Annotated in this window: 71 protein-coding genes, 8 tRNA genes and 1 pseudogene (1 of these 80 running past the window's edge); 70 read left to right on the top strand and 10 right to left on the bottom strand. The window is 37.8% G+C overall.

The window, feature by feature from the left end:
- The first annotated feature begins 24 nt into the window (after positions 1 to 24).
- The 12 genes and pseudogenes from NV377_RS10440 to NV377_RS10495 all read left to right on the top strand — a co-directional run bounded on the left by NV377_RS10440 (position 25) and on the right by NV377_RS10495 (position 6,954).
- Positions 25 to 109: transfer RNA gene (locus tag NV377_RS10440), tRNA-Tyr, on the top strand.
- Between the two features lie 3 nt (positions 110 to 112).
- Positions 113 to 186 (top strand) — tRNA-Trp (locus NV377_RS10445).
- A gap of 24 nt (positions 187 to 210) precedes the next feature.
- Positions 211 to 286: transfer RNA gene (locus NV377_RS10450), tRNA-His, on the top strand.
- 32 nt (positions 287 to 318) lie between these two features.
- Positions 319 to 392, top strand: a tRNA-Gln gene (locus NV377_RS10455).
- A 9-nt stretch (positions 393 to 401) separates the two neighbouring features.
- Positions 402 to 476: transfer RNA gene (locus tag NV377_RS10460), tRNA-Gly, on the top strand.
- Between the two features lie 7 nt (positions 477 to 483).
- Positions 484 to 557 (top strand) — tRNA-Cys (locus NV377_RS10465).
- Positions 558 to 576: 19 nt separating this feature from the next.
- Positions 577 to 653, top strand: a tRNA-Arg gene (locus tag NV377_RS10470).
- A gap of 7 nt (positions 654 to 660) precedes the next feature.
- A tRNA-Leu gene (locus NV377_RS10475) sits at positions 661 to 742 on the top strand.
- A 584-nt stretch (positions 743 to 1,326) separates the two neighbouring features.
- Positions 1,327 to 2,436, top strand: a complete 1,110-nt coding sequence (locus NV377_RS10480) for a DUF4432 family protein (protein WP_258201170.1) — start codon at positions 1,327 to 1,329, stop codon at positions 2,434 to 2,436.
- A 382-nt stretch (positions 2,437 to 2,818) separates the two neighbouring features.
- A complete protein-coding gene (locus tag NV377_RS10485; protein ID WP_258201171.1) occupies positions 2,819 to 3,856 on the top strand; it encodes a LacI family DNA-binding transcriptional regulator in 1,038 nt (345 codons plus the stop codon).
- A gap of 199 nt (positions 3,857 to 4,055) precedes the next feature.
- Positions 4,056 to 4,262: pseudogene (locus NV377_RS10490) on the top strand (alpha-N-arabinofuranosidase); the annotation flags it as partial.
- Positions 4,263 to 4,533: 271 nt separating this feature from the next.
- Complete coding sequence (locus NV377_RS10495) at positions 4,534 to 6,954, top strand: hypothetical protein (RefSeq protein ID WP_258201172.1); 2,421 nt, start codon at positions 4,534 to 4,536, stop codon at positions 6,952 to 6,954.
- A 60-nt stretch (positions 6,955 to 7,014) separates the two neighbouring features.
- Here the strand turns inward: NV377_RS10495 and NV377_RS10500 are convergent, their stop codons facing one another.
- A complete protein-coding gene (locus NV377_RS10500; protein ID WP_258201173.1) occupies positions 7,015 to 7,914 on the bottom strand; it encodes a helix-turn-helix transcriptional regulator in 900 nt (299 codons plus the stop codon).
- A gap of 609 nt (positions 7,915 to 8,523) precedes the next feature.
- Here NV377_RS10500 and NV377_RS10505 point away from each other — a divergent pair.
- From NV377_RS10505 to NV377_RS10660, 32 genes are all read left to right on the top strand, one after another.
- Entirely contained in the window at positions 8,524 to 9,939 is a 1,416-nt protein-coding gene (locus NV377_RS10505; protein ID WP_258201174.1) for an ABC transporter substrate-binding protein, read from the top strand.
- Positions 9,940 to 10,011: 72 nt separating this feature from the next.
- On the top strand, positions 10,012 to 10,935 hold the full coding sequence (locus NV377_RS10510; RefSeq protein ID WP_258201175.1) for a carbohydrate ABC transporter permease: 924 nt from the start codon (positions 10,012 to 10,014) through the stop codon (positions 10,933 to 10,935).
- The gene (locus NV377_RS10515) at positions 10,932 to 11,801 is read left to right on the top strand and encodes a carbohydrate ABC transporter permease (RefSeq protein WP_258201176.1); all 870 of its coding nucleotides are present in this window, start codon (positions 10,932 to 10,934) and stop codon (positions 11,799 to 11,801) included. Before NV377_RS10510 ends, NV377_RS10515 begins: the two co-directional genes overlap by 4 nt.
- Before the next feature lie 39 nt (positions 11,802 to 11,840).
- Positions 11,841 to 19,391: a DUF5695 domain-containing protein gene (locus NV377_RS10520; RefSeq protein ID WP_258201177.1), complete on the top strand. Its 7,551-nt coding sequence runs from the start codon at positions 11,841 to 11,843 to the stop codon at positions 19,389 to 19,391.
- Positions 19,392 to 19,797: 406 nt separating this feature from the next.
- Positions 19,798 to 21,534, top strand: a complete 1,737-nt coding sequence (locus NV377_RS10525; RefSeq protein ID WP_258201178.1) for a sensor histidine kinase — start codon at positions 19,798 to 19,800, stop codon at positions 21,532 to 21,534.
- A 19-nt stretch (positions 21,535 to 21,553) separates the two neighbouring features.
- Positions 21,554 to 23,173 carry a response regulator gene (locus tag NV377_RS10530; RefSeq protein WP_258201179.1) on the top strand — a complete coding sequence of 540 codons (1,620 nt, stop codon included), beginning with the start codon at positions 21,554 to 21,556 and terminating at the stop codon, positions 23,171 to 23,173.
- A gap of 105 nt (positions 23,174 to 23,278) precedes the next feature.
- Positions 23,279 to 24,988: a type 2 periplasmic-binding domain-containing protein gene (locus tag NV377_RS10535; RefSeq protein WP_258201180.1), complete on the top strand. Its 1,710-nt coding sequence runs from the start codon at positions 23,279 to 23,281 to the stop codon at positions 24,986 to 24,988.
- 312 nt (positions 24,989 to 25,300) lie between these two features.
- Positions 25,301 to 26,194, top strand: a complete 894-nt coding sequence (locus NV377_RS10540) for an ABC transporter permease (RefSeq protein WP_258201181.1) — start codon at positions 25,301 to 25,303, stop codon at positions 26,192 to 26,194.
- 22 nt (positions 26,195 to 26,216) lie between these two features.
- Entirely contained in the window at positions 26,217 to 27,095 is an 879-nt protein-coding gene (locus NV377_RS10545) for a carbohydrate ABC transporter permease (RefSeq protein ID WP_258201182.1), read from the top strand.
- Between the two features lie 267 nt (positions 27,096 to 27,362).
- Positions 27,363 to 31,166, top strand: coding sequence for a glycosyl hydrolase 53 family protein (locus NV377_RS10550; RefSeq protein WP_258201183.1), 3,804 nt, complete (start codon positions 27,363 to 27,365; stop codon positions 31,164 to 31,166).
- A 169-nt stretch (positions 31,167 to 31,335) separates the two neighbouring features.
- Positions 31,336 to 33,051: a sensor histidine kinase gene (locus tag NV377_RS10555; protein ID WP_258201184.1), complete on the top strand. Its 1,716-nt coding sequence runs from the start codon at positions 31,336 to 31,338 to the stop codon at positions 33,049 to 33,051.
- Position 33,052: 1 nt separating this feature from the next.
- Positions 33,053 to 34,660: a helix-turn-helix domain-containing protein gene (locus tag NV377_RS10560; RefSeq protein ID WP_258201185.1), complete on the top strand. Its 1,608-nt coding sequence runs from the start codon at positions 33,053 to 33,055 to the stop codon at positions 34,658 to 34,660.
- Positions 34,661 to 34,782: 122 nt separating this feature from the next.
- Positions 34,783 to 35,748, top strand: coding sequence for an ABC transporter permease (locus NV377_RS10565; protein ID WP_258201186.1), 966 nt, complete (start codon positions 34,783 to 34,785; stop codon positions 35,746 to 35,748).
- Between the two features lie 12 nt (positions 35,749 to 35,760).
- Positions 35,761 to 36,696 carry a carbohydrate ABC transporter permease gene (locus NV377_RS10570; protein ID WP_258201187.1) on the top strand — a complete coding sequence of 312 codons (936 nt, stop codon included), beginning with the start codon at positions 35,761 to 35,763 and terminating at the stop codon, positions 36,694 to 36,696.
- Positions 36,697 to 36,780: 84 nt separating this feature from the next.
- A complete protein-coding gene (locus tag NV377_RS10575) occupies positions 36,781 to 38,328 on the top strand; it encodes an ABC transporter substrate-binding protein (protein WP_258201188.1) in 1,548 nt (515 codons plus the stop codon).
- Positions 38,329 to 38,484: 156 nt separating this feature from the next.
- Positions 38,485 to 40,071 (top strand): ABC transporter substrate-binding protein, encoded by a 1,587-nt coding sequence (locus tag NV377_RS10580; protein ID WP_258201189.1) that lies wholly within the window; start codon positions 38,485 to 38,487, stop codon positions 40,069 to 40,071.
- Between the two features lie 240 nt (positions 40,072 to 40,311).
- On the top strand, positions 40,312 to 40,608 hold the full coding sequence (locus NV377_RS10585; RefSeq protein ID WP_258201190.1) for a LiaF transmembrane domain-containing protein: 297 nt from the start codon (positions 40,312 to 40,314) through the stop codon (positions 40,606 to 40,608).
- 92 nt (positions 40,609 to 40,700) lie between these two features.
- On the top strand, positions 40,701 to 41,384 hold the full coding sequence (locus NV377_RS10590; protein WP_258201191.1) for a PspA/IM30 family protein: 684 nt from the start codon (positions 40,701 to 40,703) through the stop codon (positions 41,382 to 41,384).
- Positions 41,372 to 41,827 (top strand): PspC domain-containing protein, encoded by a 456-nt coding sequence (locus NV377_RS10595; RefSeq protein WP_258201192.1) that lies wholly within the window; start codon positions 41,372 to 41,374, stop codon positions 41,825 to 41,827. The genes NV377_RS10590 and NV377_RS10595 overlap by 13 nt, the downstream gene beginning before the upstream one ends.
- 4 nt (positions 41,828 to 41,831) lie before the next feature.
- The gene (locus tag NV377_RS10600; protein ID WP_258201193.1) at positions 41,832 to 42,533 is read left to right on the top strand and encodes a PspA/IM30 family protein; all 702 of its coding nucleotides are present in this window, start codon (positions 41,832 to 41,834) and stop codon (positions 42,531 to 42,533) included.
- A gap of 88 nt (positions 42,534 to 42,621) precedes the next feature.
- Complete coding sequence (locus NV377_RS10605; RefSeq protein ID WP_258201194.1) at positions 42,622 to 43,626, top strand: sensor histidine kinase; 1,005 nt, start codon at positions 42,622 to 42,624, stop codon at positions 43,624 to 43,626.
- Between the two features lie 14 nt (positions 43,627 to 43,640).
- Entirely contained in the window at positions 43,641 to 44,291 is a 651-nt protein-coding gene (locus tag NV377_RS10610) for a response regulator (RefSeq protein ID WP_258201195.1), read from the top strand.
- Between the two features lie 1,050 nt (positions 44,292 to 45,341).
- Positions 45,342 to 46,154, top strand: coding sequence for a YwmB family TATA-box binding protein (locus NV377_RS10615; protein WP_258201196.1), 813 nt, complete (start codon positions 45,342 to 45,344; stop codon positions 46,152 to 46,154).
- Between the two features lie 119 nt (positions 46,155 to 46,273).
- Complete coding sequence (gene zwf, locus NV377_RS10620; RefSeq protein WP_258201197.1) at positions 46,274 to 47,827, top strand: glucose-6-phosphate dehydrogenase; 1,554 nt, start codon at positions 46,274 to 46,276, stop codon at positions 47,825 to 47,827.
- Between the two features lie 50 nt (positions 47,828 to 47,877).
- Complete coding sequence (locus NV377_RS10625) at positions 47,878 to 49,458, top strand: peptide chain release factor 3 (RefSeq protein ID WP_258201198.1); 1,581 nt, start codon at positions 47,878 to 47,880, stop codon at positions 49,456 to 49,458.
- A 232-nt stretch (positions 49,459 to 49,690) separates the two neighbouring features.
- Complete coding sequence (locus NV377_RS10630) at positions 49,691 to 50,701, top strand: LacI family DNA-binding transcriptional regulator (RefSeq protein WP_258201199.1); 1,011 nt, start codon at positions 49,691 to 49,693, stop codon at positions 50,699 to 50,701.
- Between the two features lie 30 nt (positions 50,702 to 50,731).
- A complete protein-coding gene (locus NV377_RS10635) occupies positions 50,732 to 51,895 on the top strand; it encodes a Gfo/Idh/MocA family protein (protein ID WP_258201200.1) in 1,164 nt (387 codons plus the stop codon).
- Between the two features lie 62 nt (positions 51,896 to 51,957).
- The gene (locus tag NV377_RS10640) at positions 51,958 to 52,680 is read left to right on the top strand and encodes a ThuA domain-containing protein (protein ID WP_258201201.1); all 723 of its coding nucleotides are present in this window, start codon (positions 51,958 to 51,960) and stop codon (positions 52,678 to 52,680) included.
- A 305-nt stretch (positions 52,681 to 52,985) separates the two neighbouring features.
- Entirely contained in the window at positions 52,986 to 54,086 is a 1,101-nt protein-coding gene (locus tag NV377_RS10645; protein WP_258201202.1) for a Gfo/Idh/MocA family protein, read from the top strand.
- A gap of 216 nt (positions 54,087 to 54,302) precedes the next feature.
- The gene (locus NV377_RS10650) at positions 54,303 to 55,496 is read left to right on the top strand and encodes an amino acid deaminase/aldolase (protein ID WP_258201203.1); all 1,194 of its coding nucleotides are present in this window, start codon (positions 54,303 to 54,305) and stop codon (positions 55,494 to 55,496) included.
- A complete protein-coding gene (locus NV377_RS10655) occupies positions 55,493 to 56,806 on the top strand; it encodes a D-arabinono-1,4-lactone oxidase (protein WP_258201204.1) in 1,314 nt (437 codons plus the stop codon). Before NV377_RS10650 ends, NV377_RS10655 begins: the two co-directional genes overlap by 4 nt.
- A gap of 180 nt (positions 56,807 to 56,986) precedes the next feature.
- Positions 56,987 to 58,216: an alpha-D-ribose 1-methylphosphonate 5-triphosphate diphosphatase gene (locus NV377_RS10660; protein ID WP_258201205.1), complete on the top strand. Its 1,230-nt coding sequence runs from the start codon at positions 56,987 to 56,989 to the stop codon at positions 58,214 to 58,216.
- On the opposite strand, the gene sspI is transcribed toward NV377_RS10660, so the two are convergent.
- Positions 58,213 to 58,455 (bottom strand): small acid-soluble spore protein SspI, encoded by a 243-nt coding sequence (gene sspI, locus NV377_RS10665; protein WP_258201206.1) that lies wholly within the window; start codon positions 58,453 to 58,455, stop codon positions 58,213 to 58,215. The two genes, NV377_RS10660 and sspI, sit on opposite strands and share 4 nt — an antisense overlap.
- Positions 58,456 to 58,626: 171 nt before the next feature.
- Between sspI and NV377_RS10670 the strand changes: the two genes are divergently transcribed.
- The 3 genes from NV377_RS10670 to NV377_RS10680 all read left to right on the top strand — a co-directional run bounded on the left by NV377_RS10670 (position 58,627) and on the right by NV377_RS10680 (position 62,253).
- Entirely contained in the window at positions 58,627 to 59,433 is an 807-nt protein-coding gene (locus tag NV377_RS10670; RefSeq protein WP_258201207.1) for a TrmH family RNA methyltransferase, read from the top strand.
- 365 nt (positions 59,434 to 59,798) lie between these two features.
- The gene (locus NV377_RS10675) at positions 59,799 to 60,803 is read left to right on the top strand and encodes an HD-GYP domain-containing protein (protein WP_258201208.1); all 1,005 of its coding nucleotides are present in this window, start codon (positions 59,799 to 59,801) and stop codon (positions 60,801 to 60,803) included.
- 166 nt (positions 60,804 to 60,969) lie between these two features.
- Positions 60,970 to 62,253 carry a hypothetical protein gene (locus tag NV377_RS10680; protein ID WP_258201209.1) on the top strand — a complete coding sequence of 428 codons (1,284 nt, stop codon included), beginning with the start codon at positions 60,970 to 60,972 and terminating at the stop codon, positions 62,251 to 62,253.
- Between the two features lie 212 nt (positions 62,254 to 62,465).
- Here NV377_RS10680 and NV377_RS10685 read toward each other — a convergent pair whose 3' ends face one another.
- Positions 62,466 to 63,260: an AraC family transcriptional regulator gene (locus NV377_RS10685; protein WP_258201210.1), complete on the bottom strand. Its 795-nt coding sequence runs from the start codon at positions 63,258 to 63,260 to the stop codon at positions 62,466 to 62,468.
- 118 nt (positions 63,261 to 63,378) lie between these two features.
- On the opposite strand from NV377_RS10685, the gene bglX reads away from it, so the two are divergent.
- The 3 genes from bglX to NV377_RS10700 all read left to right on the top strand — a co-directional run bounded on the left by bglX (position 63,379) and on the right by NV377_RS10700 (position 78,871).
- Complete coding sequence (gene bglX / locus NV377_RS10690; protein ID WP_258201211.1) at positions 63,379 to 65,553, top strand: beta-glucosidase BglX; 2,175 nt, start codon at positions 63,379 to 63,381, stop codon at positions 65,551 to 65,553.
- 377 nt (positions 65,554 to 65,930) lie between these two features.
- Entirely contained in the window at positions 65,931 to 75,065 is a 9,135-nt protein-coding gene (locus NV377_RS10695) for a family 43 glycosylhydrolase (protein WP_258201212.1), read from the top strand.
- Between the two features lie 302 nt (positions 75,066 to 75,367).
- On the top strand, positions 75,368 to 78,871 hold the full coding sequence (locus NV377_RS10700; RefSeq protein WP_258201213.1) for an S-layer homology domain-containing protein: 3,504 nt from the start codon (positions 75,368 to 75,370) through the stop codon (positions 78,869 to 78,871).
- 151 nt (positions 78,872 to 79,022) lie between these two features.
- Here the strand turns inward: NV377_RS10700 and NV377_RS10705 are convergent, their stop codons facing one another.
- Positions 79,023 to 80,726, bottom strand: coding sequence for a methyl-accepting chemotaxis protein (locus tag NV377_RS10705; RefSeq protein ID WP_258201214.1), 1,704 nt, complete (start codon positions 80,724 to 80,726; stop codon positions 79,023 to 79,025).
- Between the two features lie 270 nt (positions 80,727 to 80,996).
- Here NV377_RS10705 and NV377_RS10710 point away from each other — a divergent pair, with 270 nt between their 5' ends.
- From NV377_RS10710 to NV377_RS10745, 8 genes are all read left to right on the top strand, one after another.
- Complete coding sequence (locus tag NV377_RS10710) at positions 80,997 to 82,529, top strand: sugar ABC transporter ATP-binding protein (protein WP_258201215.1); 1,533 nt, start codon at positions 80,997 to 80,999, stop codon at positions 82,527 to 82,529.
- Positions 82,501 to 83,511, top strand: a complete 1,011-nt coding sequence (locus tag NV377_RS10715) for an ABC transporter permease (protein ID WP_258201216.1) — start codon at positions 82,501 to 82,503, stop codon at positions 83,509 to 83,511. The genes NV377_RS10710 and NV377_RS10715 overlap by 29 nt, the downstream gene beginning before the upstream one ends.
- Positions 83,508 to 84,539 carry a galactofuranose ABC transporter, permease protein YjfF gene (gene yjfF, locus NV377_RS10720; protein WP_258201217.1) on the top strand — a complete coding sequence of 344 codons (1,032 nt, stop codon included), beginning with the start codon at positions 83,508 to 83,510 and terminating at the stop codon, positions 84,537 to 84,539. Before NV377_RS10715 ends, yjfF begins: the two co-directional genes overlap by 4 nt.
- A gap of 143 nt (positions 84,540 to 84,682) precedes the next feature.
- Complete coding sequence (locus NV377_RS10725) at positions 84,683 to 85,738, top strand: ABC transporter substrate-binding protein (RefSeq protein WP_258201218.1); 1,056 nt, start codon at positions 84,683 to 84,685, stop codon at positions 85,736 to 85,738.
- Positions 85,739 to 85,817: 79 nt separating this feature from the next.
- Positions 85,818 to 87,626: a cache domain-containing sensor histidine kinase gene (locus NV377_RS10730; RefSeq protein ID WP_258201219.1), complete on the top strand. Its 1,809-nt coding sequence runs from the start codon at positions 85,818 to 85,820 to the stop codon at positions 87,624 to 87,626.
- Between the two features lie 38 nt (positions 87,627 to 87,664).
- Positions 87,665 to 88,870 carry a response regulator transcription factor gene (locus tag NV377_RS10735; RefSeq protein WP_258201220.1) on the top strand — a complete coding sequence of 402 codons (1,206 nt, stop codon included), beginning with the start codon at positions 87,665 to 87,667 and terminating at the stop codon, positions 88,868 to 88,870.
- The gene (locus NV377_RS10740; RefSeq protein ID WP_258201221.1) at positions 88,867 to 90,750 is read left to right on the top strand and encodes a substrate-binding domain-containing protein; all 1,884 of its coding nucleotides are present in this window, start codon (positions 88,867 to 88,869) and stop codon (positions 90,748 to 90,750) included. The genes NV377_RS10735 and NV377_RS10740 overlap by 4 nt, the downstream gene beginning before the upstream one ends.
- Positions 90,751 to 91,021: 271 nt before the next feature.
- Positions 91,022 to 91,789, top strand: coding sequence for a class I SAM-dependent methyltransferase (locus tag NV377_RS10745; RefSeq protein WP_258201222.1), 768 nt, complete (start codon positions 91,022 to 91,024; stop codon positions 91,787 to 91,789).
- 29 nt (positions 91,790 to 91,818) lie between these two features.
- On the opposite strand, the gene NV377_RS10750 is transcribed toward NV377_RS10745, so the two are convergent.
- The gene (locus NV377_RS10750; protein ID WP_258201223.1) at positions 91,819 to 92,070 is read right to left on the bottom strand and encodes a P-loop NTPase family protein; all 252 of its coding nucleotides are present in this window, start codon (positions 92,068 to 92,070) and stop codon (positions 91,819 to 91,821) included.
- Between the two features lie 78 nt (positions 92,071 to 92,148).
- Positions 92,149 to 92,352: a shikimate kinase gene (locus NV377_RS10755; RefSeq protein WP_258201224.1), complete on the bottom strand. Its 204-nt coding sequence runs from the start codon at positions 92,350 to 92,352 to the stop codon at positions 92,149 to 92,151.
- Between the two features lie 172 nt (positions 92,353 to 92,524).
- Between NV377_RS10755 and NV377_RS10760 the strand changes: the two genes are divergently transcribed.
- From NV377_RS10760 to NV377_RS10790, 7 genes are all read left to right on the top strand, one after another.
- Positions 92,525 to 92,959, top strand: a complete 435-nt coding sequence (locus tag NV377_RS10760; protein WP_258201225.1) for an RNA polymerase sigma factor — start codon at positions 92,525 to 92,527, stop codon at positions 92,957 to 92,959.
- A gap of 402 nt (positions 92,960 to 93,361) precedes the next feature.
- On the top strand, positions 93,362 to 95,047 hold the full coding sequence (locus NV377_RS10765; protein WP_258201226.1) for a DNA cytosine methyltransferase: 1,686 nt from the start codon (positions 93,362 to 93,364) through the stop codon (positions 95,045 to 95,047).
- 339 nt (positions 95,048 to 95,386) lie between these two features.
- Entirely contained in the window at positions 95,387 to 96,817 is a 1,431-nt protein-coding gene (locus NV377_RS10770) for an ATP-binding protein (RefSeq protein ID WP_258201227.1), read from the top strand.
- Complete coding sequence (locus tag NV377_RS10775) at positions 96,798 to 99,596, top strand: Z1 domain-containing protein (RefSeq protein WP_258201228.1); 2,799 nt, start codon at positions 96,798 to 96,800, stop codon at positions 99,594 to 99,596. The genes NV377_RS10770 and NV377_RS10775 overlap by 20 nt, the downstream gene beginning before the upstream one ends.
- Positions 99,580 to 100,536: a PD-(D/E)XK motif protein gene (locus NV377_RS10780; protein WP_258201229.1), complete on the top strand. Its 957-nt coding sequence runs from the start codon at positions 99,580 to 99,582 to the stop codon at positions 100,534 to 100,536. Before NV377_RS10775 ends, NV377_RS10780 begins: the two co-directional genes overlap by 17 nt.
- Positions 100,537 to 100,547: 11 nt before the next feature.
- The gene (locus tag NV377_RS10785) at positions 100,548 to 102,605 is read left to right on the top strand and encodes an AIPR family protein (RefSeq protein ID WP_258201230.1); all 2,058 of its coding nucleotides are present in this window, start codon (positions 100,548 to 100,550) and stop codon (positions 102,603 to 102,605) included.
- Positions 102,606 to 103,272: 667 nt separating this feature from the next.
- Positions 103,273 to 105,798: an AAA family ATPase gene (locus NV377_RS10790; protein ID WP_258201231.1), complete on the top strand. Its 2,526-nt coding sequence runs from the start codon at positions 103,273 to 103,275 to the stop codon at positions 105,796 to 105,798.
- Between the two features lie 153 nt (positions 105,799 to 105,951).
- On the opposite strand, the gene NV377_RS10795 is transcribed toward NV377_RS10790, so the two are convergent.
- The 3 genes from NV377_RS10795 to NV377_RS10805 are packed head-to-tail and all read right to left on the bottom strand — an operon-like array spanning position 105,952 to position 108,286.
- Positions 105,952 to 106,365, bottom strand: coding sequence for a DUF7832 domain-containing protein (locus NV377_RS10795; protein ID WP_258201232.1), 414 nt, complete (start codon positions 106,363 to 106,365; stop codon positions 105,952 to 105,954).
- A 38-nt stretch (positions 106,366 to 106,403) separates the two neighbouring features.
- Positions 106,404 to 107,540 (bottom strand): ABC transporter permease, encoded by a 1,137-nt coding sequence (locus NV377_RS10800; protein ID WP_258201414.1) that lies wholly within the window; start codon positions 107,538 to 107,540, stop codon positions 106,404 to 106,406.
- Positions 107,541 to 107,542: 2 nt separating this feature from the next.
- Positions 107,543 to 108,286, bottom strand: coding sequence for an ABC transporter ATP-binding protein (locus tag NV377_RS10805; RefSeq protein ID WP_258201233.1), 744 nt, complete (start codon positions 108,284 to 108,286; stop codon positions 107,543 to 107,545).
- Between the two features lie 325 nt (positions 108,287 to 108,611).
- Between NV377_RS10805 and metE the strand changes: the two genes are divergently transcribed.
- Complete coding sequence (gene metE, locus NV377_RS10810; protein WP_308860120.1) at positions 108,612 to 110,906, top strand: 5-methyltetrahydropteroyltriglutamate--homocysteine S-methyltransferase; 2,295 nt, start codon at positions 108,612 to 108,614, stop codon at positions 110,904 to 110,906.
- 74 nt (positions 110,907 to 110,980) lie between these two features.
- On the opposite strand, the gene NV377_RS10815 is transcribed toward metE, so the two are convergent.
- Positions 110,981 to 112,576 carry a PucR family transcriptional regulator gene (locus tag NV377_RS10815; RefSeq protein WP_258201235.1) on the bottom strand — a complete coding sequence of 532 codons (1,596 nt, stop codon included), beginning with the start codon at positions 112,574 to 112,576 and terminating at the stop codon, positions 110,981 to 110,983.
- A gap of 281 nt (positions 112,577 to 112,857) precedes the next feature.
- Between NV377_RS10815 and NV377_RS10820 the strand changes: the two genes are divergently transcribed.
- The 4 genes from NV377_RS10820 to NV377_RS10835 all read left to right on the top strand — a co-directional run.
- On the top strand, positions 112,858 to 113,814 hold the full coding sequence (locus NV377_RS10820) for a carbohydrate kinase family protein (protein WP_258201236.1): 957 nt from the start codon (positions 112,858 to 112,860) through the stop codon (positions 113,812 to 113,814).
- Positions 113,815 to 113,911: 97 nt separating this feature from the next.
- Positions 113,912 to 114,337, top strand: coding sequence for a cupin domain-containing protein (locus NV377_RS10825; protein WP_258201237.1), 426 nt, complete (start codon positions 113,912 to 113,914; stop codon positions 114,335 to 114,337).
- Positions 114,338 to 114,342: 5 nt separating this feature from the next.
- Entirely contained in the window at positions 114,343 to 115,113 is a 771-nt protein-coding gene (locus NV377_RS10830) for a cysteine hydrolase family protein (protein WP_258201238.1), read from the top strand.
- Between the two features lie 34 nt (positions 115,114 to 115,147).
- Positions 115,148 to 115,343 carry the 5' portion of a fumarylacetoacetate hydrolase family protein gene (locus tag NV377_RS10835; RefSeq protein ID WP_258201239.1) on the top strand. Its footprint extends 668 nt past the window's final position, so only the first 196 of its 864 coding nucleotides appear in the window; it begins with the start codon at positions 115,148 to 115,150; its stop codon lies off the right edge, out of view.

Here is a 115,343-nt window from a genome sequence, read left to right on the forward strand (position 1 = left end):
CCTCTCGACGGCACCATGTTTTATGGAGGATTAGTGAAGTGGCTAAACACGGCAGACTGTAAATCTGCTCTCTTCGAGTTCGGTGGTTCGAATCCATCATCCTCCACCATATAGGGGCATAGTTTAAAGGTAGAACAAAGGTCTCCAAAACCTTTGGTGTGGGTTCAATTCCTGCTGCCCCTGCCAAATAAAAATTTTGGATAACATATGGCGGTCGTGGCGAAGGGGTTAACGCACCGGTTTGTGGATCCGGCATTCGTGGGTTCAAGTCCCATCGGTCGCCCCATTTATCCAAAAACAATACACTCGGTTAATCGTTGGGGATTAGCCAAGCGGTAAGGCAACGGACTTTGACTCCGTCATCTCAGGTTCGAATCCTGAATCCCCAGCCATATACATATGCGGAAGTGGCTCAGCGGTAGAGCATCGCCTTGCCAAGGCGAGGGTCGCGGGTTCGATTCCCGTCTTCCGCTCCATAAAGTTGGCGCCATAGCCAAGTGGTAAGGCAAAGCTCTGCAAAAGCTTTATCCCCAGTTCAAATCTGGGTGGCGCCTCCATATTACATTTAAAGCTGTTGCGCCCTTAGCTCAGCTGGATAGAGCGTTTGACTACGAATCAAAAGGTCAGGAGTTCGAATCTCTTAGGGCGCGCCATATATATGCCGGCGTGGCGGAATGGCAGACGCGCTCGACTCAAAATCGAGTGGGAAACCGTGGAGGTTCGAGTCCTCTCGCCGGTACCATAACAACTAACGATAGTTCATTAGAGATATTCTCTGGTGAGCTTTTTTTATTTTGCTGTAAGAACGATTCTGGTACTCGTTCTTACAGCTCATGTCCGGTTCTTGCTTCATCCATGACCGTCTGCATGGTATATCGGTTACGATCTCATGGGAGATAACACCTATGGCTTGAAAGGCTTCCGTCAAGGAGAAGTAGCACGCTCTGCGACTTCGTGAGGCTCATATGATGCATTTTAGAAGCTCGATCTCTCGTATCTTTTTTCGTAAATCTGTTGAGATGATTAATTGAACATTCTATGTCATGTACATAGTTATCTCTCCCTTAATAACATCCCTCTGAAGTCCTATTCAACAATAGCGAGATAAATACCACCATTAACAACATGCCTAAGATGCCCAATGAAATAGCTGTAGCACAGTCAAAACTTTCATCAATACTAAAATACTTGTTAACAATCATCCTTGTCTTTTCTGTATTGTAATCACCTATTCAATTAGCATATAATGTTAAAAACGTTTAAGTACTGAGTTAAAAGATTTAATTATTCGGTAACAAATTAAATATGAGAGGGAGAGGCCGGAGTATGAAACTGGATAAATGGATGTTAGTAGACAACTATAATCAAACCATCAACTTGCCTAATATTGGTTATATTAGTACACGCACTACTAAAGATATAATAGGGGCACCAATTACAATTATTGAAATATCGAATGGTAGCTTTCTATTCACCGTACTTCCTGAAAGAGGCATGGATATTGGAGAGATTCGTCTAGGATCACAAAAGATGAGCTGGGATAGAAGTGAGGACTACTTATTGCATCCATCAAATGTAGATCTTAATGAGTCGAATGGAACCGGTTGGATGAAAGGTTTTTACGGAGCTGTAGCTGCAATTGGTCCAGAACTATTCGGGACACCAGGTGAAGACTTTACTTTGCATGGGTCGGGATCGTACTCGACTTCTGTGCCAGAGAGTATTCAAGTTACATGGGATAGTCAATCAATTATGATCGAGGGAAAAGTTCCAGTAAAGAATCGATATGGTAATCTGTTATTTGAAAAATTCATTAAAATGAGTACAGTATGGGAGAGTTCGCTCATTTTACGTGAAGAAACTGTGACGAATAGTAGCGGTCATGTACAGGTTCTCGATGATGGTTATCATATACAATTGTCGGGTTCTTTTATGCATCAAGGGGGCAGATATGTTCTACCTGCTAAACAACATGATTTATTAATAAGAGACTCTGCTCCTATTGAAGATAATCCATTTCATATTCCCTCAAATGCGGAGGGGGCATATCCAATGCGATGTTATCAATATGTACCTAACAAGGTAGATGCTTTACATCACTTTGATAAAGTTGCTCCATATAAGAGTAAGATGAATTTAAGCAGAGGATTAACAGCTGAAATGATTGTAAATACGGAAAATACATGTGCTGGCTATGTTATCAGACCGCTTTTCGATTTCCCTAGATCACTTATAGCAAAACAGATCGACAGCAGTTTTATGTTCGCCATCGAGCCATGCAGAACAAGACCGAATCGAATGTCACAGAAAATAACAGACGGAGAGGCATTGTATATACAAGAAGGGGAGACTGTGTCATCTTGCTGTATAATAGGTCTTTCTGATTCTAGAGATGAGATTAAAAATTTGGAAAACATGATCAGATCTGCAGTTTAAGAGGACGAAGTAAAATGTAAATTTGATCGCTCGCTTCATTAAATATGCAGTTGTATTGCGTATATCTGGGTAATATGTTATAAAATAGATAGATATACATCTAAACGTTTAAATTTTGCTTTCATTACATTGAAGAACCGCTTAATACTTGTAAAACCACTAATTTTGGAAAGAACAAAGTTCTAAATTACGTGGAAGTATAATGTGCTTGTTGTTCGCCTAGTATTGCGCGGCTGCTTTTACTATAGCATTGAGTGTCCCTGAATGGAGCATTATATTATGATAATCAAAAGGTTGACCGGAAAGAGATTACTTGCAAATCAATGGGGAATATGCTATAAACAACTTGAAATCTAAACGTTTATATTAGGAAGTGTTTAATGTGTCTGGAATCGGAATTAAGGATATAGCTGAGAAAGCCAATGTTTCAACTGCAACGGTCTCATATGTATTAAATGGTACGCGAAATGTCAGCCCAAAGACAAAAGAACGTGTACTAAAGATAATAGAGGAGCTTAATTACACGCCCAATGATGTGGCTAAAAGCTTGAAGTCTCAGCGAACTAACATAATCGGTGTAATCGCTGAGGACGTAACAGTATTTAACGTGCCAGAGATTATTGACGGTATCAATGAGTATGCTGATCAGCATAATATGCATATTCTTTTGACGAACTTACGGTTACATAAGCGAGTTGGTCATAATTACGGAGATATTGACGCATATAAAAAATATGCGACAAATGCTGTAATGGATTTGCTGTCAAAGCAAGTAGAAGGTATTGTATATATTGGCGTGCATCCGCGTGATGTGACTGGGCTTATAGATACAAGAGGGAAACCGATTGTATATACGTACTGTTACACAGATTCAGATATTTCAATTCAATATAACGATGAGCAGGCTTCCTATGATGCGATGAAATATTTAATTGAGCATGGACATCAGAGAATTTCCATTATTAGCGGATTAATGGATTCTTTGCCGTCAAGACTTAGGTTTAACGGCTATTATCGTGCTGTTACTGAATGTCAGCTGCCTTTTGATCCGCAGTTTATTAAGGTCGGGGATTGGGGACTGGAATCAGGTTATCTGATGACGAAGGAGCTGCTGCAGCTGCCACAGCGACCGACGGCTATATTAATTATGAATGATATTATGGTGATTGGAGCGATGAGGGCTTTATTTGAAGCGGGAGTTTCCATTCCACAGGATATCTCTATTGTCGGATTTGACAATCGGGAATTTAGCGATTATGTTAATCCGCGAATTACTACAATGGATTTGCCGTTGCATCAGATGGGCTACAGTGCGATGGAGATTCTTACATCTAGCATTAAAGGAGAAACAACGGGGTGTGATCGCAGCCCGACATGTACACTGGTTGAAAGAGACTCTGTTGCTTCCTTGTTGCCTTAACCTTGAATCAATTATTTAGCAGAAAAGCGTTCTGCATAACATCGGAGGCTAGAACGCTTTTCGTTACGTAACAGAAAATGTTCATAGTAATGGGTATTGTTAAAATGTAATCTAAACGTTTAACTTCTAACTTGAATACTATCACTACATTAAAGGACTATCTTACATAGAACATCACTTATAAAAGGAGAGAGACATAATGGTATTGGCGGCAAAAATGATAGTAGATAAAGATTTTGTAATTAGTAAAATTAATGATCGAATTTACGGTTCATTTATTGAGCATCTAGGGCGAGCGGTGTATGGCGGAATATTCGACCCTGGTCATCCGACCGCTGATGCCAATGGATTTCGTCAAGATGTTTTGGAGCTAATCAGAGGGCTTAATGTGCCTATTACTAGATTCTAAATAAATGATGTTTGAGAGAAGAGACTGTATTCACTAACAAGACAGTCTCTTTTTTATATTGAAAGTAAAACGATTAACATATATTTATTGTTTTGTATTGAATTATTTTACTCATTTAAGAGTGCTGCATTTAGAGAAAAAAGAAGCGAAAGTCTTTAGTTTACTACATATTTGGGGCATAAATATAAAGTACTTGATGGGAGATATTGCACTATGATAATATTAGTTTATTATCTAAACGTTTAAATTTTGTGATAGGAGTGAGAACTTGAAACTGCTTCGTAATGATACTTTTGAAGTATACCTGTCTCCACAAGGCACTGTGGAATCCATATCATTGACAGATGATCCTGAGAAGATGAACTGGGTAATTGATTTACAATATGTAAAGGATACGGGGTATTCTAATCAGGATAAGCGTTTTGGACAGTGGAGTGCTATTATTGATGATGAAGTGATAGAGAGTGTTAACTTGCAACCCCAAATTGAAGTAATGGATGACAAGTCGGCTATTGTTACTTTTTTACATGATAAATTTAACGTTCAATATGATTATCTGCTAAATAATAATGGTGAATGGAAATGGAACATTCGTTGTTCAAATCCAACTAATTATGCTGTAAGGGTCAATGGATTTCATAGCTGGTTTTCTCTTGCGTATATCATGTTCCGTGATCCTGATGTTTCAAGGAATATGAAGCATTCTTGTGCGGTATTCCCTCATTTGGGCGGAGATTTTGCCAAATTTGCAGCTATTCGTAGAAGCAATGAGGCTCCTCATCTTGCCATATACAGTACTGGCGAGCGTATTGCCTCTTTTGGTACGTATTGCAGTTATGTAAACCGATTTTTGGAACAAGTTTCTCCATCATTGGATGGAATGCTTTATCATCGATTATCATTTGTTGAGGATGGCAGTTCGATGGAGCAGTCTGCAGATAGTGATTGGATCTACGGCGGAGATTACTCATCGATTACACTTGAACCTTCTGCTGAAAGAGAATGGTCATTTGTTTTTACACCATTTAAAGAGCAAGAGGAGTTTTATACAAAGGCGAGAACGTACGGACATCCACATTGGACATATTCACCCGTTACTACTACTGAAGGGAAATTTTTTGCTGAGGTAAATTTGCCAGAAAACGGTACTCTGCATTCGGTTAAAATTTTAAGCGTAATAGATAAGGTAGGTACTGTTATGGAGACTGACATCTCAACTGAATTTAAGCTTGTTTCTAATGAAAAATCTAAACGTTTACGTGTTGTTCTGCCACTGACGTCAGCTGGAGAGATTAAACTAGTAGCTAGACTGGGTAACGGAAAATACGATGTAATAGTTGGAAATGTCCTTGAACCCGTGCATAACATACTCGAGAAAAGAGCAGCGTGGTTATGTGACAATAGTTTTAATACTTCGCAAGAAAATCGCCCATATGCATTTTTACCGTTATCGAATCAAGGAGAATCGCTGGGCAAATTATCATTTATTTTGATGAAGAACCTTCTATCGCCCCCTGTGCCAGCACAAGTTGAAAAAGTTGAAAAGTCTGCGTTCTTTGATCTAAAACAACATTGGTTTGAAGATGGAGATTTTATGATTCCAAAACCGCTATACGGTTCTTTTTACCGTATATATGATTTTGATTATATTGGTCATGTTTATTTTTTACTGTCTAAATTTGATAAATCTCTTTTGAATTATAGAAATCCAGAAATCTATTTAGCTTGGGCTGCTCAAGTAATGTGTATAAGGCTGGATCCAGAATGTCATCAAAATAAACGTGAAAAAGAAGAATCCCAACTTGTAGGTGTATTTATTCTTTATATTGCTGAATTGTTAGAGGACCTTAAAGAGAGAGAGTTCACTTATTGGTATGATAAGCTAAACAAATTATGGCTAGAATTCGTAAAAGGACTAAAACAAGGCTCACAAGGGTATCAAGGAGCTGTAACGGAGCATTTCTATGATAATGCTGGATTTGGACTTACTTGTGAAGCGTTATGCCTCGCGAAGTTAACTGATGAAGCGGAATTGTATGCCCCGCTGATTATTGCGAATGTAGGATTTAGCAACGATTATAGAGCTAATGCTCCGGATCGTTGGTGGGAAGCATTATCTTTTATGGCGCATTCGTTATGGGGGGGCTTAGTAGCTGGTGCTGCTCGATCTTCTTATGAAACAATTGGTGACATCCGATTACTAGAAGCTGGTTATCGAGCAACGATGACTATGTTTAATTGTTATGATTGGAATGTTCAGTCGACAACTCGCAAATTAAAGCCGGGTGAGGCAGCTTCTACGTATAGTATTGCAGCTCCAAATTTAAATATGCCTGAACTTTCTAGAAATCGCTTTGGACAATCAATTTTCAAAAAATCTAGCGATCCATTATTCAGTAGTCTTTTTTCTAATATCGAAGGTGACGATTGGGATATGGGAGAAGAACTCGTTGCTTATATGCGTGGTTTTGGTTCGACGACATATCTTTATACAGATGGCGAAGGGAGTCTAAGATGTATAAATGGCTTTATTGAGCCAACAGAAGAGGGTTGGGAGATTACTAGTTATGCTGCATATCCAACTAGATATGTTATGTTGGAAAAAGGAGTCACATACTTTGCAAAAGCAGGTGAAGTTGTCAAGAGTGTATTATTTATAAATGGTGAATTTGAAAGTGCAGAAGTTTAAATTAACAAGAGTTGTCCTGGACAAAAAAAGAAAGCTAGCAGCAGCTAGCTTTCTTTTTTTCTAGCTTAGTTCAGGCTTACGAAATTCTTTTTTTCGAAAATTTGCTGGAGAAAATCCTTGTTTATTGGTGAAGACTGAGGAGAAATATGCAGGTGTGCTAAATCCTAATTCATCAGCTATTCGAGCAATCGACCAGTCAGTTTGAATAAGTAGTTTTTTTGCTTGTTCTATCCGATATTGCAGTAGGTAAACAATTGGAGTTACACCATAGGCTTTTAGCATGCATTTGGCTAAGTAGTTGGGATGATAATTAAATTCGGCTTTTAGCACGGAATTCGTGATTTTTGAGGCATAGTTTTGACGAATAAATAATTCAATTTTTTCAGCAAGAAGTATTGCGGTTGAATTTATTGATACAGCAGAATCATGGTTAATATTTTGCATGAAATTCTGGAAGGCAGTTTGTTTCCTCCAATTACGAAGCGACCGCGGATCCTTATTCAAGGAATAGAATTCAGTAAGATCATTCAATGATTTACTTGACAACTTTAATTTTTTGGGTATAAAGATTGAGCTCACTTCGCAATGATTGAGGTAAGCTTGCTGCTTATGTTTCTCAAATAAAGTTATTTGGTTTTCATAGCACTCATTGATGCTCTTCATTTCATCCCAGGCTCCAAATGTTTGAAAATGGATCCACGTAATTTCCGTTTCATCTTCACATGGGGTAGTACCATAGTGATACGCATCGGGTCTTAAAATAATTGCTTCATCTTTGCATATGATCCACTCATTATCATTTTCTCCTATGAACAACGTTCCCTTAGTGACGATAATAATATCGAATACACTAATAGAATAACGGCTTACATGTCGTTCTCCCGGAAAGAAAGTATGCTTCCCACTGTCAATAAAATAAGGAACAGGTGGAGTTACAAAGTGCATAATTAAATCAGACATAATGATATCCCTCACTTTACGCTGTAATGGTCACGCTTTTATTATCGTTATCAATCATTTTCAATAGAACTAAATTCAATTTATGTAAGGTGAAATAACATAAGATAGAAATAAAATTTAAACGTTTCACTAAAGTTGGTTTATTATTATGAAATTATGTGATAGTCGAGCAAATAACAGACTTTTGTATCAAAATAACATATTTTTCTGTAATTTTCAAACAGAAAGAAAAAGGTTGGAAATTCATAAATATAGGTTGGAATCTTAGTTTTTCAATGTAAACTATGAATGATACAATTAAGTAAGCGTTTACAATGGTTTGAGAGGAGTACTTATAATCCATTATACTTGGGCTTGGTGCTAAACGATTAACTTGAGAGCTTGAATGCCCTATAAGGGAGGGGTCAAACTGAATTATTTTAACAAAATTCTTTGTGACTGGTTGAAATAGTTAAAAAAAAGGTTGTAATATTCTGTATCGTTTAAAAATTTCTTGTGGCACAATATTGTTGAGATTAATTCTAAACGTTTAACTTAAATGAATTGAGTGATTAAGTTAAATGGTTAGACATATCAATTAAAGCTAATTTTGAAGGGAGTTCGGGGGCAATGAAAAAAGGAAAGAAACTTTGGGTAGGTCTTATCTTGGCAGCATTGGCAATGAGTGCTATTGGATGTGGAAATAACGGGGGCAACACAGTATCACCGGGATCAGATACAACTAATACACTGGCAACCAAAACACCCGCAACGTCTTCTCCTAAGACTGAGAAGGTCAAGATTATCTACTCGATGTGGGGAAGTGCGGAAGAAGGGAATGCAACCCAGGGGGTGGCGGACCAGTTTAATGCTTCCCAGGATAAAATTGAAGTAGAAGTGCAAGCGATTCCTTGGGAAAATTACATGACAAAGTTGAATACGCTTGCAACGGCAGGTCAATTGCCAGACACAGGGATGCTACAGGAAGGTGGCGTCATTCAATGGTCCTCTGAAGGTATGCTGAATGATGTAAGCGCTATGTATGAAGGAAGCGACAGCAAACCGCTAGATAGCCTGGCATACAAATACCAAGGCAATACTGTAGCATATGCTGCTGCCAATGAAATTCTTCTGCTTTATTATAACAAAGACATGTTCGATAAAGCGAACGTGCCATATCCTCCATCTTCGCTAGATCAAGCATGGACATGGGAAGAATTAGTAGCTACGGCGAAGAAGCTGACAATTGACAAAAACGGTAAACATCCTGGAGAGGATGGCTTTAATTCACAGAGCATTGTTCAGTATGGAATTTCCATCGAAAATCTTCCATGGCAGTTGGAAACATGGGCGCTCAGCAATGGCGGAGGTTTCTATTCCAATGACGGCACAGAAGTTAGGGTTGGGGAAGACGCCAGCATTGAAGGGATTCAGAAAGTGGCAGATCTATACTTGAAGGATCATGTTGCTCCGTTGTCAGTCGGACAGACCGATGACGGCATTCAGCGCACAATTATTGCAGGTACTGTAGCAATGGCAACTAATGGTCAATGGAACGTAGGAACTAGCTTGAATACGGCCAAAGACGAAGGCTTGAACTATGGTGTAGCCGTTTTACCTTACATGAAGAATAAGGTCACCCTCAACACAGGCGGCGCCAATGTCGTATTCTCCCAGACAAAGCATCCGGAAGAAGCGATGGAATGGCTAAAATGGTACAATTCCGAAGAAAACAACTGGGCACTTATTTCATCAGGCATTTGGATGCCAACTCTGGATAAGTGGTATAAGGATGAAACGCTTACCCGCAAATGGGTTGAAAATCCAAACTTCCCTGCGTATGACGAATACAAATCAGCAGTAGTCGACTATGCACAATCTTCTGCCGCGCGACCTGCTTCGTGGTTCTATACGAACTATACAACGGACTTTAACACTTTGCTAGGGTCGATTTTGGGAGATGTCTGGACTGGAAAAACTACCGCTCAAGAAGCTATCTCCAAAAATCTTGATGCTTTGAAAACAGCTCATGCAGGCAACCAATAAACGATAGGAAGGATGGCCGCTATTGCTATACAAGTGGCGGTCATCCTTTATACATAAGGTGGGGAGCTAGATATGGAAACCATTAATAAACTACAGAAGCGCCGTTCCCGTATTTATTCAAGCGAGGCACGCGTTGCTTATATATGTTTGATTCCTGCTTTTTTTGGATTAATCTTTCTGACGTATTTACCTCTTTTCGGGGTGCTAGGAATCAGTTTGACGAATTGGACTGGGTTGAAAAACCCCGAGTTCATCGGGTTCGAGAATTATATCAAAATATTTACCGCTGATCCTTATATTAAGGACTCTATTATCGCAACGATCTATTTTGCGGCTTTATCCGTAATTGGAAGTATGATCTATTCACTGTTTATTGCGATGTTGCTGAACCGTAAAATTCCAGCGAGAAGTTTTTTCAGAGCTGTTTTTTATGTACCGTATGTTTTGCCAGCTGTATCGATCTATGTAGGATGGTCTTGGCTTTACGAGGGGAATTTCGGCTTTTTCAACTATCTTCTCTCCGAAGTCGGATTGAATAAAATACTCTTTATCGCTGATTCCAGCTATGTCGTCCCTTCTCTCTCCTTGATTTCGGTTTGGCTCGCGGGGAACTTGATCGTAATCTTTTTGGCTGGACTCCAGAACGTCCCAAGCGTATATCATGAAGCTGCCGAAATGGATGGCGCAAACGGTTGGGAACGCTTTCGACATATCACTTTGCCGTGCATGACGCCGATTATTTTCTACAACTTGTTGATGAGCTTGATCGCCAATCTTCAAGTAGTTACGCCGGCACTTGCTTTAACCAATGGTGGCCCAGGAAATTCTTCCCGCTTTTTAACTTATTTGATGTATGATCAAGCATTTGTAAATTACAGGTTAGGCTATGCTTGTGCCACTACCTTGATTATTTTTGCTATTCTTGCTGTCTTTACTGTTGTGCTATTTAAGACGTCCAATCGGTGGATTTACAATGAAGGAGGAGACGACAAATGAGTGTTGTGGTGTATGGCAGACTAAAAAGCAAGAAACGCAGAGACAGAACGATGAACATATTAACTTTCGCCGTCGTCGTTATTTTCGCCATTCTAGCAATCTTCCCGATTTGGTGGATTTTTCGCACGTCTCTCATGACGAATGCTGAAATCTACAAATATCCGCCAGCTCTATTACCGGGCAATTGGTTGTTTTCCAATTATGAGAAAACGCTAGAAATATTTAAATTCTGGAAGTACTTGTGGAACACGATGATGATAATTATTCCTTCTTGTTTGGCCGGAGCATTTACGGCTACTTTGTGTGGATATGCCTTTGCAAGGTTGCGATTTCGAGGTAAAAATTTGATTTGGGCACTTTGCGTCGGATCAATGCTCCTACCGGCCATGGTTACGCTCATTCCGCTCTATATCGGTTGGACGCGGGGTCTGGGATTCAATGATAGCTATTGGCCATTGATTCTGCCTTATTTTTGCGGCGGCGGCGCTTTTAATATCTTTTTGATTCGACAGTTTATTATGTCTATTCCACGAGAACTTGATCAAGCGGCAACGATTGACGGTGCTGGATACTTCCGGATTTTGTTCAGTATCATTATGCCAGCAATCCGACCGGCTATGATCGTTGTCGTATTGTTTATCTTCATCGGGTTATGGAACGATCTGCTTCAGCAGATGATTTACATTAATTCGAGTGAAAAATATACGATAGCACTTGGACTAACCAACTTTAGAGGCCAATTAAAAAGTGATTGGTCGATGACGATGGCCGCAACGTGCTTATCCTTTACTCCAGGCGTCATCTTCTACCTAATTGGTCAAAGGTATTTTGTAGAGGGAATTACTCTAACCGGATTAAAAAATTAGTAAGGATGTAATTACAAAATTCGTAAAGTGGAGGTTGTAATGAAAATGACTACAAGAAAATTGATGTCACTTACTATCGCATTGCTGTTGTTTTTTGAGATGTTACCCTTCGGGATTAATGGGGTGTCTTCGGTAGCTGCAGCAGGGACTGGTATCTCCAATGATAGTCTTTCTGCCAAGATTGGTGATCTAGGGCAGATCGAAGAGCTGTATATCGAAAAAAACGCTAAAAATAGAAACAACCAACCTATCAATTTTGTTTTGCCTAACAATACGTCGCCGCAAAACGACGTTCAGCACCAATGGATGGGCGAAATGATTTTTTCTTATCGTACAGGTGACAGCAATGTATTCGCTGACGATAGAATTGGCTTTGTAGAGGTAGATACAAACAAAACGCTGGCAGCTGGTGGATCAACAAAGTATTCCAACATCAACGCTAATAATCAATATTTTAATAAAACGGCTTCATCAGACGGAAAGAAAGTGGAAGTCAACTTTATCGGACAGAACCTCGACTCCACAGCACAGCGAGTGATGAAAGGTTTTGACGTAAAGTCCGTATTTGATATGGATACCGATGACGGCTCTATGCTATGGGAAATTACAGTGAAAAACAAAAGTGAAAAGTATATAGAATTCGGTGATATCGGCTTGCCGATGCCTTGGAATAATAAATACTTAAATGTATCAGATACGTATGACAACCGTCTTACCGTGCATAACTTTGCCGGTGCCGACAGTGGGTATTCCTATGCGATCCGTACGAGTGGTGAAGGTAACTTCATGATGTTTACCCCAGTGCCGGAAAGTGGCGCACGCATTGAGTATGTTGATTATTGGCTCGGTGATACGGGTGAACTTCGTAATGGAAGTACGTTCTCTAACTGGGTTGGTGACAGTGGCGGTTGGTTCCCGGGACTGAATGTTCTATATATCCACTCTAAAGATATACAGAAAACCGGCCGTGGATATTTCAGTGATGCCTCTAGCCTAGTTTTGGCGCCGGCTCAGGAAAAAACATATAAGTTTAAATTTTCAGCGGTACGTGCAGGCGACAACACGCCTGGGACTGATGCGACAGATCCAAATAACGCTTCGACTTCTATGGAAGATCGTGAGGCAAATCTTCGCTCCATCCTATACAAATCAGGCATGATTGACGCCATAGCGTTGCCCGGCTTCCAGACTGCGATCAATATGCCTGTGAAGCTAGATCTGCACTACGACGATAGCATCATCGACGTACAGTCAATAGAGATTCAGTCTGTTCACGAGAATGACCCATTTGATGAGGTACATATTCCAAATATCAAGTCTGGTCAGACCAGAGCTGCTATGGTGAATAATACCCGTGCAGGACGCGGACTTCCTGGTGGGAACCCTGACTATACAGAATCTATACAGTTTGTAGAAACTAAAATAATAAATGGTGAACAGCATCATATGTATTCACTTCAGTTTGATAATATCGGTAATAACAGCGTTCGTGTGAATTATAAGCTGGTCGGAAATGAATCGGTGGAAAAATTTACTCAGTTTGAATTCAATGTTCTGGCCGAGCTTGACGAAACAGTGAAAGCCCACTCCGAATTTATGGTTGAGAAAACGCAGGACAAGGACCCGAATAGCCCAACCTTCGGCATTTACCGTGACCATTATCTTACAACCGGTATTGACATGGTGACCAGCCATTGGGGAGATGATTGGAGTCACGATAATATTAACTTCATGGCTATGAAAAATTATCTTGATCCAGATGCTGATGAAATTCAATCAATTGAAAACTACCTGATTGACTTCATGTGGAATAATTATATGAAAAATACGCAGAAAACTTTTACGGTTGCTAACTATCTTAAAGATTCAGGTGTTTACACAAATTCAGAAAAACCATATGTACGGACGTTTTCTGAAGCGATGGAAGCGACTGGTTATTTCAACATGTATCGGGTCCAAAAAGCATATCCCAATCTGATAGAGTATCGCGAATCTCCGCAATACTATTTGGAAAAGGCCTATGGCATATACTATAACCGTGTCTCCGCTGGAGCAATCGGTTTCTACGGTGAACAGCAAATTCCAGATATGATTGAGGCACTGAAAGAAGAGGGAATGCTGACTGAGTATGAGAACCTGAAAAAGAGATTTGCCAAAGACAAAGCAACGAGCGTGACAAACGCTAAATACCCTTATGGGTCAGAATTTGAATATGATAATACCGGGGAAGAAGGCGCCTATGCTGCAGCCAAGGCGATGCGCAGATACTACCCTGAGGACCCTAAGGCAAGCGCAGCCTTGAAAAGTATGGAAATGGATGACTTGAAAACTCGGGCTATGCGGGGTATTCAGCCTACCTGGTACTATTATTCCGTGCCGGTATTCCGCGCCGGCGAAGGCTGGTGGAACTTCCAATATACTGCCTCCTTGGCAGGATCTATTATGGATGACTGGCTCCGCTACGATGGCAGCGATAGGACTGCGAATCAGACCGCTATCGCACAGCAGCGCAACTATGCAGCGAAAATTTCAAACTTCAACGCTGTCAATATGGGGCAGATATCAGCACAGTCCATAGGAGGTATCTCTTGGAGATATAATGCTCAGAAGGGAGGAACTGGTACTAAAAACGTCAACGATGGTGGTACGCGCGTTATGAACAACGGCTGGCAGGACTTTTCTGGCGAATCAGAGGAAGGGCTCTATGGCTCGCTATTACGTATTAGTTCTGATATTGTCACCGATCCGGTATTTGGCCTTTTCGGGTATGGAGCTTTGGTCACTGAGGAAAGTGGTATTTACCGTATCACACCAAAGGACGGTTTTGGTAAGCGTATCAACTTAATCGATGAAAAAATTTACCTAGTCTCGGAAAGTGACAAAATTGAAAGTGCGCAGATTCAAAAAGATGGCAGCGCATATACCATACAACTCTCGAATCTTGCTAAAAGTGAGCACGCTTCAAGGATTACTATTGATGGAGCAGGAGTAGAGAATGGCTATTATTCAATCAAGCTCGATGATGAAGAAGCGGGACAGTTCTATGTGCAGAACAATAAAGGTGTTGCCATGTTCCAAATGAGCAGTGCATTAACTGCGGAATTGACCATTGAAAAGTTAGAGACGGGTGAAAACAAAGCCCCGCAAGTTACTGCAGAGGTGGCGACTGAAAACCCACAAGCGATGCTTCCATTTATAATGGACGGAATTGTGACCGACGACGGTGCACCGAATGGCGCGTTGACCTACCAATGGGAAGTTGTCAGCACTCCGACAGGTGGCCAGTTGAGCTTTACAAATCCTAAGGCAACAACTACAAAAGCTGTCGGTACAAAAGGAGGCTCATATACGGTCAAGCTCACCGCGAATGACGGGCAATTGAACGCTTCTAGCGAACTGACCTTTGTGTTGGCCGCACCGCCGGAAAAACAGCCGCCAGTAATTGGCGATGTAACTGTAGTACAGGATGCTTCGAATAACAGTATTCTCATGTTATCCGGCGCGGCAACTCCGGATCCGATTTATAGCACGGTATTTGATCCACAATGGACGTATGCATGGACTGTCAAACAAAAACCGGATGGTGCTGGGGATATTGCTTTTGTCAATGGCGACAAAGAAAATGCAATCACCCGTGTTAGCAAGGCGGGCACCTATGTGTTTACCTTTACAGCGGCTGATGAAGACAAGTCGGCCAGCAAGGATGTAACGATTAACATTTTAGAAGACACCGATGGCTCATATCGTGCAATCAGTGTTGTGACACAAAAAGGCACAGCTCCAACACTTCCTAGTCAGGTAGATGTTCTGACTGATGATGGGTATGTGAAGAGTGGGATCGTATGGGATGCGGTTGATCCAGCCAAATATGCGATTGAAGGTGAATTCGTAATCGAGGGTAATATCGTCGACAGCGAATTTAAGGTACATGTCACAGTATATGTCGTGAAATCACAACCTTCAAACAACGCACTGACTGCAACACCTTCTGCCATTATAAATACAGTTAGTGACCTAGGTGGGGTAAAAGGCTTAAATGATGGATATGAGCCTATCAGATCGAGCGATACCAGCCACGGTGCCTGGCATAACTGGCAAGGGGACCAAGGCGGCCCTGCATGGATTATGTATACATGGAGTGAAGCCTTCCTTGCCTCCTCGATGGATGTATATGTCTTCAGAGACGGCGGCGGGAGTTTCCAACCCACGGATATGAAGCTCCAGCTACGTGATGAGAATGGAAAATGGTACACACCAAGAGCAGTAAATGGACTTGGAAATGCATTGAATAAATACAACACAACCACTTTTGAGCCTGCATACATCACAGGCGCTCGTATTGACATGAAACCTGTTACCGTTGGAGTCGGTATTCTGGAATGGAAGGTAAATGGATATATAGGGGGGACAGGGACAGACAAGACGGAGCTGGCAAAAGTTTATAACTTTGCAAATTCATTGAAAGCTGCGAACTTTACTGGTCAAGGTCTTACACCGATTGCTGATGCGAAGACGGCTGCATCCGCTATGATTGCAAACAAGGATGCTACCGAAGAGGAAGTTGTGCAGACGATTGAAAAGCTGCTGACAGATTTGCGTTTGCTCACTCCGCTCAATAATAATGTGGCGTTTACAGCAATTGCCACAGCTAGTTTCACTTCGACTTGGGAGAGTCTTCCTGCAATAAATGACGGGTTGAAAAATGCCGCAACCAACCCGCATTGGGGCACGTGGGGCAATTCAGGATCTACGGAATGGGTACAATATGATTGGCCTCAGGGCGCAACAATCAATAGCTCAAATTTGATGTTGTGGACTGATGGAGGCGGTATAGCAGCACCTACAAAGTTGGTGTATTCTTACATTCCTAAGGATAGCAGTACGAATACATGGGTAACGTTAGAAACCATTTCCACAGGCATCATAGCTTTACCTACGCCAGTAGGTTCCTCAAATATTTATGGGATTGACCCAGTTTTGGAAGTTAAAGCGCTACGTGTAACGATGACAAAGCAAAAAAATGATGGTGATGGTGTTGGCTTATGGGAATGGGAAGTATTCCAAGCAGTGCCTAAACAGGATCAGACGGCACCAACAACACCGATAGGGGTTATGCCGACAACAAGCAACGGAAATGATGGAAAGCTCATTGGTGTGACATCCGAAATGGAATATAGGAATGAAGGTACGGAACAATATACTGCAATTACGGGAGTAGAGGTTACAGGCCTCACCGCTGGTAATTATTTTGTCCGATATATGAAAACTGCTTCTCTGAATGCCAGCCCCGATAAGGAAGTTGTAATTCCAGAAGGACAGAAACAAGATCAAGCGGCACCAGATAAAAGCGAATGGATGATCTCAAACGCCAATTCGGATACCCATACCAAGGGGAAGATAGAAGGCGTCAACGACACTATGGAATATCGAAAGCTGGGTGATGAGAATTATACGCCTGTCATCGGCACAGTCATTGACAATTTGGAACCTGGCAGCTATCAAATCCGGTACGTAGCGACAGACGAGTTAAATGCAAGCCAGCCGATAATCGTGGAGATTAGTAATGAAGCTAAGGAAAACAGGGATGCGCCAAAAGCGGATGATCTGGTCGTTACATCACCGACAATAGCAGGCGGAAGTGATGGGAAGATCGAACATGTGACAACCGAGATGGAATACCGTAAGGTGGATGGAGGCTCATTCACCCCGGTCAGTGGAAGTAGCATCGAAAATCTTGAAGCAGGTAGTTATGAAATCCGTTATGCAGAGACAGACACCAACAATCCAAGCTCCACAATCATTATTGTTGTGCCTGACGGAAGTAAGCAGATGCAGAATCCTCCGTCTAACATAGATGTCAAAGGTGTGAATGTAAGTGTGGGTGGCGCTATGGACGGAAAAATTACAGGCGTAGATTCCACGATGGAATATCAGGAACAGGGAGCCGATCCTGATAACTGGACGGCTATCACTGGCATAGAGGTTGCAGATCTTATCATCGGAACCTATTATGTGAGATATAAGGCAACTGCAACTCATAACGAGAGTGATGCTCTGATGATTATTATAAGCAATCCGTCTGTAGAACCGACCGATCCAGATCTTGAAGAAGTAACAAGAGTAAAAGTAACGGCTGGTGATAGAAAGTTAACCATAACATGGATCAACCCTTCATATGAGGACTTTGCCCATGTTACAGTAACAGGAACGGGGATAGTTGCTCAAAACATTGGCGGAGGAGCTAAAAGTGCAACGATTACCGGGCTTGTAAACGGAACCACCTATACTATAACTTTGCAGACTGTTGATAAAACAGGAAATATTTCGGCAGGCGTCAAAGTAAGCGGAACACCAGTGGTTTATGTACCATCTCCAACGCAGCTACAGACACCAGATCCTGTGACCAATAAAGTTGAAGGCGATACGATTAAGGTTGAGCTGCCAAAGGTGGATAAAAAGACTGGCATAGCAACAGTAGCACCAATCAGTCAGGAAGATATCAATAAAGCGCTGGAAAATGCGAAAGCAAACAGCGACGGTGTACAGACTGTAATTGTGGAAATACCAAAACCAGATGGGGCAAGTGCATATGCTGTTAAGCTTCCACAAATTGTATTAACGTCGGATCAAGCAAATATGAAGGTAAAGATTGTTACGGAATTCGGAACAATAGTCATACCTGCAAATGTGCTCAAGACAGTAGCAACAGGTTCAAAGAATCTTGAACTGACTATTGGAATGGCTGACACTTCAATGCTTGATCCTCGCGTAACAGACGTGATAGGCAACAGACCGGTAATAGAATTGGGTGTCAAAATAGATGGAACGGAAGTAGCAGGGAACAGCTTAAATGCACCGGTAGAGGTGAAAATACCGTATACACCTACTGCTGAAGAACTTGCAAACTCTGAATATCTTGTTGTTTGGTATATTGATGAAAACGGCAATCCTGTTCAGTTAACGAATGCTGAATACGACGTTACTGAAAAAGTTATCGTATTTACAACGACTCATGTTGGTAAATATGCAGTTGCTTACACCAAGAAGAGTTTCAGTGACGTAACAAAAAATTCATGGTACGAAACAGCAGTTGAAACGATGGCATCCAAGGGTTTTATAGACGGTACATCAGCAACAAGCTTCAGTCCTGACAATAAGATTACAAGAAGTGAATATTTGGCATGGCTTGTAAGAACACTGGGACTTACAGCGGAATTTAACACAAACTTCAGTGATGTTGAGGACACAAACAAGTATTATGATGAAATAGGAATCGCCAAAGCTCTTGGAATAACTATAGGTTACAATGGCAAGTTTAATTCTGAGGCGGAGATTACAAGGCAGGACATGGCTGTGATGACAATAAAAGCATTACATGCAGCAAATAAAGCATTGCAGACCGGTACAGCTGATGATCTCAACAAATTTACAGATGCGACAAAATTAGCAAAATACGCATTGGAAGATATGGCTACAATGATTAAGATGGGCTTCATAAACGGTCAGGGCAATAATATTCTGAACCCTTCCGGTGTGACAAGCAGAGCAGAAGCTGCACAGGTACTATATAATATTTATTTACATCAATGATGATTAAACGAATCTAAAGATAAAACATACTAAACATTAGCAGCACAAACCATGGCCTTGGTCTGTGCTGCTAGTGTCAGTATGTTTTTTTTTATAAATATTCTTGAATCCGGTTATTTTTATTAATCCATATTTTTCATTTTATATTTTCAACATAAGCTTAAAGTTAACGGATCAACGTATTTACGATTGGATTATCAATTTTGAGTATGTAGGTTTTTACTTCAATAAATAGAATCTCTATAATAACGAAGTTGTAAATAATGTAAGTGATATACAATAAAGCTATCGAAATACCATTAATCTTGATATAATGCCATATTTCTTATGAAAATGTACTATTCATATGTTAGACAATCATATAGCATGTTTCTTGATAGCATTTTTCAAGTAGGAGCTGAAAACTGTGCCGAAGTTTAATTTATATAGAAAAATGCTTGGTGTTATTCTTATTATGTTAATTCCGATTATCGTTTTGTATGTATATTCTAACAAGACGAGTACGGAGGTATTGCGTGCCGAACTAGAAAAGTCTAATCGAGATCAGTTAAAGTTTTTTCAACAGCAGATGGATACGTCTATTCATTCGGTTAGTCAGTGGCCCAATCTCTTAATTAATGATCCTGATATATCTAATCTGAAAGATATTTTCGAGATGAAGAGTGATTATCTTGATTTCGAAACAATAGAGTTAGTTAAAAGAATACAGAAGAAATTGAGTATTCAAGAAAACTCAATTAACTGGCAAAGTAAACTTAAAATTTTTTCGCCAGCATTAAAGCGGGTAATAACATCTAGTAATGTCTATACATACGAACCTCAAACTATGAATGATCAGATGGAATCAGGTTGGAAAGTTAGTAGTCAGCTTGGTGAGAACAAAGAGCAGGTCTATACCTTTTCATTAATGATCGCTTCACCTTATTCAAGTTTTGATGATCCGCAACATTCTAATTTAATTATTGAAGTTGAATTTAATAGTAACAATATTGTTAGTATGTTGGATGCGTTTCGTGGTGATGGTCAACGAAGTCCATTCTACTACGTGAGAAGTAACGAGTTAATTTACCATAGTTATTCTGATCGTGCATTTATTGATGAATTATTACCATACTTACTGCTAGATGAGATCCAGCAGTCAGATTACAAGGTTGTTGAGTTGCATGGAGATTCATATCTCGTAAACATGGAACGGTCTACGACAACGGGGTGGATATTAATTGATTACTTACCACTATCAGAAATGCTTTCACCTATTAAGAAGACCAATATGCTCTTCTATGCTTCGGTGTTAACACTTTTATTAATGTCTATTGTTGTTGTATATTTCCTTTACGTACAAGTTCAAGTGCCAATTAAGCAGCTTGTAACCAGTTTCCAACGTTTGAAGAAAGAGGATTACTCTGTACGGCTGCAGCCGAAAGGGAATACGGAGTTTGCTTTTGTATTTACTCGATTCAATTCGATGGTGGCACAAATTCAGGAGCTATTCCAACGATCATATTTAGAACAGATTCATATTCGTGAAGCTAAGTTAAAACAGCTTCAAGCACAAATCAATCCGCACTTTTTCTATAATTGCTTCTCATTTATTTCAAGTATGGCAAAACTACAAAACTATCAAGCGATTATTGCCATGTCTCAAAATCTATCGGATTACTATAGGTATACGACAAGACAAGAAAAAGAGTTTGTCACTATGGCAGAAGAAGTGCAATTCGTTAAGAGTTACTTGGATATTTGTACGATGCGTATGAAGCGACTTCAGTATCAAATCCAAGTGCCTTCCTGGTTACAGCAAGAGTTGGTTCCGCCACTTATTATCCAACCATTAGTAGAAAATGCGATAATACATGGTATTGAGCTATCAAGTGCAGCTAGTACGATATTAATTAAAGTCACTGAACATAATGGAGAAATTATAATAAGAGTAGAAGATGATGGAAAAGGTATGAGTGATGATGAGATGGTTACCTTAGAACGTAGCTTAAAGTATCCGATGACTGAGGATATGGGATGCGGGCTATGGAACGTACATCAAAGACTTTCATTGCGATATAGTGATCAAGCTGGAATTACATTATCTCGTTCGAATTTAGGCGGATTATGTGTAAGTATACGTTGGCAAGCAGAATTGAAATAGCATGATGAACGGAGTGAACATGAATATGATAGAAATTCTATTGGTCGATGATGAATCCTATGTTACAGAAAGTCTAGCTTTAACGATACCTTGGTTAGAAATAGGTGTCGAAGCGGTCTATCAAGCTGCCTCTGCACTGGAAGCAATAGAAATAATGGAGCGTCAACAAATTGATATTCTAGTAACGGATATTAGGATGCCAGAACAGACAGGATTACAATTAATTGAACAAGCACAAGAACGTTGGCCCAATATACGTGCGATTCTATTAACAGGATACTCAGATTTTGAATATGCGAAGAAGGCATTGAAATTAAAAGCGGTAGATTATTTGTTAAAACCTGTGAATGATGAGCAATTTATTACGTGTATTACAGGACAAGTTGAACGGCTAAGAGATGAATGGAAACGTGTCGAAGAAACTCATCAGTTAATGTACTCTCGTAAAGGGGAGCATTCTCTATTACAAAGACAATTTATGCATGATATTTTGTTAGGACGAACCTATTCACAGCAAGCATTTTCCATAAAATTAGAACAGTATGAAATTAAATTAGAATATGGACAGTCAGCGATACTATTAACAGCTCAATTAGCAGGAAGATTTATTGATATGGACCGTGATTCTACGCAGTTGATTGAGTATGCCGTTGGTAACATAGCTGAAGAAATCTTTCCAAGTCCGTATCGCATTTGGCACAGTAGTACACCGCATGAATGCGTTGTTATTGTGATTACACTACCTGAAAATGCAGACAGAAAATTATATGATAAAGGATATGTGCAGCGACTATGTCGTGAATTCCAACAACAAGTATCGAAATATTTGGATGGTGGTTTATCGATAGTAATGTCTGATTGGTTCAGTTTCCCTACTATTATTAGCCAATTATACCGAGAAGCGCTTACTGCACTATATCGAATTCAATTGCATGAACCTGAACTAGTATTACTTGATGCAGTAGCTAATAATCTGCAACCGATGAATAGTGCACTTGAAGAGTTACATAAGCCACCAACATTTATTCATTTACTAGAGTCAGCGCAATGGCAGTCCGCTAAGCAGAAATTAGATGGTTTATTCCAAAAAGACATTATAGAAAATCAGACTAGAGAAAGCATATATGAGGCATTTATTGCTATTTCTAACGGCATTATTTATGTTGCTCACAAAAAAGGATTAGATATACGTAAAATTGACCCACATGGTTTGAATTTATTATTTGATCGAGGATTAATAAGTAGTGCAATGAATCTGAAAATATGGTCGTATGATCTTATCGATACGCTTCAACTTCATTTCAGTGAAAGTGACAGTTATCAGAAAAAACATATTATTAAGCAAGTTCAAGAGTTAGTGAATCGCGAGCTTGGTATAGATACATCAGTTAAAACGATAGCAGATCGTGTCTATTTGCATCCTGTATATTTGTCAAAACTATATAAGAGCGAGACAGGTGAAAGTTTGGGAGATTTTATTATTCGAATGCGGATGGAAAAGGCTGTATATATGCTGAAATCTACTAATAAGAAGATTTATGAGATAACGACTGAGTTAGGTTATCAGAATCCGCAATATTTCAGTAAAATATTTAAAAAATACTATGGATGTACTCCGAATGAGTTTCGTGATCAGTAATACCTTTGCAAAGGTGCAGAAATGTTATGTTAGTGTCATATGATGACAATCCTCCTCAATTTATAATTACAATGTAGAGTACAAAATTTGTAAGGGGGAATAAAGATGAAGAAAAACATGAACAAAGGAATTTTTCTTGCTTTGGTAATCATCATGATAACTTCTGTTCTAGCCGCTTGTGGCGGTAATAATGGAAAGAACCCAGCTGCAACTCCGAATAATAGTGGCAATACACCTAAAGATGGTAATGCAGTCACTGAAAATGAAAGTCTATATCGTGATAAATATGATCCGCCAATTACGATATCTACTGTATGGGGCATTGACCCAGAATTAAAATTTAAGAACAATGAAACAATGGAAAGTAACGTAGCTACAAAGTGGGCACTTGATACACTTGGAATCGAGATCAAATCGTTATGGTCTGTAACTGACTCTAATAATGCTTTCGAAACTAAAATGCGTCTATCTCTTAATTCAGCGAATGAAATTCCTGATGTTGTAACGATCGGTACTCCTCAACTGGCACATGAATTAATCGACTCTGGTCTATTCCGTGAAGTTGGTTCCTTGTTCGATGAGTATGCTAGCGATACATGGAAAAGTGCAATGGCACTAGATGATAATGTATGGAATCCATATACTCGTGATGGCGATCGTATGGGTATTCCCGTGCTTGATTATGCATATAACCACGATTATCTACTGTGGATCAGACAAGATTGGTTGGACGCTTTGAAATTGGAAGCTCCAAAAACTATTGCTGAGCTAGAAAATGTAATGGAACAATTCAAAAATAATAACCCAGATGGTCTTGCACCAGCTGACGTAACTCCTCTAAGTATGGGGACAAAAGTGAAATTAAGTACTTGGATGGGTGATCCATCATGGATCTTTGGTGCATTCGGTACATTGCCAGAGCAATGGAATCAAGCTGAGGATGGTACATTAGCTTATGGTTCGATTCAACCTGGTATGAAGGAAGGCTTAGCTTTACTTCGTGATTGGCATGCAAAAGGTTATATCCCTAAAGAAATAGCACTTTGGGATGAAAACCAAACTTCAGTGCCAGCTGTTGCTGGTACAGCTGGCATTATCGCTGGTCCTTACTGGATGAGCGGCTGGCCATTATCTGATACAGCAGCTAATGCACCAACTGCAGTTTGGAAACCACTTGGTATCCCTACTGGTGAAGACGGTACTGCGATGCGTCATGGTACACATTATACGAATGGTGTAACATTAATTAGTACGAAGATGAAAAACCCAGAAGCATTCTTTACTTATCAGAACTATCTGTTCGAGAACTTTGCTAATCCAAAAGTTGGAAGCGAGTTTGAGAATGGCCTATTCAAAAATTATGACTTCGATATCGCTGATGATGGTACTTTACTACGTTATGATGATATTCCTGGTGGCTATGTTAACTCTGTACGTTATCTACTAGTTCGTGATGGAGCTCGTATTCCAGATGCGCAAATGAAAGCACTTATGAATCTAGCTAGTGGAGCTGAGCCTACTACACGTCTTGAGAAGGAAGTGAAAGCTGCATACGGTCTTGAAACACCAGCGGCAGCAGTTGTTCTACTAGAACAAGAAGCTATCTCATTCAAAGATATGTTTACTGGTCCTCCAACAGAAACAATGAATACAAAGCTTGATTATTTGAAAAAAATTGAACTAACAACATTCAACGAAATTATTTATGGTAATAAAGATATTTCTGCTTTTGATGATTTTGTTACGCAATGGAAAGCTGAAGGCGGCGACCAAATTACAAAAGAAGTTAATGAATGGTACAACGGCGTTAAATAATCTCAGGCATTATAAAAGCTCGATGAAAGTAATCTTAATTACTTTTCATCGAGCTTTTTTTAAAGCAATAATGAATGATCAGACCAATCATTTCTTAATTACTAGTATCGGTAATCACTTATATAAATTATTTGTTGAATATGTTGTAATCGTGCCATGAATATTGCTTTTGTAGGCTGTTGAGCGTATGGGAACACAGTCTATAATTTTAAGTATAGAGGTTATAGAAGTTTTGGCTTAAGCTTTCGATGCAACTTTTTTGTTGCAAGGAAAACTATTCAGAAGACACATGAAGTTTTAGGAGGCGTTGCTATGAAACGGATAAAAAATTGGCCATTTCACCTTATGATTTTACCATCGTTAATATTTTTAATCGTGTTCAACTATGTTCCAATGCTGGGAATTGTTATTGCGTTCCAAGATTTTAAGCCGTGGCTAGGTGTATTCGATTCCAAATGGATAGGGCTAGATAACTTTAGATACTTGTTCGCGCGACAAGATAGTGTTCAAGTGATTTGGAATACATTTATTATCGCTGGGTTGAAAGTCATATTCAACTTAGTAGTTCCGTTCTTCTTTGCTATATTGTTAAATGAAATTAGAAAAGTATTTATTAGTCGTACGATTCAAACGCTTGTTTACCTACCACATTTCCTATCATGGGTCATTCTCGGAGGAATACTTACTGATATCCTGTCAACAGACGGTGGACTGATTAATAGGATGTTAGTTTCCATCTTCAATATTGATCCGATTCCGTTTTTATCTAGTGGTAACTGGTTCCGCTTTACGGTTGTCCTTTCTGAAATTTGGAAGGAATTTGGTTATGGTACGATCGTCTTTATTGCTGCACTAGCTAATATTAATCCTTCATTATATGAAGCGTCCGAGGTAGATGGAGCTTCTCGTTGGAAGCAAACACTATATATAACGATTCCATCACTATTGCCAATGGCAGTTGTAGTGGGTACTTTATCGTTAGGTAACATTTTGAATGCAGGTTTCGATCAAATCTTTAATCTATACAATTCACTTGTTTATGCAAAGGGCGATATTATCGATACGTTTGTGTATCGAACAGCAATACTTGAAGGTAACTTTGGACTAGCAACAGCAGTTGGACTATTCAAATCTGTCGTTTCGATGATTTTAATTGTCATCTCATATCGTCTTGCTTACAAGCTAGCTAATTATCGCGTTTTCTAATGAACATAAGGGAGTGATATAGATGTATCATAAAACATTGCCATATCGAATTTTCAATATAGCTAACACGATTTTTTTACTTCTTATAGCGCTATGCTGTATATTGCCGATTTTTCATATATTAGCGGTATCATTCAGTGCGAAATCAGCTGCTGATGGTAATCTCGTTAGTTTCTGGCCGGTAGGATTTACTACGATTGCATATGAGAAAACATTAAATAATCCAATATTTCTTGGATCTATCTGGATAGCAGTAAAGCGTACTATATTAGGAACTGCATTAACGCTTGCATTAGCTTGCTTAGCTGCCTATCCATTGTCGAAAGAAGTAAACGCATTCAAAAGCCGTAATATCTATGCTTGGATATTCGTCTTCACGATGATATTCAACGGAGGATTAGTTCCGTTCTATGTCGTTGTTCAGAAGCTACAACTAATGAATACATTCTGGGTACTTATTATACCAGGAGCTGTGAACGTGTGGCTGACCATTTTACTGTTGAACTTCTTCCGCGGTGTACCCAAAGAATTAGAAGAAGCGGCATTAATTGATGGAGCGGGTCATTTCCGTACTTTATTCAGCATCTATTTACCGGTTTCATTGCCAGCACTGGCGACGTTAGGATTATTCAGCATTGTGTTCCATTGGAATTCATGGTTTGATGGTATGCTATATATTAATGACAAGACGGATTATCCACTTGCTACATTTCTCCAGACGGTCATCGTTCAACGAGATATGAGTTCGATGAGCTTCAATCCTGTGGAAATGGCGATGTTGTCGCAAAAAACAGTAAGAGCATCTCAAATCTTTCTTGGTGCATTGCCTGTCATGATTATATATCCGTTACTACAAAGGTTTTTTGTTAAAGGATTAGTATTAGGATCAGTGAAAGAATAAATTTAAAAGCTTATTGTCTACTCCAAATTAAAAGGAGAAGGACAATAAGCTTTTTTTATTAAACATACACTTTTAGCAAGATATTTACAGTTATTTAGTGATACCTTGCGAAAAGTGCATATACCTTTCATTTCGGACATTGTGGGTACGATAGCCAATCCATATAATAAACTCAATAACATGTAGTATCTGACTTTGATGCATACTTTGTAACTCTATGAAGTACATCGATAGATGCATGTAAAATGACTAGGAGGTAGAAAGATTATGAAGAAACACTCTCTAATAAGTTTACTAATCGCTCTTTCATTAATAATAACGCTTTGGCAGCCGGTAATTGGTACAGCTTCAGCAGCAGAACTCAATACGGTGCCCTCAATTGGGTTGTCCATTAATGGAGAAGCGACTACTTGGAATGTAGCGGGTACGCAACCAGAAAAATTGTGGGATGACAGTACGAATACGTTTTTAGAATATTATGATGCAAAAAGTTTGGACTTTACTTTATCAAAGCAATTAACAGATGTCCCATCAGGCAAGTATAATTTATCTGTATTATTACATGGGGATAAGGGTAAGACATTAGATGCTCAATCAGTTATGTCTGCTACAACTAGCGAAGGGACTTTTACGGAATTAATTAGCTTCACAGGAAGTGACTGGGGGAAACCCGTCCCATTAACACTAAATAATATCATGGTTGGTACGGATGGCATCGTCACAATCAGTTTTAAAATTGTAATGAATAGTGAATTGTATGGATATTTGCAGGATGTACAATTCACACAAGGTGCAGCGGTGACAAAAACAACAATTAAACCTAATTCCGCTGTATTGCGTCCTAACGCTAGCGTACAATTAACGACTACACATAGTGTTAATGAAACAGTTGAATATAGCAGTAGTAATGAAGATGTTGCTATCGTGTCTGTAGATGGTCTTGTTGAGGCAGTTGCAGAAGGTACAGCTACAATTACTGCAAAAGTATATAATGAAGGAGAATTACTACGCACAGGTACGAGTGCAATCTATGTGTCTAGTACATTACAGGATTATACAGGAACGGAAATCTCAGTTGAGCCTATAGTAGAACTAGAAGGTAGCAACCGTTCTGATTTTATGATGGGGGCAGATATATCTTCCCTATATGCGTTAGAAAAAGTAGGTCGTAAATATTACGATCTGGCTGGTCAAGAAACATCTATGATTCAGGCTCTAAAAGATGGAGGCGTAAACTGGATTAGACTGCGTACATGGGTTGATCCGACCGATGGTAAAGGTAATTCGTACGGAGCGGGAGATGTTAATGAAGCAGTTATGATTGAAATGGCTAAAGATGCGAAGGCCGCTGATCTTAATGTATTGGTAGATTTACATTATAGCGATTTCTGGGCAGACCCAGGTCGTCAAAATACGCCAAAAGCATGGGCTAAACTAACAGAAAGTGAACTTCAATTACAAGTATATGAATACACTTATGAAACATTAGAAGCATTAAAAGCTGAAAATGTGTACCCAGATATGATTCAAATCGGCAATGAAATTAATGGTGGATTGTTATGGCCCTTAGGTAATAGTGCTGCTAAAGCGAAAAAGTATATTGCGCAAGGAATTAAAGCGGTAAGAGATTTTGAAACAAAAGTTGGTGACAACAAACATATCGATATCGTTATTCATCGTGCAAATCCGAATGATGGCTTGGCAAAAGTATCTAACTTTTACGCGACATATGATGATCTTGATTATGATGTAATCGGCTTGTCTTATTATCCTTTCTGGCATGGCAGCTTAGATAATATTCAAGAAGTAATGAACGGGTTAGCTGCAAAATTTGATAGGAAGGTTGCTATTGTAGAAACATCTTATGGTTATACGCTTGAAGATCCGATTAACAATGGGGATACAGGTCATGTGTTCGGTCAAGCTCAAGCAGATACAGCGGGTTACTTAGCCACTGTTCAAGGACAAGCATCAGCGATCCGTGATGTTATCAATGCGGTAGCGAAAGTTCCTGATGCTCAAGGAGTTGGCGTATTCTACTGGGAGCCAGGCTGGTTACTAGGAACGGATACAGGTTGGGCAACTAAGTACGCAGCTTCTTATCAGGGTGAAAGTATTCCAACTGATGGTGGAGCAAGCTGGGCGAATCAAGCATTGTTCAATTATTTTGGTGAAGCATTACCATCTATCGAAGTATTTAATCTAGTTCGTCAAAGCTTGGATGATTATGAGCAGCCGACATTACTATCTGTAAATGATATTGCAATAACAACTAGTCAAGGTGTATATGTTGAACTTCCTACAAAAGTTAAAGCATTATACACTGATGATACGTATCGTGATATTAAAGTTCAATCTTGGACACCTAGTGAATATAATGTCTCTCTTCCTGGAACTACGCAATTAACAGGTACATTGATCACAGGGCAAGAGATAAAGGCAAATATTACTGTCACTCCTTTCAATTACATCGTCAATCCAGGCATCGAAGATGCTGATATGTCAGCATGGCAACTAACTGGTGCAGAGCGTGGTCAAGAGAACGCATATTTGGGCAGTTACGCGATTCATTTCTGGAATCATGCCGTCGTTAATGCTAAGCAACAAATTTCGAATTTACCAGATGGAATATATGAATTGTCCGTTCAATCACAAATTGGTATAGTTGGCGAGCCGATTGCAGATACAAGTCAGCTATATGCAACAAATGAAGCAGGCACATCTACTGAACCATTAGTGGTAACAGGTTGGGGAAATTGGAAAAAAATCGTTGTCAAAGACATTGTTGTTGAAAATGGAAAGTTAGAAATTGGCGTAACCGTCAATGATGCGATTGAGGATTACGGTGATTTTGATGACTGGCAGCTAATTCGTACAGGGGATTTGACTACAACACCAAAACCAACACCAAAACCAACTGTAAAACCGGACCCAACAACATCAACAGATAACGGGCAAGCGGAGTTACAATTATCTCTTCAAACTGTTGGGAATGCTCAAGTTTGGAAAGGTATTGTCAAAGCAGATGCAACTTCTGCTACAATCAAGCTTCCTACGTCAAGCTCAGCTGATCATGTGGTAATTCAATGGGGAGAGAATCAACTTGAGTTCTCATTAGAACAGTTGGCAAGCTTAATTCCAGCAGGCAATGGTAGTGACGGTGGATTATACATTCAATGGAAACCACAAGCCACAGTAGCGAATACGGAACTACAGCTTACTGGTCAACAGGGAGCACAAATCGTAGCAATAGGAAAACCTTTCAATATTACAGTACAAGCAACTACTGCTACAGGAACAGTATTACCACAATTAATTAATCTACCAATTTCTTTAACATTCGCACTTGATGCAAATATAGATCTAGCTTCAGTTGCTTTGTATCAGTTGAACGATAAAGGTGAATTAAGTTATGTTGGTGGAATTACTTCAAACAGTAGCATTCAAGCAGTCGTTAATGATGGAGCAACTTACGTACTTGCTAATGTAAGCAGAGTGTATAGCGATATTACGAATCCGAATGAGCAACTTCGTAAGCTAACGGCAATGGGTGTTATCGAAGGTGATCAACACGGCAGGGCAAATCTAGATCAACATGCAACTCGAGCTGAAATCAGCAAAATTATTACGAAGCTATTTGGTTTAGATTCTGAGTTAGTAGCTAGACAATTGAATCAACCTTTACCACGTGTAGTAAGTGAGGCACAATCATTAACATTTACTGATGTACCGGTAAATCATTGGGCAAGTTCTTATATTAATTTACTTACTGAGCGTCAATGGTTAGTAGGTACAGGGCAAGATAAGTTCTCTCCGAATAAAGAGATGAGCTATGAAGAAATTTATACTTTAATAAGTCGTATTCTTCAGTTGCCATTGTCTAAGCAGCAAACTATTCCAGCATATGAAGCTAGTAACTGGGCACTACCTTATATTGAGAGTTTAATTCAAGCAGGTATGATCTCAACTGAACAAGCTTCAACAATAGACTTCAAAGAGAAAGTAACGAGAGGTAGTATCATTTCAATCGCATATGAATTACTACAAACATTAGAAAAACTGAACAAATAAATTCTTTTGCCGCTTTATAGTAGGAAACTCTACTGTGAGGCGGCTTTTTTATTTTGTCTTATTAATAGATTGACAGCGTTATGGTGAAATAGTAAAACTAGTAAAATTAAGTAAATGATATATAATATTGATGACAGTCATTATAGAAGAGAATAGGTGAGGTCCATTCATGTTTCATCGTCAATCTGTGAAATATAAGCTATTGGTAGGTTTTATTTTAGTTATGATACCTGTTGTGACCTATATGTTAATTAATAACTCCAATTCTCGCGATCTTGTACGAGTGAAAGTGTCTGAAACCTATAACAATACGTTAACTATATTCACTGGGCAAATCGATCATTATTTACAACAAATTGATGACTATCTATATAAGATGGGGGTCTTGGACGCAGATATTGGATTATTAACTTCTTATCCAGTAAACAGTAATGATTATACGCTAACTAAAGTTAGAATTAATGCCAAACTGAATCGAGATGTTGGGGTATATAATCTCGTAGATTCCGTTTTTCTCTATCAGGCTGATGATATTATTTTCGGTACTGAAAGCGTCTACAACGATACTTACAAATTAATCACTGAACATATGGAACAGTCATCATATAAAGCTGAGATGTATCAATACGGTAAATCTAATTGGCAATTAGGTGAAAGTGATCGGGTTGCAGGTAAATACTATCTTATTAACTACATAAAAGTAACCGATGATCTGTTCTTTGGAGCAATCGTAACCATTCAAGATATTCATGATCTATTATTAATTCAGTGGAATGACGGGGATATTGGATTTACTGATATCTTTAATGTAGAAAATGATCACTTAACGGATGTTTTAACGGCATATAGTAGTTTAGAAGGTGAATCGAGCTCAGATATCATCGATGCGAATGCGAGCGATTATGTGTTACTTGAGCAACGAAGTCACGTAGCTAATATGGCTTACCGTCTTGCCATACCAGAAAAGACAATTATGCGAGAACTATTATTTTTTCGCAATGCAACATTTGTTGCCCCTATCTTTTTTCTTGTCATTCTAGGTCTCTATATTCTGTATATGCAACGCATGTTATTCAAACCTTTACATGAGTTAATGTTAGGTATGAAGAAAGTTTCATTAGGAAATTTGGAGGTTCGCTTACAACGTAATAACACTATTGAATTTGATTTTCTAGCCAACACATTTAATGATATGGCGGAACAAGTGAAAAACTTGAAAATTGATGTGTATGAGGAACAACTTCGAGTAAAGCAAGGTGAGTTGAAACAACTACAATCGCAAATTAATCCGCATTTCTATATGAACTCTTTAAATATTATTTATAACTTTGCTGTCCTTGAAGAAATGGATTCGGTGAAGAAGATGTCATTACATCTAGCAGATTATTTCCGATTCATCATGACATCCAATAGAGATATGATTACATTCAAAGAAGAATTGAAACATATTGAAAATTACATTACGATTCAGCAACTAAGGTTTCCCAATCGATTAGAAATGTCAATTGAGAATATTGATCCATTTTTGAACTATCCAATCGCTGCCTTAACGATACAACCATTTGTAGAAAATGCCATTATTCATGGATTCAAAAATCGTAAACAAATTTTCAAAATTACGATTGCAGCACATCGAAACTCTGATCAAGGTTTTATCATTACGATCTCAGATAATGGAACCGGATTCCCAGAAGATGTTCTTGTTAAGCTAAGACGACATGAGGCGATTGAGGAAGGTCAGCGGACAAGTCTTGGCATCATGAATGTCATTAATCGGCTTGAACTACTTTATGGGAAGTTAGCTACGATACAATTCCGTAATCTTACTGAAGAGAGCGGTGCAGTTATTGAAATATATTTTCCTATTTATGAGGAGTTGAAATAGTTTGTCATACAATTTGTTAATTGTTGATGATGAGGAGATTGCAATACGAGGCATAGTGAAAGGTATCCAGTGGGACAAGCTGCAATATAATGAGATTTATACAGCTATGGATGTAGAGGAAGCACAAGAAATAATGCGGACACATCAGGTGCATGTTGTTTTATCAGATATTGATATGCCCATTCATAATGGATTAGATCTACTTGAATGGATTAACGAAAATGCGATGAATTGTGTAACACTATTTCTAACAGGTCATGCAGACTTCAAATACGCTCAACAAGCGGTACAGCTATCCGGCTTTAAATATTTATTAAAACCGATCGATCATAGCTTATTACAAGAAGCATTAGAAGAAGCATACAAAAAAGCAGAAGAAATTTCATCATTGGATTCGATTCGTTCGACTTACGATCAATTTTTTCAACAATGGCAACTAGAGAGACCATTATTAGTCGAGAGATTTTGGCATGATCTTATTCATTACAGGCAGTCACTTGCGTCAGTGTACTTAGATTCAGCGATGCGTAATTATAATATTCCGCTTAAGTCAGATAGTCATATTCAAATTATTTTCATTAGTATTGAACAATGGAAAGAAGAATGGTCAGCACGAGATGAGGAAATAATGACCTACGCTATTAAAAATGTAGCAGAAGAATTCTTCCTTGCCAATAGACAGGGGCATTGTATTCAAGATGGTCAAGGTGATCTCTATCTTATCTTATATGAACCGAGTGCAGAGCAGCAATTATCGCTTGAGAACTTATCGTATCAATTGATAGCGCATTGTCGTGAGCATTTACATTGTTATCTATCGTGTTATATTGGTGATCTCATACCACTAACATCAATTCGAGAAGGAATTCGTAATTTACTTTCTATTGAGAAGCAAAACGTTACACAATCTTGCACTGTTAAAGTAGAAAAAGAATTATCGATTAAACCTGAATCTAATACGAAGGCTTCAGTTCATTTTCCGGACTGGATATTGTTAATTGAAACAGGGAAAATGACACAATTGAACTACCAGATTGATGTATATTTTGATAAACTTCAACAAGATGAAGTTGGTTACCATGATCTTGCCACGTTTTATTTTGGATTTATGAATAGTTTGATGCAATGGTTACATATGAAAGGGTTAAGCAGTAACGGTATATTAAGTCTACAAGCTTGGGAAATGAATGATGGTCTATTAAAATCATCAGCACGGCTAAAAACGTGGACGATTCAAATTTGCCATCAAGTTAATGGAAGGATATTTGCTGAGGGCAAGCAAGTTTCTAATGTTGTTGAGAAAGTGCAACAGTATATGATTGCGCATATGGACGAAGAGTTTAGTCGAGAACGATTAGCAGAGCAAGTTTATTTAAATCCAGCATACTTATCACGACTTTTTCGTAGGGAGACAGGCTTATCGTTAACCGATTACCTAGTGAAGTATCGAATAGCAAAAGCAAAAGAGCGACTTGAACATAGTAATCAGAGAGTAAGTGATATCGCAATGGAAGTTGGATATGCTAATTTCTCGCATTTTTCTAAATTATTCAAAAAAACAACAGGACTTACGCCTCAAGAATATCGAAAAATGTATCAAAAAGTATAATGAAATTAGTCAAGTAGTCATTATAGCGTTAATCAAGTCACGACACCGACAATGTTCGGTGTCTTTTTTTTATACAATTTGATTATAGCAACGAGACAATATAGAGATGAAAGGGTGGGGTTATGAGTTCAGAGATCTTGAATGTAACGGTGAAACAAGTGCCTAAGAAGAAAATACCTATGTTAAAGACCATGAAGAAATACTGGATGTTCTACATTATGATGCTTCCAGCAATTCTTATCTTATTATTGAACAATTATATCCCGATGTTTGGGATAATCATTGCTTTCAAAAATATTAACTATGTGGATGGCATATTGGGAAGTCCTTGGAGCAAATTGGAAAACTTTAAGTATTTGTTCATGACAAAGGACGCTTTAATTATTACAAGGAACACATTGTTATATAACAGTAGTTTCATTGTACTAAATCTAGTTTTCCCGTTAATGTTTGCTCTAATGTTGAATGAAATTAAAAACAGATTTTTAGCAAAACTTCATCAAACGGTAATGTTCTTACCTTACTTCCTATCCATGGTTGTTATAAGTTATCTTGCATATGCGTTTTTAAGCGATACAAACGGATTTCTTAATAATTCATTATTACCAATGTTAGATATCGAAGCGATCAAATGGTATTTCACAAAAGATTTTTGGCCATACATTCTATCGCTGGTTAATACATGGAAAAACATGGGTTATTACACTGTAATCTACATGGCTGCGATCATCGGTATCGATGAGGAGTATTATGAAGCAGCTACCATAGATGGTGCTAGTAAATTTAAGCAAATCTTTACAATTACAATTCCATTACTAACTCCAATCATTACAATAATGACATTGCTCCAAGTCGGTCGTATCTTTAATGCAGACTTTGGATTGTTCTTCCAAGTACCAAGGGAATCAGGCGTGTTATTCCCAGTAACGAATGTAATTGATACGTATGTCTATCGAACCTTCTTAACGGTTGGGGATATCGGATTATCTTCTGCAGCTGGTCTAGTGCAATCCGTTGTAGGCTTCTCGCTCGTATTCTTTGCTAACTGGATTGTTAGAAAAATTGACAGCGATAATGCATTATTCTAAGGGGGTGACCATATGAGTGCAGAAATAGAAAAAGTGAATACCTATGCTAATCCAAAAAATAGATTGCCGAAGTTAGCGACGTTTGGAATTCATTCCTTGTTTAGCGTCTACTCACTTCTATGTATTATTCCAATCATCCTCGTTGTTATGGTTTCCATTACCGACGAGAGCACAATTGTAAAAGATGGCTATAGCTTCTGGCCAAGTGCGTTCAGTTTTGCTGCTTACGACTTTCTATTCAAAGATGCAACATCCATTATTAAAGCATATTCGGTTTCAATCATTGTAACGCTAATTGGAACATGCTTGAGTATGATCATCATCGCCTTATATGCATACCCGATCTCACGTAAAGATTTCCCACATGCCAAGTTCTTTACATTCTTCGTATTCTTCACCATGTTATTCAATGGTGGTTTAGTACCTTGGTATTTAGTATATGTGCAGTTGCTAGATTTGAAAAATACGATGGCAGCACTAATTGTACCACTCTTAGTTGCCGCATTCTTCGTGCTAATTACACGAACGTTCTTTCAAACAACAATTCCAGCTGCAATCTTAGAATCAGCTAATATCGATGGTGCCGGTGAGATGAGGATATTTTTCAAAATCGTATTGCCATTGTCTTTACCTGTACTTGCGACTGTAGCATTGTTCCAAACATTAACGTATTGGAATGATTGGTTCCTAAGTCTAGTGTTTATTACGAAAGAAAACAATATTTCGATTCAATACTTGATGTATAAGACGATGTTGAATATTCAATATCTCTCTACTAACAGTACAGCAGCTTCTGCAATTGTTGCAGCGGGTGGTACGTTCAAATTCCCGAGTGAAAGTGTTCGTATGGCGATGGTTATTATCGGCATAGGTCCTATCATCTTCGCTTATCCGTTCTTCCAGAAGTATTTCGTAAAAGGGCTAACGGTTGGTGCAGTAAAAGGTTAAGCAATCTCAATAGATTGCTACAATGTACAGCTATATCCAGCTTTGCTGGTTAGCATATAATAATTTTTTTGGGAGGTCGCAATAATGAGAAAAAGCAAAAAAAGCGCTTCACTTTTAGTGACAATGATTTTGGCAATATCTCTTCTTGTTACAGCATGTGGTGGTAATAATAAGCCTGCACCATCGAACACTCCAGGCAACAACACAGACCCTACACCAACTCCAGTAGTTGATACTCCGAAAGAAGAAGATTTGAAACCTGTTAAATTAGTTGTAGTATATCCGGGTCCAGTTCAAAAGGACGAAAAGTTAATTGAGGAAGAATTGAACAAATTACTTACTGCAAAAATCAATGCAACAATTGATCTTACTCCAGTAGATTGGGGTCCATGGGATGACACAGTTAACTTAATGATCGCTTCTCGTGAAAAAGTCGATATTCTTTTCACTGCACAATGGAATGGTCATGCAAGTAACGTAGGTAAAGGTGCATTCCTTCCACTTGACGATCTTATTACACAGTACGGTAAAGGTATTACTGATTCTCAAGATCCTGCATTTTTAGCAGGTGCTAAGATTGATGGTAAAAACTATGGTGTTCCAACGACGAAAGAGTTAGCAGCTGTTGGTGGTATTGTCTACAATAAAGAGGTTGCTGCAGACTTAGGAATTGATATGACAACGGTAAAAACAATTCAAGATCTTGACGCTGTATATGCTGTAGTAAAAGAAAAAAGACCGGACCTAATTCCACTTTATATCTCTTCTACAGATAATACATTCAACGCTCACTTCTTCGGTAACTACGATTTCCTAGGTGATGCTACAATCCCTGGTGCTATCTTCAAAGATGGTACTGACACTAAAGTAGCTCCAATCGAAGAAACAGCTCGTTACCTAGAAACAGTAAAAACTACACGTGATTTCTTCAATAAAGGTTATATTAATGCTGACTCTGCAACAAGTAAAGTATCGTCAGCTGACGCTTGGAAAGCTGGTCTTGTATTCTCTTCCATCGAGTCATTGAAACCTGGTAAAGACGAAGAAGTTGCAAGTCCTGCTGGACTTAGTGGTAAACTTGCTCAAATTGAATTAACAACGAAAACAATTTCTGCATCTGAAACTACTGGTTCTATGTTAGGTATTACAACAGCTTCTGAAAACCCAGAGCGTGCGATGATGTTCATTAACCTATTGCACACTGACAAAGAAATTAACAACCTAATTAACTTCGGTATTAAAGATATTCATTACACGCTTAATGGTGAAATTATGTCTAAAACTGACCGCACTGCTGACTATAATCCTGGTCATGCTTGGATGTTCGGTAACCAATTCTTGAACTACCTATGGGATTCTGAAGATCCAGATAAATGGGCTAAATTCAAAGAATTCAACACAGGTGCAATTATTTCACCAGCTCTAGGTTTCATATTTGATAGTGCGCCTGTTAAGAGCGAAGTTGGAGCTCTAGCAAATGTAATTAAACAATATCAAGTAGCTATCGATCGTGGTGCAGTAGATGTTGATACTGTTCTTCCAGAATATGTTGCAGCACTTAAAGCAGCTGGACTTGATGCGGTTGTTGCTGAAAAACAAAAACAATTTGATGAATTCCTTGCTAACAAATAATTAAAATGAATGTAGCGGTGTCAATAGTGAAAACTATTGGCGCCGCTTTTTTATATGTACATACACTAAAATGGTTAAAATTAAAACTATTGCGTTTTTATTCCAAAGATATAAAATAAATGTATATGTTGGAATAGGAAGCGAGGGAATGTCATTATGGTGCTTACGTTTCGTCGATTAGCAATAGTAAATATAATTATTGCACTTTCTGTTACTTTAGTGGGTTGTTCTTTATTTCGAAATAACGGGCTACCTAATAATGAAAGCGATTTAATTGTAGAAAATTCACTAGAGGACTTCGTTGTAGATGGTGATGGATATACGTTAAAGCTTGTATACATTGGAACTCCGCAAGTAGATGAAAAATTAATAGAAGAAGAAATTAATAAGTATTTATTAAAAGTGTTAAATGCAAATATTGATCTTGTAGTACTGGATTGGGGATCTTGGGATAACAAGCAAAATATTATGATCGCTTCACGTGAGGAGATTGATATCATATTCACTTCACAGTGGAGTAAGCATTCTATGAATGTATCTCGTGGTGCATTTCTACCATTAAATGATTTACTTCAACAATATGGTCAAGGGATAATAAAAAGTTTAGATCCTACTTTACTGAATGGCTCGAAGATTGAAGGGATTAGCTATGGAATACCAACAAATAAAGAATTCGCTGCTCAAGGAGGAATCATTTATCGAAAAGATATTGCTGAGCAGCTTAATCTAGATATGAGTAATATTCAAACCATTCGAGATTTAGATGAAATCTACGCTACTCTTAAACAAGAAATGCCTTCTATAACTCCTCTGTTTGTGAAGCATGGTGAAAATCTTAATTCGCATTATATGGTGAATTATGACGGCTTGGGCGATACATCTATTCCCGGCTATATATTAAAGGATAAGGATTCTACTGAAGTTAAACCGCTATATGAAATAGATCGTTATATTGAAAACTTATATATAGCTAGAGATTTCTTTATGAAGGACTATACGAATAAGGATGCTGCTACTACACAGATGATGGTCAATGACGCATTATCATCCAATGAATATTTTTCTATAGTGACGCCAATAAAGCCAGGTAAAGCAGATGAATTAGGTGCGCAAACTGGATTGTCAGGCAAATTGGCTCAAATTGAGTTAAATCAAAAATCACTAGCAACTTCAGAGACGGCAGGTTCAATGCTTGCTATTTCATCAACGACTAGCCATCCTGAACTAGCCATGGCGTTTATAAATTTATTACATACAGATGTATATTTGAACAACCTCATAAATTTCGGAATTGAAGGTGTTCACTATAAGAAAATTTCTAATAATGTTATACAGCAGACTGATCTAACCGCACGTTATAGTCCTGGATCTAACTGGATGTTAGGAAATCAATTCATTAATTATTTATGGGATACGGAAGACCCCGATAAATGGAAAGAATTCGTTACCTTTAATGAAGGGGCTGTGCAATCCCCAGGTCTTGGTTTTATGTTTGATGGAGAAGAGGTTCGCTCAGAAGTAGCGGCAGTTGTTAATGTAGATAAGCAATATGCGGTGGCACTAGAATCAGGATCAGTAGATCCTGCTGTAGTGCTGCCTGAATATATTGAAAAGTTGAAAAGTGCTGGAATAGATAAAATCATTGCTGCGAAGCAAGAACAGTTTGATGCTTTTCTTGCAAAGCAGGGTAGATTATCTGCAGAAGTAGCTGATTCTAGCGCGACCGAAGCTATTACGCCATAATAAGCTGTCAAGATAATTCACGCTAAGGGTTGAATGAGCAGAATATGTTCATTCAACCCTTTTATCATAAGGCTGATAGGGTACTAGACCCTAAGATGATAACCATCCCCGCCTATGGTCTAGGATAAATACCGTCATAGGTCTGTTTTGAACATTGAGAAAACAATCTATACTAAGTACATAAGCAAGAGAGCAACGCAAGGCAATAAACGAAAGAATAGAAAGAGGTGAATGTAGGGAATGAATGGAAAATCATTGATAGGTATTATCTGTATCGCAATTGGTGGTTTACTTGCACTTAAGTTTTTCAATATTCTTCTAGGTCCGATCATCGCATTTTTACTTCCGTTTTTATTAATCGTTTGTGGATATATTGGTCTTAAGAATGGAAAGAAAATTATCGGTAGCTTGTTCTTAATCATCGGTTTTGTAATGCTACTTGGTAAACTAGGATCTATCCTTACGTTAATATTAGCAATCGTATTAATCGTTGGTGGTATATCAGCTATTAAAGGAAAGTTTGGTTCACGTTACTAGATCACAAAAAGTTTTAGTTAATGGTTACGAAGTAACTTTTTGTTACACAGAAGCACATTATGAACTTACAAAACGTTTTAGGAGGTTAGAGGATGGGATTTGTTAAACGTATTCGCGACATTACAATGGCAACATTGAATGATCGACTTGAAAAAGCAGAAGATCCAGTGAAATTAATAGATCAGTTTCTATGGTCAACCCGCGATGAGATTATTCAGGCTGAACGTCTTCATCATCAATACTTAAATCACTCACATCAATTGAAGTCACAGTGGTTACAAGCGGAACAACAAATTGAACGTAAAGAATATCAAGCGATGGTAGCCTTGAAAGCTGGAGAAGAAATGATCGCAAGATCTGCTCTATCTGAAAAAACAATGCTTGTTGAAAATGCTAACTCTTATCGAGGGTTATATGAGCAAAGTAGTGGTTCCTTAATTGAACTAGAAGAGCAGCTTCGAGAACTACGTCAAGAGTATCAACTTGTATATGATAAACGCGCTTATTATGTATCTCGCATGGAATCGCTTCGACTGCAACAAAGAATGAACGAGCGTATGAGCTTTAACAATAATAATAATCCAGCTCAAGTGATGAGAAAAATGGATTCACGCTTAAGCGAGATGGAAAATGAATCTCAAAGCTTGCGAGAAGTTCGCAAAAACAATGGTGGTATTTATGGAGATCCAACGGTAGCAAGTCGTCAAAGTCTTGCAGTTGACCGTGAGATGGAACAACTTAAGAAGAAATTAAATGGGGAAGGATGGTCCTTGTGAGAAAACTATACCGCTCCAGAACGAATAAGATGCTTTCAGGAGTCTGTGGTGGATTATCTGAACTAACAAATATAGATGCAACCTTGTATCGTATATTGGTAGTGGTACTATCGATATTAAGCAGTGGAGCTTTTGCTCTAGTCTATATCATTGTAAGTATGATCATTCCAAAGACGCCAAATATCTATAACCCGTACGGTCCAACTAGTGGTCCCAATAACCATTCTTATGGATATCAAAACCCGATGCATGGTCATGATCCAATGAACCAACGTACATCATATAATCCGAATTGGAATGCAGCAAGACCAGCAGATAACACGGCTTATCAAGCTCCTCCGCAAAACACAGATCCGATGATGGATGATCTTGAAAAAAAGGCTTTACGTCGTGAAATAGAAGAATTGAAAACAAAATTATCTCGAATCGAGAAGGGAGAATAATATTATGAGTATTTTCAAAAGAATGAAGGATATGACAAAGGCAAATGTGAATGACTGGTTGGATAAATTAGAGGATCCTGTTGTAATGATTAATCAATATCTACGTGACATGGAGGCTGAGATTCATCAAGCTGAAGTTACGGTAGCGAAACAAATGGCTGGAGAACGCAGTATGCAACAACGCCTTGATGACAGCATTCGCAATTCCAATGATCGTGAATCTAAGGCAGAAGCAGCTCTTCGTGCAAATCAAGAAGAATTAGCAAGAAAATTACTTGAAGAAAAACTATATTTCGATCAAAAAATTGTTGAATATACAGAACTTCATGCTAATGCGAAGCAACAAGCAGAAGCACTTATGAATCAATTGCATGAAATGAAAGACGAGTTCTATCAATTGCGTAATAAACGTAATGAACTTGCTTCAAGAGCACAGCTTGCTAAAGCTCAAAAACAAATGACTTCAATCTCTTCAAATCATACGCTTGAAAATGGAACAGCATCTCGTGGATTCCAACGTATGGAAGAAAAAATTATGATGATGGAAGCAGAAGCTGATGTGCAACGTTCACCTTATGGCTATAGCTCATCAAGATCTACAGCAGCACCCGCACAAGCACCACTAACTGCTGCTGACATCGAGCGTCAAATGAAAGTGGAAGAGCAAATTCAAGCGATGAAGAATAAACTTAATCCTGTTGAGTAATCGTATATAACTATAGAACACAAGAAAAGCGGGCCGATTTTCGGTCTGCTCTTTCTTGCATAATGATGTTATGAGAGTGAGGAGCTTCGTGAAAAATTCGGAAGAGTTACCTACCGAAGAAAAAAAAATAAGGTCTAGAGTACTTCTTGAGACATTTATATGGTTATTGATCATTGGAAGTTTCTTGTTGATTATTATGCAAGGAGCAGGATTTCTACACATTATGAGTATACAAGGAACATGGGCGATTATAGGCTTATGTGCACTGGGTGTAGGGCTCGCTGGCTCAGCAATCTATCAATATTTTATTAATTCTCGATTAAAGGCATCAATGCGGAAAATACTTGCACAGCGAAAGAATTATTCTTCAATCACGTTGCTTGGCAACGATGACCAAGTTAATGATGTGGAGCAGACCGAAGAAGATTCACTGTGGGAAGAGCAGGTTCGTTTCACGGCAGTCATTGAAGAACGTCAAAGACTAGCTAGGGAATTGCATGATGCAGTAAGTCAACAACTTTTCGCCATATCTATGACAGCTACAGCAGTTAGTAGAACCATTGAACGTGATTGGGAACGAGCGAAGCGACAAGTACAGCTCATTGAAGAGATGGCATCTGTAGCACAATCAGAAATGAGAGCGTTACTACTTCATTTACGACCCGTACATTTGGATGGCAAAAGTCTAGGTCTGGCATTAACGGCACTAGTTAATGAGTTACAACAAAAAATCCCTATGGAAATTGAATTAGTTGTCGATACGTCTATCGTCATGCGTGTCGAGATCGAAGATCATCTATTTCGGATTGCTCAGGAAGCGTTATCTAACGCATTACGACATTCCAAAGCAGAGTATATGCTTGTGAAGCTGTATAAGCTTGATCATGATGTACATATGATTATTCAAGATAAAGGTGTGGGGTTTGAGATGGGGACTCGAAAACAAGGCTCCTACGGTCTGCTAACGATGGAAGAGAGAGTCATTGAATTAGGTGGTCAATTTCGACTTTCTTCAAATGTTGGTGAAGGTACAACCGTATTTGTATCGATACCTTATGAGCCTCCGATCGTTACAAATGTGAGCAAAGGTTAGGAAGGGGTTAATGAATGGATAGACCGATATCGGTATTATTAGTAGATGATCATGAAATGGTTAGAATTGGATTGGCTGCGGTATTAGATACAGAAGATGGAATTGAAGTTGTTGGTGAGGCTAGCAATGGCTACGACGGTATTAGAATGGCTACAAGCTATCGTCCAGATGTTATACTGATGGATCTAGTGATGGAGCCTATTGATGGAGTAGAGACAACTAGACAAATATTAGAAGTTCATCCCGATTGCAAAGTAATCGTACTAACAAGTTTTATTGATGATAGTAAGTTATATCCCGTTATCGAAGCGGGAGCATTTAGTTATTTATTGAAAACATCGAGAGCAACGGAAATAGCAGATGCGATTCGTGCGGCTGCTAGAGGTCAATCTGTAATCGAAGCACAAGTTGCAGCTAAGATGATGAATCGTTTACGTCAGCCAAAGAGTGAACCGAAGCAGCAGTTGCATGATCTTTTGACTGAACGCGAGATGGATGTATTAAAAAGTGTAGCTAGAGGGTTGTCGAACCAAGAAATTGCTGACGAATTATTTATTGGCGTTAAGACGGTAAAGTTTCATATTACGAACATATTTAACAAATTAGATGTAGAAGATCGCACACAAGCAGCTATTTACGCACATAAGCATGGGGTAGCCGAGTAGATAGTAGCCCTCATCGAAACACGAAACATCAACGATCGTTGTACGATCATTGATGTTTCGTGTTTTTTTGTGCTCTCATTCTGTCGAGGAAAACGAGGAATTGTTACCTAATGACAGTATATCTAAAGCAACAGCATTAATGCTGTCGAATACCTCCAAAGCCGCGCCGCTTAGCGGAATTTGCTTCTGAAATGTCGCACGAAAGTGACCAAAGTTATGCAGGATATCGATAATTTTAAGCGTATTACTATACCTTACAAAGTTAATTAGGGAGCAAATAAGACAGGCTGCGAGCAAGCTCGCCTGTCAGCACGAAGCAATGCTCAAAGAAGTAAGATCCAAGGTAGTAAGCTTTTAAGGTAGTAAGACAGGCTACGAGCAAGCTCGCCTGTCAGGACGAAGCAATGCTTAAAGAAGTAAGATCCAAGGTAGTAAGCTTTTAAGGTAGTAAGACAGGCTACGAGCAAGCTCGCCTGTCAGGACGAAGCAATGCTTAAAGAAATAAAGTCCAAGGTAGTAAGGTTTTAATGTAGTAGGACAGGCTACGAGCAAGCTCGCCTGTCAGCACGAAGCAATGCTCAAAGAAGTAAGATCCAAGGTAGTAAGGTTTTAAGGTAGTAAGACAGGCTACGAGCAAGCTCGTCTGTCAGGACGAAGCAATGCTTAAAGAAATAAAGTCCAAGGTAGTAAGGTTTTAAGGTAGTAAGACAGGCTACGAGCAAGCTCGTCTGTCAGGACGAAGCAATGCTTAAAGAAATAAAGTCCAAGGTAGTAAGGTTTTAAGGTAGTAAGACAGGCTACGAGCAACCTCGCCTGTCAGGACGAAGCAATGCTTAAAGAAATAAAGTCCAAGGTAGTAAGGTTTTAAGGTAGTAAGACAGGCTACGAGCAACCTCGCCTGTCAGCACCAAGAAGATGACATGAAGCTAGAGAAATGAAGCGCGGAACGTACGTAATTGGTACGTGAGCACTGGAATAAACGATGAATGTCATCTTCGCAGTCGAGTATGCGACGAAGCTAATCATCGTGATCACAGGCGAGGGGGGATAATGATGGTCTATATGATGACACCTAAGGCAAAACCACAGAAACAATCTCGATGGAAATTAATTTTAACAGTATCCATCGTAGTCGTATTAATGTTATTTGCTTGGATGCAAGAAAAATCAACAGCTCAAGAAGCTAACCTGCAATCTGAGTTATCTGACTTGTCCTTACTATGGAAATGGAGCGATGAGCTACTATTAGATGGGGCTACTGAAGGTGACTGGTATTTGCGCTGGGATACAACATTATCTCAGGCAAGCTTTCAACTATTAACGGAGCAATTTTTCAAAGATACAAAAGGCTCACCTTTACCGAAAAACATTAGACATAACGGAGCAACAATAGATGGAATTGGATCATTCAAAGGTAGTCATTTGCAATTAAGTTCAATCGAGCAAATAAACGATAGCAATCCTACAATAATTTTATTGAAAATTGAGCAAGGTAGTATAGATAGATTTGCAAGTATGAAAACATATGTGAAGCAATTAAATGGACTAATTGTTGCTGAAGATCCACAAGCACAATTAAGTATGAAAGTTTTTGGCCAAGCTAAAAATGATCAAAGCTTAAAAACATTACAGAACTTATCGATCAGTAAGATCGTGGAGCAGTATGAAGATTCCGGAACAAAAAGTAGTACATTATTTACAAATAGTGTCCAAACATCTCGATGGGTCAATAATGGAAAAATGGCGAACTTACAATTATCAGAACACCACAGCAGCATAGACAATAAAGTGACAATAACTTTAGCAATTCCGCTTATTAGTGGGGAATTTGGTGAGATTATGGTCGGAAACACAACTAATTAGAAGTACTTAAGTTGTTTATTAGTAATTTTTATGAGAACTTCATGGCGAATTGAGGATGAATATGCTAAACTACATTACATGTAAATATGTATAAAAATTATAAAGAAAGAATGAGACATATGACCTACAATACTTCAATTGAATCTGTTTCACCAGAAGGCGTTATCTACTATTTGTTTGGTGCAACTGGAGATTTGGCGCGACGTAAGCTATTCCCGGCATTGTTCAGTTTATATAAAGAAGGAAAATTGTCGGAAAACTTTGCAGTAGTTGGCTTAGCTCGTCGTCCACGCACAAATGAGCAGTTTCGCTCAGATCTATATGATTCCATCAATGAATTCTGTCGATATAAAGCTGATGATCTAAATATGTGGAATCGATTTGCTGAACATTTCGTATATATGTCTCTTGATATTAACGATGTGGAAGGCTTCAAAGCTTTAGATGCGCTTTCTTCTGAACTTGATGAACAATTCGCTATTCCTGGTAATCGTTTGTTCTATCTAGCATTGGCACCGTCGTTGTTCGGACCAGTATCATTTAATATGCGTGATGGAGGCATGTTACAATCTAAAGGTTGGCATCGTCTAGTTATTGAAAAACCTTTTGGTTATGATCTACCATCTGCACAAGAGTTGAACAAACAACTTAACCAAGTGTTCAAGGAAGAAGAAATTTTCCGTATTGACCACTATCTTGGTAAAGAAATGGTTCAAAATATTCAAGTGCTTCGTTTCTCAAACTCATTCTTTGAGCCACTATGGAACAATAAGCATATTGCAAGTGTACAAATTACACTTTCTGAAACTGTTGGCGTGGAAGATCGTGGCGGGTACTATGACAAATCAGGTGCATTACGTGATATGGGACAAAACCATATGATTCAGATGCTGTCCATGATTGCTATGGAGCCTCCTAGCCGACTTGTTGGCGAAGATATTCGCGACGAGAAAGTTAAGGTTCTACGTTCATTACGTAACTATACATCTAGCGATGATGTTCGTAATAATGTTATTCGTGGTCAATATTCTGCTGGTAAATTTGGTGACAAAGCGTTGTTGGGATACCGTGAAGAGGATTCAGTAGATGATAGTTCAACGACTGAAACTTATTTCTCAGCAAAAGTAATGATCGATAATTTCCGTTGGGCAGGCGTACCATTCTACATTCGTACAGGTAAACGTCTACCAGTTAAAACTACAGAAGTTGTCATTGAATTCAAGCCTGTTGCCAATAATATTCTATTTGGAACAAAACATGACCTTGCACCAAATTTATTAGTTATTCGTGTTAATCCAATGGAAGGCATTTATATTAAACTAAATGCTAAGAAACCAGGATCTGACAATGAAGTGCAACCAGTTAATATGGAATTCTGTCAAAGCTGCTTAGTAGGTATTAATACACCAGAAGCATATGAGCGTCTAATTAATGATGCTGCACATGGTGATTCTACTTACTTCACACGTTGGGATGAAGTATCACATGCATGGGCATTTGTTGATAAAATCGCTCAAGCTTGGCGTGAAGAATCTAGTGATCTACAATTCTACCCTGCTGGATCTTGGGGTCCAACAGCTGCAGATGAGTTGTTAGCAAAAGATGGTTTCCACTGGTGGCCAGTAAATGGTCAAGAGGAAGATAACGTTATTTGGATTACAAATAGCCGTTAACATAAGAAGTTAGTTACTCCTGTACTAAGAGTAATGAAGGGAAGGCAAGTATGAGTCTAAGTAAAGAAATTATACAAGAAGTTGACAAGCGACGCACATTTGCAATTATCGCCCATCCCGATGCAGGTAAGACAACATTAACAGAGAAGCTCCTCCTATTCGGAGGAGCCATTCGTCTTGCTGGGTCTGTAAAGGCACGTAAGGCTAGTCGTCATGCTACATCAGACTGGATGGAAATTGAGAAGCAACGTGGTATCTCTGTTACATCTTCCGTTATGCAATTTGATTATTTGGGACATCGCGTTAATATATTGGATACACCAGGTCACCAAGATTTCTCAGAGGATACGTATCGTACATTAACTGCCGCTGATAGTGCAGTAATGCTTATTGACGTAGCTAAAGGGGTCGAGGCTCAGACTATTAAGTTGTTCCAAGTATGTCGTCAACGCGGTATTCCGATTTTCACGTTTATTAATAAATTAGACCGTGAAGGTAAATCACCATTTGATCTAATGGAAGAGCTAGAACAAGTACTTGGTATTCGTTCTGTACCTATGAACTGGCCAATTGGTTCTGGTCGTGAGCTTTGTGGTGTATATGACCGTATGAAAAACCAAGTTGAGCTATTCCAAGGAAAAGATCATACAACGATCGAAGTGAAAAAAGTCGATGATTATAATGATCCTATCATTCGTGAGATGGCTGGTGATTATCTAACAGATCAATTGATCTCTGATCTTGAACTATTAGACGTCGCTGGAGATGCATTCGATTATGAGAAAGTTCGTTCCGGTGAATTGACGCCGATCTTCTTTGGTAGTGCGGTTAATAATTTTGGTGTACAAACATTCTTAGATAACTTCTTGGACCTAGCACCAAAACCAGGTCCGAAACTAAGTCAAGAAGGTCCAGTTGAACCTTCTGATGAGAAGTTCAGTGGTTATGTGTTCAAAATTCAAGCGAATATGAACCCTGCTCACCGAGATCGTATTGCTTTCTTACGTATTTGTTCTGGTCGTTTCGAGCGTGGAATGTCAGTTAAGCATGTACGTAATGGTAAGACGATTAAACTTTCTCAACCACAGCAGTTTCTTGCTCAAGATCGTGATATTGTAGATGTTGCTTATCCAGGGGATATTATCGGTTTGTTCGATCCAGGTATATTCCGTATTGGGGATTCCTTATCCCAAGGTAAAGATATTGTATTCAATGAACTTCCAACATTTTCACCAGAAATTTTTGCTAAAGTTACTGTGAAAAATGCCTTGAAACAAAAGCAGTATCAAAAAGGTATCGATCAATTAACTGAAGAGGGTACGATTCAAGTATTCTATTCTGTAGGTAGTTTTAGTGAAATAATTCTTGGGGTAGTTGGTCAATTGCAATTTGAAGTATTCCAACATCGTATGTTAGCTGAATACGGAGTTGAGCTTCAACTTCATCGTATGACGTTCCAGTTTGCACGTTGGATCGTTGATGAGAAAATTGATGCAAGCAAATTCCGTATCAATTCTACACTTGTTAAAGATAAGAAAGGCAATTATGTTGCTCTATTTGAAAACGAGTATGCGATGCGTACGGCTGTTGATAAAAATCCGAATACAAAATTTTTAGAGATCGCTCCTTAGAGCGATCTTTTTTTTATTTACAGTATATGTGGCAACTTATATTATTAAAAGACATTATAAATTTTTAGAAACGATTGACAGGAAAACGATTACATGAAATAATGAACGCGTGTACATTATGAATATTTTTTTGACATTTGCATAACTAGTTAAGACATACCTTCGTAGAGCTCATCCTGTGCGAAGATGAAGCAGTAACAAGAAGTATTGAAAAGTTGGAGGAGGTTAATGAATGAGCAGGAAGGATGTTGCTAAGCTAGCAGGAGTATCCGAGGCGACGGTTTCACGCGTCATGAATAATGTCGGTCCAATAAAGAAACAAACGCGTGAGAAGGTCATGAATGCAGCCGCACAGCTTGGCTATGAACTTAATGCGCTCGCTCAGCAACTTGCCCGTCAAAAAAGTGGGAATATAGGAGTAGTGTTACCTTATGTTCCTAAAGTACATTTGTTCTCGACCTATTACTTTTCTGAAATATTAAGTGGCATAGCAGAGGTGGCAAGGAGAGCGAATGTTGATCTTCTTATGCTCTTCCAAGAGACATCTAATAAGAAAGATTATAGTAGATTATTTCGTTCTAAAAAGATCGATAGTTGCATCATACTAGGTGCAGCTGACACAGAGAATGAACGAGAGGCTTTACAGGAGCTAGAAGATAATCATTTTCCGTTTGTGATCATTAATCAAAAATTTCATGAAAAGCAATACGCATATGTAGATGGAGATCATGAAAGAGGAAGTTATGAGGCTGTAAATCATCTCCTTAATCGTGGTAGTGAAAAAATAGCGTTTTTGAATGGACCAACACAATTTTCGAATAGTGTAGACAGGCACAATGGTTACATACGTGCACTGACTGATCGAGGTATAAGTGTGGATCCCAGGTGGCTATATGAAGGAAATTATAGTCGGAAAAGTGGAATTGTTGCAGCGAGTTCATTAGCTGATTCAATTAAAGAAGGTCATATAGATGGAGTATTTGCAGCAAATGATCGAATGGCGATCGGTGTAATGGATGGATTAACTAACTACGGTCTTGAGGCAGGTAAAGATTATCGAATTATTGGTTATGATGATTCCGATGGGTCTCGCATTGTTTCGCCGAAACTATCATCCGTAGCAGTTCCGTTCTACGATATGGGCGTTGAGGCTGCAAGAATGCTACTAGAGCCATCCAAAGATCAGGAACAATTAGATAGTCGTGTTTTACCAGTAAAGCTAGTGGTTAGACAAAGTTCATAAAATAACTTGATATGAAGGGTGGAAATCAGTATGAATAAAGTTCGCGTTGGAATGGTTGGTTATAAATTTATGGGCAAGGCTCACAGTAATGCTTATCGTGTATTACCAATGTTCTTTCCGCAATCCGTTGCACCTGAGATGAAAGTAATATGTGGACGTGATCCTGTAGCTCTTGAGAAAGCAAGAGTACAATTTGGCTGGGAAGAGGCTGTTACAGATTGGAGAGAGTTATTACAACGAGATGATATTGATCTGATTGATATTAATGCCCCTAGTGATGCTCACAAAGAAATAGCTGTAGCTGCTGCTAAAGCAGGTAAACATCTTTTCTGTGAAAAGCCACTAGCACTAACTTTAGCAGATGCAAGAGAAATGCTAGAGGAAGCTGAAGCCGCTGGTGTGAAGCATATGGTAGGATTCAACTATCGATTTGCTCCGGCTGTTCAGTTGGCTAAGAAGTTAATTGAAGAAGGTAGAATCGGTCAGATCTATCATTTCCGTGGACAGTTTCTACAAGATTGGATTATGGATCCTCAATTCCCACTTGTATGGCGTTTGCAAAAAGAAATTGCTGGCTCAGGTTCATTGGGCGATCTAGGAGCTCATGTTATTGATATGGCTCGCTACCTTGTTGGAGAATTCCAAGAAGTTATCGGTATGAGTGACACATTCATTAAGGAACGTCCAATTGCAGAAGGAATGACAGGACTTAGTGCAACTGGTGGAGCAAACTCTACTGAAATGGGTCCAGTTACTGTTGATGATGCGACGTTAATTATGGCACGCTTTGAAAATGGGGCTTTAGGTAGCATTGAAGCTACTAGATTTGCAGGTGGACACCGTTGTACAAACGGATTTGAGATTAATGGTAGTAAAGGAAGTATTCGCTTTGACTTTGAACGTATGAATGAGTTGGAAGTATACTTCACAGATGATGCTGCCGATGTGCAAGGTTTCCGTCGCGTATTAGCTACAGATTCTGCGCATGCCTATATGGACGCATGGTGGCCAGCAGGGCATACAATCGGTTATGAGCATACGTTCACACACGAAGTCGTAGAATTAATGCAAGCATTTGAGGAGGATCGTCAACCAAGTCCTAACTTTGTAGATGGTGTAAGATGTCAAGAAGTGTTAGAGGCAGTTGAACGTTCAATAGAGGAACGCAGATGGGTAGCCATCAGTGAAGTATAGACAACATTTCCGTTTCAAAAAAACTGATATTATACAATACGAAAAATTTTAGGGGGATATTTATGAAGAAAGCTTTAATCGTTTGGGGTGGATGGGATGGTCATCAACCAGAGCAAGTGGCAGCACTATTCCAACAACAATTAGAAGAAGAAGGATTTCAAGTTAATGTTCAATCATCATTAGAAGCATTTGCAGATGCAGAATATTTGAAAAGTTTAGATCTGATTGTACCTGTATGGACAATGGGGGAGATTGATCAAAAGTTAGTTGATAATGTTTCTCTTGCTGTGCAAAGTGGCGTAGGGCTTGCGGGCTGCCATGGTGGTATGTGTGATTCCTTCCGCAAAAATGTAGATTGGCAGTTCATGACAGGTGGACAATGGGTTGCTCATCCTGGTAATGATGGTGTTCAATATACAGTGGAAATTAATAATAGCTCAAGCTATTTAGTCGATGGAATTAGTAATTTTGAAGTGTCTACTGAGCAATATTATATGCATGTTGATCCTGCGGTAGAGGTACTTGCGACAACTCGTTTCCCTATTGTCGACGGACCGCATGTGCTAAACAAAGCTGTAGATATGCCAGTTGCTTGGACAAAGCGATGGGGAGTTGGCCGAGTGTATTACAATTCTTTAGGTCATCAAGCGAATATTATGGAAATAAATGAAGTGAAAGAAATGATGCGTCGTGGTTTCTTATGGTGTGCTGAAGGGAAAGCTCTAGCACAATCTGGAGAGGCAGCTGCTGGTGCCTATACTGGGATGCAAGATAATCAACTATAAGAGATAGTTCATAAAGCAGACTTTGATGACGATGAGTGTGCTAGATTAGCTTAAGCGGCATCGAATCTGAAGCGAACTTGGAAAGTCCGGTACGCGTGTACCAATAACGTACACTTGCGTTTCCTCCTTTCGCAAGTAGCGCTTCATCTTCTCGGTCCTGAATGCCTGCTTTTTGAACCTTTATTGGAAGAGATAGTTCAAAAAGCAGACTTTGATGACGATGAGTGTGCTAAATTAGCTTATTTAACATCAAAAATGAACACTTTAATATAAAATGACATATTAGGATAAGGGTGACTACGGGAATGGATAAAATTAAAGTTGGAATTATCGGAGCGGGAAACATTAGTGGCATTTATTTAGAGAATGGTAGTAAATTCGATTCTATGGAAGTTATCGCTATTGCAGATCTAGATGTACCGCGTGCAGTTGAAAAAGCAGAACAACATGGAATTAAAGGTTACTCTGTAGATGAACTAATGGCTGATCCAGAAGTTCAAATGGTAATTAATTTAACGATTCCCCAAGCACACGCAAGTGTTAGTATTCGTGCTCTTGAGTCTGGTAAACATGTTTATGTAGAGAAGCCATTTACAGTAACTCGTGAAGAAGCAGAGCAAGTCATTGCAATGGGAGAGCAAAAGGGACTTTATGTAGGCAGTGCACCAGATACGTTTCTAGGTGGTGGACTTCAAACTGCAATCAAAGTGATCGAGGATGGTTGGATTGGAACTCCTATTGGAGCTACCGCATTTATGTTAACGGGTGGTCATGAGCGTTGGCATCCAAATCCTGAATTCTTCTATCAAGTTGGCGGCGGACCAATGTTTGATATGGGACCGTACTACTTGACAGCATTAGTTGCGATGCTTGGACCTATTACTAGAGTAACGGGCTCTGCTAACATTTCTTATCCAGAACGTACAATAACTAGTCAGCCCAAGCATGGAGAGAAAATTAAAGTTGAGGTGCCAACGCATATTGCTGGCGTATTGGATTTTGCTTGCGGTGCAATGGGGACGATACTAACTACATTTGATACGCCTGGTCAAAGTACATTACCGAGAATTGAAATTTATGGTAGTCAAGGTACTTTACTTGTTCCAGATCCAAATACATTCGGTGGAGAAATAAAAATCAACCGAGCAGGAGCTTCGGAATGGTCGACAATTCCTCATTTATTCAAAAACACAGAAAATAGTCGTGGATTAGGAGCAGCTGATATGGCAGCAGCTATTCTTGAAGGACGTAGTCATCGAGCTAGCGGTCAATTAGGTTATCATGTTCTTGAGGTCATGCACGGCATTCATGATGCAGCTGCTGAAGGAAAACATTATATTATGAAGAGTAGTTGTGAGAAACCAGCCCTTCGCCCACTTGATAAACGTGACTTTCAAATTATGTAACAGCAACGATATTACAACAAACATATAATACTTACTAAAAGCCTATTTCAATGGAATATTTGAGGTAGGCTATTTTACATAGGAAATTAATTATTTAAGAGATGTGTACCATATTGTGAGTATTTAAGATGTAAAATAAAATATTGAAGGAAAATGGGATATGTCGAAGAATATTACAATATAAATGAATTGTCATACGTAGAAAGGGGATGTTATATGCTTTCTCCTCAATATGAACAATATAAGCAGACGTTCAAAAGTATTGAAAAGCCGTTTGCTTACATTAATCTTGATCTGCTGGATGCTAATATGAAAGCGATTTCTTTAGCGGCAGGTAGTAAAAAAATACGTGTAGCAACGAAGTCTATTCGCAGTGTAGAAATACTTAATCGAATAATGAATGCTGATCAAGTATTCCAAGGGCTGATGTGTTTTACAGTTAAAGAAGCTACATTTCTTTTGAAGCATGGTTTTGATGATATATTGCTAGGCTATCCGGCATGGGATGAGAAAGACATCACTTCTTTAATTTTGCAAGCAGGCGATAACAAGTTAGTAACCTTTATGGTAGACTCACTGCATCATGTAGAACAGTTACAGAAGATTGCCGATCAATGTAAGTGCCAGGTTAGAATTTGTCTAGATATTGATATGTCGGTGAAGTACCCATTTCTACATTTTGGAGTAAGGCGCTCCCCGATTGTATCTTGGGAGATGACTAAGCCTATCGTTGAAAGAATTATTCAATGTCGCTCATTAACTTTAGTCGGAATTATGGGATATGAGGCACAAATTGCTGGAGTAGGCGATCAGGTAGAAGGTCAATGGCTAAAAAATCAATTAATTAAAGCACTAAAACGGAATTCTATTAGAGAAGTAGCTAGAAGACGGGCGGAAGTACTTCAAGGAATTTCTAAATTAGGAGTACAACTTGAATTTGTGAATGCTGGTGGAACTGGTAGTTTAGATAGCTCATGTCTAGAAGAAGGCGTATCAGAAATTACGGTAGGGTCAGGATTTTACTCTCCAGTACTATTCGATAGTTATTCAAATTTCAAATACTTGCCAGCAGTAGGGTATGCTGTCGAGGTAGTGAGAAAACCAATGAAACATATCGTCACTTGTTTAGGCGGAGGATACACTGCCTCTGGGGCAGTGGGGGCAGATAAGTTACCAACACCACATCTCCCATATGGATTGAAACTATTGTTGCAAGAAGGGGCGGGTGAGGTTCAGACCCCACTTCGTTGTCCTAAGAATATGCATCTAGAGATAGGAGATCCTATATTTTTCAGACACGCCAAGGCAGGGGAATTATGTGAGCGCTTTTCTAAGTTATATGCGGTAGAAGGTAATGTCATTGTGGATGAATATTCAACCTACCGAGGAGAGGGAGAGTGTTTCTTATGAGTAACACTACTGTCTATCGAAAAAAATGGAGTAACTGGTCAGGTACTGTTAATACGGCCCCTGAAAAAATTGTCTACCCACGTACAATAGAAGAGGTGGCTTCTATTGTAATGGCTTGTTCAAACGAAAGTAAATACATAAGAGTTGTTGGATCTGGTCATTCCTTTAGTGCTGTTGCAGCATCTGATCAAGTGTTAATGTCATTAGATGAGATGCAAGGGATTGTCAATGTTAATAGAAGCGAATATACGGCTACGGTCTGGGCGGGTACGAAGTTAAAACTTCTTGGAGAGCTACTTTATGCTAAGGGGCTCGCCCAGGTAAATCTAGGAGACATAGATTTACAGACTATCGGGGGTGCAATCAGTACAGGTACACATGGCACTGGTAAGCGGCTTGGTTCGATCTCTACTCAAGTAGTAGGGATTACTGTAGTGAATGGACTTGGAGAGATTATGGAATGTACGGAGGAGTCACATCCTCAATTATTTAAAGCGTTGCAAATCTCCTTAGGGTCGCTTGGAATTATTGTACAAGTGAAATTAAAATTAAAAGCATCTTATTTACTTGGATACGAGAGTATGAGAATGCAACTTGATAACTGCTTGCCGCAAATGTCTCAATTGGCAGAGGAAAATCGGCATTTTGAGATGTATTGGTTTCCATATGCTAATACTTGCCAAGTGAAAATAATGAATGAAGTTAACTTTTCCACACCGGAGACTCCTTTAAGAGATTATTTTAACGAACACATTATGGAAAACTCATTATTTGGTGCACTATCAATGCTTTGTAAATCTATGCCATCGTTAACCAAGACGGTGAGTCGTCTGAGTGCTTCTAGTATCCCAGTTACGACAAAAGCAGCTTATAGTCATAAAATTTATGCGACAAAGCGAATGGTTCGCTTCAATGAAATGGAATATAATGTGCCAGCAGAAGCGTTGGAGGATGTCATTCGTGATATGCGTAAAGCTATGGATAAACAAAACTTTCATGTTCATTTTCCCGTCGAATGTCGTTATGTAGCTAGTGATAATATATGGCTTAGCCCATCATATGAGAGAGATTCAGCATATATTGCAATTCATATGTACCGAGGCATGCCTTACGAGCAATACTTTAATGCGATGGAAGAGATTTTTTTGCATTATGAAGGAAGACCCCACTGGGGGAAAATGCATTCACTTAAAGGAACTCAACTGCAAAAACTCTACCCTCGATGGAATGATTTCATTGCAATTCAATCTGAAATGGATCCACAACGTATATTATTAAGCCCTTATATGCAACAACTTTTGCACACGTAAAAGTATTAGACTATCCAAGTTATCGCGGGATAGTCTTTTTTTGAGCCATTAAGTCGAAACATGAAAAATTATGTAGAATAAACTGTAAGTTTAATACAAATACTGGTTAAAAACGACTTATTCAAATATAATAAAAATGTATTTAAATTGTAAAAGTAGTAAAAAAGTACAGGAGGCAATATGAGAACAAAATATACTGAGGAATCGACGATATCGCGAAATAATGATTACATCATTATTCATCAAGGAAACGTAGTCACCGAGGTTGAGACTGTTCAAGCTTCTATAGTGATACATCAAGGTTTAATTGAACAACTCATAACAAGTAAAGATCATTTAGAAAATTGGTTATTAGAACATCCAGAAGCTCAAATCATTGAAGCTGCTGGACATTATGTATTACCTGGCTTAATAGATATTCATTGTGATGCAATAGAAAAAGAAGTTCAACCGAGACCAAATACATTATTTCCATTAGAACTATCATTATTAGAATTTGAACGAAAGCTACCTCTTCATGGTATTACTACGATGTATCATTCATTATCTCTCGGAGTAGGGCTAAGTTTACGCGGTGTACATCTCATGACTGAGCTTGTTCAACTTATCCATCGCTATAATACTGAACGAGGGATTGTTAGAAATCGTGTGCATTTACGGTTTGAAGTATCTTATCATGCAGGTTTGCCGATTGTAGAACAATACATTAGAGAGAACTTTATTCACTATTTATCTTATATGGATCATTCACCTGGGCAAGGACAATACCGAGCACCTGGCTCATTTGAAAAGTATGTAATGAAAAATCAAGGAGTAACTTCTGATGAAGTAAAAACTATAGTAGATGAATTAATAGAGCGAAAAAACGAAGTAGATTGGGATCATCTGAAGGAGTTAGCTTTACTAGCAAATACGCGTAATATTGCTGTTGCGTCACACGATGATGATACGAATGAGAAGATTGATCAAGCGGTCCAAAGTGGGGTAACCGTTAGTGAGTTTCCAATAACATTAGAAGTAGCCCAATACGCAACGAAGAGAGGGATGAAAGTATGTGTAGGTGCTCCAAATGTCGTGCGTGGTGCTTCGCATGATAATAATTTGAAAGCAGTAGAAGCAATACAACATGGGGCGGCTCATATTCTTTGCTCCGATTATCATCCATCCTCCATACTTCAAGCAATATTTAAGTTAGCTAACGATGAAGTTTTACCACTTCATGAATCAACGAAACTAGCAACATTGTATCCAGCAGAAGCGATGAAAATATCTCATCAATTTGGATCTATTGCTGTTGGCAAAGCGGCCGACATTATTATTGTCGACCACTTTCACCAAATCCCCTTCGTACAAACAACGCTCGTTAATGGAGTGAATGTATATCAATCAAATCCATTTATACAGTGCTAATATGATGGAGATGCAGTTGTAGAATTATTGTCCGATTGCAGATGGTCGAATAAGGTATTCAACATTGAAGATTGAAGTGCTTCATTAGAGTCTTTCCAGATAATCTCGAATAGCACACCTAATCCAGGTAATGCTCGTTCGTCAGCATCTACGGAGTCTGTAATTGTCTCATTTAATTCAGCTTTGCTGTTGTCTTGAACACGTTGAATAATAGCTTGTCTTAGATCGAAATTTTGCATACGAATAGTGCCTCCCATAAGTTTTTCATTATTTTTTCGAGTCGAATTGATGAGAATGAATACAACATCGATGTCTATTGTTAAATTTGACTGCAATAGCTTTACTCTTCCCAGTTAAATGGGGTATCATTCAAGTTATTGATCAAATTTGTAGAAGGTATGTGAATTTACATGACGAGAGAACATTTATTACTTTCATCCGTTGCGAATGAGCGTGTAAAGCTATGGTCATCCTTGCTTGAGAAGAAGCATCGTGATCGTCAAAATATGTTTATTATAGAGGGTATTCATCTCATTAAAGAAGCAGTAAAATCTGGCGTTGCAATAGAAGCTATTGTATACGATGCTGATCGTGGATTACCTACGGAGATTTCCACAATAATGGAACAAGTGCCAAGCTACACGGAATGGTATAAAGCTTCTAAGCAAGTGATGTCGAAGTGTACAGGTACGGAGTCTGCCCCACCGATCTTTGCTGTATTAGGAAAGTTCAAAATTTCTGAAGAAGCATTGTACGAGAAGAATGGTCTTGTCGTAGTATTGGATGGCGTGCGAGATCCTGGTAATGTAGGCACGATTATTCGAAGCAGTGATGCTGTCGGGGCTAATGCAGTCATTTTAGGAAAAGGATGCGTTGATCTATATAATCCTAAGACCGTACGTTCGACGATGGGATCGTTATTCCATATTCCGATTGTTGAAGGGGATCTAATACCGTATATTCAGAAGGCAAAGGAACAAGGTATTCATATTGTAGGGACAAGCTTGCAAGCAACGGATAATTGCTACAGTTATAATTGGCAAGATGGATCGTGGCTAGTTATGGGGAGTGAAGGAGATGGTCTTTCTAGCGAAGTAGAAGCGCTAGTGAATAAGACGATCATTATCCCAATGGAAGGTAATAGCGAGTCGTTGAATGTAGCTATGGCAACGACTGTATTGTTATATGAGGCGTTAAGACAACGGAAGTTTAACTAGCAAGTCATTGTTTTAACGAACATATAATTGCTGTCTACTGACATAAATAGCTGTCGTTGGTCAAATAATTGTACCTACAAAAAATCACTATAAATAAATTCGTGAAAGACTGGAAGCTGGTCGGGGTTAATCTTCAACCATGCTCTAGTCTTTTTTTCTTCATGTTAAAGACCTTCTCAAATATTCCTCATAATCTAGCATAAATAATTTATGAATAAGTAAATGAAGTTGAACTTTTTAATATCCTCCTAATAACATCACTAATATTCATATTTGTGGAAATAATTATAGTTGTAATGATAACTTTATAAAGAAATATATGGTAATATAATAAAAAAGCACCATTATAATGGGGGCATAATTCATTGGAACATCTTATAGGAAAGAAAATAGAAAGTGATATTATAAATGCGTTTGGAATTACTATTGTTCCTGCCAAATCTATTCTTAATTATGAAGCTATAAGGTTAATGAGTAATCATCAAATAGATATTAACTCTATTGTTTTCGCATCTAATGAAAATAAAAATGTTCAATTAAGCAATATTTTTCAACAAACAGTTTCAAAATCAAAAGAGTTATTCGAATCTATAACAATATATCGTAAAGTTCCTTTGTTGGAAATTAGAAAAGAGATTCTTCCGACCATTCATGATATGGCGAAACATCCAGATATTTTTGAATTATTTGAGGCGATCAAAGCAAAGGATGACTATACGTATCAACATAATATCGGTGTTGGTATATTATCTACGCTTATTGGTACATGGTTGAATTTAGATAAATCTGAATTATCCATTTTATCATTAGCAGCCACTTTACATGATGTTGGTAAAGTGAGTATTCCGATAGAGATTTTAAATAAGCCAGGAAAACTAACTGATAAAGAATTCGATATCGTGAAAAAGCATACGATCTTCGGATATGATTTGCTAAAAGGGACGACCGGATTAAGTCCTAGAGTTGCACGTGTTGCGTTGCAACATCACGAGCGTGAAGACGGAAGGGGATATCCATTAGGATTGAAGAAAACGAATATTGAACTATTTAGTTCGATTGTCGCCGTTGCTGACGTTTTTCATGCGATGTCCTCTAAGCGCCCCTATCAGGAACCAATCCCCTTCCATGAAATCGTTAGTCAAATGGGACATGGGAGATTTGGCGAGCTGAATCCACAGATTGTATCGTTATTTCTTGAAAATATGATGAAAAGAACTGTAGGGAAACAAGTTGTGTTAACAGATGGAAGATTAGGAAATGTTGTAATGTTAAACCCTCATAGAATAGAAACACCGTTAATTAAAATTGATAATTATTTCGTAGATTTAAGTAAAGAGGAAGGTTTACGTATTAGCGAGATAGTCGCATAGAGCGAGTTGCAGAGCCGATCGATTTTGGGAGTTCCTCCTGATTTTCGTTAGGCTCGTTTCAATCCAACCTCGAATAATTCTTTTTTTGGAATTTCGCTTCCTGTGAAATGACACGAATTATTTATTAACAAATTATCAATATAAAATGTAAGTGAGGTATTAATATATGGATTCAAAGTTAATGGAACTCATTGATTTCACGAAAAGAAAATTTGGATTAGATAACTATTACTTGGAAAGACATAGATTTTATCGAAATATCAATATGTTCAATGAAACCGTATACACACTTTGTATGGAGTGGTTTCCTAATCATGAAACTGTACAAGAGGATGATGGTTCGAATCCAGAAGGTACAGCTGTTATTGAGATAAGAGTTGATACTCGTAAGGTTGAAAGGGTTATTTTTGTAATGGGTAAGACATACGCAAAAGACGGGATTACATTTGCCAATCTCAATACAAAAGACATCATAAAATGGATTGAGCAAGAAACAGGGCTCACTTATGAGGAGCAATTTCAATTACATAAAGAAGGAGCGGGAAAACTCTCTTTTAGGGATTGTGTAGAAGGGATTTCCATATATCCAGCTGGATGGATTGAAGTTAAGTTTGACAGTGAAGGGAATCTCACACTTTTCTCAGTCCATAGTCATTTTCCTTCTAAAGAATTAGTTAAACTTGAAAAATATACACTTTCCCTTGAAAGACTAGATCATATAGTAATGGAGCAATTGAAGCTGATTGAATTTCCTCTATATGAACAAAAAAGACTATTGCCTGTTTATGCAATGGAAGAGGTATATGTTACAAATGATGGATTATCGACGATTCCATTTGAAATAAATGCGAAAGTAAGGTCGTATTTGGAAATCAATAAAAAGATTTATTGGGATAAACCAAATAATGAACAAACCAATAAACCATTTAATAGAAAAGATATGAGGTGGAATGAAGATATTACAGCTGAACAAGCATTTGTATGTGAGCCAAGCCCTGATTCATTACCAATCACAGATATGGAACAAGAGAAATGTATAAGTGCAGTGAAAGATTTTTTAAGTTTGGAGTACCCGAATGATACTGGAAAATGGATAATAAAAACAATGTATCGTGATAAAGGCAGCATTCTTGTAACATTGAGACTTATTACTCAGCATAATCTTGTCTTTCAGAGAAAAATAAATGTCATGATTGATACAAATAGCCTTCAAGTAATTAATTATATGGATAATCAAACCCAATTAGATAGTATTGATAAATTCCGAAAATATGATGCAGTAAAAATAACGAAAGAAGAAGCTTATGAAAAGATGAAGGGATTGTTTGAGTTAATACCTTATTATGTGTATGACTTTGAACAAAAACAATATATTTTATGCGGAAAATTAGATAGTCAATATGGGGTGAATGCAGAAAACGGTGAAGTCATTTCATTAGATGAATTATAGATTTAATGATAGTTTAACCTTTGTCATTACAAGGTCGTTTATTAAAAATAGAGTGGGAGAGAGCCAGCGACATAGGCTTCTCTCTTTTCTTTTACCAACGGTTTTCCTGATTCATTATGGATAGAATACAGCCCAATCTAGCAAGACTTTCACCTGTTCGTTTCGCAAGTGTTGACTTGAAATCTTCATTCGAAGATTTAATTCTATCATTCTCATGTCTTTTCTTCTGTCTTTTGCTTCCGATACGCTCCAGGAGCTATTCCATAATAACGTTGAAAAACGCGATGAAAGTATGTATAGCTTCCGAACCCGGTTTCTTCGGCAATACGTTCGAGTGTAAGTGGACTTTTGCCCATTAATTCAAGCGCCATTGCAAGTCGCACCTTCTGAGCATATTGCATAATAGACATCCCGAATTCAGCTTTGAATAACTGAACGGAGCGGGACACACTAAGTCCTGCATGTTTGGCGGCATCGTCTAAAGTGAACGGGATTGGAGCATTTTCTTCAATGTAATGTTTTATTTTATATGAGAGCAGTTTCGGACCGGAAGTATACGATTTTGCTTCATCTATAGCTCTATCAAGTAAATAACATAATGCTTGCATCAGAGAATCTACGAGTGCTAAATTGCCTCCGTCAAGTCTTCTCTTCTCTAGTATTAGCTGCTGCCAGATAGCGGCAATTCTGCTGTTCTCTCCAATTTTTGTCTTGTGCGGTCTTCGTTGCAGACTCCACCATTTATCAATCCAGTCCCCACTGCAAATGACGTAATAATCACCGCTTGGACCAAGCTCGCCAATTTTAAGATCATATATGTCGCCGGGCGCGAACAAAAGTAGATCGCCAGGTTCAATGGTATCTGTCTGTCCCGAAATCAATGCTTGGCATGAACCTTCAGTCTGTAGTCGAAAGATATAGGTTTTAAGACCAGTTCTATAGGTATCCCTATATGGAGTAGTATGGTACATAAAGGCGCAATAATCCAACTTTATTTGAGACTGCATAATATCTTTACCTCCTTATAAATAAGCAGATCGTATAGGTTTATCATTAGTTTGTTTCTACACATACCCATTCGTTTCCTTCATAATTATGTGTAAAAGATTAAAGGAGATGTTTCAGTTGATAGCAAAGAAAAATTTATTTTCGTCAGAAATCAAGGAGAAAGTTCAATCGTTGATTTCTGAGATGACGTTAGAAGAGAAAGTTGGCCAAATGTCGCAATTTGATTGGGGATTTCATGCCATAAATCCGGATGCCGGTGGTGAAATTAATCTGATCATGAAGGAACTCTTAGATAAGGGTATGCTGGGCTCGTTGTTTAATTTATCTGGAGTTGAACAAGCAAATACATTGCAACAGCAAGCGATTGAAAGGTCTCGTCTTGGAATTCCTATGATTGTAGGGAGAGATGTTATTCACGGTTACCGTTCAGTTTTTCCTATTCCACTCGCGCAATCGGCAAGCTGGAATCCAGATCTAATTAGAAGAACAGCATCAGCCGCGTCCAAGGAAGCGGCGTCTGACGGTATTTCTTGGGTATTTGCTCCGATGATCGATATTACGAGAGATCCAAGATGGGGAAGAATCGCCGAAACTATGGGAGAAGATCCCCATCTAGGTGAGATTATGGCTGAAGCATGGGTTGATGGTGCGGAAGTGCTAGATTCTGCTAATGAAAGCCTTTCTGTTGCAAGCTGTCCGAAGCATTTTGCAGGATATGGATTTGCAGAATCAGGCCGTGATTACAATACGGTAGATGTATCTGATAGAGTGTTACGTGAAGTGATTTTACCTCCTTTCCGTAAGGCTGTGGATGCAGGAGCACTAAGTATTATGGCATCATTTAACGAGGTAAATGGAGTTCCAGCATGTGCCAACCATTATTTGCTTACGACAATTTTACGTGAGGAGTGGGGCTTTGAAGGTGTTCTCGTTAGTGATTACAACGCACTGGGAGAACTTATTACACATGGAGTTGCCAAAGATGCGGAAGAAGCTTGCGAAATCGCCATTAAGGCGGGTACGGATATGGACATGCATTCAGGAATTTACTATAAATATTTACCGAAACTAGTCCAAGAAGGTCGCGTTGATGAAAGCTTAATCGATGCAGCCGTTGGGCGGATATTGGCGTTAAAGATTAAGCTTAAATTGTTCGACAATGCACAAGTTAATCCCGATCTGAACCAAAGTGTTATATTGTCTGAGGAGCATGTATCTTTAGCTCGCGAGGCTGCAAGAGAATCTATTGTTTTGCTGAAAAATGACAATGATACACTTCCTTTGACCAAACAATTAAAGTCGCTAGCTGTTATTGGACCACTAGCAACGAATATAAACGATCCATTAGGTTGTTGGGCAGCTGACGGTAATCCAGACGATGTCGTATCATTGCTTGATGGGATTAAAGCGAAAATATCACCAGACACAGAGCTTCTATACGCGGAAGGTTGCGATATAGAGAGTGAAGACGAGAACGGATTTGAACAGGCGCTGGCAGTAGTTGCTCAAGCAGATGTAACCATTATCGCTGTAGGGGAAAGTAAAATTATGAGCGGTGAAGGAAACTCCAGATCTGAGCTTGATTTGCCTGGAAAACAACGCGAGCTAGTGGAAGCAGCTATTAAGCTCGGCAAGCCAGTTGTCGTAGTTCTGTTTAATGGGCGTCCGTTGACGACGGTTTGGCTGGATGAAAAGGCTACATCTATTGTAGAGGCTTGGCACCTGGGAATACAAAGCGGTAATGCCATTGCAGACGTGCTCTTTGGAGATTATAATCCAAGTGGTAAATTGACGGCAACATTCCCTAGAAGCGTTGGTCAAATCCCGCTTTATTATTATCGAAAAAATACGGGTCGCCCTCCAGGTGGCGTCTACTCTTCAAGATATGTTGATGCTCCAGTACAGCCGTTATATCCATTCGGGTATGGTCTGAGCTATACGAAATTTGAATACAACAATCTTGTTATAAGTTCGACTAGTATTAGCAGCTCAGATTCCGTATCTGTTTCTGTAGACATCACGAATACTGGTAGCTACAACGGTGATGAGGTTGTTCAGTTATACATTCGGGACTTAGCTGCAAGTGTAACGCAGCCGCTTAAGAAATTAAAAGGATTTTCGAAGATTAGTCTACTTGCTGGTGAGACGAAGACAGTGACATTCACAGTAACACCTTCTGATCTTGCGATCATCGGTGTAAACAACAGTCTGACTGTTGAGCCTGGTAGTTTCCAAGTGATGGTTGGATCAAATTCAGAGGATGGCTTGATCGGAGAATTCGTAGTTCGATAAGTAAGTATACGTATTATCATTGCGTTAATAAGTTCAATAAAGAGGCTCCCCTTGAGGTTGACAGGTGCATTAATAAAACCTGTCTGCGTACAAGGGGAGTTTTTTATGCTGAAAGATTTGATTTCATAGTGGTACAACAAGTGTAGAACTGTAAGAAACTAACCGTTAAGTATAGTCGATTACAAATGGTGATCAGTATTAAGACGTAAAAACGCAAAAAATATCAGTTTATTGTAAATACGAGATTGACAACGATCTTCTATAATGAATGTGCCAGTTCCAACACTATATCATCACAGGAAGAAGGTTTGAACAGGCGATTGTTATATTCAAGCAATGAATAGGTATTCATATTTCTAGATTAGAGGAGGAAGAATATGTTGAAAAATTCAGTAGTAGGCAGGGGAAAATCACTTCGAAAAGCTTTGGCATATGTATTATGCGTCAGTCTATTTTTCTCTTTCATGCCACCCTCAAAGATTGCAGCAGCAGATGACATTATGCCCTTAAACGTATTTCATGAAGATTTTAATGAAGGGAATGCCGACGGTTGGAGCATGTATGGATCAGCAGATGCAGGTAATCGAGGTATTTGGTCTGTTAATTCGTCAAAACAGTATAGTATTAATGGAGCTCCAGGTGCAAAATCAATAGCATCTAACACTTTTTTTCAAGATTTAGTTTATGAGGTTGATTTGAAAGTTGGAGGACTTAATTCAGATGCAACTGGCGTACTCTTTAGAGCCAATAACTTTACAGATAATGTTACAGATGGCTATACGGGGTATTACGCATCATTAACTGTAGACAAAAAAGTTGCACTCGGAAGAGTAACAGGAAATGGCGATGAATGGAAGGAACTTGCGGCTGTTCCTGTTAATTGGAATCAAGGTCATTTCAAGGTTGTAGCGGTGGGCAATCATATTCAAATATATTTAAATGATATGAGTACTCCAGTTATTGACTTAGTTGACGATGATGGCAAACAAATAACTGAAGGTGGTCAAATCGGTCTACGTACTTGGTGGGGAACATCAACGATAGACAATATAACCGTTAGAGAATATTCAGAGCAAGCAACAGTTGCGCCTGAGTTTAGTATAGCTGCAGGACTTTACGACTCTTTGCAAACGGTTTCATTGACGTCGACTACACAAGATGCGACTATTCGTTACACAACAGATGGTAGTCAACCTAATAGCAGCTCTCCTATATATACTGCTCCGATTTCAGTGACATCTGTAATGAATATAAAAGCCTATGCAGAGAAATCCGGAGAAATGGTATCTGAAATGGTAGAGGCTCTCTATGTGATTGCTAGAACTGAAACGGAATGGATAAATGATTTCGAAGATGGACAAACGGATGAGTGGATTACATATTCAGGAGTCCAATCCGGTGTATGGACAGCAGTAGATGGTGAATATGAAATTCAAAACGGTAGAGGCGATAAAGCTCTTCTGAACGTTAATGCCGAGCATTTTGTAGTAGAGGCAGATATTAACCCATATTCAAGCTGGCAAAATAGTGGTTTCGTCTTTAGAGTTACTGATCCAGGTCATGGTTCTGATAATATGAATGGTTATTATGCGGGGATTGCTGCGGATGGAACTCTCGAAGTAGGAAAAATGAATTCAGCTGAGAATGACGGAGATGGCAGCTGGACTAGAATTACAAAGACATTTGCTGGAGTTTTTCCTAATGAAAATAACCACTTAAAAGTTGTAGGGATCGATACAACCTACTACATTTTTGTAAACGAGGAGTTAGCATTCCAATTTACAGACGCTGACTATATTACAGGTACGGTAGGTCTTAGAGCTTGGAATGATGATGAGAAAGTTACATATGACAATTTTCATTTTACAAGCTTGACACGTCAATTAGAAACATTTACGGAAAATTTTGATGATGAAAATGCAGCAGGATGGACTACTTTTGGTGGTACATGGAATGTATCTGATGGAATGTATAAAGTAATCAAAGGTGCTGGGTTCAAAGCGATTGCTGATGGAACAAGTTACAGTAATTTCGAGTATGAAGCGGATCTTTCAATAGGTACCGGCACTCGTGATGAAAATGCAGGTTTGCTATTCAGAGTGAGTAATCCGACAATTGGTGCTGATAACCTTAAGGGGTATTATGCAGGCATTAGTGTCAATGGTCGAGTACAAGTTGGAAAGTTCGATAATAACTGGACGGAGCTAGCATCAATACAATATCCAATTAGCTCCAATAAAGTATATAAGCTAAAAGTAGTGTCTGAAGGAAGAAATATCGAAGTTTACGTTGATGATGAGATAGTTGTAAGTGTAGTAGATCGCTCATTTACAGAGGGTGCTATTGGACTTAGAAATTATCTTGTCGATGCGGCATATGATAATCTCTCAGTTACTGATATTGGCTCAGTCGTACAGCCTACCTACGATTGGTCTTGGGTTCAAGGGGCGGTATTCGTACCTACAAACGCTGTCAACCAAATCGAGCAATGGCGTAGTTACGATCACGAGATTAACGATAGAGAACTCTCGTATGCTAAAACGTATGGTATCAATTTGGTACGTGTTTTCATGCATGATTTGTTATGGGAACACGATAAAGATAATTTATTAGCAAATTTGGAAGACTTCCTTTCATTAGCGGACAAATATGATATAAAAGTAGAACTTGTATTTTTCGATGATTGTTGGAATGACTTTCCCACATGGGGAGATCAGCTTGCACCGAGATATGGAGCGCATAATAGTCGCTGGGTGGAAGGACCAGGTGACGCTGTAAAAGCAGATTACGCTGCGAACAAGGAAAAGCTGAAACAATATGTTCAAGGTATAGTTAACGAATTCAAGGATGATGATCGAATTGTTATTTGGAACGTATTCAATGAGCCTAGCAATGGTGAAGGTGGTTTGATGGATACTGTTACGAAGCAAATTATGAACGATGCACGTATTTGGATTAAGGAAACCGGTTCAACGTTGCCGATTACTTCTACTGGTGGACAGTTCTCTGGCGGACCTTTCTCTGATTTTATTACTTATCATCCCTATGAATCAGATTATCCTACTAACCCTGCAAAATATGGTCCAAATAGTGAAGTGCTTGCGGATGAGGTTATGAATCGATTGACACAATCGGTGCCTGGTGTAGTAGATAATTTCGGTAAAAAAGGTATGGGCTTTGTTATGTGGGAGCTAGGTATCGGTCGAGATAATACTCGCTTTCCTTGGGGAAGCGACGTTAACCCGTTGACTGAGGAGCCGAAAGTGCCGTTTCATGGTGTTGTATATCCTGATGGTCATCCTTGGGATGTGAATGATATTAAAGCATTAGTGGGCGATAAATATAATGAACTACCAATTTTTAATGTTCATTATTTCAAAGACGATAACTTCGCTCAACTTGTAAAGAAATCTATCACACCTCGTATTGACTTTGACCTTGGTAATGAGAAAGGAACCGGTTCAGTAGACCCTACGGTCGGTATTGGCGAGGATAATTTCTCTATTCGTTGGTCAGGGACGATCCAGCCTATAGAATCAGGAGAATATACAATTTATGCTGATAGCGATAATATCGCGAGAGTATGGATCGATGGAACACAAGTTATTAATAAACAATCCAATGTTAGGCAAGAAGCAAGCGGAGTCATTACGCTAACTGGTGGAGATAAGCTAGCTGTGAAGATCGAATATGTACACGGTACAGGCGATTCCAGCATGCATTTGAAATGGGCAGGGCCAAATATGGTTAAGCAGGTAATTCTACCGGTCTATACAGAAATCCCCGTTGATTCAGTTTCAATAGCACCTATTGATGTAACGGTGAAGATTGGTCAAACAGAGCAGTTGCTTGCTGCTATAGAGCCTGTCAATGCTTCGAACCAACAAGTAACATGGAGCTCTAGCAAACCAGGAATTGTACATGTAAGTGCAGATGGTCTTGTAAAAGGGATAGCTGAAGGAACGGCAACGATTAGCGCTATTTCAATTGATGGCGGGAAGGTGGCTACTACAACAGTAACCGTTGTGAAAACTACGACGTTCACCAACCCAATTGTACCCGTTTCAAGCGGAGCAGGTTCAGCAGATCCATCGATTGTGTTCAAGGATGGATATTATTACTATGTGAAATCAGAAAATGATGCTGCTCTTGTCGTGGCTAAGGCCAAAAGATTGGAAGACATCGGTTCTTCACCACGTGTGACAGTATATACACCACCGGCAGGAACGAAGTATTCAAAAGGAATTTGGGCCCCTGAATTACAGTATATTAATGGAAAATGGTATATTTATTTCGCTGCTGATGATGGTAACAATAGCAACCATCGTATGTATGCATTGGAGGGCACTTCACAAGATCCACAAGGCACGTACTCATTCAAAGGAAAAGTAACGGATGCTACTGATAAGTGGGCAATTGATGGTGCGGTGCTGCAAGCAGATGACAATTCCCTTTATTTTGTATGGTCAGGCTGGGAAGGAAATATCAATGAGCGACAAAATATTTATATTGCACCTATGAGTAACCCATGGACAATAAATGGTCCGAGAGTATTGATTTCTACTCCTGAAAAACCGTGGGAATTAAATGGTACACCTTATATTAATGAGGGTCCAGAAATATTGAAGAAAGACGGAAAAGTATTCATTGTGTATTCAGCAAGTGGAAGCTGGTCTGATGATTATACGCTTGGTATGCTGACCAACACCGATGGAAATTTCCTGAAAGCTTCTTCTTGGTCAAAGAGCGGTCCGTTATTTAGTAAAGTAGCAACAAGCTTCGGCCCAGGTCATAACAGTTTTACGACTTCACCAGATGGGAAAGAAGATTGGATTGTCTACCATGCCACTTTAAAATCAGGAGCTAGCTGGGGGAACCGTAGCGTACGAGCGCAGAAGTTCACTTGGAACGCTGATGGCACACCTAACTTCGGAACGCCTGTTACCTATGGTGAAGATGTAGAACAGCCTTCAGGTACACCGGTTGTGGAACGTTATAAGTATGAGGCAGAAGATGCTAATCTTCACGGAAATACAGTCATCGTTAATTCAGAAAATAGTTCAGGCGGCAAAGTCGTAGGGAAACTTGATGTTACAGACAATGATTTTGTGAAATTTACAGTTGATGTAGCAAATGCTGGAGATTATAGCTTAATTGTAATGGCTGAAAACGGCTCTGCTAATAGTTCGATTGCCGAGCATAATGTCATTGTGAATGGTCAACCAGCTCAAGCGATCTCTTACAAAAACTTTGGCTTGAGTCATATTAATCCTTCTTCAATTGATGTTACATTGAAAGCTGGTTCTAACACGATTGGATTGACGAAGAAAACGAATTTCGCACAGATTGACTATATTGTACTTGATCGTATTACAGGAAGTTCACAAAATGTTCTTCCAATAGAATCGTTGAGCGTAGATAAATCTACTTTGAATGTGCAATCTGGAGCATCAGTGAAACTTACATCAACGATTAAGCCAATTATGGTTGTTAACAACAATGTATCAGCTACATCATCAAATTCAAATATAGTGAGCGTAAAGCTTGTTAGTACAGACAGCGCAACAGGAAGCGCAACGTTTGAAGTAACAGGAATGCAACCTGGAACGGCGAAGATTAGTGTAGTTAGTGTAGATAATGGAAAACTAATAGCTGAAAGCATGGTGAATGTTTTAAATGCACCGTTAGAACCTGATCTTTCATCCTTCACCGTGGATCAATTCGACTCGGCTGTATTGAATAGTGCTTGGTCGATATACCAAGAAAAAGCTTCACATTGGAGCTTAACGAAAAATAGTGACTATATGACGATTACGACAACAGCTACCGATCTATTTCAAAATAATAACTCACAGAACAATGTGTTCATGCAAAACGTTCCTGTAGATGGTGATTTTGAAATCGTAACGAAGTTAACTGCGCCCGTTTCCAAAAATCATCAGCAGGCGGGTTTGATTGTATGGGAGAATGCTGACAACTTCGTTAAACTAAGCCATGTTTGGGCTGACGGACAGGTACTGGAAACAGCGTATGAAATTAATCAACAATATCGTAAGCCAGATAATTTTGTTAAGCATCCGGGTGGAGATACACTTACACTGAAGCTGAAGAAGATAGGCAAAGTTTATACGACCTATTATTGGGACGGCTATGAATGGATTAAAGCTGCAAACGATATTACAGCAGATTTAAAAAATATTAAAGTAGGTTTTTATGCAAATAATATCGTTGCTCCGAACGATCCTATAGATGCAAAATTTGATTACTTTGCGATTAGAATGATCGAGGGAGGAGTAGATGTAGCTCCTAAAACAGCTAATTTGCAAAAAGGTGAAAATGTACAGCTTACGAATAAGGGAGAAAGCAAGGCTGATGTTAACTGGACTTCCTCAAATGAAAGTATTGCAACAGTAAGTAACTTGGGACTAGTGAAAGCTATTGCTCCAGGTAGAGTGATCATTACAGCCACTTCCATTAACGGTGATTTCAGTTCCCAATCTATCGTTACGGTTGCAGGAGAAGTAACTCCCGGTGAAGTATTGTATAGCGAAGACTTTACAAATCTGAAGCAAAGTGATTGGAATACTTATGGCGGTGTCTGGTCTGTTAATGACGGTGCCTTCACGGTTACGAATGGTGACGGATACAAAGCGGCATTAAATACACAACAATTCACTGACTTTGTAATGGAAACTGATGTGAAAATCGTAAGTGGAACTGAAGCGGGTCTATTCTTCCGAGCTTCTAATCTAGATGTCGGATCAGATACGTTAGATGGTTATTATGTTGGTATTAATGCAGCGAACAGAGCGGCTGTTTTAGGAGTATTTACAGATGGTAAGTGGAAAGAAATTGCTACTAGAAATCTACCTATTTATTCTAACCAATGGTATACAGTAAAAGTTGTCGTAAGTGAAAATCATATTCAGGTGTACATTAACGACAATCCGCTTAACGTTAATCCATATCCGAAATTTGATTTGGCAGAGACTTCACATCCTGCAACGGGATCGATAGGCTTTAGAACATTCAAGGCTGAGGCTCAATTTGATAATGTGAAGATCAGTTCTTATGTAGAAACAATAACGGAACCAACGTATACGAATATAGAGCAGCTTCCTAATATTGCTGACCCACATGTCATGTACTATGAAGGTACGTATTACTTATATGGGACACACACTGCTGATTATCCGAATATGCCTAACGGAATCAAGGTCTATACTTCAACTGATCTTGTAAACTGGACGGAGCATGGCTATGCTCTAGAAAAAGCCAATTCGTGGGGGAATGACCGTTTCTGGGCGCCAGAGGTTATTGAGAGAGATGGAATTTTCTACATGTATTATGCAGTTCAAGAGCGTCTAGCGGTAGCGACCAGTGATTCGCCGCTCGGTCCGTTCGTTCAAGAAGTTAAAGAACCGATGCATCTTAATACGCCAGAGATCGATGCACATATTTTCACGGATGACGATGGGAAAACTTATATCTATTTTGTTCGTTTTAATAACAATAATCATATTTTAGTTGCTGAGTTGAACGATGATATGAAGACGATGAAAGAAGATACAATTCAATTCGTATTCGCTCCAACACAAGAGTGGGAAAAGAGTCAGAAATCTCCAGTTGCTAGTATTAATGAAGGTCCATTTGTCGTAAAACATAATGGAATCTACTATATGACATATTCTGGGAACCACTTCCAAAGTCCGGATTACGGAGTAGGCTATGCTACTGCGCCAACACCAACGGGACCTTGGACGAAGTATGAGTTTAATCCGATTATGAAATCCAATGAACTCGTGCCAGGTGCAGGTCATCATTCATTAATTCAATCTCCGGATGGTACAGAATTGTTTATGGTCTATCATACTCATTACGGTGATGGTCAGACTGAGCCGAGAAAGCTAGCGATCGATCGCGTGAAGTTCGTGCCACAGGAGAATGGTCCAGATGTAATGGAAGTGTGGGGTCCTACGATCACACCGCAGCGTATGCCATCTAATCATACTAACGTTGACGTAGATTCTATTATATTAAGTGGACAAAGCGGTGCGACAGCGATTACAACAAAAGGCGGTACGTTGCAGCTTAGTGCAACGGTGATTCCAAGCTATGCTACGAATAAGCAAGTAGTATGGACTATTGCGAACGGAGCAAAATTTGCTTCCATCTCAGAGAGTGGATTATTGACCGCTTTAGCAGATGGAGCGGTGACAGTGAAAGCAACAGCGGTAAGTAATCCTGCTGTCTCGAGCACCATTGTCATCACCGTTTCTGGACAGACAGAAGTAGTAGAACCCAAACCAACAACGCCTGCTCCTACAGTACCCGCACCTACTGATAAGGTGATGATAGAGGGCAATGTATTAACATTACTTGATCTGAAGCCTGATGCTAATGGGTTGTTAACAGTTAAAGTCACAGCCTCAGATTTTGAAAAGGTACTTCAGAAAGCAGTAGATAAGTCAGTTATTATTAATGTTTCTAGTGCAGTTATCGGGAACAAAGTTGTTCTAATTTTAACTGCAGATCAGCTTGCAACTGCAAAACAACACGGTGTTGATCATGTGAATCTGGTTATAGGCACAGGCACATTTACAATTAATCTAGCTGAGTTGAACAGTAAATTAAACAAAACTTCAGAAATTTTACTCTCCGTTTTCAAAGTAAATAAGGATAGCCTGCCTAGAGAGGTCAGCAAAATTGTCGGCACCAAAAATGTTTACGATGTGAGTCTAAGTGTTGATGGGGTAAAAGTTAGCGACTTTAGTGGAGATCCGATTAAAATTACTTTAGATTACGAGCTTTTAGCGAATGAAAATCCAAATCAAGTTGTTGTTTACTATATTAACGACAATGGCAATTTGGAATTGATGAAGCATGCGAAGTACAATGCAGACACTGGTAAGGTTGAGTTTGAAGTGAAACAAAATGGACGATATGTGGCTATGAACAACAAGGTAATATTTACTGATATTTCAAATGTAACGTGGGCGAAGACTAGTATTGAAGCACTAGCAGCTCGTGGAATTGTAAATGGGGTAGGTAATGAGTTGTTTGCTCCGCAAAGCAAGGTGACTAGAGCCCAATTTATTACGATGCTGATGAATGCCTTCGAATTCACTGATATTGATGCAGTAAGCTCGTTCAGTGATGTACAGGAGGGAACTTGGTATTATGATGCTGTAGCTATAGCGCAAAAGCTTGGTATTATTAATGGCAAACTTGATGGCAGCTTTGGAGTATATGATGAAATTACTCGGGAAGAGATGGCTGTTATGGCTTATCGTGCATCAAAGCTTGCTAAAGTAGACCTAAGTGCTAATGAGGAAATTACACCATTTGTTGATCAATACGATATCGCTCATTACGCTTTAGAGAGCGTCTATGCCATGCAAGGAGCAGCTATTGTAAATGGCAAAGAAGCAGGTCGCTTTGCTCCGAAGGAACATGCTACTAGAGCAGAAGCAGCTAAAATTATTTACAGTCTGTTCATGCTTATCCCTTAATTAAATTAAGCATTAATCTGAAAAACCTGCCCCTCTTGGGGACAACTGAAAAATCCAAAATCAATAAACAGGATATCTTACCTTATTTTTTGAGGGAGGATATCCTGTTTTTCTATTCGAAAAAGGATAGAAAATCGTACAAAAAGTCCGTATATTGCAAATAAATAATTTTCTTAAAATGTTAAGCTTGAAACACAAATGTAGATGAGGGGGGACCACTATAAGCAAATTGGAGTAATCAAATTACTAGCTTTATTACTTATAGTAGTGTAGCAATGAATGCGAAATTAGGAGGAACAACGATGAAAAAAGTATTGGCAATGCTAACGGCAATTATGATTTTCGCTAGTATAATCAACATCCCAAACAATGCCTATGCAGCAGATCAAACAATTGATGGTCATGGCTTGATGGGGGAATTCTTCAAAATGAAACCGAGCGGTGACCGGAATGATATGAGTATATTTGATTTCGAAGAGAGTAAATTTAAAGGTTCAAAAATTGTTGGAAACTTGAATGGAGATAGCTTTCTAGGTACTTTTCAACAATTATCTGGAACTGGTGATTTTAATACGGCACGCTTTACAGGCAAAATAGTACCAAGTTATACAGAGGACTATACGTTCTATATGGTAGGTGACGATGGATTTAAACTTACTGTTAACGGAGAAGTAATTCTTGATTTTTGGAAACTAGAGTATGAAAAACCACAAGTTAGTAAAACGATCTCGTTGGAAGCGGATAAGGAATACGATATCGTCGTTGAATATTTACAAGGTTGGGGTGGTTCGTGGCTTAAGATGGAATGGGAAAGTGAAAGTCAGACTAGAGAAGTGGTACCTGAATCAGCACTTTATCCCTCGTTAAAGCGTATTATTAAAAATAAAAAATATGATGTGGCTGCAGAAATTCAAAAAGTAAATTATTTAACGGAAAATTTTGCTGATAAAGTTACAGAAGATGTTCTAAACAATTTTAAAGAAATCGAACGAGTAGCTGAAGAATTACTTGCTACTATTGATGACAAAGAGGTTAGTGAGCAAGAGAAAGTAGATGAGTTAAATGAAGCAGTTGAGCCGTTATCGATTGCTCGTGCTGAATTTATGAAAGAAATGGGAGTTCAAAGCTCTACAGTATCTGAGAAATTTAATAACCCATTATATCAAGGGCAGGACCCGTTTGTAGCGTATCATGAAGGATTTTATTACTATGTTTCTTCGAGTAACCTAGATTCTAATAATAAAGTTTATGTTTCCAAATCTCGTACTTTGACAGACCAAGGCGAGAAAGTAATGGTATTCGATTCTGAAGGAACACAAACGCGTATTTTCGCACCAGAGATCTTCTTCTTACAAGGTAAATGGTATATTTATTATTGTGCTGACGTAGATGAGTATGGATATAAGCATATGCCAGTCGTATTGGAAGCGGTTACTGATGACCCACAAGGGGAATATGCATACAAAGGCGTTTTATATGCTGGTGAAGGCGGCGCTGATAATCCTAATAATTACAAGCAAGCAAATGACTTTACAGTATTCGAATATGGTGATGAATTGTATGCGATTTGGGGTACATTAGGAGCGGGAGAGCCAATTGGACCAGCAATTGTGAAAATGGATAACCCGTATACGATTACAAACGATCGCTCATTTTTGAATAAAGTAGGTGGCGGAGAAGGTCCTCGCGTACTACAAAAGGATGGAAAAGTGTTCGTTACAATGTCCGAAGGGGACTATCAATCTGATGGCTATCGCTTATCTTATATGACGAATACAGATGGTGACTTCTTGAACGAGGATTCGTGGACTCGAACGGATGATGTATTCTTATCTACCAGTGATGTATCTGGTCCGGCTAGAGCAGGCTTTGTAAAATCTGCAGATGGCACGGAAGATTGGATGATTTATCATTCTCGCGTATACAAAGGAACTGAACGTAACTCATGGCGTCAAGTAAACATAAAAAAATTCGATTGGAATGAAGATGGAACGCCTAATTTTGGCAAGCCAGTTTCTCCAGGTCAATGGCAGAACTATCCTTCTGGTGATTTGGGGTTAGGTGATATGTATCAAGCAGAAGATGCGATTCACTATGGCGGAATTACTACAGGCGCAACTGCTAAAGGTTATCAAGGAACTGGCTATATTAACTTGCCAAACAAATCTGGTACTGAGGCAAGTTTTGTTGTAAATGCAGATGAAGCTGGTGATTATATCGTAGGTGTGAGATATTCTTATGGCGTGAGAATCGGTGGAGAATATACAGAGGGTTCTAAAGTACAATTGCCTGGTAGAGCAAAAGTTAATGTGTTTGTAAATGGTATTCATGTTAAAACCATTGCACCAGATAAAACAGAAATTAACTGGGATGAATGGTTTACTGCTTCTGAACGTTTGACTTTAGAAGAAGGTAAAAATGTAATTAGTTATCGCATTGATAATGACAGTATTGGTAACGTGAACTTAGATTATATAGCAATGTATAAGGCAGATGTGCCTAACTCATTAGAGCCAGTTACTGAAGTTGAAAATCTAGTAGATTTAGTAGTAAGCGGAAATGCTACAAACTTTACTTTTGCTGGTGATACTTATATTTATAACGGAGTAACAGTTGCTAATTCAGTAGCTAGCATTACAGTTACACCTACTGGTACTGGAACGATAACGGTAGAAGGAGCAGAAGTAGTAAGTGGTACAGCTTCAGATCCTATTGAGCTGAAAGCAGGAGTAGTAAAAACAATTACAATCATTGTGACAGATGCAGGGAAATCGAAGACATATACCATTAATGTGACACGTAAAGCTAATGGAGGCTCTGGCTCTAATTCTGGAGGCAGTACTGTTAATGAAGTATATGAATCTACTAATGGTACATTAACGATTCCAGCAGGTGAAGCGGGTAAAGTTAGTCTAGGAGAAGAAGTTAAAATTTCTATTCCAGCTAATGCAGCAAGGAAAGAGTTGCAAGTAACGATAGTGAAATTGCAAGTGTCAGATGCTGATCCAACACAGTTAGCTAGTCCGATCTTTAATATTTCGAAAAACGTCTCAGACAGCTTACTTAAACCTGTAACGATGACTTTTGCTTTTGATCCAACAACTTTAGATAACAAACATAGAGCAGCAGTATTCTACTTTGATGAAGTGAAGAAGGAATGGGTAGAACTCGACGGTAAAATCAATGGTAATTATATTACGATTGAAACTGATCAATTTGGTAAATATGCTGTATTTGCAGTAGATCAAGCTCCTGAAGTATCTCCTGAACCGGAAATTAACTTATCTGATATTGCCGGACATTGGGCTGAAACAAATATTAAAAAAGCGATTGAGAGCGGAATTGTTAAGGGTTATCCGAATGGTACATTCAATCCAAATGCTGCAGTAACTCGCGCAGAGTTTGTTGTAATGCTAATCAATGCCCTAAAGCTTCCAGAAGCGGGAGTAGAGCTAACCTTCACAGATACAGCAACCGTTGGCAAATGGGCAGAGAAAGCAGTAGCGCAAGCTGTGCAAGCAGGGTTTATTAATGGATATGCTGATGGTAGCTTCCGTCCAAATGCAGAGATTACTCGTGCTGAGATGGCAGCAATCGTAGCAAATGTTCTTGATCTATCAGAGAATGCAGTTGTTGAAACTGGCTTCGCAGATGACCAAGATATTCCGGCATGGGCTAAAGGTGCAGCTGCAAAATTGAAAGAACTTGGACTTATTGAAGGCCAAGGAGCTAATAAGTTTATGCCTAACGGCAAGGCAACTAGAGCTGAGGCTGTTACTGTGCTACTAAAGTTGTTAGCGAAATAACGGATGAGACAAGAAGATGATAAGAGGTACCCACACGGGTACCTCTTATTTTTGTAAATCCTACACACAATGAAGTGTTTATCTACACAAAATAGAGGCGCTCCTCAAGAACAATACGCTTGGGGAGTGCCTCTATGCACTAACTATGATTCTACTTGTGGAACAACGAGACGGTATCGTTAAGTTCGCTAATATGCTTAGTTAATAGATGAGAAGAAGCTGTTACTTGCTGAAGTGCAGCTACCTGTTCTTGCTCCATGGCGGAGATTTCATCTATTTCCTGCTTTATGGATTCGGTCCTAATTTCTACTTCTTTTATGAGCTTGTGGATTCGATTCAAGTGATCGCCACCTTTACTTATTTCCTCAGTAATGGAATGTATTTGGACTTGTGCTGTCACATTTGCAGCATGAATAGCTTGATAACCTTGTTGAGTTTGGAACGCGATGCTTTCTCCTAGTTGCAGTTGCTCGATACTGTCTTGCATACGTTGGCTTATAGTTTGAACAGTATGCCGGACGCTATCCATTTTATTATCAATTTGTGAAGAAATCGTTGCTGTCTGACCTGCTAACTGCTTAACTCGGCTTGCTATTACAGCAAATCCTTTACCATGCTGACCAGCAGTTTGTGCTTCAATTGTTGCATTTAACGACAGTATGTTTGTTTCTCCAGATAATTTACGTATATGCTGTAGCATCTGAGCCATCTCATGAGATAGCTGATCCAATAGCTTTGCATCATGATCGACGTGACTTACGGTTGCTTTAAGTAGGCTGAACTGTGCCATAAAGCTTTCAATCTGTTTGTTTCCTTCATCAGCAATATGGAGAGTATCGAGTGCTTGTACATTTAATTGGAATGAATTGGATGTTATCGTTTGGAATAAATGAACTAGCTCTTCAAATTCATTTACCGATAATTGAATATATTCATCGTGTTCATATAAGGAGTGAGAAACTTTTTGCGCTGCTACTGCAATATCTTCACCAGCTTTTTGGTTTTCATAAAGTCCTGCGCCCATTTGGTTAGAGGATGTAACGACTTGATCGTTCGTTTCCCGTACCCTCCCAATAATCGTACTTAGTGTATCAATCATCATATTAAATGCATCACATAGTTTTCCAATCTCGTCATGATTTCTAGTATAAATAGGATTTACGGATAAGTTCCCTTGTGCTAATTGAACGACGTTTGTACTTAACCTTCTTAGCGGAATTGCAAATGAGTTAGAAATAAACCATGCGATACAAAGGGAAAATCCAGTTACTGTGATAAAGACAGCTGCATAAATAAAAACATTTCGATCAAATTGAGCGGTAATGATATCTTTCTCAATTGCATTGCTATTTAACTTTGTGCGAATTAGCTGCTGTAAATCTAATTCAACTAGACTCGTTATTTGAACAATAGATTCAAAGGTTGCATTTTGCTCATCGACGGTTGCTTTTTTCTGAATCTGATTCTCTAGTTTATCTAATTGCGTTTTAAGAGAGTCAATCGTTTTATGAACAGAATCAAATTTCTCTTTAATTATGGATGTGCTTTCAGAATGCTTCAAAGTACGCAATTGTTTCTCAAGATGGCTGATAATATCGTGGTGTCTACTTTCATAGAACGTTTGTCGTCCACTGACTATTTTTTCAATCTCAGGATCAAAATCTGCTTTGAGTGAGCCTGTTAGTGCGTTAGTCTTTTCTATTGATATGAGCATGTCATTATACTTATCGATAGATTTGTGAAATACGATCATTTGAACACCGCTTACCGTACCCATCATGAAGAGAATCAATATAAACGCGATAATTAACTTACTACGTATGGGGCGGTGTCTGTACCAGCTAACAATGAACATTTCTAATCCTCCTTGGAAGTTATTCATACAAACCTTACTCCATAACGAATTCAGAGTATTTATTCTTTTCGGCTATTTTATGTAAATATCTGTTGAATAAAGTAAAAACTATTTTCAGTCCAATAAGTTATAGCTTTTTGCATGTTAGGTCAAGAAAATAACCGAATAGTATACAAAATAGCTTTTGTTTGTAAATACTTTGATAGTCGAACTCCCTAAAATAAAAGATGACAAAAAAATAGAGTGTTCATATAGGGAGGAGTGGTGAAAATGAGTGGAGACGTATTATTGAAGCTAGATGATGTAAGTAAAACATTTCCTGGTGTGAAGGCGCTTAGTAACGTAAGCTTCACCCTCAGAAAAGGCGAGGTCCATGCATTGATGGGAGAGAACGGTGCGGGGAAATCAACTTTAATAAAAGTATTAACAGGTGTCTACTCGATGGATACAGGCAAAGTGCAGTTGAACGGGAAGGAAATAGAGGCTAAATCCCCACAGGATGCGCAGTCTCTAGGAATCAGTACCGTTTATCAGGAGATTAACTTATGTTCAAATCTATCTGTAGCTGAAAATTTGTATATCGGTCGTTTACCAAAGCGTAGAGGATCGATTGATTGGAAGACAATGAATGCAGATAGCGAACGGTTGCTAAAGCGATTAAATCTTAACTTGGACGTTAAGCAACCTCTATCAGATTTCTCGGTTGCGATTCAACAAATGGTCGCTATTGCTAGAGCTGTTGATATGTCTAGTGGGGTTTTGATATTGGATGAGCCGACCTCAAGTCTTGACAATCAAGAAGTGCAGCAGCTATTTACCGTTATGCGAAAGCTTCGTGATGAAGGAATGGGGATTGTGTTTGTTACTCACTTTCTTGATCAAGTTTATGATATTACGGATCGTATTACGATATTGCGTAATGGAACATTAGTTGGCGAATATGAGACAAGTACGTTGTCGAAAAATAGTCTTGTTTCTCATATGATTGGTCGTGAATGGAAGGAAGAGGACGAGCATCGCAAAAAAGAAGCTACGCATACCTCTGAGGTCGTAATGTCAACGAAAAGCTTATCGAGAGAGGGATCAATCAAACCTGTCAGCCTGTCCGTTAAAAAGGGGGAGGTCGTCGGGTTGGCTGGACTATTAGGTTCTGGACGTTCTGAGTTCGCAAATCTTATATTTGGTATTGATCAATCAGATAGCGGAGTATTAACTATTGGATCTGAAACAATGCAATCCATGAATCCGAAGAAGGCGATTCGTAAAGGAATAGGTTTTTGTCCAGAGGATCGTAAAATTGCAGGTATTGTTGGCGAGCTGACAATTCGTGAAAATATTGTGCTTGCGCTTCAAGCTAAAAAAGGTATTTTTAATTATATTCCGCTGAAAAAGCAGCAGGAAATTGCACAGAAATTTATCGATTTACTACGTATTAAAACACCTAGTATGGAGCAGCGAATTGATAATTTGAGCGGCGGAAACCAACAAAAAGTTATTTTGGCACGCTGGCTTGCAACAGAGCCCAATCTACTAATATTGGATGAACCGACAAGAGGTATCGATATTGGTTCAAGAGGAGAAATTCGTAGACTAATTTTGGACTTAGCCAAATCAGGCCTTTCAATTCTAATTATTTCCTCTGAACTACAGGAAATGATTGAATGTGCGGATCGAATCGTTGTATTGCGTGATCGTATGCAAGTGGGAGAAATTAGCGGCGAGCATATGAATGAAACGAGTATTATGAAGATGATTGCAGAAGGAGGCGGGACGAATGAGCAATATTCGCAAACTGGCAGCTAAAGTTATGCATACAAAAATAATTTGGCCGATTACAGCATTAGCTACTATTCTGCTATTTAATCTATTTTTTGTCCCTGGTTTTTTTAACCTAGAAATAAAAAACGGTCATCTCTTTGGCAGTTTGATCGATATATTGAACCGTGCGGCACCAATTATGATTATTGCAATCGGTATGACACTCGTTATTGCGAAGGAAGGTATTGATATCTCCGTTGGCTCCGTTTTGGCAATAGCAGGAGCGGTTGCAATTTCGTTAATTGGGGTTGTGCCACTTTGGGTAGCGATTGTCGCTGCAATGGTTGTCGGAGTACTATGCGGACTATGGAATGGTGTATTAATAGCTTACCTTGGGATACAGCCAATGGTAGGGACATTAATATTGATGACAGTTGGTAGAGGGATTGCACAATTGATTACAGAAGGTAGAGTGCTGACTACAGATAATGCAGCATTTGGATTTATTGGAAAAGGACACTTTCTTGGTTTGCCTTTCTCGATCTTTATCGCCGCTTTCGTTTTTCTATGTGTGCTCTATTTGAAAAAACGTACAGCATTAGGCTTATTTTTGGAAGCAACAGGTACGAATCGGATTTCTAGTGAATATGCAGGAGTTGAACCACGCAAAATCTATCTATTTGTCTATATTGTGTGTGGACTATGTGCGGCAATTGCTGGACTGTTAGTGAGCTCAAACAATAGTAGCGCGGATGCTAATAATGCCGGATTATGGATTGAATTGGATGCTATTCTAGCAGTTGTAATTGGTGGAACTTCAATGCGTGGCGGTCGTTTCTTCTTAGCAGGTACCGTTATAGGAGCACTATTCATTCAATCGTTAACGACAACTATCTATTCTATGGGGGTACCGCCTGAAAGAATTATGGTCGTAAAAGCTATTGTGGTAATTGTAGTTAGCTTGATGCAATCCGATAGATTCAGAAAGATGTTCCAACAGAAGAATAAAAAGGTGGTGATCGGATGAAACTGAATCTCCGAATAAACCAAAACAACATCATTGTCTTGTCGACATTGTTACTTATCATTTTGTTATATGGTGCTGGTTCTGTCTTATATACTGGATTTTTCTCTTGGCAAGTATTTTTTAATTTATTTATAGATAATGCTTACTTAATTATCGTGGCAACGGGACTTGCTTTCGTGATTATAACTGGAGGAATCGATTTATCGGTAGCCTCAGTAGTAGCTTTTATAAGTGTCGTCTCGGCATCACTGCTTCAAGGAGGCATGAACGCTTACCTCGTAATGGCGATCTGTTTAATTATTGGTATTTTGTTTGGAGCAGGTCAAGGATTTCTTATTCAGCGATTTAACCTACATCCATGGATCGTTACGCTTGCAGGCATGTTTCTAGCGAGAGGCGCAAGCTACTTTATTACAACACAAAGCATCGTAATAGAGAATGCAACTTATACAGCAATTTCGAAATTCAAAATTAATTTGGTAGGCTCAAACTTTATTTCTGTTAGCGTTATTATTGCTTTGGTGGTCGTTGTCCTCGCTATCTATGTAGCAAAGTATACGGAATTTGGTAGAGCGGTATTTGCAGTTGGAGGCAATGAGCGTTCCGCTGTACTTATGGGGCTTCCCGTTCCTCGTATAACAATACTAGTGTATACGATTAGCGGATTTTGCTCGGCGCTTGGTGGTATTGTATTTACGTTCTATATGCTCTCTGGCTACAATCTTCATCTAATGGGAATGGAAATGGATGCAATTGCTGCTTGTGTAATCGGCGGCATTTTACTGACAGGTGGCTTTGGCTACTTGATCGGACCATTACTAGGTGTAATATGCTCTGGTATTATTCAAACGATCGTAATGTATCAAGGTACGCTTAGTTCATGGTGGACGAAAATAGCGGTAGGATTTCTACTATTTCTATTTATTCTTTTGCAGAGGGTTATCGTTATTCGTAGACAAAGACGTCGCGTCACGATTCATGTTAATGAAAAGCCAAGCAATGAGAAGAATGTACCAGCAGCAGTTTAAACTATTACATCTATAGAAATTATAAATTAGTAAATAGTGCTGAATATAGCAAATTATAACTGTATTTTGTAAATACAATTCATTCAAAAAAAATTATATTGATAATGTCAGGAAATAACATAATATAAAGGGAGGAAATAAAAATGTTTAAGCGTAAAATGAAACCTTTAGTAATGACAACGGTATTAGCAACGGTCTTATTACTATCGGCATGTACTAGTAATACAGTGAATGGCAATGGAGGAAAGTCTAACAATACTCCAAGTACTCCAAAAACTGAGAATGCAGCTCCTGAAACGGATAACACAGAATCAGACAAGAAGATCGTAGTTGGATTCTCGCAAATCGGTGCGGAGAGCGGCTGGCGTGATGCTGAAACACAATCTATCAAAGATACTTTCGGTAGCGACGCTCAATTCGAACTGAAATTCTCCGATGCACAACAAAAACAAGAAAATCAAATTAAAGCTATTCGTACATTCATATCACAAAAAGTAGATGCAATCGCACTTGCACCAGTGGTTGAATCTGGTTGGGAAACAGTATTGGAAGAAGCAAAAGCAGCTAACATTCCAGTATTCCTACTTGATCGTACTGTAAAAGTAAGCGACGAGTCTCTTTACACTTCTTTCATAGGTTCTGACTTTATTCTTGAAGGTCAAAATGCAGCAAAAACAATGATGGAGCTTCTAGGAGAAGACAAGCAAGTTAACATCGTTGAGCTTCAAGGAACAGTTGGTGCGAGTGCAGCTAACGATCGTCAACAAGGATTCAAAGAAATCGTAGACGCTAACCCTAACTATAAAATCATCAAGTCACAATCTGGTGACTTTACACGTGCAAAAGGTAAAGAAGTTATGGAAGCATTTTTGAAATCAGATGGTAAAAATATTCAAGCTGTATATGCTCACAACGATGATATGGCGCTAGGTGCTATTCAAGCGATTGAAGAGTATGGTTTGAAACCAGGCGTTGATATTTTCATCGTATCAGTAGACGGAATTAAGCCAGCATTTGAAGCAATCCGTGACGGTAAATTGAACGTAACAGTTGAATGTAATCCGCTATTAGGACCACAATTAAAGCAAGCTATTCTTGACTACAAAGACGGTAAAACGTTAGACAAATGGATTAAGTCAGATGAAGATGTATACTTCGGTCAAAAGGCAATCGATGCATTGCCAAATCGTACGTACTAATCTGGGTTTCAGTTTATTGCAAAGAGGCATTTGCCTCTTTGCAATTTGTTGTTTTCCATAATAAGAAATAGGTGAGTGTGTGTTTGCAAACATCATAAGATCCAAAGTTCTCGAGCAGCATCGTAATAGAAGTATCAGATTTAAACTTCTCATTTATTTTGTAATCATTATATTATTATCTACTGCTACTTTGAGTGCAGTAGGGACAACGGTTTATAAACGGTCAATCGTAGAATCAACGAATGAACACACCATCCAAATGATGGGTCAGGTCAAAAAAAATATTACGCAATATTTTAATCAAATGGAAAATATTTTGGCTTATGTAGCAAATGATGATAAAATTATGTCCTTTTTTCTTGAAGCTTCAGCATCAGATGGAAGCACCAATGTAGCTAATAGCAATGATCTTTGGGAAAATGCGGGAAAAGTGATTGAGATGTACGAAAGTATACATCCTGAGATTTCAGGTATTTTGATAGTGAATAAAGCAGATCAATATATGAGTAACAAACTGGATCGAACAATTCGTGATCCATTAACCTCTGAAACATGGTATAGGGAAGCAGTAAGCAGACCCGATGAGCTATTGCTTATAAGTAAGCCAATTGGGAGAAATATTACATCTAAAGATAATTATAGTGCTGATCAGGTACTGTCGTTCGTGAAGGCCATCAAGTCACTGGACACAAATGAAGTGTTAGGTGTTATTTTGCTAGATATGAAGTTAAGTGTTATCCAAACCGCGATCGAGTCTGTTTCTTTAGGGAAAAGCGGATTCGTCTACATTACTGATGAACAAGGCGGTATCGTATATTCTCCAGTCAATTTAATCGTTTATAGGATAAATAACGAATGGTTAGAAAGCGGTTACAATAGTGTGGTTGAGAAAATAAATAATCGATCCTTTCAAATTACTCAGGATCAATTTGAACATACAAATTGGAAAATAGTTAGTGTATTCCCTCTTGATGAATCGAGGGCATTCGTGATTGAGTGGCAATTATATACAATATTAGTTGTCATTCTTACTATTATACTTGCCGTTATCGTATCGTGGTTTTTTACGAACTCAATTATTAATCCTGTTCGTAAGTTGCGCTTCATTATGCAGAGAGTTGAGGAAGGCGAGTTGCATCTCAGGTTCAAAAGTGGTTCTAATGATGAAATAGGTCAGTTAGGAGATAGTTTTAACAAAATGGTTCAGGAAATTGAACAATTAATTCAAATGGTTTACTCAGAACAAAAAGAGAAGCGAGAAGCCGAATTGAAGGTATTACAAGAACAAATCAAGCCGCATTTTCTATATAACACTTTAGATACCATTCAGTGGATGGCTCAAGATCGCGGAGCTGATGATATTGTCGAAATTATTAATGCACTCACGAACCTATTTAGAATCGGTCTTAGTAGAGGAAATGAGACTATCTATTTGGAAGATGAGATCAAGCATGTCAACAGCTATTTAATTATTCAAATGATGCGATATGAGAACAAACTTAGTTATGAAATAATGGAAGTTCCCGAAATTGTGAAATACAATCAAGTACTGAAGCTGATTCTTCAGCCTATAGTTGAAAACGCTATTTATCATGGTATTAAGATGAAGAAAGGGAAAGGTCACATTCGAATTGAAACGAAGCTCAATGAAAATCATACTGTACTTTCTGTAATTGACAATGGAATAGGAATGAAGCAGGAGCAATTGGAACTGCTTAGACAAGGGTTAAACAATATAGGAAACTCTGAACGTCATAACGGCTTTGGTTTGTTCAATGTCAATGAACGTATTCGACTAACATATGGCGTCTCTTACGGTATTCAAATACAAAGTGATTATGAAAAAGGGACCAGAGTAGATGTTTATTTACCGTTTATGAATAGCTAATCAGAATCTAGATTCCAGTCATTGAAGGGGAGAACATAATGTGGAAATTAGTTATCGCTGATGATGAACCAAGAATTAGAAGAGGGCTGAAGCAGGTACTTCCATGGGAAGAGCTTGGTATTGAGGTCGTAGGAGAAGCTGAGGATGGTATAGAAGCGCTAGAGATTGCTAAGTCTACAAGACCGGATATTATCTTTGTTGATATCAATATGCCATTTATGGATGGACTAGATTTTGTAGAGCAGTTGCAGCTCGAGTATAAGTGCTTGGTTATCGTAATTACTGGGCATGATGAGTTTAGTTATGCGCAGAAGGCTGTAAAGTTGCAAGTATTTGATTACGTATTAAAACCTGTAGTTAAATCACAACTTCTAGAATTGATCGAACGAGCGATTATAGAGCTCAAGGACAATAAAATAGAAGAGGGATTCCGTATCTATGCTAACAAGCAACTTCAAAATAATTCTGTACTAATTAGGGATAGCTTTCTTCGGAGGTGGGTAGCCGGGCTACTAGAGCAAAGTGAGGTAAGTAGAAATATAGAATATTTGCAACTCTCGATTAGTGCATCAACTCGTAAGGCTGTTTTCAAAGTAATTCAGAGCACAAATGTTGGCATAGTTAAAAAAGAATGGAGTAAGGATTTACTAGAGTTTGCAGCTAAAAATATAGTCGAAGATATACTTGAAAAAAAAGCTCCACATATTGTATTCCTTGATGATAAAGGACATATTGTCGTTTTTTCACCCATCGAGAATGAAAGTGAATGGATTGAGCAATGTACGTCCATTCAAAAAAAGTTTGAAGAAATTTTAGCGAGAATGGTTATTTATATGGACAGAACGATGGGCGAAAGTTTTTACGATGCAGACAAAATTTATAACGAGCTAGTAAAAGGGATCAATATAAAGGCAAGTCTATCACCTGTTGTTTTGCTTGCAAAAAAAATTGTAGAGCAAGCCTATTCGACTCCCAATCTTACACTACAAGAAGTTGCGGATCAGGTAAGAGTAAGCCCAACCTACTTAAGCAAGCTATTAAAGAAAGAAGTTGGTTCGTCGTTCATCGATTATTTGACAGAGGTTCGAATCAATAAAGCTGTGTTACTAATGAATGATCCAAGCTTTAAAGTTTATGAGATTGCAGAGAAGGTGGGCTATAATAGTCAACATTATTTCAGTAATGCTTTCAAAAAGATAACGGGAGTTTCTCCGATATCATACCGCAAAGGTGGTCGAACATGAAGGGAATACAATTTAAGTTCATGCTCTTTATTGTTGTATTCATGGTGCTTATATCGTTATTCTCTTGTAGTAATCAGGAGTCCTCACTAACTGACAAAGAAGTGAAATATCTCATTGGTGTGTCGCAGCCTAATTTGAATGAACCATGGCGTGTTGTCATGAATGAAGAGATTAACTTATATGCAGATACCTATCCAGATTTACGAGTTATTTTTACTGATGGAGGAAATGATAGCAAACAGCAAGAAGAGGATTTACATAAATTGATGGGCTACGGTATTGATATTCTTATTGTCTCTTTGGATGATCCGATTCTTTTAACCCCTACGATAGCTGAAATTTATAGCAAAATTCCGGTAATTGTACTTGGGCGTGGTGTAACAGGATATGACTATACGTTATACATCGGCACAGATAATCGACTTATTGGGAGTAAGGCAGCGGAATACGCTAAGCAACTGTTAGGTAAAGAAAATAACCGAATTGTGGAGATTCTAGGACTCCAAGGATCGCCAACAGTTGAAGAGCGTAGCGAAGGCTTTCGTGAAGCGCTCTCCAATCGTCAAGATATTATGATTACCCAATCTATTTATGCAGATTGGCAGCGTGATAAGTCAGAAGATGAGCTTACAAAAAGTTTAGAGGATGCTAACGAAATCGATCTTATATTTGCCCATAATGATGCAATGGCACTAGGGGCCTCGTTAGCTTTGAAAAACAAAGGAATTTCAGGCGTGAAAATTATTGGAGTAGACGGTGTTAAGGGTGATAACGGAGGGCTGAATCTAGTAAAAGATGGAACTCTTATCGGAACATTTACAAGTCCTACCGGCGGTGGTGAAGCGATAAGGTATGCGATAGATATTTTGAATAAAGAGAAAGGCATTCCGAAAAAAGTTATTTTGCGAAGTCATCAGATTACAGCGGAAAACATAAGTGTTTTCGAAGATAAGCAGATTTCCTCTCAAGGACAACCGATTAGGCAAGTTACAGAATCTGATCCTATTAAAATTGGATTTGCACAGGTTGGTTTGGAAGGCGGTTGGCGTCTAGCACATACAAATTCTGTTATTAATGCAGCTAAAGAAGAGGGCATTGAACTGCTCTATGAAAATGCATCTTTACAGCAGGATAAACAAATTGAAATTATTAGAAACTTTATATCCAGCAAGGTAGACTTTATTGTATTTTCTCCGGTTGTGAAGACGGGCTGGGATGAGGTGTTGCAGGAAGCGAAGCTTGCAGGAATTCCAGTTATTTTATCCGATAGAGAAGTTAAAGTAAGTGACGATTCTTTGTGGACAGCTTATATTGGTTCTGATTTCGTGGAAGAGGGTCGGAGATCAGCTCGTTGGCTTATTCATGAGATGAAAGATGTCAAGGAGCCGGTGAATATCGTGGAGCTTCAGGGAACGAAAGGATCGGACCCTGCTGTAGGACGTAAACAAGGGTTTGAAGAAATAATTCAAAATGAGCATAATTATAGCATCATACAATCATTGCAGGGTGACTTTACAATGGAAACTGGAAAGCAGCTTATGCTTGAAGCACTAACTAACCATGGTAGTAATATTGATGTCGTGTACTCTCATAATGATGATATGGCTCTCGGAGCAGTTGAAGCGATAGAGCAATATGGGTTGAAACCAGGCAAAGATATTAAAATTATATCGATTGATGCTACAAAAGCAGCATTAAAGGCGCTTGGCATCGGAAAATTGAATTTTGTGGTGGAGTGTAATCCATTGCTTGGACCACAGCTTATGAAGGCAGTGAAAGATTATATGGCAGGTAAAGAGCTACCTATGAAAATAATTACTTCTGAAGGAGTTTTCACACAGGAAACAGCCAAGAGAGCATTGGCAACTTGGGAATACTAATATTATCCTCTACTTCACTAAAGACTAGAAAACATTTGATTTTTTCATCGAATATTTTCTAGTCTTTTTAATGTCTTAATAACTCATCCTATTAACGGGAGATCAATTATAGTTTATACCTATAATTGAGATAGGATATATATATTTCACTTATAGAAAAAACTATAACAAAATGTAACTAATAAATGATTGATTCGTTAGCTATAAATGTTTGTTGTGAGAGTGTATTACAATTAGATGTACATTACTAAGTCTAAGGAGCTGGTATGCTATGGATTCGAGTCAAGTTTGGAAGTCGGACTTATATGACAAAAGATTAAGCTTTATTTCTGAATTTGGTAAGGGGGTTGTGGAGCTTCTTAACCCTATAAAAGGAGAGAGTATCCTCGATCTGGGTTGTGGAACAGGAGACTTGGCATATGAAATTTCTAATTATGGAGCGAATGTTCTCGGCATAGATTTCTCCAAAGAGATGATTGAAAAAGCTCGAGAAAAATATCCTCATATTAATTTTCAAATTGAAAACGGTGAAGCTTTTACCGTTGAACAATCGTTCGATGCTGTCTTTTCTAACGCAGCGCTACACTGGATGAAAAATCCAGAGAAAGTGTTAACTTGTGTATGGAATGCACTATCCAATGGAGGAAGATTTATAGCTGAATTTGGAGGATGCGATAACGTTGCAACTATTGTCAATTCTATCAATGAAGTTCTTGCTGAAGATTACGGAAAAGATGCTACGAAGCTTAATCCGTGGTACTTTCCAACTATAGGAGAGTATAGTTCTTTGCTTGAGAAACAAGGTTTTCGGGTAACGTATGCAATTCATTTTGATCGACCAACCAAACTAGAAGACGGTGAAAATGGATTGAGAGATTGGTTGGTATCTTTTTCAGATAACTATTTCCAAGATCTCGGAGAAACAGAAAAGAACATTATATTTGCCAAAATAGCTAATAAAGCAAGAGTGGATCTATTCAAAGAAGGTTATTGGTATGCGGATTATAAACGAATAAGAATTAAGGCAATTAAGCAATAACTCCGTGTCATTCATCCAGAGTGAATTCATTATTGAATATTATTCATTACTTCTTTGTACAATTGTTCAACAGGTTGCGAGCTATCTAACTTGATAACAGCACTCTTGGATAGCTCCATCTGGTACAATTGTTCTGCATAAGTACCGCCCATACTTTGATCTTCTTCCGTCCAATAGCATTTACACCATTCCAAAAAGTCATTCGTATATAAACCATTTTCATCAAGCAACATCGAATTTAAGCCGTTTCGCTTTATTTCTCTAGTACGTAATCGTTCCATACGATCCTTCTCATCAAGGGAAAGGAATACTAGTAGATCACGATCGACAAATCCTTCAGGAAATCACGAAAAAACAGATCAAGAAACGATGTAGTTACTGTTAGTTTCTATATCATGTTGATACATAACTCTACGTAATTCTACCTGGTTATTTTCTGTAAAGAAATCATCTTTCCATAGATAATGATCGGTATCTATCCACTTTATATTCTCTTGTTCACTTATGAATTTAGCTAGAGTGCTTTTGCCGGTGCCAGAGGCACCGATTATGTGAATTTTCATGGGGAATAGCCTCCTCATTATCAAAATAACATACGATCGAGTTATTCATTGTATCAAATTTCTATTGATGATTTCAAAAAAAATGAAATTTTGATCGTAATGAAATAAAGTGTCACATTTGGGAGACTTCAATTGTTACTTTAGTAGGTATACAAGAAAGGGGGGAAAACAATTGACTAGTGAGCAGATCGAAAATCTTGTTAGTAAAGCACAGCATGGAGATCATCAAGCCTTCTCAGAACTAGTGAAGATGAGTCAACAAAAGGTATATCAATACTGTTATCCAATGTTGACTAGTCGTCAAGATGGCGAGGATATTGTGCAGGAAACTTTTATTAACGCCTTTCAGCATTTGCACCAATATAAAGATGAAGGGAACTTTATTGGTTGGTTGATGACAATTGCTCACCGATTATGTCTCAATAAGTTGAAGAAGGACAAGCGGATGTTCGCCTTACTGCATAAGATGACAATTGAGCAACCAATAATCGAAACGCGTCTGGAAGAACAAATGAATAGATCTTTAAGCTACTTAATCAACTTAAGCCCAAGTATCGAGCGATCGTCATACTTAAAGTACTTGAATCAACTGGTTGCGATTTATTAGTATATAAGTTTTGTAATGGTTGTCGCAGATCAACTACTAAGGAATTCAGTAATTTATTAATTATTTAGAAACTCTAAAGATTGGTTACTGATCTATGTTATTTCGATTAGTAACCAGTCTTTTTCTTATTGAAGGAGCAGTTACTTTATATAAGAATAGTATTAGATCGATTGTCAATCCAAATGCGACATCTCTTCCATAATAGCTTCGTGAGAAGTTCTCCAATTCATACATTTTTGTGGTCTATGATTGATCAGATATAATGAATCAACTATGTTTGTATAGCTAGTAATACAATTTTGTGATATCTTAATATCTTATATAAATTGCTTGAAAATCTTATTGAATAGTGATAAGCTGCTAGTATAAGGAACAATTGTTCGTATTTGAGGGGCGTAAATAATGAGTGAAAAAAAATTAACAGCAGTAGATTTATTTTCTGGAGCTGGCGGTATGAGTGTTGGTTTTATGCAAACCGGTCTTATAGATGTCGTTGCTTCTATAGAAAATAATGAGTCTGCTAAGAAAACTTATCAACATAATCATAGAACGTTTAATACAGATAATAAAATTAAATTTTATTCGGATATTCGAAATGTGAATTTTAGACAAGAAATACTTGCTAGCTATCCTAAAATTGATATTGTATTTGGAGGACCTCCATGCCAAGGTTTTTCAAATGCTAATCGCCAAAAAACAAATTTAATCTCAATGAACAATCAATTAGTAAAAGAATACGTACGTGCGATAGAGGAACTTAATCCTAGTTCATTTGTAATGGAAAATGTGAAAGCCATGCAATCAAAAAAACATAAGTTCTTTTATTCTAAACAAGAACATAAAGAAATTGTAGAAATTTTAAAATTAGATTTATTTTCAGAAAAATTAATTTTAGGTAATAAATCACTTGGAACATTCGAAATTATGGGATTCTTGCTTGAAAATCTGGAAGTTGAGTCATTAAGAGATTATATAATCATTGATAAATTATTGTATTCCAAATTAACTCAAATAGTTAAAAAACCAAATGAGGCAAAAGAGTATATTAAAAGAAACGAGCGAATACTAACTCGAAGTATTAATAATTGGGAGGCAATGCACAACAAGTATTGGTCTATAACGTTTAAAGAACAGTGGTTGGAACTTGGCGATTTGCTGAATCAGAGTGATCGTAGTGATGAAACTCTTTTGAAAATAATTGATATAATTAAAGAAATTGTTGAAATTGAAAAAATAATGATGCGTATGAATGAAATTCTTAATAATGGCATAGAAGTATCTACAATAAGCATTAAAGATAGTGATCTAATTATTGATGTGAAATCTTATAACGTGATGGATTATTTGTTGGCAAAGTTCAATTATTTAGGGTATAGAACTAATAGTGAGTATATTCTTAACGCAGCTAGTTTTGGTGCACCTCAGATGCGAGAACGACTTGTACTAATAGGTGTAAAGATGAATATTATCGGAGATAGCCCTGTAGTCTTACCAACTCCTATTTTTAAAGACAATCAATATTTTACTGTCAGGGATGCTATATATGATTTAGAACATATAACACCTTTTACATCGATTGAAGCGGAACGAGCTATTTCTAAAACAAAATATGTTAATGAGAATTTATTGTTACGGTATCTGAGTAGTGATACTAAAACAGTTAGAAATCATATGATGACGAATACTACAGATACTGCATTATCAAGGTTTAAAGCTTTACAACAAGGACAAAACTTTCATGACTTAGAAGAATCTTATAAATTATCTTATGCAGATCCAGATAGAACTCAAAATTCAGTGTATTTCAGACTGAGATACGATAGACCCTCTAATACAGTCATTAATGCTCGAAAATCAATGTGGATTCATCCGAGTAAAGATAGAGCAATTAGTATTCGAGAAGTGGCTCGGTTACAAACATTTCCTGATGATTTTGTTTTTATTGGTTCAAAAGATTCTCAATATCAACAAATAGGAAATGCTGTTCCACCAATTCTAGGAAGAGCAATAGCAGAAAAAATATTATATTATTTAGGGATTAATGTAAGTCTAAAATTAAGTGATATATTAAAAACCAAATATCTTTAAAATAAAATCCTGATTCTAAAGAATCAGGATTTTATTTTTTGAAAGTTAGTCTCGAAAAGTATAATTTATCTGAGAGGGATTCTTAAAATATATTGAAGTCTTTCCTTAATATTCATTAGAAATGTGGATTAATATAATTGATTATTCAAAAAAATATCTTGTTTTATGTTATTAATTAAATGTAAAAGATAAACTCTCGGGAAAATGGATTCAATAGAAGAGATAGGTTAGAATTTTATTTTTCTCATATTTCGATTTATTATTAGTCCTGTAAAATATATCAAATTTGGTGTAGGATTGTAATAATAGGAAATGAAATTTGAAACTAGGGTGATAGGATTGAAAACTGACATTATAAGACCTAATGTTACAAACTTTATTAATTCTTTAAGAGATATGGGTTACACATTTGAAATTGCGGTAGCAGATATTTTAGATAATAGTATTTCAGCTAATGCAACTGAAATTCATATACATGCTGAAGAAGATTCTAGTATTTTGTTGAGTCTATTAGATAATGGTTCAGGAATGAGTGAAACAGAATTAGTTGAAGCAATGAGATTAGGAAGTAAAAATCCAAATGCTAAACGTGCCGAAAATGATTTAGGACGTTTTGGTTTGGGCATGAAAACAGCGTCTTTTTCACAATGCAAAAAATTAACAGTAATCACTAAGTGTGATGATAAAATGTACAGTAGACAATGGGATCTAGATTTCATTGAAAATTCAGATGAGTGGAATTTGATTACACCCTCAGAAGAAATGTTAAAGGGGATTTCCCAATATAATATTTTGAAGCGGATGTCATCAGGAACTCTAATAGTGTGGCAAGAAATCGATGGATTATCAAAAGATACATTTACAGAAAAAATATATGGTTTAAGAGAACATTTGTCACTAGTATTTCATCGTTTCTTAGAAGGTGAAATTAAGAAAAAGAAATTGATGATTTCAGTGAATGGAAAAGCGTTAATAGCTTTTAATCCTTTTAATGCGAATAACCTAGCTACTCAAACTCTTCAACATGAAAAATTGAAAATAGATAGTACAATTATTACTGTGCAACCATATATTTTACCGCATCATTCAAAATTATCGCGGAATGAATATGAAAAATATGCAACATCTGAGGGATACACAAAGTCTCAAGGGTTTTACTTATATAGAGAAGGACGATTATTGATTCATGGTACATGGTGGGGATTAAATAAAGTAAGTGATGTACACAGGTTAGTTCGAATTCGAATTGACGCAACAAACCTACAGGATGATTATTGGAATATAGATATAAAAAAAGCTACCGCCTTTCCGAATAACTTAATTAAAAATGAATTGAAGCGGATTCTTAACTCAGTGTTAGATAAGGGTACTAGGCCATACACTGGGAGAGGTAAAAGGCTTAATAATATCACAAGCATTCCTTTTTGGGAAATTAAATTAGATGAGGAAAATATACATTTTTTAATTAACAAGGAACAACCAGTTTTGAGAGAGATTATGAATCAATTAAATGAGGATACAGCTATTCTATTAAACTCATATTTGAAGGCAGTTGAAGCATATTTACCTCTAACGGCTATTCAATCTCATATGCTAAGTGAACCACATAAGATAAATCAATCTGAAATATTCACTGAAGAGGAATTGCTGGAATTATCTATAAAATTAAGAACTTTGAATTTAAGTGAAGAGCGTATTGCAGAGCTTTTAAAAACGGAAATGTTTATAAATAGGAAGGGGCTATTAATTAATGATAAAACATCAAGTTAATAATTTTGAAATTATAAAAACATATATATATGATCGGTTAGAAAAAGCGATAAAACCACTAGAGGTGGGTCAAATTGAAAAGGAATTAGAGGAAGTTAAAGGTTATATGACTATTTTCACACCAGAGCAAGCTGCGGGAATCATTGCATATAACAAAATAGAAAGTTTAATAACAGTTACAGAAGATGAATGGTCTAGAATGATTAAAGAATTGAAAATGCATTTTGATGTTACCCATGAAAGAGGAACAATTGTAAGTAGTGAAGAACAACAAAAAAGAGACTTACAGTGGTGGACACGTGATGTGAAAAAAGAAATTGAGACTTATTACTGGAGTAGATACAAAAAATTCATATCACAAACTCTTCCTTATGAGGTTGTAAAAACAATAGATGAAGATACTGATGTTGTTATGAACAATCTGGCTAACCCACAAAATGAAGTGCAATTCTCAAGATATGGTATGGTAGTTGGACATGTTCAATCTGGTAAAACGGGAAATTATTCTGCATTAGTGAGTAAAGCTGCTGATGCAGGATATAAATTTATAGTTATTATCGCTGGAGGGTTAAATAATTTACGTAATCAAACACAAGAAAGATTAAATGAAAGCTTTATAGGTAGAGAAGGTATAAATTTTGTGGGTGTTGGTAACTTTGCTAATTCAGATAAAAAGCGAACACCTGTTAGTTTAACTACAAAAGTTACTGATTTTAATAAGTCAGATGCAACTGGGGCTAAACAAGGATTAGATTTAGATATGGGAACTCGTCCAATCATACTTGTAATAAAGAAAAATACAAGAACATTAACTAATGTAATCGAGTGGCTTAAATCACACTATCAAGAAGAAGTGAAAGACCATGCTATGTTGCTAATTGATGACGAGAGTGATTATGCATCGATAAATACAAAAGATGAGAATAATCCAACAAGTATTAATAAGAAGATTAGAGAATTGATTGCTTTATTTAGGAAAAGCGCATATGTCGCTTACACTGCTACACCGTATGCGAATATATTTATAGATTACAAAGCCGAATCAAAAGAATTTGGAAAAGATTTATTTCCAGAAGATTTTATCTATGCATTAGAAGCACCTACAAGTTATTTTGGAGCTGCTAAAATTTTCTTAGATCCAACGAAAAAATATTTAGCTACAGTAAAAGATCACTTAGATATTATTCCGGCTATACATAAAAGAGATTTAGAAATTGATGAATTACCCAAAAGTTTAGAAGAGGCTATACGCCTATTCATATTAAACGTAGCGATTAGACATCTTAGGAGACAAGAAGATAAACATAATAGTATGATGATACACGTCACAAGATTTACAAGGGTACATCATAGAATTTATTTGAAAGTTTCTGAATATCTAGAGAAAATTCAACAGGCTATTGTAGTGCATGGTGAATTTTCACATGAGTCAAAAAGAATAAATAATCCATATATACAGAGTTTACAAGATACTTTCATTAACATATATTCCTGTTTGGAATTTGACTGGGCAACTGTATTATCAAAGCTAAATGAAGTAGTTGAATTAATAGATACCAGAGAAGTTCATATAGATAAGAAAATTGAATTAGAATATCCAAAAGATAAAGCTGTGAATTTCATTGTAGTAGGTGGAAGCAGTTTAGCAAGGGGGTATACATTAGAAGGATTAAGTGTAAGTTATTTCTTAAGAACAACCGTTTTTTATGATACATTAATGCAAATGGGAAGATGGTTCGGATATCGACAGAATTATGAAGACCTTTGCAAAATGTATATGACAAACACTACTTTTAATAGTTTTACAACTATTATTGAAGCAACTTTAGATTTAGTTGATAGTTTGCGAAAAATGGCACGATTAAAATTAACACCTCGTGATTTTGGATTAGCGGTACAGCAACATCCAGATAGTGGTCTACAAGTAACCGCTAGAAATAAACTGAAACAAACTAAAGATATATATTTTGAGATGAAACTTGATGGTCATCTAAAGGAGACAAGTTGGATTCCTGCTAATGAAAGTGATACAAAAGATAATATAAATTTAATTGAAAATTTAGTTCGAAATCTAGGAATAACTACTTTAAATGAAAAGAAACCAATTATATGGGAAGAAAAAAATAGAAATATCGTGATAGATTTTTTGAATAACTTTAAATTTTACTCTCCAGAATCAGATGAATTCGGTATGTACTCTAGAATGCCAGTGAATTTTGTAAAAGCTTATGCTAAAGATATAGATATAAAATGGGATATTGTTTTATTTAAAGGTCAAAGCGAAGAGCCTATCATGATTGATGGAGTAAAGTACGGTCAACTTCAAGAGCGACAATTAGATATAAAAGATGATCGTTATGAATTTAGAAATAGACAGGTTTCTTCTGGTAATGCTGAAGAAGTAACATTGACTAAGGAAGAGATTAATGAACTTAAAGAAAATCAGGAGAAGAAAAAATATGCAAAAGAAAAACGAAAACAGGGATTAGTTGAGGATGATTTAATCAATAAACAAATCGAAGAGTTTTCAAGAAGGAAAGCCGCAAGGGAAAAATTAAAACGACCATTATTAATGCTACATTTGGTTGATGCTACTTTAATTTCTGATTCGGAAAATTCTCATGGAAAGAAGAAGGTTGTGGGTGCGTTTAGTATTAGTTTCCCAACAACTATAGAAAGTGGAAATCGTAACATTAAATTAAAAGTAAATCAAGTATATTTAGATAACTTAGAAAGGTCACTAGCGGAGCAGGAGGATTCAGATGATGATATCGAGTAACCCATGGGAAAATATTAATGCTGGTGCAGAAAAACTTGTTGATTCCAAATTGAAATATGATTTTTTCTGGGGAGTGGAAAAGAACGGTGATTATGCATTATATATTAATATAGATAAGGAAGAAAACACTCCTAATCAACTTTTGAATTTACAAGACATCGAAATTAAGGTATTCAATTATGACATATCTAGTTACTATCAATGGGTAATTATTCTAAAGAAAAAAGAGGATTGGCAAATATTTAAAAGACTATGTGAAGATTTAATATCTGTTGCAAGAGAAACTAAGAATGAAAAATCTATGGTTATTCAAGTGCAGAATCGTATAAATAGATGGAAAAGCTTATTAGCACAAAATAAAAATATTGTATTCTCGGTGGAAAAACAGATGGGATTAATTACTGAGTTGAAATTTCTTCATGATATTGTGGCTACTAAGTTAAGCATTGCTAAAGCTATTCAATCATGGGTTGGTGCAGATGCAGATAAACAAGATTTTTTATTAGATAAATCAGTAGTTGAAGTGAAGTCTTATCGAACATCGCAAGGTGAAAAAGTAACGATTTCATCTAAGGAACAATTATGGACCGAGAAAGAACACTTGTATCTAGTTACCTATGCGCTAACAAAGAGTGAAAGCGGAGAAAGTGTTGAAACCATTGCAAATAGAATTAAGCAACAATTGACAGTCAATAGAGAAGATGAACTGATAGAAATATTTGAAACAAAGCTATGGTCATATGGTTATTCTTCTTTAATATTTAAAGAAGAGCAATTAGATAGTTATATAGTAGATAATACAAATTATTACAATATAATAGATGGATTCCCAAGAATTACATCCATGCAAGTGGCTAATGAGATTATTTCACTTAATTATAAAATTGACTTAACTGCATGTAAAAATTATCAAATAAGTATTGAAGAATTATACTTTTGAGGTGATGAACATTGTTAGCGAAAATAGAGGAATTTCATGAAAATATGATTCAAGATATATTAGCAAGTGCTACTAGTAGATCGATGAGTTGTAGTGAAGTCTTTTATGAGCTTATTTGTGAAGAATTAGTAGAAACAGGAGAATTAGCACCAAATTTGACGAGTGCTTACTATAAACACTTAGTAGGACGTTATCCTATGGAAGTATCTGGGTTTTCTTACGATGAGGATAGACAAGTATTATCTATAGTTATATCAGAGTTATTTCAAGAGGATAATATTGAAACTTTAACAAGTAAATTAATAGAACAAAAGATAAAGAGAGCATATAATTTCGTTGTAAAGTCTATTGAAGGATTATATAGAGAATTAGAAGAGACTTCAGATAGTTTTTCAATGTCATATTTTATTTATGACAAATATCAGCACGTGAAAATCAATAGAATTAAGATAATACTAATATCAGATGGTAAAAAATCAAGATCATACAAGGAAATTATTTTGAAGTCTATAGATAGTATGCAGATTGAGACACTGATTGTAGATTTAGAATATCTTTTTAACAATTACAGCGCTCAAAATGCAGATACATCTTTTGAAGTAGATGTGAATTTACCTTGTTTAGAAGCACCAACTAATACCGAAAAGTATCGCTCTTATATGACCTTTATTACGGGAAATCAATTATATGAGATATATGATAGATTTGGAAAAAAACTATTAGAGCAGAATGTACGCACATTTTTACAATTTAGAGGTGGTATAAACAAAGGGATTCGTAACACAATAGATGGAGCACCAGAAATGTTTTTTGCTTATAACAATGGTATTACAGCAACAGCTTCAGCTCTAGATTTTAATAGTCAAGGAGACATTATTAAAATTCATAATCTACAAATAGTAAATGGAGGACAAACAACATCTTCAATTTATGCTGCAAAAAAAACGCATAAAACTGATATTTCTAATGTTTGTGTTCAAATGAAAATATCTGTGGTAGATAATACTGAAAATCACGGTGACTTTGTTGCTAAAGTAGCTGAATATGCAAATACACAAAATAAAGTTAATAAATCAGACTTCTTTTCTAATAGCCCATTCCATAAAGAATTTAAGGTATACTCATCAAAAACATGGATACCATCTAGTTCACAAGTAAGAGAGCGTTGGTTCTATGAACGTGTGAGAGGAGAATATCTAAATGAACAATCTTATTTAAGTTTATCGGAAAAGAAAAAGTTTGAAAAGTCTTTCCCTAGAGATAAAAAGATAGACAAAACTTCACTGGCTAAATCTGAAATATCGTGGCTTCAAAAGCCTAGTGTTGTATCAAAAGGCGGACAAGAAAGTTTCGTCAGTTTTGCTGAACATATAAGTTACGAACTTGAAAAAAATAATTTAACGATAACTGAGGAGTATTATAAAGATGCTATTTCACGTGTTATTTTATTTAGATCTATCGAACAGATAGTTTCTAACTCTCATTGGTATCATGGGGGGTTCCGAGCAAATGTAGTGGCATACACAATTTCATATTTTTCTTATTATCTAGGTAAAAATAAAAGTTATTTTGATTTTACACGAATCTGGGAGATACAAATTGTTCCAGATGAATTAATTAAAGTAATAGCAAATTTAGCAGAACATATTTTTAAAGTTATCACAAATCCTCCTAAAGGATCTGGAAATCCTGGTCAATGGACTAAGAAAGTTAGCTGTTGGGAATTCATTAAGGGATTGGATTACAAATTAGATATACCTAGTAACTATTTGTTAGATAAGGAACAACAAAATTTTATCTTAAAAGAAGCAAAAAAGACTAAAAAAATGGATAAAGGTATAGAGGCACAAAGTTTTGTTATCGAGGTTTCAAATAAAGATTGGTCAAAATTATTAGAGTACTATTCACAAAACTCAAATCGGACAAGTTTGAATCTAACTGAGTTTGATATTTTACTGAAATTGGCAACAGGTAAATTAGGCCTTCCTTCGGAAAAACAAGCAGTTATATTATATAAAATATATGAAAAAGCATTGAATGAAGGATTTATCATGGAAAATATCGGATGATTAAGAAGTAGAGATCAGGATGGTATTATGCTTAGTAAAAATAGTTATAACATAGACATTATTGATACAAATCATTCTGAGACTTTTACAGCTAGCAATGAGAAAAGAAACTAAGAAAAGAAAATATGTAATAATTGTCTTTTTCGATATTTAACCAGGAAATACAATGAAATAATAAAATATTAGTAAATTAAGAACACCAATTTTTCCTAGATAAGTGCCACAACATCTAGAAATACATATTGCGACCAGTACACAACACCTGTGGAGCGGGTAATATTGATGGTCAGAAAATAAAAGAATCAACCGAATAGATTAATTTACTGTGTTTAAACCCCTTAATAGAATCAAAGGTGGAAAATCTTACTTCGTTATAAAGGAAAGGAATACAAAGAGAGCTAAACCCGGCTAAACCGACGATTAAAAGGGCATGTTTCACATACGATTAAATATTTGAATTTAAGCTCCACTAAAACCATCTAAAGTGAAAGGTCCATCAACAATTATGAGAATTGTTGATGGACCTTTAATACATTCATCAACTCTAGCCACTAAGAAGTTCACCCCCAAAAAACAACTCCCACTAGACAGCCCCCACAAATTACCCGATAATTTATACAGCGATAAGGATAGCTCACGTTAGTATCACTTAAAGAAGGTGAACCCAATGTCTTGGCCAACGAGACTTACAAAACAATCACTTCCTGACTGGCTCCAGCAGATGGAAGACAATCAGAAAATCAAGCGCAAAGTAACCATAGGCGGAGAAGTCTTTTTCGATGAAGAAACAAACTATGGAGCTTATATGTGTATCGAAGAGAAGAAAAAGACATTTACCATCTCAGGCGAAATGCCATTTGCACTGCAAGAGGGACAGTCTTATCTCATCGAAGGTACAGTTACTTTATATAAAAATAGTAAGCAAATAAAGATCCATTCTATCAAAGTTGAAAAGCCAACAACTCCTGAAGGGGTTATTGTTTTCTTGCAAAGCCTCAAAGGATTGCAGAAGCGAGCGCTACTACTATATGAAACCTATGGAATAGAGATCATTGATATTTTAATGAACAATCCAGAGCGAATTGCCAATGAGATCTCTGGTATAGGGCAGAAGCAGGTAGAGAGCTGGAGTAAGCAAATAAAAGTGCTAGATGGAGACTATGATTTGCTTGCTAAGTTGATGAACTGGGGCATGACACTTAATCAAGCTAAGAAGCTGATCAAGGAGTTAGGGCATGAGGTAGATCAAGTTATTCAGAAAAATCCGTATATCCTTATTCGTTTAGTAAAAGGATTTGGATTCCGCAGATGCGATCAAATTGCGCGAGAACTAGGCTTTGATCTTACAGGTAACAGCCGTATGCTGGCAGCGATACGTTACGTATTGCGGGAGTCATCGCAAGAGGGGCATTGTTTCTTAATGCGTGAGGAACTATTGCAGAGGGTAAAAGTTACCTTAGATATTCGACTTACAGCATTAGAAATGGAGCAACTTCTTAATGAATATGAAGGACAAGCTAACATTATTTATGAATTAAGCTTACTATCCTATGAGCTTAATTATAATGAGGTTGCAGCACATTATGCGCGCTATAAAGCTGAAGGATACCGCCTGATGAAGCTGGAACATCGATTTACGGTGTTGTCATTTGAGATAGATTCGATTAATCAACATGTGCAACGATTAATTGATCGAATGAAGCTAGTTGAGTCGGATGGGCGAATTTATTTACCAGAAGTCTATCAATCTGAACTCATCGTTGCAGCCAAAATATTACGGATAATGCTTCATCCTACGATCAGTTTTGACGGAGTAGAAGGCGATATACAGTCCTATCTTCAAGTTAATCATTTGCATCTAGAATCTAAGCAGGCAGAAGCGGTTAACCACTTTACACAGCAAACAGGCGGCATGTATATTTTGAATGGCAGTGCTGGCTGTGGTAAAACATTTACGCTTAAAGTTATTTTAGCTTTATTGGAAAAACAATATGAGAAGATGAATATGCCGTTCAAAGTAAAGGTGTTTGCTCCTACTGGAAAGGCATCAAAGGTAGCGGCTAAGGCGACGGGACGAGAGTGTACAACGATTCATCGTGGGCTTAAATATAAACCAGATGGTGGTTTTGAGCATAATGAGAAGCAACCACTTGATATTGATTGTCTAGTGCTTGATGAAAGTTCTATGTTAGATATCGTACTAGCAAAGCATTTATTCAGCGCCATTCCACCTCATTGTAAAGTGATCTTTATGGGAGATACGAAGCAATTACCGAGTGTAGGAGCAGGTAATGTGCTACATGATTTAATTAGTAGCGATATGATTCCTGTCATTACACTTGATGTCGTTAAGCGTCAAGCAGAGGATTCAGGAATTATTATTAATGCTAACAAAATCATTCAAGGTGAAATGATTGATACAAGTGCAGAAACGTTAGATGCCTACGTTATTTATCAGCATGAAGCTGAGCGAGTACAAGATACGATTATTCGTTCCATTAGTAGATTGTTGCAAACTAGAGATCTATCATTAGAAGATGTCCAGGTGTTATGCCCGCAGCGTAAAGGCGAGGTAGGCACATATGTGATGAACTGGATGATCCAACAAGCATTTAATACGAATGAAGAAACAGTGAAGGTTGAAAATCGAAGGATAGCGAAGCAAGTAAGTGGTAGTGACGAAGTAGAAGAAATACCGTTATATTTTAAGCCAGGTGATAAAGTTATTCATATCGCTAACAACTATCAGATGAAATGGTATATAAAATCGAATCTAAATGTCTATGAGGAAAATAGCAAATTAGTTGGTATAACCAATGGTGAATGTGGAGTTATTGAAGAAATATATAGAATCAATCAACAAAATGATGAAGAAGAATATGTGATCGTCGTTCGGTATGAAGAAGGATACGTTAAGTATATGAATCAATTCGATGAACTCGATCATTGTTATGCTATGACCATTCATAAGTCACAAGGCTCACAATGGCCTGCCGTATTGATGGTGGTTATGATGGAAAACTATAATATGTTAGATAATAGTATTTTCTATACGGGCTATACAAGAGCCAAGGACTTCAGTTGTGTCATTGGTCAATCGAATGCGATTGCACACGCGATAGCTACATTTCGCAATCAAAAACGAAATACAAGTCTTAATGAGAAATTTATCGTTAAGGAAGATGGGGAATAGATTGAAGTATCACTACCTGTACCCATTGTGAAAAGGCTTGATGGAGCTTGGGGAAAACCCAAGCTCCATCAAGCCTTATACTAACAATACTAATATTATTGAGAGGATATATATGAGAAATGATCAGGATTGTTTTCAATTAGAAAGCTCGATTCATTTTTCAGACCAGATTTCATACTCTTCATCTAGTCGCTCACGAATCATCTCGTAATTCTCCCATGTATCAGGAACGTGATAAACAGATTCGGCATCTTCTTGATCTAGGAAATATAAATAATCGCTCATATAGCTATCGTATCCGCTTTCGGTAAAGGCATTTCCTTCCTCACTCAGCATATCAGAGGCAAGGACACCAGCAGCTTTTTTTAACAGCTGTGGGCTTGTGAGTTTTCTTGCTTTGAAAGCTTCAATGTCCTCTATGAAATCTTCCAGAAACTCTTCACTACAAAGGTCTTTTTCGATTAGCCATCCTAGAAAGAAACCAATATGTACATAAGCTTGATCTTGGGACAATTCGTTAGGGAAATCGTTCTCATAATGATATTTTGCTTTGTCGTAGGCAGTCATTAGTGTGTCTCCTTCTATCTTTTTCTAATTAATAATTATTATAAAAATTGCATACATGTAGCTACAATCAACCATATGAGTATAAATAATGCGATCAACGGATTTCGAGCCTTACGTCTAGCCATTAGTGGTTGTTCAACGAGCTTCATATATAGAGATATAAAATCTTGTTTACACCATAGTTCCCACTGCAGGTTAAAGAGATTGAATACAATATAGGCAAGGAATATTATGACAGCGAATGGTGCATATCCGGGAACTTGTGTTACTGCAAAGCAACTTACAGAAAGGAACATTAACCATACTTTCAATTGTCCTACGTCTCGCAACAAAGATTTAATATATAACTCTCCAATGATACTTCCAACATCGTTACGACTCGACAACCGCTGTGATTTTTTGAATAGTATTGGCATTTTTCGTTTGCTAGTGGAAGTTAACTCTATAGACTGGCTTAGAATCGTCCGTGTAAAAAGTATTTTATTCTCATTTGCAATAGACAAATTTTGCTGAAAGTTAAGTGGGGTCATTGCATAATCTTTAATCAGAATGAGGGCAACGACAAAATAAATAATTATGCTAATCCAGTATGGGAAAATATTTGCAAGATAAAGGAACATAGGTACTATTATGATGCAACTATTTATTATGAAAATGAGTAGTTGTAGCAGCAATTGCTTCCACCAAGCTGCAGTAATTGTCCAACGATGATTCACGATCAGAGGGATGATACTGCTTATCGCTACATATGTTACAAGCATTAATATTTGCAGAGCAGTCCACTTGCTAACTAGAACTAGAAAAGGAAGTAGTACTAACGATACACATAAGGTTATAAGCTGAAGTACGAACCATGAATACACTAAGCCAAAGCGCTTTAATGACAATAGCCAACTGGGCTTTTGGAGCAATACGACTTGATCAGCATCTTCTACAAATATTTTAATTTGACCTATGCAGACAATAATTGTAATGATGATCAGGCATACCATATCCCACGGAATATTTAATGCCCACTGTGGCATATCTATCCACCACTCCCGATAAAATCCGATGAATATAACTACAGCAGGGATAATGATATAGAGCCATACAGACCAGTCACAAATACTTTCTAATACCTTATAAATTCGCAAATAATGTTGTTTCAGTCTAACTTTGAATAATTGTGCCATTGTCAGCAAGAGATCACATCCGTAGTTAGCGTATGAAAGCAATCAAATAAAGTAGCTTGTTCATCTAGATTTGCAACCTTTATTATTTCATCTAGAGTTCCGCTAGCGACAACTTTTCCTTGATGAATTAGAACAAAGGAGTCACATCTTCTTTCGGCAGTATCAAGCATATGCGTACTCATCAGTACACCAGCACCTTGATCTCTTGCATCATCAAGTAACGCCAAGAAATCAATTGTAGCTTGTGGATCAAGACCGACAAATGGTTCATCAACAATATATAAATCTGGTTGTAATAGGAATGCGAGAATAAGCATAAGTTTTTGCTTCATTCCTTTGGAGAAGCTGCTTGGATAATGATGTTTCTGGTCTACCAGTTTGAATTTCTTTAAGAGTTCCTCTGCACGTTGTTCGAAGTCAGATTCTTCGATTCCATTAACTGATGCTACAAACCACAGATGCTCCCATAATGTGAAATATTCATAATAGATCGGTTGTTCTGGCACGTAAGCGTAAGTACCAGATTGACCGCCAATGTTAATATGTCCAAGGTGGTAAGGTGTAATATCCATTATGGTTTTAATCGTAGTGCTTTTGCCTGCTCCATTAGGACCGATTAAGCCGACTAGTTCTCCTTGATGAATTTGAATTGAAATATTAGATATGGTTGCAACATCCGTTTCATATCCTGCCTCAGTAATATTAACATCCAGTATAAGTTTAGATTTACTTGAACTCGATTCCATACAAATTTCCTCCATTACGAATGATGATTTATATCTTCCTGACAATGGTTAATGGGTATTGCCCACTAATTATTACAGTTACCATTGATGGTAAAATCTGTTTATATAGATTTGTATACGTTAATGTAGTCAATATGTTTCACCTCTTCTGAGCAGTAATGTAACAATTAAGCCAATCTCTCTTGCTAGTACAAAGGAGATTACTGTATGTCTAACTAAATATTGATATAGATAAAAACTATATCTAAATATAGTTTTTCAGAATTACTTATAATGTGAATAACATGATACTCTTAAATCAAATGAATTTAAGGGAGCGATTGTGATGGTGAAAAGTAGTGTTCTTGGTTATCCACGTATTGGAGAACAACGTCAATGGAAAAAGGCTTTAGAAAGTTTTTGGAATGAACAAATCAATGAACAACAATTACTAAGTCAGTTACAAGAAATTCGTCTACAACATCTTAGTAAGCAAAAAGAAGCGGGAATTGATCTTATTCCAGTAAATGATTTCAGTCTATATGACCAAGTACTGGATACCTCAACAATGTTAGGCTTAATTCCACAGCGATTCCAATATAATGGCGGAGAAGTTTCGACACAGCTTTACTATGAAATCGCTCGTGGTTCGAAGGATGCTACAGCAAGTGAAATGACGAAATGGTTCAATACGAACTATCATTACATCGTACCTGAGCTTGGAAATATAGAGCCGCAATTAACGGTAAATCGTCCGTTACTTGCTTATCAAGAAGCAAAACAACAATTGAATATCGAAAGCAAACCTGTATTGTTAGGATTGTTTACGTTCGTAAAATTATCTAAAGGTTACAAGGCTGATCAATTTAATACATGGATTGAAAAACTTCTTCCATTATATGTACAAATCTTACAGCAGCTTGAACAAGCGGGAGTACAGTGGATTCAAGTTGATGAACCAGCATTAGTTCAACAACTTTCCGACGAGGATCTTGTTATAATACAGAATATCTATAGCGTGTTAGCTCAATCAGCACCGAAGTTACAAATTATGTTGCAAACGTATTTTGAAAGTATCGAACGATATGAAGAGATTGTTCAATTACCAGTAGCAGGTATAGGATTAGACTTTGTACATGGGGCTAAGCAAAATCTTCAACATATTAAACAGTCTGGATTCCCAGCAAATAAAGTATTGGGAGCGGGCGTCATTGACGGGCGGAACATTTGGAAGGCTAATCTGTCAGAGCAGCATCAACTCCTTCAATCATTGAAAGAGAAAGTAGGAGACGAGCAATTATGGGTACAATCTTCATGCAGCTTACTACATGTCCCTGTGAGCTTAACTCGTGAAGATAAATTGCCAGAAGCTATTCGTAATGTTATGGCGTATGCAGATGAGAAATTAGTAGAAATCGTTCAATTAACGCAAGCGATTAATTGTGTAGATATTGGATACTTGACTCAAATCGAACAAGACAAAGCTGCATTCGCCATATTCAATAACTTAGAGCAACGTAATCAACAACAAGTATATGCAACGATTGACGACTTGAAAAAAACAGGTTTAGAAAGATCTGTTCCTTTTGCTAACCGTTATGATGAACAACAACAGAAATTAGAGCTTCCAATATTACCAACAACAACAATCGGAAGCTTCCCACAATCGTTGGAAGTTCGTCAAGCTAGGCAGTTATGGCGTAAAGGCGAGTGGAACGAAGAACGTTATAACGCATTTATCGAGGCGGAAATTGATCGCTGGATTATTATTCAAGAGCAACTTGGGTTAGATGTGCTCGTTCATGGTGAATTTGAACGTACAGATATGGTTGAGTTTTTCGGGGAGAAATTAGGTGGATTTGTATTTACGAAAAATGGCTGGGTACAATCTTATGGTTCTCGTTGTGTTAAGCCTCCTGTAATCTACGGAGATGTAACATTTAATGAGCCGATGACATTGAAAGAAACAGTATATGCTCAAGAGCAAACGAAAAAACCTGTAAAAGGGATGTTGACAGGACCAATCACGATTATGAACTGGTCGTTTGTTAGACAAGATATTGCTAGAGAAGAAATTGCTTATCAACTAGCTTATGCATTGCGCCAAGAGGTTGAAGCTTTAGAAGCAGCAGGAATTCCAATTATTCAAGTAGATGAGCCGGCGGTTAGAGAAGGTCTACCATTAAAATCGGAAGAACAACAATCATATTTGGATTGGTCCATTCGCGCATTCCGTATGACCACTAGTTCTGTACAAGCGACGACACAGATTCATACACATATGTGTTATTGTGATTTCCATGATATGATTGCTTCTATTGAATCTATGGATGCCGATGTTATCTCTATAGAAACATCACGTAGCCACGGTGAATTAATTGGTAGTTTTGAACAGAATACGTATCCGCAAGGTATTGGTCTAGGCGTATATGATATTCATAGTCCAAGAGTTCCAGCGGTAGCAGAAATGACATCGATGATTGATCGTGCGCTTCAAGTGCTTAGTCCGAAGATATTCTGGATTAATCCAGATTGTGGACTTAAAACACGTAAAGAAACTGAAACAATCGATGCACTTCGCAATATGGTTACAGCTACACTAGAGGCAAGAGAAAAGCTACAACTGCAAACGGTAGAGTAATTTTATAAAGATATATCAAAGAAATGCTGAGAGAAGGGGATTAAAGTTGCCCCTACTCTCGGCATTTCTTATGCTTAATCAGAATCTTTTGCTAATTTTCTAAACAGTAAAGCTAATTTGAGTTGCATAAGATGACTAACTTTCTTCAAATCAATTTCTAATAACTCGCTTGCTTTGTCAAGACGGTATAGTACGGTGTTACGATGTACATAGAGTGCTTGCGCTGTATCCGTTACATTTGCTTCATGCTCTAGAAAAGTATCTAATGTTTTGATCATTTCTGAGGAATACTCAACATTTTTGTCCAGTAAAGGTCGAAGTAAATTTGTGCTAAATTGAGATAATACATTTGCCGGGATATGCTGAAAAATATAATTAAATTCCAAATTAGAAAAAAGTGTTACTTTACGTGATAAATTAAGCTTTTCGCTTAGGTGCTCAGCATGCTCACATTCATCTTTTGCTTCGAGTAAATCAGCTAAATTATATTTTGGCTTACTAATGTAGCAACGAAGATCAACAGGGTCATTATCAAGTAGTAGTTCTTCGAATACCGAACTTATTTGATGTGAAAAATCGATAATCGTTAGATGTTTTCTTTCGTGTTCTGGCAAAGTGATAATAGAAATCATATGTTCGTTGTGGAAAAGATGATAACATCTCTTTTGTTGTAGGTAAGGATGATACATAAGCTCTCTTCTTAATTTACGCAAATCCTTGGAAAGGGAGGGAAGCTGCTGTGAACTAATGGCAGTTTTAATACAGATATATGCAATTTCCTGAGTCTGAGTCTGCAAAGAACGAGTTTGTTCTAGAAATTGCTCTGGTGATATTTTACGTTGGAGATATCGATCAATAGCTAATGTCCAATGATAACTGTCGATAGACTGATAGTCGTCTTGAAACCGATCCATATGAAAGGATAATATTTCAGCTGCTTGATGGAACAGCACTTCTTCTTTTTGAATGGCATTTGAGTTGTTAGGCATGATGAGTAAGTAGCCACTGCATTCTTCCTCTTGCATTAAAGGAACCGCACAGATCCATCCTTGGGTAGCCCGCTTCTTAGCATATCTTGGATTCCAAGGCCAATCCTTAAGTAACTCATCCTCCGACCAGCTGCAAGTATTGTAGAGTATCTGCCCTCTTGTACCGACGATAGCGATCGGATGAGATAGAATCTCACCAATACGTTCGAAATAATGTTCTGAATCACCAGGTTGTAATGCAAATCTGACGAGGTTTTTCTGAATGGTAAGTGCATCATGAAGTTGACGTGTGTTTTTTTCAATCTCATTCTCTATCAGAGCATTCATTTGATCAGCAAAAGTGAATTCATAAGGTAATTCTATTAATGGAAAATGTAATCGATTAGCCTCATTAATTACAGTAAATGGAATTTCATTCCAATACCGTCCTAACTTAATACCGAGCCCCGCAGCATTACTATGATTGAGTTTTTGCAACAATTTTAAAAAGTCCTCAGGAGTATCTTTGATTGCAAATGCAGTAGTGAACACCATTTCCCCAGCTTTAATCCAATCTGTTACATCAGGAGCATCCATCGTATTAACAGATTTTATAATTCGATTCAATCCTTCTGCTCCTGCTACGATTCTCGCTCTAGATAATGGATAAATTTGGAGAGCTTCTTCGACGGTGAGATTCATGGGGGTATCCCTCCTATTAACTCTATATGTAATAAAATATAACATATTCTATGAAAAGTCGATAAAAAAATTATTATCATTGTGTATAAATACAAAAACATAATGGTTATTCATGTTGTGATCCAAAGTGATGTCATATATGTTTACATAACATTACGCCATTTAATATACTGAAACCAGTACTTAACACAACTCAAAGCTTGTTGTCGTAGTCATGCATTCGTTGTTGGGGATTTGTTTACGAGCAGGTAGATTATCTGTAGGTATAGGGAGTTGAGAACATGGATCTAGAACAGCGGATATTAAGTTTTGGGAACATTGTTATGGATGGTATATATCATGTCAATGAACTTCCAGTAAATAATGAGAAAGTATTTGCTCATCAAGTTAATTGGGCACCTGGGGGGACTGCTGTTCACTTTGCTAATCAATCCGCCAAAATTGGAACACGTGCCAGTGTTCTTGGTTGGGTAGGCAATGATTCAATAGGTATTCAGTTATTACAATTATTAGAGCTTAACGGAGTCGAATCATCTCTTCATCATATTTTTAACGCTCAGACGCCGACATCAATCATTATGGTAGATGATTATGGGGAAAAGGCAGTTGTACTATCACCTCCAATGGAGGAAAGTCGATTGCCTGCCCCAGAAGAAGTTGCACTATATGATCTGCAAGAAATCAACCATTTGCATACACATTTATTTCTCAAACCTTATGTTGATTCATTGTTAAGAGAATGTAGAAAGCTTGGCATATCAAGTTCTTTGGATATTGAAGCATTATCAGTGAAGTCATGGGGAGTGGAGGGGGTAAAAGACAGCATCGCGCTTGCGACTATCATATTCGTGAATGAATCGGCATTGCATTATCTTAGTCCATTAGCAATGAGTATTGAGAAATCTCTACTTGATCTTTATAACCTTGGGCCAGACATTATTATTTGTATGAGAGGGAAGAGTGGTTGTGTCGTAAAAAGTGAACAAGGTATGTGGTCATATCCATCTATTGAAGTAGCAACTTCTAATTCATTAGCAGCAGGAGATATTTTTGCTAGTGTATTTATGAATCGCTATGTAGGTGGGGCTACTATTAATGAAGCGATATGTTATGCGACAGCAGCCTCCGCTGTAGCAATAAGTCGATCCAGTATTGCAGTCCATTACCCCACTTTGAAAGAAATTGAAGATATGTTACATGGCAAAGGACAGCGATTATTGGACGAAAGCCGAGGTTAATCACGCATCGTTAATCACTCTGGAGGGAAATTCCACCAAGCTAGCTTTAGCCTACGTAAATCAAAAATAACTTAATTATGAAATGGAGAGATATATTATGGATATTACTAAAATTTTAGCAGCGAAAGTTGATCAATTACCCGTTTACAAAATTTCACCGAAAGATACGAATAAATTTGTATTGTTAACAGATGGTGATCACTATCCTTTCATGAATTGTATTGAGATTTTTGATATTGGCGGAAAGACACCGCCTAATAAGCATGATACAGCATTTGAACATTTTTATGTGCTATTTGGTGAAGGAATTGCGATTGTTGGGAATGAAGAGATTCCAGTATCTGCGGGTGCTCATATTGTAGTTCCTAGAGGATTTGATCATGCTCTTGTTAATACGGGTAATACACGCTTGTATACATTAACAACAATGATTCCAGATGATGGTTTCTCAACATTGATTAAATCAGGAATCCAGTTGAATTTAGATGAAGAAGATTTGAAAATTCTTTGTCCGAAAGGCTGATTGATATGACCGAAAGCATGCGGAAAATTGGACTTGATCGTAATTACTGGAATGTGTCAAAGTCTCATGCGGATTTAAGGCGAGTGTTTCCTTCTAGTAAAGACATATCATTTTATGCAGAACCGCAGCATGTCACAATTAATCTGGCTGTAACGGCTCTCGTAGTTATTGATATGCAAAATGATTTTTGTAGCGAGGGTGGTTGGTTAGATCATATCGGAGCCGATTATAATCCAGCTAGACGTCCAATCGACCCGCTAAATGCTTTATTACCGGAACTACGTATCCATAACGTACCGATTATTTGGGTTAACTGGGGGAACCGAGAGGACCGTGCCAATGTTAATCCCTCCGTTTTTCACGTATATAATATGGCGGGCGATGATATTGGTTTGGGTGGTAGACTTCCGAATAACGGTTCACATGTCCTTGAGAAAGGAAGTTGGAGTGCTGCTATTATTTCTGAGCTCGATACATCTAGTGAGGATATCTATGTTGATAAATACCGGATGAGTGGGTTCTGTGATACGCCATTAGATAGTATTTTGCGCAATCTTAAAGTTGATACATTACTTTTCGCAGGAGTTAATCTTGATCAGTGTGTCATGGGGACATTACAAGATGCGGTTAATCTCGGATATGACAGCATTCTATTATCAGATTGTAGTGCTACGAATTCACCAGCGTTCTGTGAAGAAGCTACGTATTATAATGTGAAGCAATGTTACGGTTTTGTTGCTTCATCCACACATCTATTAGCACAAATAAAAACTTGAAAAATATGTTGCATCATCATTGAGGTGAACGGTTTTGAAATTAGTTACTATTCGGTATGAATTATTAGAACAGGTTGCACTCGAAACACCGCGTGGTCTAATTATGCTCTCTGCTATTAATGCTGAGTGCGGAACAAGTTGGCCGATTAATATGTTACAGTTGCTTTCGACTACTTGTATTATGAGGATGCAAAATTGGCTGGTTGGCGGTGGGTGGCAACAGATTGAAA

The organism is Paenibacillus endoradicis (assembly GCF_024721975.1).

Bases quoted from the DNA above. Each gene is read 5' to 3' on its own strand.
- NV377_RS10480 (WP_258201170.1), top strand. From the start codon at position 1,327: ATGAAACTGGATAAATGGATGTTAGTAGACAACTATAATCAAACCATC.
- NV377_RS10500 (WP_258201173.1), bottom strand. From the start codon at position 7,914: ATGTCTGATTTAATTATGCACTTTGTAACTCCACCTGTTCCTTATTTT.
- NV377_RS10505 (WP_258201174.1), top strand. From the start codon at position 8,524: ATGAAAAAAGGAAAGAAACTTTGGGTAGGTCTTATCTTGGCAGCATTG.
- NV377_RS10510 (WP_258201175.1), top strand. From the start codon at position 10,012: ATGGAAACCATTAATAAACTACAGAAGCGCCGTTCCCGTATTTATTCA.
- NV377_RS10515 (WP_258201176.1), top strand. From the start codon at position 10,932: ATGAGTGTTGTGGTGTATGGCAGACTAAAAAGCAAGAAACGCAGAGAC.
- NV377_RS10520 (WP_258201177.1), top strand. From the start codon at position 11,841: ATGAAAATGACTACAAGAAAATTGATGTCACTTACTATCGCATTGCTG.
- NV377_RS10530 (WP_258201179.1), top strand. From the start codon at position 21,554: ATGAATATGATAGAAATTCTATTGGTCGATGATGAATCCTATGTTACA.
- NV377_RS10535 (WP_258201180.1), top strand. From the start codon at position 23,279: ATGAAGAAAAACATGAACAAAGGAATTTTTCTTGCTTTGGTAATCATC.
- NV377_RS10540 (WP_258201181.1), top strand. From the start codon at position 25,301: ATGAAACGGATAAAAAATTGGCCATTTCACCTTATGATTTTACCATCG.
- NV377_RS10545 (WP_258201182.1), top strand. From the start codon at position 26,217: ATGTATCATAAAACATTGCCATATCGAATTTTCAATATAGCTAACACG.
- NV377_RS10550 (WP_258201183.1), top strand. From the start codon at position 27,363: ATGAAGAAACACTCTCTAATAAGTTTACTAATCGCTCTTTCATTAATA.
- NV377_RS10555 (WP_258201184.1), top strand. From the start codon at position 31,336: ATGTTTCATCGTCAATCTGTGAAATATAAGCTATTGGTAGGTTTTATT.
- NV377_RS10565 (WP_258201186.1), top strand. From the start codon at position 34,783: ATGAGTTCAGAGATCTTGAATGTAACGGTGAAACAAGTGCCTAAGAAG.
- NV377_RS10570 (WP_258201187.1), top strand. From the start codon at position 35,761: ATGAGTGCAGAAATAGAAAAAGTGAATACCTATGCTAATCCAAAAAAT.
- NV377_RS10575 (WP_258201188.1), top strand. From the start codon at position 36,781: ATGAGAAAAAGCAAAAAAAGCGCTTCACTTTTAGTGACAATGATTTTG.
- NV377_RS10580 (WP_258201189.1), top strand. From the start codon at position 38,485: ATGGTGCTTACGTTTCGTCGATTAGCAATAGTAAATATAATTATTGCA.
- NV377_RS10585 (WP_258201190.1), top strand. From the start codon at position 40,312: ATGAATGGAAAATCATTGATAGGTATTATCTGTATCGCAATTGGTGGT.
- NV377_RS10590 (WP_258201191.1), top strand. From the start codon at position 40,701: ATGGGATTTGTTAAACGTATTCGCGACATTACAATGGCAACATTGAAT.
- NV377_RS10595 (WP_258201192.1), top strand. From the start codon at position 41,372: ATGGTCCTTGTGAGAAAACTATACCGCTCCAGAACGAATAAGATGCTT.
- NV377_RS10600 (WP_258201193.1), top strand. From the start codon at position 41,832: ATGAGTATTTTCAAAAGAATGAAGGATATGACAAAGGCAAATGTGAAT.
- NV377_RS10610 (WP_258201195.1), top strand. From the start codon at position 43,641: ATGGATAGACCGATATCGGTATTATTAGTAGATGATCATGAAATGGTT.
- NV377_RS10615 (WP_258201196.1), top strand. From the start codon at position 45,342: ATGATGGTCTATATGATGACACCTAAGGCAAAACCACAGAAACAATCT.
- zwf (WP_258201197.1), top strand. From the start codon at position 46,274: ATGACCTACAATACTTCAATTGAATCTGTTTCACCAGAAGGCGTTATC.
- NV377_RS10625 (WP_258201198.1), top strand. From the start codon at position 47,878: ATGAGTCTAAGTAAAGAAATTATACAAGAAGTTGACAAGCGACGCACA.
- NV377_RS10630 (WP_258201199.1), top strand. From the start codon at position 49,691: ATGAGCAGGAAGGATGTTGCTAAGCTAGCAGGAGTATCCGAGGCGACG.
- NV377_RS10635 (WP_258201200.1), top strand. From the start codon at position 50,732: ATGAATAAAGTTCGCGTTGGAATGGTTGGTTATAAATTTATGGGCAAG.
- NV377_RS10640 (WP_258201201.1), top strand. From the start codon at position 51,958: ATGAAGAAAGCTTTAATCGTTTGGGGTGGATGGGATGGTCATCAACCA.
- NV377_RS10645 (WP_258201202.1), top strand. From the start codon at position 52,986: ATGGATAAAATTAAAGTTGGAATTATCGGAGCGGGAAACATTAGTGGC.
- NV377_RS10650 (WP_258201203.1), top strand. From the start codon at position 54,303: ATGCTTTCTCCTCAATATGAACAATATAAGCAGACGTTCAAAAGTATT.
- NV377_RS10655 (WP_258201204.1), top strand. From the start codon at position 55,493: ATGAGTAACACTACTGTCTATCGAAAAAAATGGAGTAACTGGTCAGGT.
- NV377_RS10660 (WP_258201205.1), top strand. From the start codon at position 56,987: ATGAGAACAAAATATACTGAGGAATCGACGATATCGCGAAATAATGAT.
- sspI (WP_258201206.1), bottom strand. From the start codon at position 58,455: ATGCAAAATTTCGATCTAAGACAAGCTATTATTCAACGTGTTCAAGAC.
- NV377_RS10670 (WP_258201207.1), top strand. From the start codon at position 58,627: ATGACGAGAGAACATTTATTACTTTCATCCGTTGCGAATGAGCGTGTA.
- NV377_RS10680 (WP_258201209.1), top strand. From the start codon at position 60,970: ATGGATTCAAAGTTAATGGAACTCATTGATTTCACGAAAAGAAAATTT.
- NV377_RS10685 (WP_258201210.1), bottom strand. From the start codon at position 63,260: ATGCAGTCTCAAATAAAGTTGGATTATTGCGCCTTTATGTACCATACT.
- NV377_RS10695 (WP_258201212.1), top strand. From the start codon at position 65,931: ATGTTGAAAAATTCAGTAGTAGGCAGGGGAAAATCACTTCGAAAAGCT.
- NV377_RS10700 (WP_258201213.1), top strand. From the start codon at position 75,368: ATGAAAAAAGTATTGGCAATGCTAACGGCAATTATGATTTTCGCTAGT.
- NV377_RS10705 (WP_258201214.1), bottom strand. From the start codon at position 80,726: ATGTTCATTGTTAGCTGGTACAGACACCGCCCCATACGTAGTAAGTTA.
- NV377_RS10710 (WP_258201215.1), top strand. From the start codon at position 80,997: ATGAGTGGAGACGTATTATTGAAGCTAGATGATGTAAGTAAAACATTT.
- NV377_RS10715 (WP_258201216.1), top strand. From the start codon at position 82,501: ATGAGCAATATTCGCAAACTGGCAGCTAAAGTTATGCATACAAAAATA.
- yjfF (WP_258201217.1), top strand. From the start codon at position 83,508: ATGAAACTGAATCTCCGAATAAACCAAAACAACATCATTGTCTTGTCG.
- NV377_RS10725 (WP_258201218.1), top strand. From the start codon at position 84,683: ATGTTTAAGCGTAAAATGAAACCTTTAGTAATGACAACGGTATTAGCA.
- NV377_RS10735 (WP_258201220.1), top strand. From the start codon at position 87,665: ATGTGGAAATTAGTTATCGCTGATGATGAACCAAGAATTAGAAGAGGG.
- NV377_RS10740 (WP_258201221.1), top strand. From the start codon at position 88,867: ATGAAGGGAATACAATTTAAGTTCATGCTCTTTATTGTTGTATTCATG.
- NV377_RS10745 (WP_258201222.1), top strand. From the start codon at position 91,022: ATGGATTCGAGTCAAGTTTGGAAGTCGGACTTATATGACAAAAGATTA.
- NV377_RS10750 (WP_258201223.1), bottom strand. From the start codon at position 92,070: ATGGAACGATTACGTACTAGAGAAATAAAGCGAAACGGCTTAAATTCG.
- NV377_RS10755 (WP_258201224.1), bottom strand. From the start codon at position 92,352: ATGAAAATTCACATAATCGGTGCCTCTGGCACCGGCAAAAGCACTCTA.
- NV377_RS10765 (WP_258201226.1), top strand. From the start codon at position 93,362: ATGAGTGAAAAAAAATTAACAGCAGTAGATTTATTTTCTGGAGCTGGC.
- NV377_RS10775 (WP_258201228.1), top strand. From the start codon at position 96,798: ATGATAAAACATCAAGTTAATAATTTTGAAATTATAAAAACATATATA.
- NV377_RS10780 (WP_258201229.1), top strand. From the start codon at position 99,580: ATGATGATATCGAGTAACCCATGGGAAAATATTAATGCTGGTGCAGAA.
- NV377_RS10790 (WP_258201231.1), top strand. From the start codon at position 103,273: ATGTCTTGGCCAACGAGACTTACAAAACAATCACTTCCTGACTGGCTC.
- NV377_RS10795 (WP_258201232.1), bottom strand. From the start codon at position 106,365: ATGACTGCCTACGACAAAGCAAAATATCATTATGAGAACGATTTCCCT.
- NV377_RS10800 (WP_258201414.1), bottom strand. From the start codon at position 107,540: ATGGCACAATTATTCAAAGTTAGACTGAAACAACATTATTTGCGAATT.
- NV377_RS10805 (WP_258201233.1), bottom strand. From the start codon at position 108,286: ATGGAATCGAGTTCAAGTAAATCTAAACTTATACTGGATGTTAATATT.
- metE (WP_308860120.1), top strand. From the start codon at position 108,612: ATGGTGAAAAGTAGTGTTCTTGGTTATCCACGTATTGGAGAACAACGT.
- NV377_RS10815 (WP_258201235.1), bottom strand. From the start codon at position 112,576: ATGAATCTCACCGTCGAAGAAGCTCTCCAAATTTATCCATTATCTAGA.
- NV377_RS10820 (WP_258201236.1), top strand. From the start codon at position 112,858: ATGGATCTAGAACAGCGGATATTAAGTTTTGGGAACATTGTTATGGAT.
- NV377_RS10825 (WP_258201237.1), top strand. From the start codon at position 113,912: ATGGATATTACTAAAATTTTAGCAGCGAAAGTTGATCAATTACCCGTT.
- NV377_RS10830 (WP_258201238.1), top strand. From the start codon at position 114,343: ATGACCGAAAGCATGCGGAAAATTGGACTTGATCGTAATTACTGGAAT.